This is a genomic window from Streptomyces sp. ISL-87, assembly GCF_018614095.1.
Taxonomy (GTDB): Bacteria; Actinomycetota; Actinomycetes; order Streptomycetales; family Streptomycetaceae; genus Streptomyces.
Map to the genome: position 1 here is coordinate 1 of NZ_JAGGOY010000017.1, position 114,532 is coordinate 114,532.

General features: G+C 71.6%; 94 protein-coding genes, 4 tRNA genes and 6 pseudogenes (1 of these 104 cut by a window edge). 52 read left to right on the forward strand and 52 right to left on the reverse strand.

The window, feature by feature from the left end; genetic code table 11:
* Positions 1-134 precede the first annotated feature (134 nt).
* From J7I97_RS06395 to J7I97_RS06405, 3 genes are all read left to right on the forward strand, one after another.
* On the forward strand, positions 135-1,310 hold the full coding sequence (locus tag J7I97_RS06395; RefSeq protein WP_251049453.1) for a S8 family peptidase: 1,176 nt from the start codon (positions 135-137) through the stop codon (positions 1,308-1,310).
* 209 nt (positions 1,311-1,519) lie between these two features.
* Positions 1,520-2,812 (forward strand): hypothetical protein, encoded by a 1,293-nt coding sequence (locus J7I97_RS06400; RefSeq protein ID WP_214931533.1) that lies wholly within the window; start codon positions 1,520-1,522, stop codon positions 2,810-2,812.
* 79 nt (positions 2,813-2,891) lie between these two features.
* The gene (locus tag J7I97_RS06405) at positions 2,892-4,022 is read left to right on the forward strand and encodes a WxL protein peptidoglycan domain-containing protein (protein ID WP_214931536.1); all 1,131 of its coding nucleotides are present in this window, start codon (positions 2,892-2,894) and stop codon (positions 4,020-4,022) included.
* Between the two features lie 53 nt (positions 4,023-4,075).
* On the opposite strand, the gene J7I97_RS06410 is transcribed toward J7I97_RS06405, so the two are convergent.
* From J7I97_RS06410 to iolC, 4 genes are read right to left on the reverse strand one after another with little or no spacing between them, the layout of a single operon-like run.
* Positions 4,076-5,575, reverse strand: coding sequence for a CoA-acylating methylmalonate-semialdehyde dehydrogenase (locus J7I97_RS06410; RefSeq protein ID WP_214931538.1), 1,500 nt, complete (start codon positions 5,573-5,575; stop codon positions 4,076-4,078).
* A 12-nt stretch (positions 5,576-5,587) separates the two neighbouring features.
* Positions 5,588-7,462 carry a 3D-(3,5/4)-trihydroxycyclohexane-1,2-dione acylhydrolase (decyclizing) gene (iolD, locus tag J7I97_RS06415; protein ID WP_214931540.1) on the reverse strand — a complete coding sequence of 625 codons (1,875 nt, stop codon included), beginning with the start codon at positions 7,460-7,462 and terminating at the stop codon, positions 5,588-5,590.
* Complete coding sequence (iolB, locus tag J7I97_RS06420; RefSeq protein ID WP_251049463.1) at positions 7,459-8,298, reverse strand: 5-deoxy-glucuronate isomerase; 840 nt, start codon at positions 8,296-8,298, stop codon at positions 7,459-7,461. The genes iolD and iolB overlap by 4 nt, the downstream gene beginning before the upstream one ends.
* A 20-nt stretch (positions 8,299-8,318) precedes the next feature.
* Positions 8,319-9,233: a 5-dehydro-2-deoxygluconokinase gene (iolC, locus tag J7I97_RS06425; protein ID WP_214931719.1), complete on the reverse strand. Its 915-nt coding sequence runs from the start codon at positions 9,231-9,233 to the stop codon at positions 8,319-8,321.
* A gap of 108 nt (positions 9,234-9,341) precedes the next feature.
* Here iolC and J7I97_RS06430 point away from each other — a divergent pair, with 108 nt between their 5' ends.
* The 3 genes from J7I97_RS06430 (at position 9,342) to J7I97_RS06440 (ending at position 11,755) form a co-directional block, all read left to right on the forward strand.
* Positions 9,342-10,256: a sugar phosphate isomerase/epimerase gene (locus tag J7I97_RS06430; protein WP_214931544.1), complete on the forward strand. Its 915-nt coding sequence runs from the start codon at positions 9,342-9,344 to the stop codon at positions 10,254-10,256.
* 20 nt (positions 10,257-10,276) lie between these two features.
* A complete protein-coding gene (locus J7I97_RS06435) occupies positions 10,277-11,290 on the forward strand; it encodes a Gfo/Idh/MocA family protein (RefSeq protein ID WP_214931545.1) in 1,014 nt (337 codons plus the stop codon).
* 264 nt (positions 11,291-11,554) lie between these two features.
* Positions 11,555-11,755: an AlpA family transcriptional regulator gene (locus tag J7I97_RS06440; RefSeq protein ID WP_214931547.1), complete on the forward strand. Its 201-nt coding sequence runs from the start codon at positions 11,555-11,557 to the stop codon at positions 11,753-11,755.
* A 115-nt stretch (positions 11,756-11,870) separates the two neighbouring features.
* On the opposite strand, the gene J7I97_RS06445 is transcribed toward J7I97_RS06440, so the two are convergent.
* A complete protein-coding gene (locus tag J7I97_RS06445) occupies positions 11,871-14,213 on the reverse strand; it encodes an MMPL family transporter (RefSeq protein WP_214931549.1) in 2,343 nt (780 codons plus the stop codon).
* Positions 14,214-14,345: 132 nt separating this feature from the next.
* On the opposite strand from J7I97_RS06445, the gene J7I97_RS06450 reads away from it, so the two are divergent.
* The 3 genes from J7I97_RS06450 to J7I97_RS06460 all read left to right on the forward strand — a co-directional run bounded on the left by J7I97_RS06450 (position 14,346) and on the right by J7I97_RS06460 (position 18,031).
* Complete coding sequence (locus J7I97_RS06450; protein WP_214931551.1) at positions 14,346-15,020, forward strand: TetR/AcrR family transcriptional regulator; 675 nt, start codon at positions 14,346-14,348, stop codon at positions 15,018-15,020.
* A gap of 293 nt (positions 15,021-15,313) precedes the next feature.
* Entirely contained in the window at positions 15,314-15,622 is a 309-nt protein-coding gene (locus J7I97_RS06455; RefSeq protein WP_214931553.1) for a heavy-metal-associated domain-containing protein, read from the forward strand.
* An 87-nt stretch (positions 15,623-15,709) separates the two neighbouring features.
* Positions 15,710-18,031, forward strand: coding sequence for a cation-translocating P-type ATPase (locus J7I97_RS06460; protein WP_285441165.1), 2,322 nt, complete (start codon positions 15,710-15,712; stop codon positions 18,029-18,031).
* 487 nt (positions 18,032-18,518) lie between these two features.
* On the opposite strand, the gene J7I97_RS06465 is transcribed toward J7I97_RS06460, so the two are convergent.
* Positions 18,519-19,808, reverse strand: coding sequence for a citrate synthase (locus J7I97_RS06465; RefSeq protein ID WP_214931555.1), 1,290 nt, complete (start codon positions 19,806-19,808; stop codon positions 18,519-18,521).
* A 182-nt stretch (positions 19,809-19,990) separates the two neighbouring features.
* Complete coding sequence (locus tag J7I97_RS06470; RefSeq protein WP_251058545.1) at positions 19,991-22,234, reverse strand: ATP-dependent RecD-like DNA helicase; 2,244 nt, start codon at positions 22,232-22,234, stop codon at positions 19,991-19,993.
* Positions 22,235-22,546: 312 nt separating this feature from the next.
* On the opposite strand from J7I97_RS06470, the gene J7I97_RS06475 reads away from it, so the two are divergent.
* Positions 22,547-23,140 (forward strand): DUF937 domain-containing protein, encoded by a 594-nt coding sequence (locus tag J7I97_RS06475; protein WP_251058546.1) that lies wholly within the window; start codon positions 22,547-22,549, stop codon positions 23,138-23,140.
* A gap of 95 nt (positions 23,141-23,235) precedes the next feature.
* Positions 23,236-23,733 (forward strand): annotated as a pseudogene (locus J7I97_RS06480) (GNAT family N-acetyltransferase); the annotation flags it as partial.
* Here the strand turns inward: J7I97_RS06480 and J7I97_RS06485 are convergent.
* Positions 23,684-24,610, reverse strand: coding sequence for an EamA family transporter (locus J7I97_RS06485; RefSeq protein WP_214931559.1), 927 nt, complete (start codon positions 24,608-24,610; stop codon positions 23,684-23,686). The pseudogene J7I97_RS06480 and the gene J7I97_RS06485 overlap by 50 nt on opposite strands.
* Before the next feature lie 111 nt (positions 24,611-24,721).
* On the opposite strand from J7I97_RS06485, the pseudogene J7I97_RS06490 reads away from it, so the two are divergent.
* Positions 24,722-25,624, forward strand: a pseudogene (locus J7I97_RS06490) (LysR substrate-binding domain-containing protein); the annotation flags it as partial.
* 199 nt (positions 25,625-25,823) lie between these two features.
* Positions 25,824-27,650, forward strand: coding sequence for a glycoside hydrolase family 3 protein (locus tag J7I97_RS06495; protein ID WP_214931561.1), 1,827 nt, complete (start codon positions 25,824-25,826; stop codon positions 27,648-27,650).
* A 71-nt stretch (positions 27,651-27,721) separates the two neighbouring features.
* On the opposite strand, the gene J7I97_RS06500 is transcribed toward J7I97_RS06495, so the two are convergent.
* The 4 genes from J7I97_RS06500 to J7I97_RS06515 all read right to left on the reverse strand — a co-directional run bounded on the left by J7I97_RS06500 (position 27,722) and on the right by J7I97_RS06515 (position 34,569).
* The gene (locus tag J7I97_RS06500; RefSeq protein WP_214931563.1) at positions 27,722-29,155 is read right to left on the reverse strand and encodes a S28 family serine protease; all 1,434 of its coding nucleotides are present in this window, start codon (positions 29,153-29,155) and stop codon (positions 27,722-27,724) included.
* 84 nt (positions 29,156-29,239) lie between these two features.
* Complete coding sequence (locus J7I97_RS06505) at positions 29,240-29,641, reverse strand: hypothetical protein (protein ID WP_214931565.1); 402 nt, start codon at positions 29,639-29,641, stop codon at positions 29,240-29,242.
* A gap of 154 nt (positions 29,642-29,795) precedes the next feature.
* Entirely contained in the window at positions 29,796-33,647 is a 3,852-nt protein-coding gene (locus tag J7I97_RS06510) for an ABC transporter ATP-binding protein (protein ID WP_214931567.1), read from the reverse strand.
* Positions 33,648-33,804: 157 nt separating this feature from the next.
* Complete coding sequence (locus tag J7I97_RS06515) at positions 33,805-34,569, reverse strand: GntR family transcriptional regulator (protein WP_214931569.1); 765 nt, start codon at positions 34,567-34,569, stop codon at positions 33,805-33,807.
* Between the two features lie 166 nt (positions 34,570-34,735).
* On the opposite strand from J7I97_RS06515, the gene J7I97_RS06520 reads away from it, so the two are divergent.
* A complete protein-coding gene (locus J7I97_RS06520; RefSeq protein WP_251050286.1) occupies positions 34,736-35,149 on the forward strand; it encodes an ATP-binding protein in 414 nt (137 codons plus the stop codon).
* On the opposite strand, the gene J7I97_RS06525 is transcribed toward J7I97_RS06520, so the two are convergent.
* The 5 genes from J7I97_RS06525 to speB form a co-directional block, all read right to left on the reverse strand.
* Positions 35,139-35,741, reverse strand: a complete 603-nt coding sequence (locus J7I97_RS06525; RefSeq protein ID WP_214931571.1) for a hypothetical protein — start codon at positions 35,739-35,741, stop codon at positions 35,139-35,141. The genes J7I97_RS06520 and J7I97_RS06525 overlap by 11 nt on opposite strands.
* A 46-nt stretch (positions 35,742-35,787) precedes the next feature.
* Complete coding sequence (locus J7I97_RS06530) at positions 35,788-37,941, reverse strand: hypothetical protein (protein WP_214931573.1); 2,154 nt, start codon at positions 37,939-37,941, stop codon at positions 35,788-35,790.
* A gap of 8 nt (positions 37,942-37,949) precedes the next feature.
* On the reverse strand, positions 37,950-38,393 hold the full coding sequence (locus J7I97_RS06535) for a hypothetical protein (RefSeq protein ID WP_308364634.1): 444 nt from the start codon (positions 38,391-38,393) through the stop codon (positions 37,950-37,952).
* Between the two features lie 62 nt (positions 38,394-38,455).
* A complete protein-coding gene (locus J7I97_RS06540) occupies positions 38,456-40,138 on the reverse strand; it encodes a thiamine pyrophosphate-binding protein (protein WP_214931575.1) in 1,683 nt (560 codons plus the stop codon).
* A gap of 5 nt (positions 40,139-40,143) precedes the next feature.
* On the reverse strand, positions 40,144-41,112 hold the full coding sequence (speB, locus tag J7I97_RS06545) for an agmatinase (RefSeq protein ID WP_214931577.1): 969 nt from the start codon (positions 41,110-41,112) through the stop codon (positions 40,144-40,146).
* 116 nt (positions 41,113-41,228) lie between these two features.
* Between speB and J7I97_RS06550 the strand changes: the two genes are divergently transcribed.
* From J7I97_RS06550 to tesB, 5 genes are all read left to right on the forward strand, one after another.
* A complete protein-coding gene (locus J7I97_RS06550) occupies positions 41,229-42,923 on the forward strand; it encodes a PucR family transcriptional regulator (protein ID WP_214931579.1) in 1,695 nt (564 codons plus the stop codon).
* A 27-nt stretch (positions 42,924-42,950) separates the two neighbouring features.
* Complete coding sequence (locus tag J7I97_RS06555; protein WP_214931581.1) at positions 42,951-43,289, forward strand: hypothetical protein; 339 nt, start codon at positions 42,951-42,953, stop codon at positions 43,287-43,289.
* Positions 43,290-43,315: 26 nt separating this feature from the next.
* Positions 43,316-43,576: a hypothetical protein gene (locus J7I97_RS06560; protein ID WP_214931583.1), complete on the forward strand. Its 261-nt coding sequence runs from the start codon at positions 43,316-43,318 to the stop codon at positions 43,574-43,576.
* Between the two features lie 99 nt (positions 43,577-43,675).
* Positions 43,676-44,833 (forward strand): acyl-CoA dehydrogenase family protein, encoded by a 1,158-nt coding sequence (locus tag J7I97_RS06565; protein WP_214931584.1) that lies wholly within the window; start codon positions 43,676-43,678, stop codon positions 44,831-44,833.
* Between the two features lie 18 nt (positions 44,834-44,851).
* Positions 44,852-45,736: an acyl-CoA thioesterase II gene (gene tesB / locus J7I97_RS06570; RefSeq protein WP_214931586.1), complete on the forward strand. Its 885-nt coding sequence runs from the start codon at positions 44,852-44,854 to the stop codon at positions 45,734-45,736.
* Between the two features lie 72 nt (positions 45,737-45,808).
* Here the strand turns inward: tesB and J7I97_RS06575 are convergent, their stop codons facing one another.
* On the reverse strand, positions 45,809-46,261 hold the full coding sequence (locus tag J7I97_RS06575) for a MarR family winged helix-turn-helix transcriptional regulator (protein WP_214931587.1): 453 nt from the start codon (positions 46,259-46,261) through the stop codon (positions 45,809-45,811).
* A 96-nt stretch (positions 46,262-46,357) separates the two neighbouring features.
* Here J7I97_RS06575 and J7I97_RS06580 point away from each other — a divergent pair, with 96 nt between their 5' ends.
* A complete protein-coding gene (locus J7I97_RS06580) occupies positions 46,358-47,203 on the forward strand; it encodes an SDR family NAD(P)-dependent oxidoreductase (protein WP_214931589.1) in 846 nt (281 codons plus the stop codon).
* Between the two features lie 227 nt (positions 47,204-47,430).
* Here J7I97_RS06580 and J7I97_RS06585 read toward each other — a convergent pair whose 3' ends face one another.
* Positions 47,431-48,231, reverse strand: a complete 801-nt coding sequence (locus tag J7I97_RS06585) for a phosphatase (RefSeq protein WP_214931591.1) — start codon at positions 48,229-48,231, stop codon at positions 47,431-47,433.
* 56 nt (positions 48,232-48,287) lie between these two features.
* Positions 48,288-48,866: a TetR/AcrR family transcriptional regulator gene (locus tag J7I97_RS06590; RefSeq protein WP_214931592.1), complete on the reverse strand. Its 579-nt coding sequence runs from the start codon at positions 48,864-48,866 to the stop codon at positions 48,288-48,290.
* 99 nt (positions 48,867-48,965) lie between these two features.
* On the opposite strand from J7I97_RS06590, the gene J7I97_RS06595 reads away from it, so the two are divergent.
* The 10 genes from J7I97_RS06595 (at position 48,966) to J7I97_RS06640 (ending at position 62,460) form a co-directional block, all read left to right on the forward strand.
* Entirely contained in the window at positions 48,966-50,582 is a 1,617-nt protein-coding gene (locus J7I97_RS06595; RefSeq protein WP_214931594.1) for a carboxyl transferase domain-containing protein, read from the forward strand.
* 23 nt (positions 50,583-50,605) lie between these two features.
* Entirely contained in the window at positions 50,606-52,810 is a 2,205-nt protein-coding gene (locus tag J7I97_RS06600; RefSeq protein WP_214931596.1) for a biotin carboxylase N-terminal domain-containing protein, read from the forward strand.
* 11 nt (positions 52,811-52,821) lie between these two features.
* Complete coding sequence (locus J7I97_RS06605) at positions 52,822-53,748, forward strand: hydroxymethylglutaryl-CoA lyase (protein ID WP_214931731.1); 927 nt, start codon at positions 52,822-52,824, stop codon at positions 53,746-53,748.
* A 7-nt stretch (positions 53,749-53,755) separates the two neighbouring features.
* The gene (locus tag J7I97_RS06610) at positions 53,756-54,916 is read left to right on the forward strand and encodes an acyl-CoA dehydrogenase family protein (protein WP_214931598.1); all 1,161 of its coding nucleotides are present in this window, start codon (positions 53,756-53,758) and stop codon (positions 54,914-54,916) included.
* A 164-nt stretch (positions 54,917-55,080) separates the two neighbouring features.
* Positions 55,081-56,127 carry an ABC transporter substrate-binding protein gene (locus J7I97_RS06615; RefSeq protein ID WP_214931732.1) on the forward strand — a complete coding sequence of 349 codons (1,047 nt, stop codon included), beginning with the start codon at positions 55,081-55,083 and terminating at the stop codon, positions 56,125-56,127.
* Positions 56,128-56,239: 112 nt separating this feature from the next.
* Positions 56,240-57,145, forward strand: a complete 906-nt coding sequence (locus tag J7I97_RS06620; RefSeq protein ID WP_214931600.1) for a siderophore-interacting protein — start codon at positions 56,240-56,242, stop codon at positions 57,143-57,145.
* A gap of 186 nt (positions 57,146-57,331) precedes the next feature.
* On the forward strand, positions 57,332-58,813 hold the full coding sequence (locus J7I97_RS06625; RefSeq protein WP_214931602.1) for an aspartate aminotransferase family protein: 1,482 nt from the start codon (positions 57,332-57,334) through the stop codon (positions 58,811-58,813).
* Positions 58,797-60,098 carry a lysine N(6)-hydroxylase/L-ornithine N(5)-oxygenase family protein gene (locus tag J7I97_RS06630; RefSeq protein ID WP_214931604.1) on the forward strand — a complete coding sequence of 434 codons (1,302 nt, stop codon included), beginning with the start codon at positions 58,797-58,799 and terminating at the stop codon, positions 60,096-60,098. Before J7I97_RS06625 ends, J7I97_RS06630 begins: the two co-directional genes overlap by 17 nt.
* Complete coding sequence (locus J7I97_RS06635) at positions 60,095-60,682, forward strand: GNAT family N-acetyltransferase (RefSeq protein WP_214931606.1); 588 nt, start codon at positions 60,095-60,097, stop codon at positions 60,680-60,682. Before J7I97_RS06630 ends, J7I97_RS06635 begins: the two co-directional genes overlap by 4 nt.
* On the forward strand, positions 60,679-62,460 hold the full coding sequence (locus tag J7I97_RS06640) for an IucA/IucC family siderophore biosynthesis protein (protein WP_214931608.1): 1,782 nt from the start codon (positions 60,679-60,681) through the stop codon (positions 62,458-62,460). The genes J7I97_RS06635 and J7I97_RS06640 overlap by 4 nt, the downstream gene beginning before the upstream one ends.
* Before the next feature lie 99 nt (positions 62,461-62,559).
* Here the strand turns inward: J7I97_RS06640 and J7I97_RS06645 are convergent, their stop codons facing one another.
* Complete coding sequence (locus J7I97_RS06645; protein ID WP_214931610.1) at positions 62,560-64,158, reverse strand: beta-N-acetylhexosaminidase; 1,599 nt, start codon at positions 64,156-64,158, stop codon at positions 62,560-62,562.
* Positions 64,159-64,401: 243 nt separating this feature from the next.
* Between J7I97_RS06645 and J7I97_RS06650 the strand changes: the two genes are divergently transcribed.
* Entirely contained in the window at positions 64,402-64,677 is a 276-nt protein-coding gene (locus J7I97_RS06650) for a hypothetical protein (protein ID WP_214931613.1), read from the forward strand.
* Positions 64,678-64,750: 73 nt separating this feature from the next.
* The gene (glmS, locus tag J7I97_RS06655) at positions 64,751-66,568 is read left to right on the forward strand and encodes a glutamine--fructose-6-phosphate transaminase (isomerizing) (protein WP_214931615.1); all 1,818 of its coding nucleotides are present in this window, start codon (positions 64,751-64,753) and stop codon (positions 66,566-66,568) included.
* Positions 66,569-66,675: 107 nt separating this feature from the next.
* Here glmS and J7I97_RS06660 read toward each other — a convergent pair whose 3' ends face one another.
* Positions 66,676-67,245: a GPR1/FUN34/YaaH family transporter gene (locus J7I97_RS06660; protein WP_214931617.1), complete on the reverse strand. Its 570-nt coding sequence runs from the start codon at positions 67,243-67,245 to the stop codon at positions 66,676-66,678.
* A 99-nt stretch (positions 67,246-67,344) separates the two neighbouring features.
* Entirely contained in the window at positions 67,345-67,875 is a 531-nt protein-coding gene (locus J7I97_RS06665) for a universal stress protein (protein ID WP_214931619.1), read from the reverse strand.
* 423 nt (positions 67,876-68,298) lie between these two features.
* Here J7I97_RS06665 and J7I97_RS06670 point away from each other — a divergent pair, with 423 nt between their 5' ends.
* The 4 genes from J7I97_RS06670 (at position 68,299) to J7I97_RS06685 (ending at position 71,058) form a co-directional block, all read left to right on the forward strand.
* A complete protein-coding gene (locus tag J7I97_RS06670; RefSeq protein WP_214931621.1) occupies positions 68,299-68,631 on the forward strand; it encodes a hypothetical protein in 333 nt (110 codons plus the stop codon).
* 376 nt (positions 68,632-69,007) lie between these two features.
* Positions 69,008-70,180 carry a helix-turn-helix domain-containing protein gene (locus J7I97_RS06675; RefSeq protein ID WP_214931623.1) on the forward strand — a complete coding sequence of 391 codons (1,173 nt, stop codon included), beginning with the start codon at positions 69,008-69,010 and terminating at the stop codon, positions 70,178-70,180.
* 107 nt (positions 70,181-70,287) lie between these two features.
* The gene (gene orn, locus J7I97_RS06680) at positions 70,288-70,890 is read left to right on the forward strand and encodes an oligoribonuclease (protein WP_214931626.1); all 603 of its coding nucleotides are present in this window, start codon (positions 70,288-70,290) and stop codon (positions 70,888-70,890) included.
* Positions 70,891-70,985: 95 nt separating this feature from the next.
* Positions 70,986-71,058: transfer RNA gene (locus J7I97_RS06685), tRNA-His, on the forward strand.
* A gap of 103 nt (positions 71,059-71,161) precedes the next feature.
* Here the strand turns inward: J7I97_RS06685 and J7I97_RS06690 are convergent.
* The 3 genes from J7I97_RS06690 to J7I97_RS06700 all read right to left on the reverse strand — a co-directional run bounded on the left by J7I97_RS06690 (position 71,162) and on the right by J7I97_RS06700 (position 73,696).
* Complete coding sequence (locus J7I97_RS06690) at positions 71,162-72,187, reverse strand: LacI family DNA-binding transcriptional regulator (protein WP_214931628.1); 1,026 nt, start codon at positions 72,185-72,187, stop codon at positions 71,162-71,164.
* Between the two features lie 74 nt (positions 72,188-72,261).
* On the reverse strand, positions 72,262-72,801 hold the full coding sequence (locus J7I97_RS06695) for a 2'-5' RNA ligase family protein (protein WP_214931630.1): 540 nt from the start codon (positions 72,799-72,801) through the stop codon (positions 72,262-72,264).
* Positions 72,802-72,844: 43 nt separating this feature from the next.
* Positions 72,845-73,696: an NAD(P)H-binding protein gene (locus J7I97_RS06700; RefSeq protein ID WP_214931632.1), complete on the reverse strand. Its 852-nt coding sequence runs from the start codon at positions 73,694-73,696 to the stop codon at positions 72,845-72,847.
* A gap of 115 nt (positions 73,697-73,811) precedes the next feature.
* Here J7I97_RS06700 and J7I97_RS06705 point away from each other — a divergent pair, with 115 nt between their 5' ends.
* Positions 73,812-74,312: a MarR family winged helix-turn-helix transcriptional regulator gene (locus J7I97_RS06705; RefSeq protein WP_214931634.1), complete on the forward strand. Its 501-nt coding sequence runs from the start codon at positions 73,812-73,814 to the stop codon at positions 74,310-74,312.
* Positions 74,313-74,735: 423 nt separating this feature from the next.
* Positions 74,736-74,861: a hypothetical protein gene (locus J7I97_RS39480; RefSeq protein WP_285441012.1), complete on the forward strand. Its 126-nt coding sequence runs from the start codon at positions 74,736-74,738 to the stop codon at positions 74,859-74,861.
* A gap of 162 nt (positions 74,862-75,023) precedes the next feature.
* Here J7I97_RS39480 and J7I97_RS06710 read toward each other — a convergent pair whose 3' ends face one another.
* A complete protein-coding gene (locus J7I97_RS06710; protein ID WP_214931635.1) occupies positions 75,024-75,326 on the reverse strand; it encodes a hypothetical protein in 303 nt (100 codons plus the stop codon).
* A 176-nt stretch (positions 75,327-75,502) separates the two neighbouring features.
* Between J7I97_RS06710 and J7I97_RS06715 the strand changes: the two genes are divergently transcribed.
* Positions 75,503-76,171 carry a thioredoxin domain-containing protein gene (locus J7I97_RS06715; protein ID WP_214931637.1) on the forward strand — a complete coding sequence of 223 codons (669 nt, stop codon included), beginning with the start codon at positions 75,503-75,505 and terminating at the stop codon, positions 76,169-76,171.
* Between the two features lie 15 nt (positions 76,172-76,186).
* Here the strand turns inward: J7I97_RS06715 and J7I97_RS06720 are convergent, their stop codons facing one another.
* From J7I97_RS06720 to J7I97_RS06740, 5 genes are all read right to left on the reverse strand, one after another.
* The gene (locus J7I97_RS06720) at positions 76,187-76,846 is read right to left on the reverse strand and encodes an NADPH-dependent F420 reductase (protein ID WP_214931639.1); all 660 of its coding nucleotides are present in this window, start codon (positions 76,844-76,846) and stop codon (positions 76,187-76,189) included.
* A gap of 2 nt (positions 76,847-76,848) precedes the next feature.
* Positions 76,849-77,511, reverse strand: coding sequence for a disulfide bond formation protein B (locus J7I97_RS06725; RefSeq protein ID WP_214931641.1), 663 nt, complete (start codon positions 77,509-77,511; stop codon positions 76,849-76,851).
* The gene (locus J7I97_RS06730) at positions 77,511-77,675 is read right to left on the reverse strand and encodes a DUF5993 family protein (RefSeq protein WP_214931643.1); all 165 of its coding nucleotides are present in this window, start codon (positions 77,673-77,675) and stop codon (positions 77,511-77,513) included. Before J7I97_RS06730 ends, J7I97_RS06725 begins: the two co-directional genes overlap by 1 nt.
* 139 nt (positions 77,676-77,814) lie before the next feature.
* Entirely contained in the window at positions 77,815-79,191 is a 1,377-nt protein-coding gene (locus J7I97_RS06735) for a HAMP domain-containing sensor histidine kinase (protein ID WP_214931645.1), read from the reverse strand.
* A gap of 44 nt (positions 79,192-79,235) precedes the next feature.
* Positions 79,236-79,922, reverse strand: coding sequence for a response regulator transcription factor (locus J7I97_RS06740; protein ID WP_214931646.1), 687 nt, complete (start codon positions 79,920-79,922; stop codon positions 79,236-79,238).
* Between the two features lie 102 nt (positions 79,923-80,024).
* Between J7I97_RS06740 and J7I97_RS06745 the strand changes: the two genes are divergently transcribed.
* Positions 80,025-80,540 carry a hypothetical protein gene (locus J7I97_RS06745; RefSeq protein WP_251058548.1) on the forward strand — a complete coding sequence of 172 codons (516 nt, stop codon included), beginning with the start codon at positions 80,025-80,027 and terminating at the stop codon, positions 80,538-80,540.
* A 120-nt stretch (positions 80,541-80,660) separates the two neighbouring features.
* On the opposite strand, the gene J7I97_RS06750 is transcribed toward J7I97_RS06745, so the two are convergent.
* Together J7I97_RS06750 and J7I97_RS06755 are read right to left on the reverse strand one after the other, a co-directional pair.
* The gene (locus J7I97_RS06750; RefSeq protein WP_214931650.1) at positions 80,661-81,542 is read right to left on the reverse strand and encodes a fused MFS/spermidine synthase; all 882 of its coding nucleotides are present in this window, start codon (positions 81,540-81,542) and stop codon (positions 80,661-80,663) included.
* A 34-nt stretch (positions 81,543-81,576) separates the two neighbouring features.
* On the reverse strand, positions 81,577-82,014 hold the full coding sequence (locus J7I97_RS06755) for a hypothetical protein (protein WP_214931652.1): 438 nt from the start codon (positions 82,012-82,014) through the stop codon (positions 81,577-81,579).
* Between the two features lie 296 nt (positions 82,015-82,310).
* On the opposite strand from J7I97_RS06755, the gene J7I97_RS06760 reads away from it, so the two are divergent.
* Positions 82,311-83,639, forward strand: coding sequence for a tetratricopeptide repeat protein (locus J7I97_RS06760; RefSeq protein WP_214931654.1), 1,329 nt, complete (start codon positions 82,311-82,313; stop codon positions 83,637-83,639).
* 81 nt (positions 83,640-83,720) lie between these two features.
* Here the strand turns inward: J7I97_RS06760 and J7I97_RS06765 are convergent, their stop codons facing one another.
* Entirely contained in the window at positions 83,721-84,317 is a 597-nt protein-coding gene (locus J7I97_RS06765; RefSeq protein WP_214931656.1) for a histidine phosphatase family protein, read from the reverse strand.
* A gap of 175 nt (positions 84,318-84,492) precedes the next feature.
* On the opposite strand from J7I97_RS06765, the gene J7I97_RS06770 reads away from it, so the two are divergent.
* Genes J7I97_RS06770 through J7I97_RS06780 form a run of 3 tightly spaced genes read left to right on the forward strand, consistent with a single transcriptional unit; the run spans position 84,493 to position 88,669 of the window.
* Entirely contained in the window at positions 84,493-85,722 is a 1,230-nt protein-coding gene (locus J7I97_RS06770) for a hypothetical protein (protein WP_214931658.1), read from the forward strand.
* The gene (locus J7I97_RS06775) at positions 85,710-87,323 is read left to right on the forward strand and encodes a hypothetical protein (RefSeq protein WP_214931660.1); all 1,614 of its coding nucleotides are present in this window, start codon (positions 85,710-85,712) and stop codon (positions 87,321-87,323) included. Before J7I97_RS06770 ends, J7I97_RS06775 begins: the two co-directional genes overlap by 13 nt.
* Positions 87,320-88,669 carry an AAA domain-containing protein gene (locus tag J7I97_RS06780; RefSeq protein ID WP_214931662.1) on the forward strand — a complete coding sequence of 450 codons (1,350 nt, stop codon included), beginning with the start codon at positions 87,320-87,322 and terminating at the stop codon, positions 88,667-88,669. The genes J7I97_RS06775 and J7I97_RS06780 overlap by 4 nt, the downstream gene beginning before the upstream one ends.
* Positions 88,670-88,682: 13 nt before the next feature.
* On the opposite strand, the gene J7I97_RS06785 is transcribed toward J7I97_RS06780, so the two are convergent.
* The 3 genes from J7I97_RS06785 to J7I97_RS06795 all read right to left on the reverse strand — a co-directional run bounded on the left by J7I97_RS06785 (position 88,683) and on the right by J7I97_RS06795 (position 92,288).
* Entirely contained in the window at positions 88,683-89,789 is a 1,107-nt protein-coding gene (locus tag J7I97_RS06785; RefSeq protein WP_214931664.1) for a helix-turn-helix domain-containing protein, read from the reverse strand.
* Positions 89,790-90,357: 568 nt separating this feature from the next.
* Complete coding sequence (locus J7I97_RS38175) at positions 90,358-90,459, reverse strand: helix-turn-helix domain-containing protein (protein WP_308364648.1); 102 nt, start codon at positions 90,457-90,459, stop codon at positions 90,358-90,360.
* Between the two features lie 404 nt (positions 90,460-90,863).
* Positions 90,864-92,288, reverse strand: a complete 1,425-nt coding sequence (locus tag J7I97_RS06795) for a recombinase family protein (RefSeq protein ID WP_214931666.1) — start codon at positions 92,286-92,288, stop codon at positions 90,864-90,866.
* A 240-nt stretch (positions 92,289-92,528) separates the two neighbouring features.
* On the opposite strand from J7I97_RS06795, the gene J7I97_RS06800 reads away from it, so the two are divergent.
* From J7I97_RS06800 to J7I97_RS06810, 3 genes and pseudogenes are all read left to right on the forward strand, one after another.
* Positions 92,529-92,876: a hypothetical protein gene (locus J7I97_RS06800; protein ID WP_214931668.1), complete on the forward strand. Its 348-nt coding sequence runs from the start codon at positions 92,529-92,531 to the stop codon at positions 92,874-92,876.
* A gap of 108 nt (positions 92,877-92,984) precedes the next feature.
* Positions 92,985-93,564, forward strand: a pseudogene (locus J7I97_RS06805) (bifunctional DNA primase/polymerase).
* Positions 93,555-93,628 (forward strand) — tRNA-Lys (locus J7I97_RS06810). Before J7I97_RS06805 ends, J7I97_RS06810 begins: the two are co-directional and overlap by 10 nt.
* 78 nt (positions 93,629-93,706) lie before the next feature.
* Here J7I97_RS06810 and J7I97_RS06815 read toward each other — a convergent pair.
* Positions 93,707-94,942: a M6 family metalloprotease domain-containing protein gene (locus tag J7I97_RS06815; RefSeq protein ID WP_214931670.1), complete on the reverse strand. Its 1,236-nt coding sequence runs from the start codon at positions 94,940-94,942 to the stop codon at positions 93,707-93,709.
* Positions 94,943-95,262: 320 nt separating this feature from the next.
* Between J7I97_RS06815 and J7I97_RS06820 the strand changes: the two genes are divergently transcribed.
* Positions 95,263-97,131 (forward strand): EAL domain-containing protein, encoded by a 1,869-nt coding sequence (locus J7I97_RS06820; RefSeq protein WP_214931734.1) that lies wholly within the window; start codon positions 95,263-95,265, stop codon positions 97,129-97,131.
* A gap of 116 nt (positions 97,132-97,247) precedes the next feature.
* Here the strand turns inward: J7I97_RS06820 and J7I97_RS06825 are convergent, their stop codons facing one another.
* Positions 97,248-98,945, reverse strand: coding sequence for a glycosyl hydrolase family 18 protein (locus J7I97_RS06825; protein ID WP_214931672.1), 1,698 nt, complete (start codon positions 98,943-98,945; stop codon positions 97,248-97,250).
* A 254-nt stretch (positions 98,946-99,199) separates the two neighbouring features.
* Entirely contained in the window at positions 99,200-100,411 is a 1,212-nt protein-coding gene (locus J7I97_RS06830) for an LLM class flavin-dependent oxidoreductase (protein ID WP_214931674.1), read from the reverse strand.
* A 228-nt stretch (positions 100,412-100,639) separates the two neighbouring features.
* Here J7I97_RS06830 and J7I97_RS06835 point away from each other — a divergent pair, with 228 nt between their 5' ends.
* Positions 100,640-101,398 (forward strand): IclR family transcriptional regulator, encoded by a 759-nt coding sequence (locus J7I97_RS06835; RefSeq protein WP_214931676.1) that lies wholly within the window; start codon positions 100,640-100,642, stop codon positions 101,396-101,398.
* 83 nt (positions 101,399-101,481) lie between these two features.
* Here J7I97_RS06835 and J7I97_RS06840 read toward each other — a convergent pair.
* The 5 genes from J7I97_RS06840 to J7I97_RS06860 form a co-directional block, all read right to left on the reverse strand.
* Positions 101,482-101,555 (reverse strand) — tRNA-Lys (locus J7I97_RS06840).
* 57 nt (positions 101,556-101,612) lie between these two features.
* Complete coding sequence (locus tag J7I97_RS06845) at positions 101,613-103,322, reverse strand: AMP-binding protein (protein ID WP_214931678.1); 1,710 nt, start codon at positions 103,320-103,322, stop codon at positions 101,613-101,615.
* A 60-nt stretch (positions 103,323-103,382) separates the two neighbouring features.
* The gene (locus J7I97_RS06850; protein WP_214931680.1) at positions 103,383-104,024 is read right to left on the reverse strand and encodes a lytic polysaccharide monooxygenase; all 642 of its coding nucleotides are present in this window, start codon (positions 104,022-104,024) and stop codon (positions 103,383-103,385) included.
* 198 nt (positions 104,025-104,222) lie between these two features.
* Positions 104,223-107,708: an SPFH domain-containing protein gene (locus J7I97_RS38180; protein WP_251058550.1), complete on the reverse strand. Its 3,486-nt coding sequence runs from the start codon at positions 107,706-107,708 to the stop codon at positions 104,223-104,225.
* On the reverse strand, positions 107,705-109,036 hold the full coding sequence (locus J7I97_RS06860) for a peptidoglycan-binding protein (RefSeq protein WP_214931736.1): 1,332 nt from the start codon (positions 109,034-109,036) through the stop codon (positions 107,705-107,707). Before J7I97_RS06860 ends, J7I97_RS38180 begins: the two co-directional genes overlap by 4 nt.
* A 230-nt stretch (positions 109,037-109,266) precedes the next feature.
* Here J7I97_RS06860 and J7I97_RS06865 point away from each other — a divergent pair.
* Positions 109,267-109,340: transfer RNA gene (locus tag J7I97_RS06865), tRNA-Lys, on the forward strand.
* Between the two features lie 171 nt (positions 109,341-109,511).
* Here the strand turns inward: J7I97_RS06865 and J7I97_RS06870 are convergent.
* The 4 genes and pseudogenes from J7I97_RS06870 to J7I97_RS06885 all read right to left on the reverse strand — a co-directional run.
* Entirely contained in the window at positions 109,512-110,180 is a 669-nt protein-coding gene (locus tag J7I97_RS06870; RefSeq protein ID WP_214931681.1) for a class F sortase, read from the reverse strand.
* A gap of 10 nt (positions 110,181-110,190) precedes the next feature.
* Positions 110,191-110,805 carry a hypothetical protein gene (locus tag J7I97_RS06875; protein WP_214931683.1) on the reverse strand — a complete coding sequence of 205 codons (615 nt, stop codon included), beginning with the start codon at positions 110,803-110,805 and terminating at the stop codon, positions 110,191-110,193.
* A gap of 147 nt (positions 110,806-110,952) precedes the next feature.
* Positions 110,953-111,732 carry an HAD-IIA family hydrolase gene (locus tag J7I97_RS06880; RefSeq protein ID WP_214931684.1) on the reverse strand — a complete coding sequence of 260 codons (780 nt, stop codon included), beginning with the start codon at positions 111,730-111,732 and terminating at the stop codon, positions 110,953-110,955.
* A gap of 454 nt (positions 111,733-112,186) precedes the next feature.
* Positions 112,187-112,489 (reverse strand): annotated as a pseudogene (locus J7I97_RS06885) (2-aminoethylphosphonate ABC transporter substrate-binding protein); the annotation flags it as partial.
* Here J7I97_RS06885 and J7I97_RS06890 point away from each other — a divergent pair.
* Both J7I97_RS06890 and J7I97_RS06895 read left to right on the forward strand, forming a co-directional pair.
* Positions 112,486-113,019: pseudogene (locus tag J7I97_RS06890) on the forward strand (site-specific integrase); the annotation flags it as partial. The pseudogenes J7I97_RS06885 and J7I97_RS06890 sit on opposite strands and share 4 nt — an antisense overlap.
* A 77-nt stretch (positions 113,020-113,096) precedes the next feature.
* The gene (locus J7I97_RS06895) at positions 113,097-113,642 is read left to right on the forward strand and encodes a DinB family protein (protein ID WP_251058554.1); all 546 of its coding nucleotides are present in this window, start codon (positions 113,097-113,099) and stop codon (positions 113,640-113,642) included.
* Between the two features lie 18 nt (positions 113,643-113,660).
* Here J7I97_RS06895 and J7I97_RS06900 read toward each other — a convergent pair.
* Positions 113,661-114,305, reverse strand: a pseudogene (locus J7I97_RS06900) (GntR family transcriptional regulator); the annotation flags it as partial.
* Positions 114,306-114,405: 100 nt separating this feature from the next.
* A protein-coding gene (locus tag J7I97_RS06905) for a hypothetical protein (RefSeq protein WP_214931688.1) crosses the window boundary here: on the reverse strand, positions 114,406-114,532 show its 3' portion. The gene runs 617 nt beyond the window's last position; the window shows 127 of its 744 coding nt (coding positions 618-744); its start codon lies off the right edge, out of view; the stop codon is at positions 114,406-114,408.

A 114,532-nucleotide genomic window follows, 5' to 3' on the forward strand; every position in this document is an offset into this window, starting at 1 on the left:
CCCCTGCCCCCGCCCCCGCCCGCCCGCGCCCGCGCCCCCGACCCCACCGCAAATAGCCCTTCCGGCGGCGTGTCGTGCGCCCACTCGGCGCACCCTCCGCGCGCCCGCCCCGCGCCTCGCCGAGCATCGGCCGCATGACCGCATTCACCGCGCTGCTCCCGGCCGCCGCCCTGCTGGCGGCGGCCACCGCCCTGCCGCCGCCGCATACCGCCCACGCCGGCCCCGCCGCCGCAACCCCCACCGCCCCCTACGTCGTGGTCCTCAAGGACACCGCGACCCGAGCCCCGGCCGCCCGCGCCCTGGCCGCCGAGGCGGCGGAGTCGGGGGACAAGGTCGGCGCCGTCTACGACACCGCGCTGAGCGGGTTCGCCGTCCGTACGACCGCGGCCCGCGCCGCCGCCCTCGCCGTCGACCCCCGGGTGGCCTCCGTGGAGCCGGACGCCGAGTTCCACACGAGCGACGCGCAGAACCCCGCGCCCTGGCCACTGGACCGGATCGACCAGCGTGAGCTCCCGCTCGACGGTTCCTACACGTACGCCGCGAAGGCGCGGGGTGTCACCGCCTACATCGTGGACACCGGGATCAACACCCGCCACCAGGAGTTCGGGGGCCGCGCCCGGGCCGGCCACAACGCGGTGTTCTTCGAGAGCTCCGCGGACTGCAACGGCCACGGCACGCATGTCGCGGGGACCGTCGGCGGTGCTACGTACGGGGTGGCGAAGGGGGTCTCCCTCGTCGCGGTGAAGGTGGCCGACTGCCGCGGTTCCGCGAGCCTGTCGGACATCCTGAGCGGCCTGGACTGGCTGGTGAAGGACGCCGCCAAGGCCCCCGGGACGCCCGCCGTCGCGAACATGAGCCTGGGCGGCACCCGTAGCTTCGCCCTGGACGCGGCGGTGATGCGGGCGGTCGCCTCCGGGATCACCGTCACCGTGGCGGCCGGCAACGAGGGCGCGGACGCCTGCACCGGATCCCCGGCCCGCGTCCGCCAGGCCCTCACGGTCGCCGCGACCGACGCCCGGGACCGGCGGCCGGCGTTCTCCAACTACGGCTCCTGCGTGGACCTCTCCGCGCCAGGTGTGGCCGTCACCTCTGCCTGGAAGGGCTCCGCCACCGCCCTCGCCCGGGCCACGGGCACCTCCATGGCGGCCCCGCACGTGGCAGGCGTAGCCGCGCTGATCCTGGCGGACGGCATCGCGAAGACCCCGGCCCAGGTCGCCGCGGCACTGGTGCGCGGCGCCGTCTCGGACCACATCAGCGGCCTCCCGGCCGGCACCCCGAACCTGCTCCTGCACACCCCCACGGACAAGTAGACCTTCAGCCCCCTCGCACACCAACCAGTCGGTACCCGATGTCCCATCAGACCCGTTCTGATGGGACATCAATTTGTGTGTCCTTCGGGCGAAAGCAATCCATTGACTTCTCATCACCGCGACGCGTCAATGTCGGCCACCGCACCGGCTCGGCCTCCCCCACACAGCGGGTGGGGGGAGGGTTCGTCTGACGAAGGAGTCGCGACCCAGTGAGTACAACGTTCCGACGAAGAGTTCTGGCCGGGGCGGGCGCCCTTTCCCTGGCACTGACGGGTGGCGTGGTGGGCCTCTCAGGCACCGCGCAGGCGGCGACCAAGACCACCGCTGTGTTCGAGAACTGCGACGCACCGGCGCCGCAGGCAGACGGTTCGGGCAACCAGAACTACACGATCACCCTGCCCGACACGGCCAAGGCCGGCGATGTCGTCCCGATCACGATCGACCCGGGCGCGAGCCCGCTGGTCCCCGGCTTCTCCGTCACCACGGTGAACACCACCAAGATCACCCTCAAGGTCGGTACGACCACCCAGGTGGTCACCAGTCCGCCCGAGACCGTCAGCGTCGTGGCCGGAACCCCGCTCGACCCCAAGGCGTTCTCCGGGACCGTCAAGATCCCCGACGGCACCGAGGGGACCACGGTCGATGTCAAGCTCGACCTCGCGGTGACCGACGCCGACCTCAGCGGCTCGGTCTTCACCACGACCTGCACCCCGGCACCCCGGCCGAGCGCCTCACTCGGCTCGGTCGCCGTCGAGGCGCTGCCCAAGGACCCGGTCACCACCAAGCTGACGCCCAACAGCGGCAAGGCCGGCACCGCCGTCGTCGCCACCGGCGCCAACTTCCCGGCGGGCCCGGTCACCTGCTCCGCCCTGCTCGCGGGCACGGCGACCGGTGACACAGGCACCGGCTCGGCGGACGCGACCGGCGCCGCCACCTGCGACATCACGGTCACCAAGAAGGCCGACGCCATCAAGATCGACGGCTCGGTCACCCCGTACAAGTCCTTCGTGTTCCTGGAGGACCAGGCGGGCGTGAAGAACCCGGTCAACATCGAGGTGCTCCCCGGCCCGCTGGCGCTCGGCCCGAAGGACGGCCAGCCGGCCGTCGCCTTCCCGCCGGTCACCATCAACGGCAAGGCCCAGTCGGTAGTCGGCGTCTTCAACGCCGCGACCGTCCAGGACTTCCGCGGCGGCTCGCTCGGCTGGGACGTGACGGCGACCCGTACTCCGTTCCTGAACGAGACCACCGGCCACTCGATGGCCAAGGCGCAGATCGGCATCCAGCCGTCCTGCACCGTGACCAACCCGGACAGCCCGAGCACCTGCACCGCGGGCACGCCCGGCGCGATCACGGACACCCCGATGAAGGTGGCCTCGCAGGCCGCCGGCGGGGACGAGCTGACCGGTGGTGAGTTCGCCGTCGGCGGCGCCGGGATGATCCAGCTCCCGCCGTTCATGTTCGCCGACAGCTACCAGTCGGTCGTGACCTTCTCGATCGCGTGACCTAGCTCCACCCCGGGGTGGTGCGGCGCTCCGGCGCCGCACCACCTCTTCCCCTGTCCGCCTCGACTGGAGACCTGCCATGCGCATCCGCCGCCCTCTGCACGGCCCGCTCCACGGTCCTCTGCCCGGTCCTCCCGGCCCTCTGCCCGGTCCGCTCCACGGCCTGGTCGGCCTGGGCGGCGTGGTCGGCCTCCTCGCCCTCCTCGGCCTGTCCCTCGGACTCCTGCTGGCGGCCTCCGCTCCCGCCGCGGCCGCGGACAACGGCACCTGGGGGGTGTTCCCGACACCCCCGGCCGGTGCGGCGATCACGGACCGCGGGTACTTCTTCCACCAGGGCCCGGCCGGGACCACCGTCAGCGACAGCGCGACGATCCTGAACTCCTCCGACAAGGAGCTGACGTTCCAGATCTTCGCCACGGACGCCGTGAACACCCCGGCGGGCGGCGCCTTCGCGCTGCTGCCGGTCGACGCCGAGCGCAAGGACGTCGGCGCGTGGATCGCGCTGCCGCCGGAGACCGCTACGACGGTCACCGTGCCGCCCAAGGGCCGCAAGGACATCCCCTTCACCGTGCAGGTCCCGCAGGACGCGACCCCGGGCGACCACGTCGGCGGGATCGTCGCGCTCAACACCCAGCTGGAGGGCGTCCAGGGGGACGGCAAGGTCAAGGTCGGAGTGAAGCGCCAGGTGGGCGCCCGGCTGTACTTCCGCGTGCCGGGGCCGGTGACCCCCGGGCTGAGCGTGGAGGACGTGAAGGTCAGCCGGGCCGCTCCCCTGCTGCCCTGGCTGAAGGACGCCCGCGCCACCGTTTCGTACACGCTGGTCAACCGGGGCAATGTGGTCGTGGAGCCCAAGGTGACGGTGACCGCCGAGGGCCTGCTCGGCCGGAGCGTACTGAACCGCCCGGCCCGCGAACTGAAACTGGTGCTCCTCCCCGGCCAGCGGATCGAACTGACCGAGCCATGGGCGGACGCACCGCAGCTGGACTGGGTCACCGTACGGATCTCAGCCGGGGCGGAGGCCTACCCGGATCTGTCCTCCGACTCCGAGGCCGACTTCGCAGCCGTACCGTGGCCCGCCACAGGCGCACTCGTGCTCCTGACCGGCACAGGCATCGCCTTCCGAACTCTGCGCCGCCGCCGCACGGACGACGACGAACAACGCGAACCCGACCCGACCTTGGCCCGGCCAGCAGGAACCCCCGGCCGGTGAGGGTTGGCCGGGGGCTGCGGTCAGGGGGCTGCGGTCAGGGGTGGTTGTCGGGGTCAGTGGTTGCGGGGGAAGCCGAGGTCCACGCCTGCCGGGGCGTCCGCGGGGTCCGGCCAGCGGGTGGTGACGACCTTGCCGCGGGTGTAGAAGTGGACGCCGTCGTTGCCGTAGATGTGGTGGTCGCCGAAGAGGGAGTCCTTCCAGCCGCCGAAGGAGTGGTAGCCCACCGGCACCGGAATCGGCACGTTGACGCCGACCATGCCGGCCTGGATCTCCAGCTGGAAGCGGCGGGCCGCACCGCCGTCGCGGGTGAAGATCGCGGTGCCGTTGCCGAACGGCGAGGCGTTGATGAGGGCCACGCCCTCCTCGTAGGTCTCGGTGCGCAGCACGCACAGCACCGGGCCGAAGATCTCGTCGCGGTAGGCGTCGGAGTCGGTCTTCACGTTGTCCAGCAGCGACAGGCCGATCCAGTGGCCGTTCTCGTTGCCCTCGACGGTGTAGCCGGTGCCGTCCAGGACCACGTCGGCGCCCTGGGCCGCGGCGCCCTTCACGTACGAGGCGACCTTGTCCCGGTGCGCGGCCGTGATCAGCGGGCCCATCTCGGAGGTCGGGTCGTTGCCGGGGCCGATCTTGATCTTCTCGGCCCGCTCGCGGATCTTGTCCACCAGCTCGTCGGCGATGGAGCCGACGGCCACGACCGCCGAGATCGCCATGCAGCGCTCGCCGGCCGAGCCGTAGGCGGCCGAGACCGCCGCGTCGGCGGCGGCGTCCAGGTCGGCGTCCGGCAGCACCAGCATGTGGTTCTTGGCGCCGCCGAGGGCCTGCACGCGCTTGCCGTTGGCGGAGGCAGTGGTGTGGATGTGGCGGGCGATCGGGGTCGAGCCGACGAAGGACACGGCCGCGATGTCGGGGTGGGCCAGGAGAGCCTCCACCGCGACCTTGTCACCGTGCACGACATTCAGCACGCCCGCCGGCAGACCGGCCTCGCTCGCCAGCTCGGCCAGCTTGTTGGAAGCCGACGGGTCCTTCTCGCTCGGCTTGAGGATGAAGGTGTTTCCGCAGGCCACAGCCAGCGGGAACATCCACATCGGCACCATCGCCGGGAAGTTGAACGGGGTGATGCCCGCGACCACGCCCAGCGGCTGGCGGATCGCGGAGACGTCCACGCGGTTCGAGACGGAGGTCGACAGCTCGCCCTTGAGCTGGGTGGTGATCCCGCAGGCCAGCTCGACGATCTCCAGGCCGCGGGCGACCTCGCCCAGCGCGTCCGAGTGCACCTTGCCGTGCTCGGCGGTGATCAGCTCGGCGATGGCGTCACGGTTGGCGTCCAGCAGGGCGCGGTAGGCGAACAGCACCTTGGTACGGGCGGCCAGCGAGGACTGGCCCCAGCTTTCGAAGGCCTCCTTCGCGATCTGTACCGCCGCGTCGACCTCTTCGGCCGAGGCCAGCGCGACCTGGGTCGTGACCTCGCCGGTGGCCGGGTCGGTGACCGGGCCGTAGTTGCCCGACGCGCCCTCGACGGTCTTGCCACCGATCCAGTGGTTGACGGTCTTCATTGCCTTGCTCCTTCACAGATGGCGACGTCGCTGCGCGGCTTGCCGGTCGTACTCTTCGCGGGCCGAAGCCGCCGCCGCACGGGTCGCGGTCTCGGCCACGGGAACATCCCACCACGCCTGTGCCGGGGGTGGGCCCGACACAGTGTCGGGTGTTCGGGTCTGTGCGTAGACACATGTGGGACGGTCCGCCGCCCGCGCCTCGGCGAGGGCTTTCCGCAGGTCACCGATGGTGCGGGTGCGGATCACGGCCATCCCGAGGGAGGCCGCGTTGGCCGCGAGGTCCAGGGGCAGGGGCTCCCCGCTGTACGAACCGTCCGCCGCCCGGAAGCGGTACGCGGTCCCGAAGCCCTCGCCGCCCACCGCTCCCGAGAGGCCTCCGATCGACGCGTACCCGTGGTTGTCGAGGATCACCACCTTGATCGGGACGCCCTCCTGCACCGCGGTGACGATCTCGGTCGGATTCATCAGGTACGTCCCGTCGCCGACCAGCGCCCAGACCGGGCGGCCGGGCGCGGCGAGGGCGGTGCCGATGGCGGCCGGGATCTCGTAGCCCATGCAGGAGTACCCGTACTCCACGTGGTACTGGTCGGCGGACCGGGCCCGCCAGAGCTTGTGCAGGTCGCCGGGCAGGGAGCCGGCGGCGTTGATCAGGATGTCGCGTTCATCGACGATCCCGTCGAGCAGCCCGAGCACCTGGGCCTGGGTGGGGGCCGCGTCCTCGTCGGCGTCCGGCACCGCGTAGGCCTGGTCGACCCGCAGCTCCCAGCGCTTCTTCCTTTCTTTGTACGTCGACTCGTACGCGGGATCCACCCGGTACCCGGTGACCGCTTGCCGCAGCTCGGCCACGGTTTCGCGGGCGTCACCGACGAGCGGCCGGGCGGTGAGCTTGTGGGCGTCGTACGGGTCGAGGTTGATCCCGATGAACCGCACGCCCGGGTGCTGGAACAAAGTCGCCGAGGCGGTGGTGAAATCGGTCAGCCGGGTCCCGGCGGCGATCACCAGATCGGCCCCGCGGGCCAGCTCGGCGGCGGTCGCCGTGCCCGTGTGCCCGATCCCGCCCACCTCGGCGGGGTGGTCGTAGGGGAGCACGCCCTTGCCCGCCTGGGTGGTGGCCACCGGAATGCCGGTGGCCTCGGCGAACTCCGCCAGGGCGCTCTGGGCTTCGCTGTGCCGGATCCCGCCCCCGGCGATGATCAGGGGGCGCGCGCAGGCCCGTACCGCCTCGGCGGCCTGGGCGAGCTCCGTACGGTCGGGGCGCGGCCGCCGCACCCCCCACACCCGCTCGCGGAAGAACTCCTCGGGCCAGTCGTACGCCTCGACCTGCACATCCTGCGGCAGCGCGAGGGTGACGGCGCCGGTCTGCACCGGGTCGGTGAGCACGCGCACGGCCTGGAGGGCGGCCGGGATCAGGGCCTCGGGGCGGGTGATCCGGTCGAAGTGGCGGGAGACGGGCCGCAGGGCGTCGTTGACGGAGATGTCCCCGGCGTAGGGCACTTCGAGCTGTTGCAGCACCGGATCGGCGGGCCGCGTCGCGAAGGCGTCCCCGGGCAGGAGCAGCACGGGCAGCCGGTTGACGGTGGCGAGGGCTGCCCCGGTGACCAGATTCGTCGCCCCGGGCCCGATGGAGGTGGTGACGGCGTGCGCGGACAGCCGCCCGCGCTGGCGGGCGTACCCGACGGCGGCGTGCACCATGGCCTGCTCGTTGCGCCCTTGCAGGAAGGGCATGTCCTCCTGGCCGGTCTCCAGGAGCGCCTGCCCGATGCCGGCCACGTTCCCGTGTCCGAAGATTCCCCAGGTGGCGGCGATCAGCCGGTGCCGGCGGCCGTCGCGCTCGGTGTACTGGCGCGCCAGGAACCGTACGAGGGCCTGCGCGACGGTGAGCCTCATCGGGTCTCCTCCTCCGCTCGATCTCGGTAGAAGGGCAGCCGGGGGTCGATGTCCTGGCCGGCCCAAGTGCCCCGGATCCAGCCGTGGTCGGGGTGATCGCGGATCAGCCACTCCCGGGTCTCCCCGGGGCCGGCCATCACATTGAGGTAGTACATGGCGTGCCCGGGCGCCGCGATCGAGGGCCCGTGCCAGCCGTCCGGGATCAGCACCGCGTCTCCGGTCCTCACCTCGGTGAGGATGTCGGTCTTCCCCGCGGGGGAGGGGGTGACACGCTGATATCCGAGACCGGGGGTACCGTCGTGCGGCTCGATCTCGAAGTAGTAGATCTCCTCCAGGCGGGATTCGTGTCCCGGGTGGTGCTCGTCGTGCTTGTGGGGCGGGTACGAGGACCAGTTTCCGCCGGGGGTGAGCACCTCGACGGCGATGAGCCGGTCGCAGGCGAAGGTGTCGGCGGCGGCGAAGTTGTTGACCTGCCGGGAACACTGACCGGCCCCGCGCAGCTCCACGGGGACGTCTTCGGCCGCCCCGTACCGGGCGGGCAGGACGTGCTCGCAGCGGGCCCCGACGAGCGCGAATCGTCCCCCTGCGGCGGAGCCGATCTCCGCGTTGCCGCCCCGGGGGAGATACGCGAAGTCGGTCAGGGCCGTGAACACGCTCTCGCGGCCGCGCAGTTCGAACACGGCGTCCGGGGCCCCCGCGGGGCGGGGGGACGGCTCCGCGCAGCGGACCACGCACCCCCCGGCCAGCGGGAGGACGATCCACTCACGGTCCCCGCACGGGTGAGCGTACGTATCCCCCGCCCCCAGCGTCAGGATCCGCAGCGCCGTGTGGTCCATCTCGTGCGACCCGGTCACCGTCACGACCCCAGCACCTCCTCCACTTCCTTCGCGTACGGCATCGCCGAGGAGCACGCCAGCCGCGAAGCCACGATCGCCCCCGCCGCGTTGGCGTACCGCAGTACCCGCCCGAGTTCCCACCCCTCCAGCAGCCCATGGCACAGGGCCCCGCCGAACGCGTCCCCCGCCCCCAGCCCGTTCACCACCTCGACGGGAACCGGCGGAACCTCCAGCACCAGCCCGTCCCGGTGCACGGCCAGCACGCCCTCCGGCCCGCGCTTGACCACCGCCAGTTCCACCCCGGCCGCCAGCAGGGCCATCGCCGCGGCGTGCGGCTCCGCCTCCCCCGTCGCGATCGCGCATTCCGCCAGGTTGCCCACCGCCACCGTCGCCAGGCCCAGGGCCCGCTCGTACCAAGGCCGGGGCTCCTCCCCCGACCACAGCATCGGCCGCCAGTCCAGGTCGAAGACCGTGATCCCGGACTTCGCCCGGGCCTCCAGCGCGCCCAGGGTCGCCGTACGACTCGGCTCCTGGCTCAGCCCGGTCCCCGTCATCCAGAACACCCGCGCGGACCGCACCGCCTCCAGGTCCACCTCCCCCGGTTCGATCTCCAGGTCGGGCGCCTTCGGCGAGCGGTAGAAGTACAGCGGGAAATGGTCCGGCGGGAACACCTCGCAGAAGGTGACCGGCGTCGGGTAGGCAGCCACCTCCGCCACCCACCGGTCGTCCACCCCGAACCCGCGCAGCTCCGCCCGGAGATACGCCCCGAAGGGGTCCGCGCCGGTCCGGGTGATCACCGCCACCCGCCGCCCCAGCCGCGCCGCCGCGACCGCGACGTTCGTCGGGGAGCCGCCCAGGAACTTGCCGAAGGTGTCCGCCTCCGCGAGCGGTACACCGATTCTCAGCGGGTAGAGATCCACCCCGATCCGCCCCATCGTGATCAGGTCGAACCCCAGCCCGTCCGCAGTGGTCACAGGCACTCCTCCCACGTCTCCCAGTCGTCCTTACAGCCCATTCGAGCCTCGCCCCCTAAGGTGGCCGCCATGACGTCCTCCCCACCCGCGTTGACCCGTATCCGCATCGGTTCGGCTCCGGACTCCTGGGGTGTCTGGTTCCCGGAGGACCCCGAGCAGACCCCTTGGGAACGGTTCCTCGACGAGGTCGCCGATGCCGGGTACGAGTGGATCGAACTCGGCCCGTACGGCTATCTCCCCACCGATCCCGCACGCCTCGCCGACGAAACCGCCAAGCGCGGCCTGCGCGTTTCCGCGGGCACCGTCTTCACCGGACTCCATCACGGGCCCGCCGTGTGGGAGGACACCTGGGAGCACGTGTCGCGGATCGCCGCGCTCGCCCAGGCCATGGGTGCGGCGCACCTCGTCGTGATCCCGTCCTTCTGGCGCGACGACAAGACCGGCGGGGTGCTGGAGGACCGCACCCTCTCCGCCGGGCAATGGCGCGAACTGACCACCCAGACCGAGCGCCTGGGCCGGGAGGTCCAGGACCGGTACGGGCTGCGGATCGTCGTGCACCCGCATGCCGACACCCACATCGACACCCCGGAGAACGTGGCCCGCTTCCTCGACGCCACCGACCCCGCCCTGGTCTCCCTCTGCCTGGACACCGGGCACTACGCGTACTGCGGCGGGGACAGCGTCCAGGCCATCGAGGCCTTCGGCGAACGCATCGGCTACCTCCACCTCAAGCAGGTGGATCCGCGGATCCTCGCCGAAGTCGTGGCCGGGCAGGTGCCCTTCGGGCCGGCGGTGGCCCGCGGGGTGATGTGCGAACCGCCGTCGGGGGTGCCCGCGCTGGAGCCCGTACTGGCCGCGGCGCAGCGGCTCGGCGTGGACCTCTTCGCCATCGTGGAGCAGGACATGTACCCCTGCCCGCCCGACCAGCCGCTGCCGATCGCCCGCCGCACCCGCTCCTACCTGCGCTCCTGTGGCGCCCGCTGACCAGCTGAAGGGAACTTGAGATGAGCAGCACGCTAGGCATCGCCGTCATCGGGACGGGGAAGATGGGCGCCGACCATGTCCGCCGGATCGGTGGGACGGTCGGCGGGGCCCGGGTGGTGGCCGTGGCCGACCCCGACGGGGACCGGGCCAAGGAGGTCGCGGCGGGCCTGGACGGCGCGAGCGTCCATACGGATCCGGCGGCCGCGATAGCCGCGCCCGGGGTGCAGGCCGTACTGATCGCCTCCCCGGGGCCCGCCCACGAGGAAGCCATCCGGCACGCCCTGGAGCGGGAGCTGCCGGTGCTGTGCGAGAAGCCGCTGACCCCGGACCCGGCGGGGGCGCTGCGCGTGATGGAGGCGGAACAGCGGCTGGGCCGGCGCCTGGTCCAGGTCGGGTTCATGCGGCGGTACGACGCCGAGTACGAGCGGCTCAAGGAGCTGCTGGACGCGGGCGGGATCGGGCGGCCGCTGTTCCTTCACTGCCGCCACCGCAATGCCACCTCGCCGTCCTTCTTCACCAGCGACATGCTGATCAGCGACTCCGTGGTGCATGAGGTGGACGCGGCCCGCTGGCTGCTCGGCCAGGAGATCACCGCCGTGTCGGTGCTCTCCCCCACGCCCTCCTCGGCGGCCCCCGAGGGGCTGCGCGATCCCCGGCTGGTGCTGCTGGAGACCTCCGGCGGGGCGATCGTCGATGTGGAGATCTTCGTCAACTGCGGTTTCGGCTACCAGGTGCAGTGCGAGGCGGTCGGCGAGGCCGGCAGCGCCCGCATCGGGGACGGCCACGCGATGGTCGTCCAGTCCGCCGGCCGGTGGGGCGGGGAGATCGCCCAGGACTTCACCGTGCGCTTCGCCGACGCCTACGACCGCCAGTTGCGGCGGTGGGTGGCCCAAGCCGCCCGGGGCCGGGTCGAGGGCCCCACCGCCTGGGACGGCTATGCCGCGGCCGCCGTCTCCGAGGCGGGCCTCACGGCCGCGCGCACCGGTACGCGCACCACCGTGGAACTGGCGGACCGGCCGCCCCTCTACCACTGACCTGTCGCCGCACCCCGCACGCCGCGCCCGCGGGGCCGGTTCATCACGCTCACCCCCTTGTGGCGCATCTGTCACAGCGGTCGCCCTTGTGTCACGCATGTCCGCGTTACGCGGTTCTTCCGTCACAGACAGTCGACAGACACTCCCCTGCTCTCGCCCAGCGTCGTTCTCCGGGAACTACCCGAGTGATCGTCACTGTTCACGCGTCGGCTCCCCCGACGGCCTCCCGGCCGGCCCCGCGGCGTGGACAAGGAGGTGTCGTGGATGAGCGACCGACAGCTGTGGTCGTACAAGGAGATCGCCGCCCATATCCGGGTCCAGCCGGATACGGTGCGCTCCTACCGCAAGCACGGGCTGCTTCCCGCGCCCGATCACCAGGAGGGTGGCAAGCCCTACTGGTACGCCGACAGCATCCGCGCCTGGGTGGCCCGCCGACCCGGCAACCGGGGGCGCCGCGAGGACTAACCGGGGCCGGTTCCCGGGGCGGCCGGGGTCCCCTCGGACCCCGGCCGCCCGAAGGCCCCGGCCGCCCGAAGGACCGCCGACCCGGAGCCCCCGCCGGCCCCGGTCGGGCCGCGCGCTATCGGCTCCCGGCCGGTATCTTCTCCGGCTCCCCCGCCTCCGGCCCGGCCGACTCCGCCGAATCCGCCGCCTCGGTCGAATCCGCCGAATCCGCCGGCACTGCCGCCGGCGCGGACTCCCCCTCGCTCAGACCGAACCGCTCGTGGAGCCTGCGCAGCGGGCCCGGCGCCCACCAGGTGGCCTTCCCGGTCAGCTTCATGACCGCCGGGACCAGGAGACTGCGGACGACCATCGCGTCCATCAGCACGGCCAGCGCGATCCCGAGCCCCAGCATCTTGGTGTTGGTGACCCGCGAGGTGCCGATGGCCACCATCACCACCGCCAGGATCACGGCAGCCGCGGTGATCAGCCCGCCGGTGCGCGCCAACCCGGTGCGCACCGCCCCCTCGTGGTCCCCGGTGCGGTCGTACTCCTCCTTGATCCGGGATATGAGGAACACCCCGTAGTCCATGGAGAGCCCGAAGGCGATGCAGAACATCAGCACGGGCAGGGTGGTCTCGATGTCCCCGGTGGAGGTGAAGGAGAGCAGTCCGGAGAGGTTGCCCTCCTGGAAGACCCACACCACCGCTCCGAACATCGCCGTCAGGCTCAGCGCGTTGAGCAATATCGCCTGAAGGGGTATGAGCACGCTGCCGGTGAGCAGGAAGACCAGCAGCAGCGTGGCCAGTACCACCAAGGCCAGCGCCGCGGGCAGCTTCTCGGCTATGGCGTCCTGGGCGTCGACGAGCACCGCCGCCTGTCCGGTCACGGAGGTCTCGAAGGGGGCGTCCACCTTCCGCACTTCGCCGACCAGGTCCCGGGCCTGCTGCCCCACGGCTTCGCCCTCGGTGATCACCGAGAAGTACGCGGACCGCGCGCCGGGGCCGGAACTGACCGGGCCGTCCACCCGGAGCACCCCCTCCAGACCGGCCACCCGCTGCCGGTAGGCGTCGAGGTCGGCGGGGCTCCGCGCCCCCTCGGCCAGCACGATCAGCCCGCTCCCGGGGCTGCCCGGGAAGCCGTCCCGGATCTGCTGCTGCACCAGATGCGATGAAGCGGTCTCCGGCAGCTGGCGGTCGTCCACGGTGCCGAACTTCACCCCGAGGAAGGGCAGTCCGAGGAGCAGCAGCCCCGCCGTGGTGGCCACGGCGAACAACGGGGCCCGGCGCATCACCAGCGCGGTCGACCGCGCCCAGCCCCGCCCCGACTCGCCGGAAGCACCGGAGGCGAGGCCGGCCTCCTCGGCACCGGCGCCGCCCGGGCCCGCCTTACGCCGGCGCCGCCGCCACAGCTGGCGCAGGTCGAGGGAGTTGACCCGCTCCCCGAGCAGCACCAGCGCCGCCGGCAGCAGGATCAGCGCGGCCGCCGCCGCGAGCAGGACCACCGCGACCCCGGCGTAGGCGAAGGAGCGCAGGAAGTACATGGGGAAGAACAGCATCGCCGAGAGCGCGACCGCGACGGTCAGCGCCGAGAACAGCACGGTGCGCCCGGCGGTGCGCAGGGTGGCTCCGATGGCCCCCACCGGGTCCCGGCCGGCCGCGAGCTCCTCGCGGAACCTCCGCACGATGAACAGGGCGTAGTCGATGGCGAGCCCGAGGCCGAGCGCGGTGGTGAGGTTCTGGGCGAAGACGGAGACGTCGGTGAATTCGGTGAGGCCCCGCAGCACGGCGTTGGTGCCGATGATGGCGACGATGCCGACGCCGAGCGGCAGCAGGGCGGCGATGGCGCTGCCGAAGACGAGGATCAGCAGGACGAGCGTCACCGGCAGGGCGATCAGCTCGGCGCGCAGCAGGTCCTCCTGGATGGTGGCGGTCACCTCGCGCTGGACCGCAACCCGCCCGCCGAGGGAGACCCGCACCGGTCCGTGCTCGCCCTCGTAGCGCGGGGCTATCCGCGCCACTACCTCGGTGGCGGCCTTCTCGTCGCCGACCACCCGGGCGGCGATCAGCGCCTGCCGCCCATCCTCGGAGCGCAGGGTGGGCAGCTGTGTGCGCCAGTACGAGCCGACCCCGGTCACCCCCGGCTCGGCGGCGAGCCGGGTGGTCAGCCGCTCCGCCTCGGCGGCGACGGCGGGATCGTCCACCCCGGCCTTCCCCACCCCGGCGCCCGCGTCGACGAGGAGCAGCAGATTGGGCTGGGAGGACGGGAATTCGCGCTCCAGGGCCTCGGTGGCATAGGTGGACCGGGCGTCCGGGTCCTCCCAGCCGCCGCTGCCCATCCGGGCGGCGGCGCCGCCGCCCGCGAACACGGCCAGTGCCGTGACCACCAGGGCGAGCAGCAGCGAGAGCCGCGGCCGGGCCGTGACGAACCGGGTCCACCAGCCGCTCTCCCCGGGCGACGGCGGTTTCTTGACTTCGGACATGGCTCGGTGTCCCCTTCACCGTGATTGCCAGGACATTTAGACTGGCAAACACGAGCAGTCGCTCGCGTTTCCCAAGAATGCGAGTGACCTCTCGCGTTTGTCAATCACCCACGGGAAGCAAAGGAATGGGACATGCCGAAGGACCCCCAGGCCGCACCGACGGACAAAGGTGCTGAAAAGGACTCGGAGGCGGCGGGCACCCCGCGCCGCCGCCAGGCCCGCGGGGAACGCCGGATCGCCCAGCTCCTGGCGGCGGCGGCCGGCGTGTTCTGCCGTACCGGCTACGCCGCGGCCAGCACGAACGCCATCGCGCGCGAGGCCGGCGTCTCACCGGGCACGCTCTACCAGTTCTTCCCGAACAAGGAGGCCATCGCGGTCGAGCTGGGCGGCCACCTGCTGCACCGCGCGCACGAGCTGCACGGCCAGGCCTTCCTGCCCGAGAACCTGTCCAAGCCGCTGCCCGAGCTGCTGGACGCCGTCCTCGACCCGGTGATCGCCTTCAACTGCGAGAACCCGGCTTTCTGGGCCCTCATGCACGGCTCCGGCGTCCCCGGCATGACCCAGGAGCACGAGGAGCTTCACTCCAACCTGCTCACCCGGGTCGAAGGCGTCCTGCGCACCTACACCCCGGAGGCCACGTCGGCCGAGCTCGCCCACACCTCGAACATGATCCTGGGAATCTTCAAGGCGGCGCTGGACCTGATCCTGGCTCACGAGGGCGCCGAACGGGCCGCCTACATCACCGAACTGAAGACCGTCCTGCTGCGCTACCTGGAGCCGATGGTCACCGCGACTCCCCCTCGCTGACCCGGGCTCACGAAGGCGGCCCCGAGACCGAATCCGCCCCTGCCATGGGCGCGAGCAGCGCGATCGTCCTGATCAGGAGGAGAGCCCCGCGTGCGCCACGCCTTGGGCGTGCCGTTTACATACGGTTCACGGGGACTTGTCCATCACAACCCGCCCGGCGGGAAAGAACTGCTGAAGATGCTCGCTTCGATACCCCCTAGGGGTATAGTCTCTGAGTGTCGGGGAGGACGGTTGGAGTGAATCGCCGCCCCGCCCGGCGACCGGACTCGCACGCCCCCGAAGAGGAGAACGACATGACCGCCGAGACGGAAACCCAGCAGTCGGCCGGTTCCTGCTGCTCCAGCACCAGCTCCTGCCACGACAGCGCGGCGGACGTCCAGACCGGCGCAGTCACCACCGTCTACCGGGTGACCGGCATGACCTGCGGGCACTGCGAGGGCGCGGTGACCGCCGAGCTCACCGCCCTGCCGGGCGTCAGCTCGGTCAAGGCCGTGGCCGCGACCGGCGAGGTCACCGTGGTCTCCGCCGCCCCGCTCGCCGAGGACGACGTGCGCGCCGCGGTGGACGAGGCCGGATACGAGCTCGCCGCCGACCAGGCCTGAGCACCTCCTCCACGCAGTACCTCGTCGGGCCGTACCGGCCAGCTCATACTGGTTCCGTACGGCCCGGCCTTCCCCCTGGAGCCGGACATGAGCAGCAGCACAGTGCACGACGGACCCATAGCGGCATCCGAAGCGGTCGAGGCCACCGAAACGACCGAGACGGCCGAGGTCGAGCTGACCATCGGCGGGATGACCTGCGCCTCCTGCGCGGCCCGCATCGAGAAGAAGCTGAACCGGATGGACGGCGTCACCGCCACGGTGAACTACGCCACCGAGAAGGCCCGGGTCTCCTACGCGGATGACGTACAGGTCGCCGACCTCATCGCGACCGTCGTGAAGACGGGGTACACGGCGCAGGAGCCCCCGCCGCCGGCGCCGCAGCCCACGACGCCCGCGACGGACACCGCCACGGCCGCACCGGAGCCCGAGGAGGTACGGGACCCCGAGCTGACGGCGCTGCGCGGGCGACTGCTGGTCTCCGCGGCCCTCGCCCTCCCCGTCGTGCTGCTCGCGATGATCCCGGCCCTCCAGTTCGACAACTGGCAGTGGCTCTCGCTCACCCTCGCCGCCCCCGTCGTCGTCTGGGGCGCCCTCCCCTTCCACAAGGCCGCCTGGACCAACGCCCGGCACGGCGCCGCCACCATGGACACCCTGGTCTCGGTCGGCACCCTCGCCGCCTTCGCCTGGTCGCTGTGGGCCCTGTTCTTCGGGACCGCCGGGATGACCGGCATGCGCCACGGGTTCGACTTCGCCATCTCGCGCACCGACGGCTCCTCCACCATCTATCTGGAGGTCGCGGCCGGCGTCGTCAGCTTCATCCTGCTCGGCCGCTACCTGGAGGCCCGCTCCAAGCGGAAGGCGGGCGCCGCGCTCAAGGCCCTGCTGGAACTGGGCGCCAAGGACGTGGCCGTCCTGCGCGGCGGTGCGGAGGTCCGCATCCCGGTGAGCGCCCTCGTGGTCGGCGACCTGTTCGTCGTCCGCCCCGGCGAGAAGATCGCCACCGACGGCACCGTCGTCGAGGGCAGCTCCGCCGTGGACGCCTCGATGCTGACCGGTGAGTCGCTCCCGGTGGAGGTCACGGCCGGAGACCCGGTCACCGGCGCCACCGTCAACGCCTCCGGCCGCCTGGTCGTCGAGGCCACCCGGGTCGGCGCGGACACCCAGCTCGCCCGGATGGCCCGGCTGGTGGAGGACGCGCAGAACGGCAAGGCCGAGGTGCAGCGCCTCGCCGACCGGATCTCCGGGGTCTTCGTACCGGTCGTACTGCTTCTCGCGCTCGGCACCTGGGTGACCTGGCTGCTGATCACCGACAACCCGACGGCCGCCTTCACCGCCGCCGTGGCCGTCCTGATCATCGCCTGCCCGTGCGCCCTGGGGCTGGCCACCCCGACCGCGCTGATGGTCGGCACCGGCCGCGGCGCGCAGCTCGGCATCCTCATCAAGGGGCCCGAGGTGCTGGAGTCCACCCGCCGGGTGGACACCGTAGTGCTGGACAAGACCGGCACGGTCACCACCGGCCGGATGACCCTCGGGGCGGTGCACACCGCCGAGGGCGTGGACGAGAAGGAGCTGCTCCGCCTCGCGGGCTCCCTGGAGCACGCCTCCGAGCACCCGATCGCGCAGGCCGTCGCCGCGGGCGCGGCCGAGCTGGCGGGCGATCTGCCGGTCCCTGAGAGCTTCGAGAACGTGGCCGGGCTCGGCGTGCAGGGCGTGGTCGACGGGCACGCCGTCCTGGTGGGCCGCGAGCGGCTGCTGTCCGACTGGGCGATCACCCTGCCCGCCGGGCTCGCGCAGGCCAAGGAGGCCGCCGAGGCCGCCGGCAGCACCGCGGTGCTGGTGGCCTGGGACGGGGCGGCCCGAGGGGTCCTGACGGTGGCTGACGCGGTCAAGGAGACCAGCGCCGAGGCGGTCGCCCTGCTGCGGGCGCTGGGCCTCACCCCGGTACTGCTGACCGGCGACAACCGGGCCGTGGCCGAGACGGTGGCCCGCGAGGTGGGCATCGACGAGGTGATCGCCGAGGTGCTCCCGCAGGACAAGGTCGACGTCGTGCGCCGCCTCCAGGCGGAGGGCCGTACGGTCGCCATGGTGGGCGACGGGGTCAACGACGCGGCCGCCCTCGCCCAGGCCGACCTCGGCCTGGCCATGGGCACCGGCACCGACGCGGCCATCGAGGCGGGCGACCTGACCCTCGTACGGGGCGATCTGCGGGTGGCGGCGGACGCGATCCGGCTCTCGCGGCGGACCCTGTCGACCATCAAGGGCAACCTTTTCTGGGCCTTCGGCTACAACGTGGCGGCGCTGCCGCTGGCGGCCGCCGGACTGCTCAACCCGATGATTGCAGGGGCTGCGATGGCCTTCTCCTCCGTTTTCGTGGTCAGCAACAGCCTCCGGTTGCGATCCTTCCGGTAGTGGATCGTCTCCCCGGTTCCGGCACAGTTCCTTCACGGGAGACGCAGATCACAGTGATCTGAACGTAACCATCGGGCGGTGCCACGGGTCTAATGGGGCGATGCCAAGAACGTCTTGGGGGACGTTCACGGGAGTCTTGGGGGATTCCCGAGGCATCAGCCGGCCGGGACGCGTGCTCAAAGGGGAGCTTTGAGCGGCCCTCCCGACCCGTACGGGTCCCGGCAATAACCCAAGGGGTGCACACCTCGTGTGCACTCCTCGCCGACGCCCCGGCTCGGGTCCCGTGGGGGGAATCCGTTCCGGGGAAAGGAAAGCGCCCCGACCGTCGACCCGTGGGGGGATCGGCGGCGGGGCGCTTTTCGCTGCTTCGGGGCGCCGCGCTGTCTACGGGAGACAGCGCCCGGCGTCCTTGGCTCCGCGGGCCTCGGCTCAGCGGCCCTGACTCAGGGCGCCCTGGGCTCAGCGGCCTTGGCTCAGCGGCCTTGGCTCAGCGGGCCTCGACCGGGACGAAGTCGCGCAGGACCTCGCCGGTGTAGATCTGGCGCGGGCGGCCGATGCGGGAACCCGGCTCCTTGATCATCTCGTGCCACTGCGCGATCCAGCCGGGAAGGCGGCCGAGCGCGAAGAGCACGGTGAACATCTCGGTCGGGAAGCCCATGGCCCGGTAGATCAGACCGGTGTAGAAGTCCACGTTCGGGTAGAGGTTGCGCTCGACGAAGTACTCGTCGGCAAGCGCGTGCTCTTCCAGCTTGAGCGCGATGTCGAGCAGCTCGTCGCTCTTGCCGAGCGCCGAGAGGACATCGTGCGCCGCAGCCTTGATGATCTTCGCCCGGGGGTCGAAGCTCTTGTAGACGCGGTGCCCGAAGCCCATCAGGCGGACGCCGTCTTCCTTGTTCTTCACCTTGCGGATGAAGGCGTCGACGTCGCCGCCGTCGGCCTTGATGCCTTCCAGCATCTCCAGCACCGACTGGTTGGCGCCACCGTGCAGGGGGCCCCACAGGGCCGAGATGCCGGCGGAGATCGAGGCGAACATGTTCGCCTGCGAGGAGCCGACCAGGCGCACGGTGGAGGTCGAGCAGTTCTGCTCGTGGTCCGCGTGCAGGATCAGCAGCTTGTCGAGCGCCGAGACCACGACCGGGTCCAGGTCGTACTCCTGGGCCGGCACGGAGAACGTCATGCGCAGGAAGTTCTCGACGTAGCCGAGGTCGTTGCGCGGGTAGACGACCGGGTGGCCGACAGACTTCTTGTACGCGTAGGCCGCGATCGTCGGAAGCTTGGCCAGCAGCCGGATCGTCGAGAGGTTGCGCTGCGTCTCGTCGAACGGGTTGTGGCTGTCCTGGTAGAACGTCGACAGCGCGCTGACCACGGAGGACAGCATCGCCATCGGGTGCGCGTCACGCGGGAAGCCGTCGTAGAAGCGCTTCACGTCCTCGTGCAGCAGCGTGTGCTGGGTGATCTCGTTGCGGAACGACGCGAGCTGGTCGACGGTCGGCAGCTCACCGTTGATCAGCAGGTACGCGACCTCGATGAAGGTCGAACGCTCGGCCAGCTGCTCGATCGGGTAACCGCGGTAGCGCAGGATGCCCTGTTCTCCGTCGAGGTAGGTAATCGCGGACTTGTACGCCGCGGTGTTGCCGTAGCCGCTGTCCAAGGTGACGAGCCCGGTCTGGGCCCGCAGCTTCGAGATGTCGAAGCCCTGGTCACCGACGGTGCTCTCGACCACCGGGTAGGTGTATTCACCGTCCGCGTACCGGAGTACTACAGAGTTGTCGCTCACGTCATCCCTCACCGACGTAGTGCCTCTTCTTCGAGGTGCCCTGACTGCCTCTACCTTCCCCCATTTGGCACAGGAGAGTGCACTCGGGGTCGGCCTTTGGTTCTTTTGACGGCACTGAGTGCCTTCAACCTGCTCATCCTGCCCCCTCCGCACGGTGGCGAGAACCCCAAATGATCGATCATCTAGGTGATGTTTCCCACCGGTATGCGGCCGGACAGCCTGGGCGCGACCGCCGTGTACCTCCTGCCTGCGGAAACGGTACGCACCGCCTGGCCGAGGGCTTTGCGGGACCCGACCAGCACGACCAATTTCTTCGCCCTGGTCACCGCCGTGTAGAGCAAATTTCGCTGGAGCATCATCCAAGCCCCGGTGGTGACCGGGATCACCACCGCGGGATATTCACTCCCCTGCGAGCGGTGGATGGTGATGGCGTACGCGTGGGCCAGTTCGTCCAGCTCCGAGAACTCGTACGCGACCTCCTCGTCCTCCTCCGTCCGCACGGTCAGCCGCTGTTCGTCCAGGTCGAGGCCGGTGACCACGCCGACGGTGCCGTTGAAGACACCGTTGGCCCCCTTCTCGTAGTTGTTCCGGATCTGGGTCACCTTGTCGCCCACCCGGAAGAGCCGGCCGCCGAAGCGCTTCTCGGCCAGGTCCGGCCGGGCCGGGGTGATGGCCTGCTGGAGCAGGCCGTTGAGGTTTCCGGCGCCGGCCGGGCCCCGGTGCATGGGCGCGAGCACCTGGATGTCCCGGCGCGGGTCGAGCCCGAATCTGGCCGGAATCCTGCGCGCGGCCACATCCACCGTGAGCCGGCCGGCCTCCTCGGTGTCCTCCTCGGGGAAGAGGAAGAAGTCCGGCATCCCGTGGGTGATGGGCGGCAGGCCGGTGTTGATCCGGTGGGCGTTGGTCACCACGCCCGACTGCTGGGCCTGCCGGAAGATCGTGGTGAGCCGGACCGCGGGCACCGGGCCGCCCTCGGCCAGCAGGTCGCGCAGCACCTCGCCGGCGCCGACCGAGGGAAGTTGGTCCACATCCCCGACCAGCAGCAGGTGCGCCCCCGGGGCCACGGCTTTGACCAGCTTGTTCGCCAGCAGGAGGTCCAGCATCGAGGCCTCGTCCACGACGACCAGGTCCGCGTCGAGCGGCCGCTCCCGGTCGTACGCCGCGTCCCCGCCCGGCTTGAGCTCCAGCAGGCGGTGCACGGTGGAGGCATCGGCGCCGGTGAGCTCCGAGAGGCGCTTCGCGGCCCGGCCGGTGGGGGCGGCGAGCACGACCTTGGCCTTCTTGGCCCGGGCCAGCTCCACGATCGAGCGCACGGTGAAGGACTTGCCGCAGCCCGGCCCGCCGGTGAGGACCGCGACCCGGCGGGTGAGGGCGAGCTTCACGGCGTCCCGCTGCTCGGGCGCCAGCGTGGCCCCGGTCCGCCCCGCGAGCCAGCCGAGGGCCTTGTCCCAGTCCACGTCCTGGAAGGCCGGCATCCGGTCGTCCTCGGCGTGCAGGAGCCTGCGTACCTGCCCCACCAGCGACAGCTCGGCGCGGTGGAAGGGCACCAGGTACACGGCGGTGAGGTCCGGGCCGCCCTGCGGGTCCGGCACGGATTCCCGTACGACACCCTCCGGGTCGGCGGCCAGCTCGGCCAGGCAATCGATGACCAGCCCCGTGTCCACCTGGAGCAGCTTGACCCCGTCGGCGATGAGCCGGTCCTCGGGCAGGAAGCAGTGGCCCTGGTCGGTGGACTGGGACAGGGCGTACTGGAGTCCGGCCTTGACCCGCTCCGGGCTGTCGTGCGGGATGCCGACGGCCTGGGCGATCCGGTCCGCGGTGAGGAAGCCGATGCCCCAGACGTCGGCGGCGAGCCGGTAGGGCTGGTTCTTCACCACCGAGATGGAGGCGTCTGCGTACTTCTTGTAGATGCGGACCGCGATGGAGGTGGAGACGCCGACGCCCTGGAGGAAGACCATGACCTCCTTGATGGCCTTCTGCTCCTCCCAGGCGGCGCCGATCAGCTTGGTCCGCTTGGGCCCCAGCCCGGGCACCTCGATCAGCCGCTTCGGCTCTTCCTCGATGACGTCCAGGGTGTCGGTGCCGAAGTGCTCCACGATCCGGTCGGCGATCTTCGGGCCGATGCCCTTGATCAGGCCGGAGCCGAGGTAGCGGCGGATGCCCTGGATGGTGGCGGGGAGGACGGTCCGGTAGTTCTCCACCGTGAACTGTCTGCCGTACTGCGGGTGGGAGCCCCAGCGGCCCTCCATGCGCAGCGATTCGCCGGGCTGCGCCCCGAGGAGGGCGCCGACGACCGTGAGGAGGTCACCGGAGCCGCGGCCGGTGTCGACCCGGGCGACCGTGTACCCGCTCTCCTCGTTGGCGTAGGTGATGCGCTCCAGCACCCCCTCGACCACCGCCTGTTGCACCACCCCGTTGGTTGTCATGGCACGAAGCTACCGGCAGCCGCCGACAGCGCGCGGAAGCTGTGGACAACTTCGCTGTGGACAACTTCGCTGTGGACAACTTCGCCGTGGCCGACCTCGGAGAACCGAGAAGGGGGTCCGGCCTCTCGGCCGGACCCCCTCACGGTTACCCCTCCCTCGTCGGACTTCCCGATCCCCCCAGATCCCCTCCCGGAAGTGCCGACGCAACATACGACCCGCGATCCACGCAGACGGTTGCACGCCGAGGGGCAGTTTTATTTTTTCTTTGACTCAAGGTGCCGCCAAAACAGCACAGACGTAGTGTTTCGGGGCATGAGCGATCCCTCTTTCCAGGACGACGTGCTCAACGAACTCGGCGACGACAAGCTGACCGAGATCGCCGGCCTGCTCGGCACCGATGCCGACGGTGCGCGCGACACGGTCGCGGCCACCGTCGGGGCGATGACCGGAGACCTCCACCACAGGGCCGCCGCCGATGACGACGAAGGCCACGAGGTCCGCCAGGCCTTCGCGGAGGTGGCCGAGCCCCCGCTGCAAGGCGCGACGACCCTCGGCGGCGGGCCGGGCAGTGGCGGGCTGATGGCCGGAGTGCTCTCCAAGGCGAGCAAGCCCGTGGCCGAAGCCGTCTCGAAGAGGACCGGCATCCCCGCGCCGACCGTCACCCGGGTCATCGAGGTGCTGATCCCGGCGGTCCTGGCGGTCTTCGCCAAGCGCGCGGCCGCCGGCCGGGGCGCCGGAGCCGAAGCCGGAGCGGGCGCCGGAGCCGAAGCCGGAGCCGCCCCCGGCGCGGGCGCCGCCCCGGGCGCGGCCACCGCGGAAGGCGCTGTGCCGGCCGGCGCCGCCCCGGCCGAACGCGGCATCCTCGGCGAACTGATGGGCCGGCTCCTCGGCCGCCGCAAGAAGTAACGGTACCCCCTACCCCCCTACCCCGGAGCCAGACGGGTCCCTCCGCGCTATCCTCGGGCGCCATGGAGCCCCCTGGTGACACCTCTGCCGGACAGGTACGGCTGCGGGATCCCGAGCCCGGCGACCTGGGCTGGATCGTGCAGCGGCACGGCGCGCTCTACGCCGCCGAGTACGGCTGGAACCAGGACTTCGAGGGCCTGGTGGCCCGGATCGTCGCGGATTTCGCCGAGGACCACGACCCGTACCTGGAGCGCGTCTGGATCGCCGAGCTGGACGGCCGCCCGGTCGGCTCGGTGATGTGCGTACGGGAGGACGGTGCGCCCGGCACCGCGCGGCTGCGGCTGCTCCTCGTGGAGCCGGCCGGTCGCGGCCACGACATCGGCGCCCTGCTGGTCGGCACCGTCGTCGCCTTCGCCCGATCGGTCGGCTACCGCGAGCTGGTGCTGTGGACCAACGACGTGCTGACCTCGGCCCGTTCCCTCTACGAGCGCGCCGGGTTCACCCTCGTCGCCGAGCGCCCGCATCGCTCGTACGGCGTCACTCTCACGGGGCAGGACTGGCGGCTGCCGCTACAGGAGGACTCCCCGCACTGACGGATCCGGTACGCGCCGCACCGCGCGCGGGGGCCAGCGAGGTGACCGCCACCCCGCCGACCAGCAGCACCGCCGCGGCCCAGCGCAGCCCCGAGATCCCCTCGCCCAGGACCAGCGCGGCCGAGGACATCCCGAACACCGGCACCAGCAGTGAGAACGGCGCGACCGAGGAGGCCGGGTAGCGGCGCATCAGGTAGCTCCAGGCGCCGAAGCCGAACACGGTCGACACCCAGGCCACGTACCCGATGACGGCCGCCCCCGACCAGTCCAGGGCGCGCAGTGCCGCCAGGTCCCGCTCGGGCCCCTCCAACAGCAGCGAGAGCCCGAACAGCGGCAGCACCGGGACCGTGCACACCCACACCATGAAGTTCATCGCGTCGGGCGGGGACGCCTTGCGGGTCAGCACGTTGGACACGCCCCAGCAGGCGGCGGCCGCCACGACCAGCGCGAAGCCCAGCACCGGCCCGGAGGTGCCCCCGTCCACGGCGGCGACGGCGATCCCGGCCAGTGCGACGGCCATGCCGAGCATCCGGACCCGGCCGGGGCGCTCCTTGAGTACGACGGCGGCGAGGACGGCGGTGAAGACGGCCTGGATCTGGAGCACGAGCGAGGACAGCCCGGCCGGCATTCCGGCGGCCATGCCGGTGAAGAGCAGGCCGAACTTGGCGATGCCGAGGGCCACTCCGACCCCGAGGATCCACTTCCAGGCGACCTTCGGCCGCCCGACGAAGAACACGGCGGGCAGCGCGGCGACGAGGAAGCGCAGGGCGGACAGGAGCAGCGGCGGGAAGTGGCCGAGCCCGATCTCGATGACGACGAAGTTGAACCCCCAGACGGCGGCGACGAGTACGGCGAGTGCGGTGTGTACGGGACGCATGCTCCGAGCATCGACGCCCGAACCATGTAGCACCAGCGCGGATCTCTTCCGTAATGGATGAAGCAATGCTTATGGGTGACCGGGGCGCCGGAGCTGCCTACGATGGACCGCATGCTCGATCTGTCCCGGCTGCGCGCCCTGCATGCCGTCTCCGTCCACGGCTCGGTCGCCGGCGCCGCGGCCGCCCTCGGCTACACCCCTTCCGCCGTCTCCCAGCAGATCGCCAAGCTGGAGCGGGAGACCCGCACGACGCTGCTGGAGCGGCGCGGGCGCGGGGTCGCGCTCACCGAGGAGGCGCGGCATCTGGCCGACACGGCCCAGGAGTTGCTGGCGATCGTGGAGCGCGCCGAGACCACCCTGGAGGAGCGGCGCGGGCAGCCGGGCGGGCTGCTGACGGTGGCCGCCTTCGCCTCGGCCGCGCGCGGGCTGCTGCCGGGGGTGCTGGCCGACCTGGCCCGCCGCCATCCGGCGCTGGACGTCCGCCTCACGGAGGTGGACCCCCATCTGTCGGTGGACCTGGTGGCCCGGGGTGTCACCGATCTGGCGGTGGCCCACGACTGGGACATCGCCCCGCTGCCGTCCCCCGAGGGCATCGAGCAGGCGGTGATCGGGGACGACCGCTGCGACCTCGTCGTACCTGAGAGCCACCCGTTCACCCGGCGCCGGATCATCCGGCGGGCGGACCTCGGCGGCCAGCGCTGGGTGTGCCAGCCGCCCGGCCGGGTCTGCCACGACTGGCTGATGCGGACCTTGCGGACGGCCGGGTTCGAGCCCGACATCGCGCATGTCGCCGAGGAGAACCACACCATCGTCGCCCTCGTCGCGGCCGGGCTCGGGGTGGCGGTCGTGCCGCGCCTGGGCACCGGCGCGCTGCCGCCCGGGGCGGTGGCGGTACCGCTGGAGCCGGGACCCGTACGCAGGCTGTACGCCCTGTGGCGGACCGGTGCGGCCCGCCGGCCCGCGATCACGGAGGCGACCCGGACCCTCCAGGAGCACTGGGCCCGTGCTGCCGCCGGTACGGCTACCGGTACGGCCGCCGATGCCGCCGCCGGTGCCGCCGCCGGTGCCCGTGCTGCCGCCGATGCCGCCGCCGGTTCTGCCGCCGGTACCGCCACCGGTACGGCCGCCGGTACCGCCACCGGAGCCCACCTTCCGGGGGACCCGGCGAGTGTCCGTGGCTCCGCGGGCGTAGCCCCGCAGTAGGGTCCGGCGCGTGCCGTATCACGCCTCCCGCCGGACCCTGCTCGCCGCGGCCGCCCTGGCCGCCGCCACGGCCACCGGGGCCGCCTCCGCCGCCACCGGGGCCTCCGCCGCCACAGGTGCCCGCAGGGCGCCCGGGCCCGACGACCCCGGCTCGGCGGGCCGGGCCGCCCGGCTCGGCGCCCTGGTGGCCGGGATGAGCCTCGCCGAGAAGGTCGGGCAGCTCTTCGTCTCCCGGGCCTACGGGCATTCGGCAACCGATCCCGACCCGGCGGACGCCGAGCTGAACCTGGCTCAGTTCGGCGTGCGCACCGCCGCCGAGGTGGTCTCCCGCTACCACCTCGGCGGGGTCATCTACTTCGGCTGGGCCCACAACACCCGTAGCCCGCAGCAGATCGCCCGGCTGTCCAACGACCTCCAGCGGACGGCCGCCGACACCGGATCCGGCGTCCCGCTGCTGCTGTCCACCGACCAGGAGCACGGCATCGTCGCGCGGATCGGCAAGCCCGCGACCCTGCTGCCCGGGGCGATGGCGCTGGGGGCGGGCGGCTCCGCGGCCGACGCCCGCCGGGCCGCGCTCATCGCGGGCGCCGAGCTGGCCGCGATGGGGATCAGGCAGGACTACGCGCCGGTGGCCGACGTGAATGTGAACCCGGCCAATCCGGTGATCGGCGTACGGTCCTTCGGCGCCGACCCGCGTGCGGTGGCGGTGCTGGCCGCCGCCCAGGTACGCGGCTACCAGCGCGCCGGAGTGGCCGCCACCGCCAAGCACTTCCCCGGCCACGGGGACACCGAGACCGACAGCCATGTCGGGCTGCCGGTGATGCGGCACACCCGGGCCATGTGGGAGGAGCTGGACGAGCCGCCGTTCCGCGCGGCCGTGCGGGCGGGCGTGGACGCGGTGATGACGGCACACATCGTCTTCCCCGCGCTCGATCCCTCGGGGGACCCGGCGACCCTCTCCCGGCCGATCGTGACCGGCATCCTGCGCGAACGCCTGGACTTCCGGGGTGTGGTGGTCACCGACGCGCTCGACATGGCCGGGGTCCGCCAGAAGTACGGGGACGACCGGGTCCCGGTGCTGGCCCTGAAGGCGGGCTGCGACCAGCTGCTGAACGCGCCGGACCTGGCCCTGGCGCAGCGCAGTGTGCTGGCGGCCGTCGAGGCGGGCGAGCTGTCGCAGGAGCGGATCGAGGAGTCGGTGCTGCGGATCCTGGAACTCAAGGTCCGCCGGGGCCTGTTCGACTCGCCGTACACGACGGCGGAGCGGGTGGAGGCGACGGCGGGCACGGCCGCGCACCTGGCCGCCGCCGACGAGATCGCGGCCCGTACGACGACCCTGCTGGCCAATCCCGTACGGCTGCTGCCGCTGGATCCGGCGACCGCGCCGCGGCTGCTGGTGACCGGGACAGACCCGGCGTCCCCCAGCGGCACCACGGGGCCGCCCACGGTGGTGCTGGCCCGGGAGCTGACCGCCCTGGGCTGCCGAGCTACGGCCGTGCCGCCCGCCCGGGCGGTGGCGGCCGCTCCCGGGAACGCGGCGGTCCTGGTGTGCACGTACAACGTCCCGGAGGGCGACAGTCCGCAGCGGGCACTGGTCGCGGAGCTGGTGGCCACCGGGGTTCCGGTGGTCGCCGTGGCGATCCGCAACCCGTACGACCCGGCCCGGCTGCCGCAGTGCGCGGCGGAGCTGGCGACGTACTCCTGGACGGATGTGGAACTGCGGGCGGCGGCCCGGGTGATCACCGGGGCGGTACGGCCTTCCGGCCGCCTCCCGGTGCCGGTGCCGGGCCGCTACCCGCTGGGCCACGGGCTGACGTACGAGGCCGATAAGTACTAGACCGTGCGAGTACTAGACGGTGTACGCCTTCCCGTGGCCCAGGCTGGCTACTTGAGAGCTACGTTGCAGAGCTACGGGCGCAGCTGCGGCTCGCGCTCAAGGTCCTTCTGGTCGAGCCGCGCGTCCGGCTTCGCGAGCGGCGTCGCCCGGCCCGCGTCGGAGAGCGCGGCCGCCGGGGCGACCCCGGCCCACTGCAGGATCTTCTGCGTGGCCAGCGCCTTCTCGCCCTCCTGGAGCTTGGCGACGTTGGCCCCGTGGTTGGCGCCCGGCGCGATCATCACGTAGCTGTCGTGCACCCCGTACCCGAGGTGGAAGGGCTCGGCGCCCCACGGGTCGTTCTGCCCGTACACGAACAGCATCTGGTTGGCGTTGTTCCGGACCCAGTTGTCGACATTGGCCATGACTCCCGGCTGGAAGGTCATGGGGATGTCGCGGGGCACGAAGTTGCGCGGCGGCTGGTAGCCGTAGCGGCTCAGGTTGCCCAGGTGGGGCTGCTTGATGTCGGGCGAGCCGAGCTGCGTGCCCGCCTGGTAGTAGTACGGCGTGTACGTCTCAAGGCCCTGGTCGGCGTAGGCCGAGAAGCCGGAGATCGCGTCGACCGTGTCCCAGATCTCCTGGTCGGTCGCCGTGGCGGCCGTCGGGATGGAGGCGCAGTCGGCGAGGAGGCTGTACTGCCAGAAGGCCCACACGTAGTCGAGGACGACCGCCTCGTAGGCCTTGTCGAGGTTGCCCACGGTGGTGAAGGTCCAGCCGTTCTCGGCGGCGGCGGTGGCGTACTTGGCCTCCAGCGGCACGCGGCGCACGAGCGCCTCGCGCTGCACCGCGTTCAGCTTGTCGCGGCACTCCTTGGTGCCGACCTTGCCGAAGAACCGGTCGTAGGCCGAGTCCTCCTTGTTGACGACGTCGTTGGGCGCGACGTACGCGACGACACCGTCCATGTCTCGCGGGTAGAAGCGCTCGTAGTACGTCGCCGTCATACCGCCCTTGCTGCCGCCCGTGGCGAGCCAGTTCTTCTTGTATATCGCCTTCAGGGCGGTGAAGATGCGGTGCTGGTCGCTGGCGGCCTGCCAGATGTCCAGGTTCGACCAGTTGGCCGGGTCGGGCCGGGAGGGCGTGAAGAATCGATACTCCAGCGACACCTGGTTGCCGTCGACGATGGTCGTCGGCTCACTGCGGCGCGGGTTGGTGTTGACGTTGTAGCCGGAGGTGAAGAAGACCGTCGGCCGGGAAGTGTCCTTGTGCAGCAGCGTCAGGCGCTGCGTGAAGGTGCCCTTCCACGGGTTCTTGTGGTCGACGGGCTGGACGTAGTTCAGTACGAAGAAGCGGTACCCGGGGTACGGCTTCTCCTCGATCAGACTCATCCCCGGCACGGCGAGAATCTGGTCCTTGATGTCCGGGCCGGCTTCGGGACCGGCGGCGGTGGCCGCCTGAGCCGTGAATCCGGCCGCGCCCATGGTGCCGATGAGCACCACGAGCGACAGCAGCCATCCGAGCGTCTTGCGCATTAACCCTCCCCTTCAGTTCACTGCGGTGGGCGTGAACCTAGCGGGGTCAATGCACTGATGACCAGACCTAGTTGGGCCGCTCCGTCAGCACAGTATCCAGCCGGATTCGGCCGATCCGGCCCCTACGCTCCCCTTTACATACACGCAGCGGCTGATCGCGGCGACGCTGACGGGTCCGGCATAACGGGAGAATTGCCCTGAATCGCGGACGGGCACTCCGCCACGCGGCTGGATGCTCACCGACATGAAACGGCGCGTGCCGGGGCGCGCGGCGACGGTCATGGCGCACGCGCGGGTACGGCTCTTGTAGACGCGCAGCTCACCCGTCGAGAACGGCAGCGAGGTGACCAGCCGGCCCTCGCAGGCGCCGGCGGCCGCCTGTGCGGGGGGCGCCATCAGCAGCCCGCCCGCGCAGAACACCAGAGCCGTCGCGAACACCCCGAGGGACGCCGCCAGTCGGCCGCGCCCGTTGCCTCCGTATCGCACCCTGTCCCCCCATCAGTCGCACACCACACCCGGGCCCCGTACTCACGTACGACGCGCTGACCCCCCGAATGGTTGCGGGCAGCAAGGGCATCCGGGGGGTCAGCAGGTCAGTAGGTCAGTAGGTCAGTAGGTCAGTACCGGCCGGTTCGGGATGTCAGGCGGCGGCGTGCTCGTCCTCTCCGACGAAGGTCCGCCACAGCTCGGCGTACCGGCCGCCGCGGGCCAGGAGTTCGGTGTGCGTCCCGTCCTCCACGACCCGGCCGCGGTCCATCACCACGACGCGGTCGGCACGGGCGGCCGTGGTCAGCCGGTGTGCGACGACCAGGGTGGTGCGCCGGCCCGCGAGCCGGTCGGTGGCCTGGTTGACCTGCGCCTCGGTGGCCAGGTCGAGCGCGGCGGTGGCCTCGTCGAGCAACAGCACGTCCGGGTCGACGAGTTCGGCGCGGGCCAGCGCGATCAGCTGACGCTGGCCGGCCGAAAGGTTTCGGCCGCGCTCGGCGACGGTGTGCAGGTAGCCACCGTCCAGCGTGGCGATCATGTCGTGGGCGCCGACCGCGCGGGCGGCCGCCTCCACCTCGGCGTCGCTCGCGCCCTCCCGCCCGTAGGCGATGGCGTCGCGGACCGTCCCGGGAAAGAGGTACGGCTCCTGGGGGACCACGCCCAGCCTGTGGCGGTACGCCGTCAGGTCGAGCTCCCGCAGATCGGCGCCGTCGGCGGTGACCCGCCCGGCGGTCGGATCGTAGAACCGGGCCACCAGCTTGACCAGCGTGGACTTCCCGGCCCCGGTCTCGCCGACGAAGGCGACGGTCTGCCCGGCGGGTATCCGCAGGCTGATTCCGGCCAGCGCCTCCTCCTTCTCGCCCCGCTCCTCAGCGGTCCCGTAGGCGAAGCGGACGTCCTCGAAGGCGATCTCGCCGCGCAGCCGCGGCACCTCGCGCGGGGTCGCGGACCTCGGGGTGGTGGTGGGCTCGCGCAACAGCCCCTGGATCCGGCCGAGCGAGACGGTGGCCTGCTGGTAGCCGTCGAAGACCTGGGAGAGCTGCTGGACGGGGGCGAAGAACAGGTCGATGTAGAGCAGGTACGCCACCAGGGCGCCGGTGGTCAGGGTGCCGGCCTCCACCCGTCCCGCGCCGACGATCAGCACGGCCGCCGCGGCGCCCGAGGACAGCAGCTGGACGAAGGGGAAGTAGACGGATATCAGCCACTGGCCGCGCACCCGGGCCTGTCGGTACGAGTCGCTGCGCTCCGCGAAGCGGTCCGCTCCGACGCGCTCGCGGCGGAAGGCCTGGACGATGCGCAGCCCGGACACGGACTCCTGGAGGTCGGCGTTGACCAGGCTCACCCGGTCGCGGGCGAGCTCGTACGCGGCGACCGACTTGCGGCGGAACACGATCGTGCCGAGGACCAGCACGGGGAGCGTGGCGAAGACGATCAGCGCGAGCTCGACGTCGAGGACGAGCAGGGCGATCAGGATCCCGAAGAAGGTGAACACGGACACGACGGCGGTGACGAGCCCGGTCTGCAGGAAGCTCGACAGGGCGTCCACGTCGGTGGTCATCCGCGTCATGATCTTGCCGGTGAGTTCGCGCTCGTAGTAGTCGAGGCCGAGGCGCTGGAGCTGGGCGAAGATCTTGACGCGAAGGGCGTACAGCACGCGCTCGCCGGTGCGCCCGGTCATCCGGGTCTCGGCGAACTGCGCGGCCCACTGCGCGACGACGACCGCCAGGGCGAGCGCCGCGGCCACCCACACCGCGCCCAGGGCGGCCTGCTCCACACCCTTGTCGATGCCGTGCCGGATCAGGATCGGCAGCAGCAGCCCGGCTCCCGCGTCGACGGCGACGAGGCCGAGGCTGATGGCGAGCGGCGCCCAGAAGCCGCGGAGCAGCCGGCGCAGGTTGTAGCTGTCCTCGGCGGCCGCGGCGCGCGTCTCGTCCACGTCGGGGGTGTCGTCGGCCGGCGGCAGTGCGGCCACCTGCGCGAGCAGTTCGGGGGTCGCCGGCATTCCGGCGACGGCCCCGGCCATGGAGTGCCCGGCTCCGGGCGCACCGGCGGGGGCGCCGGCCGCCGCGGCGGGAGCGCTCGTCCCGCCGGCTTTGTCCTTGTCCTGCCTGCGCCAGAGCTCGGGGGTGACGCCGTCGGAGACCCGCCGCTTCGCGTTCACCGGCTCGGAGTCGATCTCGGCCTCGAGCTCGATGTCCCGTTCCAAGTCGCGCTCGAACTCGGCCATCGCCGGGGCGTCGGGGGTCCGCGGCGAGCCGGCCCCGAGGGCGTCGGGGTCGGTCAGCAGCCGCCGGTACAGGGGGGAGGTCCGCTCGAGCTGCTCGTGTGTCCCGATGGCGGAGAGCTTCCCGTGGTCGAGTACGGCGATCCGGTCGGCCAGGGCGAGCGTGGAGCGGCGGTGGGCGATCAGCAGGGTGGTACGGCCGGCCATGACGGCCCGCAGTGCCTCGTGGATCTCGTGCTCGACACGGGCGTCCACGGCGGAGGTGGCGTCGTCGAGGAGGAGCAGCCGGGGGTCGGTGAGGATGGCCCGGGCGAGGGCGATGCGCTGGCGCTGGCCGCCGGAGAGGGTGAGCCCCTGCTCGCCGACCGTGGTGTCGTACCCGGCGGGCAGGGCGTGGATGAAGCCCTCGGCCTGTGCGGCGCGCGCGGCGGCCTCGATCTGTTCGTCGGTGGCGCCGGGGTGGCCGTAGCCGATGTTGGCGCGGATGGTGTCGGAGAAGAGGAAGGAGTCCTCGGGGACGAGCCCGATCGCGGCGCGCAGCGAGTCGTACGTCAGCTCGCGCACATCGTGCCCGCCGACGCGGACGGCGCCGTGGTCGACGTCGTAGAAGCGGGGAAGCAGGAGGGAAACGGTGGACTTCCCGCTGCCGGACGATCCGACGAGGGCGATGGTCTCCCCCTCGGCTATGGAGAGCGAGAACCCGTCGAGTACGGGCCGCTCGGGGTCGTACCCGAACCGGACGTCCTCGAAGTCGACGGTGGCGGGCGCGTCGGAGGGCAGCTCGCGCTCGCCCTCCTCGATGACCGGCTCCGTGTCTATGAGTTCGAAGACCCGCTCGACGCCGGCGCGGGCCTGCTGCCCGACGGTGAGCACCATGGCGAGCATGCGCACGGGGCCGACCAGCTGGGCGAGGTAGGTCGAGAAGGCCACGAAGGTACCCAGGGTCACCTGGCCCTTGGTGGCCATCCAGCCGCCGAGGGCCAGCATGGCGACCTGCCCGAGGGCGGGCACGGCCTGGAGGGCGGGGGTGTACCGCGAGTTGAGCCGGATGGCCCGCATCCGCCCGGCGAACAGCCGGCGCCCGGCGGCGCGCAGCTTGCCGGTCTCCTGCTCCTCCTGCCCGAAGCCCTTGACGACGCGGACGCCGGTCACGGCCCCGTCGACGACGGTCGCGACGGCGGCGGCCTGGCCCTGGGCCCACCAGGTGGCGGGGAAGAGCTTCTTGCGGCTGCGCTTGGCGATGAACCAGAGGGCGGGGGCCATGAGCAGCGCGACCAGGGTCAGCAGCGGCGACAGCCACACCATGATGCCGAGGGATATCCCGAAGAGGAGGAAGTTCCCGATGGTCATGGGCAGCATGAAGAGCAGCCCTTGGATGAGCTGGAGGTCGCTGGTGGCCCGCCCGACGACCTGCCCGGTGGACAGCTCGTCCTGCCGGCGCCCGTCGAGGCGGGCGATGGTGTCGTACATGTCGGTGCGCAGGTCGTGCTGCACGTCGAGGGCGAGCCGGCCGCCGTAGTACCGGCGTATGTACGTCAGCGCGTAGACGAGGACGGCCGCCCCTATGAGCATGCCCGCCCAAGGCCCCATGGGCTTGGACTTGTCCCCAATGACGTCGTCGAGGATGGTCCTGGTGACCAGCGGCACGAGCGCCATGACGGCCATGCCGGCCAACGAGGACCCGAGCGCGAGCAGCACATTGGTCTTGTACCGCCAGGTGTAGGCGGCGAGCCGCCTGCCCCAGCCCTGTTTCTCCCCAGTCGCCGTCTGCGCCGCCGCCACGTGGTGCCTCCCCGTTCGTCCTGTCCTGCCGGAAGCGCCAACGCTCCGACCGGCGGATTTCATCCCGCCGCAACAATCGAACGGGTTTCCGCGCAGCGGGGCGAGCCGACCTGGCCCATCCGGGAGACGGGGCCGGGACGGGGCCGAGACGGAGCCCCTAGGAGGCGTCGAACTCGTACTCCAGGACGTAGGCGGAGGCGTCGAGGACCATCTCGTTGACCTCGACCACGCTGCCGTCGGCCGCGAAGGCGGTCCGCACGACGAGCACGACCGGCGTCCCGGCGGCCAGCCCGAGCCGCGCGGCCTCGTCGGGACTCGGCATCCGCGACCGGACCTCTTCCCGGAACCGGGCGGGCCCGCGTCCCAGCTCGGCGAGCCGGGCGTAGATCCCGCCGGGGCCGCTGTCGGGCTCCACGATGGGGGTACCGGCGACGAGTGCGGCGTCGAGGTACGAGGTGGCCACCATGACGGGCTTCCCGTCGAGCAGGAACCGCCGTCGGCGCACACAGGCGGACGCACCGGCCGCCAGCCCGAGCACGGCACCGATGGCACGGGGAACCGCCTCTTCGGTGACCCCGATGAACTCGACCTCGGGTTCGCGGTCCTCGGTGTCCGCGGCCCAGATGGACCGCCCCTCACCCCACACGTCAGCGGCGAGCCGCTGAATCCCGCGACGCCGGATGAGCCGGAACTCCCGTACGAAGACCCCGGCGCCCTTGCGCGCTTCGGTCAGTCCCTCGGACTGGAGCACGCCGAGCGCCTGCCGTGCGGTCATCCGGGCGACGCCGTAGGTAGCCATGAGGTCGTTCTCCCCGGGCAGCCGGTCACCGGGGCCGTACTCGCCTGCCTCGATGGCGGCCTTCAGTGCGGCAGCGATGCGCTTGTACTTGGGCTGCTGCCGTGTGGCGCCGTTCCTCGGCATGCGGTCCTCCCTGATCATCTCTAGTCATCCTAGGCACCCCATCGCGCCGAAGCGGTGGCGCGCGCGTCCAGTAGGCGACAGGACCGACTATCTCTAGAGAAGCCCTTGACCCCGCACGGGGCCGCACGCTTCACTTGAGGGACTATCTCTAGAGAGGTGTTTCCTCATGGTGATGCCGCAGGCCGACGAGATTTACTGGCTCCTTCCGCGCAGCCTCCGGACCCCTGGACGGGCTCGCACCCTCGTGCGCGAGCAGCTGGCGTCCTGGGAGGTGGACGATGCCCAGGCCGCGACGGCCGAGCTGCTGCTCTCCGAGCTGGTCACCAACGCCGTACGGCACGCCCGCGCACCGCAGGGGCGGGACCTAGGGGTCCGGCTCGCGCGGTACGACGGGGTGCTGCGGGTGGAGGTCGCCGACGCCGGCCCCGCCGTCAAGCTCACGCCGCAGGTCGTGGCGGACTGCGACGAACGGGGGCGCGGGCTCGCGATCGTGGCGGCCCTGGCCGAGCGCTGGGGCTGCTGCCCCCGGCGGCACGGCATCGGGAAGGCCGTCTGGGCTGAGGTTCCGGTCAGGGGGTAGGGAGCGGCTTCACCACGGGAGGCTTCTCCAGTGGCTTGTTCTCGCAGCCGAGGGCTTCGGTGACGCGGCGGGCCATGAGGTAGGTGAGGGTCATACGCCGGTCGCTGGTCGCCTGGTCCACGTCCGGCCGGGACGGGCTGAACGTGAACGTGGTGTCCGCCGTGAGCCACACTTTCTGCGACTGCGCCCTGAGTTCACGAGGCATGTCGCACTGGACGAGCAGCGTCGAGCTGCTGCTTCGCGCTACACCGCGCGCACCGTTCACATCGTAGGACATGTCGCTGGGGAAAGAGGGCAGTTCGGAGGTCCGAAGAAACCACCCGGCCAGGAAGGTCACACCGGAGTCACCCTGCTCTCCACCCACGCTGTATCCGCATGCGTTCGTGTAGAACATGTCCCTCTTGGGCATCTTCGGCAGCGCGCGCTCCATCTTGTCCACCAAGGCGCTCGTGCTGCCGTAGGCCTTCGTCGCGAAGTCCTCTTTCCCGAGGACCTCGCGCACCAGCGATTCCTCCTCCGAGGACGGGCTGATCCCGCAGAGGTCCGCGGACTTCGACGCGGAATCGTCCGAGGTGCACGATGCCAGGGTCACTACGCAGAGGAGCGCGAGCGCCGAGCCTGCGAAAGCCTTCCGCACGTCAGGGCCGGAGGTGCGCACGGGCAGCCTCCCGCCCGCTCGTGTAGGCCTCGCCCGCTTCGTTCTGAGCGTGTTCGGCCTCCGGGTCGTTGCCGTCCATCTGCCGCTGGTCCCTCCATGCGTCGAACAGCTTGTTGGTCCCGTCCATGCCCGCCGAGTAGTTGTCGCTGGACTCCTTCTTACTCAGTTCCTCGGCTGCGTCCTTGACACCCTCGACCCAGTCGTACTTGGCCGCGTCCATCAGCGAGCCACCGATCGTGCTCACCACCGGGATCTCGCCGATGAGCCCGTTCACGCTCGCGGCCGTGTACTCGGCCGTACCCTCGGCCCACTTGACCTTGTCGTCTTCCTTGTCCTTGTAGACGTCGGCCCCGATGCCGTTGAGGGCCCCGGATGCGGCTCCGATGTCGTGCGCACGGTTGTCCCAGTCGATACTGGCCTCGTGCGGAGATCCGGCCTTGAACGGCACGGCAGTCGCGAGCTGTTCCGCCGAATAGGCCCGCTCCGCCTGGACCATCAGGCCGTAGGACGGGCCGTCGTCCGCGATGCCGCGCATCACACGGATCAGACTGCCCTGTCCGACCGCGATCTGGGCCTTGTCACCCGAACCATAGATGGACTCGCTGCCCGCGTGACCGCCCAGATCGGTGTTCTTACCGCCGAGGATCTCGTGGGTGTCGGCCACGTAGTCCACTAGTGCCCTCGCCATCGGCTCGCGCAGGCCCTCCAGGTCCTCCTTGAACTCGTCGCCCTTCATGTCGCCGTCGAGGAGCTGGATCGCCTCGTGCATCACCCGCGCCTGGCCCTCGGTGTGCGGCCCGGGCGGGCCGAGCTTCTCGCCGTCGGTGTGGCCCGTGGCCGCAGCCTGGATGGCGGCGCCCAGGCCCGCCGTCTTGTCCCCGTGCATCTCCATCGGGGGGCCGACCGCGGTCGAGATCCAGGGGTCCGGCATGTCGCGGTCGCTGAGCATGTACTTCAGGTGCTCGTTCTTGTTGCCGGGCGCCTCGGGGTCGAGGAAGTACGTGGCCGAGTCCGGGTCCTTGGCCATGATGCCGAGCAGGCCGTCCAGGGGGTCGGAGACCAGGTTCGGGCGCTGGGAGTCGTAGGCGTGGTCGTACATGTGCGGCTTCGACTTCTCGGCCGCGATCATGCCGTCGCCGATGTCGTTGAGGAACTGCTTGCCGTAGCCGCCGCCGTTCCCCATGAGGGTGACCAGCGCCTGGTAGCCGTACGTCGGCCGCAGGCCCTTGGCGACCAGCTCCTTGCCCTGCTCGTTGAGCCCGTTCACGAAGGGCTTGTACGCGTAGCTGTCCGGGTCCTTGGTGCCCGAGGCGATCGTCCCCGCAAGGCCGGAGTTGATCGACTCGTAGAGCTTCTTGTCGGCCGCCGACGCACCGCGGTCGTTGGACGCCAGGTTCATCTGGTCCGCGAGCAGCAGGGTGTCCTTCGCCCCCAGCGAGTTCAGGTACGCCTCGCTGAAGTGCTTGTCCCCGGAGTTCTGCTTCAGGACGTCGTTGTAGTGCCGCAGCTCCTCCGGAGATGCCTTGCCGTCGCGGATCTTCTGGGTGAGGGCCAGCGCCTCCACCGCCTCGACGTCGTTGACGGGCTTCGAGTTGAAGCCGAACATCGCCGTGCCGTCCGCGCCGGACGCGTTCAGCAGGGCGACCTTGACGTCCGCGTCGAACTCCGTGACCGCCTTGACCGAGTCCCCGATCCGGCGCGTCCAGGAGCGCTCGACCTCCGGGAGGTCGGGATCGTGGCGGATCGCGTTCGCGGAGGCCGGGTCGGCCTTGGAGAAGTCGTAGCTCGCGATGCCGGCGTCCGAGACCTTCATGCCGGCGGTCTTGGCGTCCGCTACGGCCGACACCACTCGCCCCTTGAGGTCCGTGAAGCGGGCGTGCGCGTCACGGAGCAGGGACTCCATGGCCAGCGCCTCCTTCTGCGCGGCCGCGAACTCATGGCGCGTCATGGAGGAGTTGGTGGCGGCGGTCGTGGCGCTGGAGCCCAGCCAGCCGTTGCCCGTGGAGACGCTCTGGACCTCGTCCTTGTAGACGTCCTCCATGGTCTTGAACTGCCCCGCCATTGCCTTCCAGCCGTCGGCGGCCGTGGTGAGCGCGGAGAGGTCCGTCTGCATGATCTCGGAGTAGTTCGGCACGTCTCTCCCTACAGTCCCGTGACCTTGGACTGCAACGGCTGGAAGCTCTGGCCCGTCAGCTGGTCGTTCCCGGTGAACAGGTTCGACGCGCCGCGCAGGCCCGTCTTCTCCGAATTCAGGCGACCCATCAGACGCTTCACCTGGTCGTCCCAGTGCGTGTGCGCCTTCGTCAGACCGGCCGCCGTCTCCCAGCCGCTGAAGGCCTTGACGGCGTTCTTGGTCGGTTCGTCGGCCGCGTCCGCGGCCTTCGTCGTGCCGGGCTGCAGGACGTTCTCGATGGTGTTGGCGGCCTTCTTCTTCTGGGGAGGGGCCGTGGCCAGCACCCCGTACCCGCTGCCGGGCGGCGCCGAGCCGCCCTGATCGGCGGGGAGCTGGTTCAGCCGCATCTGCGGCGACGGGTCCGCGGGCGCGGCCGCCTGCTTGTGCCGGCCCCATTCTTCCTCGAACGACACTGCTCCCCCTTGCACTCCGCTCTTGGCCTGATCACGACACCCTAGCGAGCCCGTCGGCATGCCTAGACGTGCGTCGGGGCGAACATACGGAGATTGGCCGGAATGACCAGGACCGAGGGGCCCGGGGTTTTGAGGGCCTTGGCGAGGTCCGCGCGGAGGGTTTCCGGGGAGGTCGGGGCGGCCGGGACGCCGAAGGATTCCGCCAGGGCCACGAAGTCGGGGCGGGTGAGTTCCGTGGCGGTGGATGTCCCAAAAGAGGCGGTCATGTACTCGCGCAGGATGCCGTAGCCGCCGTCGTCCACGATCAGCCAGGTGACGTCCAGGTCGTGCTGCCTGGCCGTGGCGAGGTCGGCGATCGAGTACATCGCGCCGCCGTCGCCGGAGACCGCCAGGACTGGGGTGCCCGGCTCCGCGACGCAGGCGCCGAGGGCCGCCGGGAAGGCGTAGCCGAGGCCGCCCGCCCCCTGGGCCGAGTGCATGGTGTTGGGGTGCTTCGCGTCGAAGGCCGACCAGGCCCAGTAGGACAGGATCGTCATGTCCCAGAACGACGGGGAGCGGGCGGGGAGGGCTGCGCGGATCGAGGTCAGGAGCTCCTGCTCCAGGGTCAGGTCCTGGGCGGCGAGGCGGGCCTCGATGGAGGAGAGGAGCAGGCGGACGCGCTCGGGGGCCTGCGGGTCCTCGCGCTCGGAGACCGTTTCGAGGAGGGCCTGGAGGGCGAGGCGGGCGTCCGCGTGGATGCCCAGGGCCGGGTGGTTGGACTCCAGCTTGCCGAGGTCCGCCTCGATCTGGATGACCCGGCCGGTCGGGAGGAACGTGTGGTAGTTGGAGCTGAGTTCGCCCAGGCCCGAGCCGACGACCAGGAGGACGTCCGCGTCCTCCAGGAAGTCCGTCATGTGGCGGTCCTCCAGCCAGGACTGGAGGGAGAGCGGGTGGGTCCACGGGAAGGCGCCCTTGCCGCCGAAGGTGGTGACCACCGGGGCGTTGAGGCGCTCCGCGAGCTGCTTGAGCTTGCCCGCCGCGTCCGAGCGGATGACTCCGCCGCCCGCGATGATCACCGGGCGGGAGGCAGAGGACAGCCAGTGGGCCGCCACCGCCGTGAGCTCGGGGCGGGGCGCCAGCTCGTGCGGGGTCGCGTCCATGCCGGTGACCTGCGGGATGACGGTTTCCGCCCGCAGCACGTCCTCCGGGATCTCCACCCAGACCGGGCCGTGCGGGACCGTGAGGGCCGATTCCCAGGCCTCGGCGATGACGGAGGGGATCTGGGAGGGGGTGCGCGCGATGTGGACCGACTTCACCACGTCCCGGAAGGACGCGGACTGGTCGCGCAGTTCGTGCAGGTGGCCGCGGCGGCCGCCGCCCAGGCCCGCCGTGGGGACCTGGGAGGAGATGGCGAGGACCGGGGCGGAGGCGGCCGCCGCCTCGGCGAGGGCGGGCAGGGAGGTGAGCGCCCCCGGGCCCGTGGACAGGAGGAGGGGGACGGCCTCTCCGGTGATCCTGCCGTACGCGTCCGCCGCGAAGCCCGCGTTGTTCTCCACCCGCATGGTGATCAGGCGCAGGTCCGAGCGGCCGACCGCATCGAAGAGGGCCAGTGCGTGCTGCCCCGGCAGACCGAAGACGGTCGTCGCGCCGAGGCCTCGCAGCGTCTCCACGACCAGGTCCCCGCCCGTCCGCCCCGGCGGCGGCGCGAGCGCGGCCGCCGTCTGGGCTTCGGTGGGACGGAGTACCAGGTCGTGGTCGTGCGTCACGGTGCTTAGTTGCCCTTCGCCTTCGCCGCCGCGATCTGACGGCTCATGATCGTGGTGAGCTCGTACGCGGTGTGCGAGGCCGCGACCGAGGTGATCTCGGCGTGATCGTACGCCGGGGCCACCTCGACGACGTCGGCGGAAACGAGGTTGCAGGAGGACAGGCCGCGGATGATCTCCAGCAGCTCGCGGGAGGTCATGCCGCCCGCCTCCGGGGTGCCGGTGCCGGGCGCGTGCGCCGGGTCCAGCACGTCGATGTCGATGGAGATGTACAGCGGACGGTCGCCGATGCGCTGGCGCAGCTGGTCGGCCACCTCGTCGGCGCCGCGCCGGTAGACGTCCGCCGAGGTGACGATGCCGAAGCCCATCTTGGCGTCGTCGTCCAGGTCCTGCTTGCCGTACAGCGGGCCGCGCGTACCGACGTGGGAGAGCGCCTCGGTGTCGAGGATGCCCTCCTCGACGGCACGGCGGAACGGGGTGCCGTGCGTGTACTCGGCGCCGAAGTAGGTGTCCCAGGTGTCCAGGTGCGCGTCGAAGTGGAGCAGGGCGACCGGGCCGTGCTTCTTCGCGACGGAGCGGAGGAGGGGGAGGGCGATGGTGTGGTCGCCGCCGAGGGTCATCAGGCGGGAGCCGGAGGAGAGGAGCTCGTCCGCGGCGGCCTCGACCGTCTCGACGGCCTCGTTGATGTTGAAGGGGTTCACGGCGATGTCGCCGGCGTCCGCGACCTGGGCCAGGGCGAAGGGGGAGGCGTCCTGGGCCGGGTTGTACGGGCGCAGCAGGCGGGAGGCCTCGCGGATCGCGTTGCCGCCGAAGCGGGCGCCGGGGCGGTAGGAGACGCCGGAGTCGAAGGGCACGCCGACGACGGCGACGTCGGCGGAGCCGACCTCGTCGAGGCGCGGCAGCCGGGCGAAGGTCGCGGGGCCCGCGTAGCGCGGGATGCGGGAGGAGTCGACGGGGCCGCGCGGCTGCGTGCTCATGGGGGTGCCCTTCTGAAGGTCCTACAAGTGCGGTCCTTCGAGCGTAAGGCGGTGTCCACGAAGTGGCGAAGTGTACGTTCTATCCATAGACCGTTCTCGATGTGTAGGGAGTATCCATGGAGGTCCCGCCCACCCCGCCGGTCCCCCTCGGCGCGCTGCTCCCCGACCGGGAGCTGGGCCTGCGCCACCTCGCGGGGCCCGCCAAGGCCGCTGTGCACGGGGTGCACGCCTCCGAGATGGCGGACCCGTCCCCGTACCTGCTGGGTGGCGAGCTGCTCCTGACGGCGGGGGCGGCGCCGGCGCTCAGCGACGTCGATGCGTATGTCAGGCGGCTCTCCGAGGCCGGGGTGGCGGCGCTCGGCTTCGGCGTGGCCCCCGTGCACGAGGCGGTGCCGCCGGGCCTCGCCGAGGCGTGCGACCGGTACGGGCTGCCGTTGCTGGAGGTCCCGCCGGGGACTCCGTTCACCGCGGTGGCCCGTACGGTCTGGCGGCTGATGGCGGAGGCCCGTACGCGGGAGCTGCGCCGGATCACCGAGGCCCAGCAGTCACTCGCCGCCGCGGCCGCCAGGCCCGACCCGGTTCCGGCGGTGCTGTCCCGCCTGGCGGCGAGCCTGGGGGGCTGGACGGCGCTGCTGCCCCCGGCCTCGCCGGCCTCGCCGGCCGTCCCGGCTTCCCCGGACATTCCGGCTTCCCCGGGTGTCCCCGACGCCCCACGCATCCTGGCCTACCCGGCCGTCCCAGAGGCCCCGACCGCCCCCCAGACCCCGACCATCCCCGACACCCCGGCCGTCCCACAGGCCCCGACCGCCCCCCAGACCCCGACCGTCCCCAAGACCCCGGCCGTCCCCGAGACCCCGGCCGTCCCCGACGCCCCGGCCCCGGCGGCGGAGCCCCCGACCTCGGCGGTGGAGCCCGCGACCCCGCTCCATGCCGCCGGGCCCGTCCCCGGTGACGACGTCCTCGCCGCCGTGGCGGCACTGGCCCGCCGCGTGTCCCCCGGCTCCGCCATGACGGCCACCGACTCCGTGGGCGGCACTCACCTGGCCGCCTATGCGATGAGCGGCCGCCGGGTGCTCGCGCTCGCCACCCCCGGCCGCACGCCGGGCGACCACACCATCGCTTCGGTGGCCGCGGTCCTGCTGACCCTGCTCACCGCCGATCGCCCGGCCAGGGCGGAGGCGGCCGCCCTCACCCGGCTCCTCCTCGACGGGGATCCCGCCGGGGCCCTGGCCCCCGGGCCCTGGCACGTCGTACACGCCCGCGGCTCCGGCGACCCGCAGGCCCTGGCGGCCGCGCTGGGCACCGTACTGCTGGACCCGGGCGGGTGGGGGCACCCCCGGAAGGAGTCCGGGGGGCTCGTACGGCTGCTCACCGACCGGGAGCCGGCCCCGCAGCCAGGGTGGCGGCTGGGGGTGAGCGCCCCGGCCGCGCCGGCGGAGCTGGCGACCGCGACGGCCCAGGCCGGGCGGGCCCTGGACCGCGCGGAGGCGGCCCGCACCCCGCTGATCCGGCACTCGCGCGGCGGCCTGGCCGCCCTCGTCGACCCGGCGGAGGCCCGCGCCCACGCCGAGTCCCTGCTCGCCCCGCTGAACCCGGCGCACCGCGAGACCCTCCGCGCCTGGCTCGCCCACCACGGCAGCTGGGACCGCACCGCCACCGCCCTCGGGATCCACCGCAACACAGTCCGCCAGCGTGTGGCCCGCGCCGCCACCCTGCTGGGCCGCGACCTCGACGACCCGGACACACGCATGGAGTTGTGGTTCGCGCTGCGGTGGGAGGTCACTCAGGTCACTCCGCCGCCCACCGCCTGACGGCGTGATCGCTGCGAGGATGTCCCGATGTCCTCCCTCCAGGAACACTGGCTGCGCGGCGTCGCGTCCAACGCGGCCGCGCCGTCCGATGTACTGATACGTCTGCTCGACCCGGCCGCGCGCACGGTCTGGAAGACCCTCTGCCAGGAGCGCGACCTTCCCCCGGACGTCATCGACGCGGTGATCGCACACCCGGAGCGGGCGGTCCGGCGCGCGTTCGCCCGTAACCCCACGTCGACCCGGCGCAGCGCGGCCGGCTGGTCGACGACGCCTCCTCCTTCGTGCGGGCCTACCTCGCCGGTGGGCCCAATCCGCGACCGCGCGTGGTCCGGCCCCTGCCCGACGACGTCCTCGAAGCCCTGCTGACCGCGCAGGATTCGGGCCATGACGGGATGCTCACGGCAGGTGACATCGCCTGGGAACTGGTCGGCCTCCATGGCCGCGGGGTCCAGTTCCCGGTTCCGGCGCACGTACGACGGGCGGCCGCCGCCAACCCGCTGGTCCCGGGGGAGGCGCTCCCGGCCCTGCTGGAGGATCCCGCGACGGCGGAAGGCGCGGCGGCCAATCCAAGCCTGCCCGCCGAACGCCTCCACACGCTGCTGGACCTCAGTGGCGTACCCCGGGCCGGTGGTGGATCGCGGCGGCGGACGTGACCTGACCGACTCTGGACAGCGGGGACAACTCGCGGGTAACTTAATCTGAGCAAGCGCTTAGCCATGGCGGCGGACCGCCGCGACCGAAGGGAGCCGGCCGTGCGCCGTACCGTATTCAACGAGGACCACGAGGCGTTCCGCGAGACCATCCGCGCCTTCATCGAGGCCGAGGTCGTCCCGGTCTACGACGAGTGGTTCGCGGCCGGCCAGGCGCCGCGTGACTTCTACTACAAGCTCGGTGAGCTGGGCATCTTCGGCATCAACGTCCCCGAGGAGTTCGGCGGCGCGGGCCTGGACACCCACAAGTTCGAGGCCGTCCTCTACGAGGAGACCTCGCGCGCGGGCGTCCAGTTCGGCGGCTCCGGCGTGCACGTGCTGCTCGCCCTGCCCTACATCAAGATGCTGGCCGACGACGAGCAGAAGAAGCGTTACCTCCCGAAGTTCGTCTCCGGTGAGGAGATGTGGGCCCTGGCGATGACCGAGCCGGGCACCGGCTCCGACGTCGCGGGCATGAAGACCACCGCCAAGCTCTCCGAGGACGGCACGCACTACGTCCTCAACGGCTCCAAGACCTTCATCACCGGCGGCGTGCACGCCGACCGTGTGATCGTCTGCGCCCGCACCTCCGCCCCGCGCGAGGACGACCGCCGCTTCGGCATCTCCCTCTTCGCCGTGGACACCAAGTCCGAGGGCTACTCCATCGGCCGCAAGCTCGACAAGCTCGGCCTGCGGACCTCCGACACCGCCGAGCTGGCGTTCGTCGACGTGAAGGTGCCGGTCGAGGACCTCCTCGGCGAGGAGAACAAGGGCTTCTACTACCTCGGCCAGAACCTGCCCTCCGAGCGCTGGGGCATCGCCTTCGGCGCGTACGCGCAGGCCAAGGCCGCCGTCCGGTTCGCCCAGCAGTACGTGACGGACCGCACCGTCTTCGGCAAGCCGGTCGCGCACTTCCAGAACACCAAGTTCGAGCTGGCCGCCTGCCAGGCAGAGGTGGACGCGGCCGAGGCCGTCGCCGACCGCGCCCTGGAGGCTCTCGACGCCGGTGAGCTGACCGCCGCCGAGGCCGCGTCCGCGAAGCTCTTCAACACCGAGGTCGCGCACCGCGTCATCGACAAGTGCCTCCAGCTGCACGGCGGCTACGGCTACATGAACGAGTACCCGATCGCCCGCCTGTACGCGGACAACCGCGTGAACCGCATCTACGGCGGCACCAGCGAGGTCATGAAGTCCATCATCGCCAAGTCGATGGGCCTGTAAGGAACTTAGTCTCAGTCCATGAACGAGGCTCTGACGACTCTCCTCGATCTGCTCGACCTTGAGCAGATCGAGGAGAACATCTTCCGCGGTACCAGCCGTTCGGCGCTGATACCGCGTGTCTTCGGCGGTCAGGTCGCGGCCCAGGCACTGGTCGCGGCCGGCCGGACCGTGCCCGAGGACCGTACGGCGCACTCGCTGCACTCGTACTTCCTGCGCGCCGGTGACCCCGGCGCGCCCATCGTCTACTCGGTGGACCGGATCCGCGACGGGCGCTCCTTCACGACCCGCCGGGTCGTCGCGGTCCAGCACGGCCAGCCGATCTTCCACCTCTCCGCGTCGTTCCAGACGTACGAGGAGGGCCTCGACCACCAGGCCACGATGCCGCAGGCCCCCGATCCGGAGACGCTGCTGACGGCTGCCGAGTCGCTGCCGGCGTACCGGGAGATCTTCCGCGACCCGGGCACGGTGGAGCGGCTTATCGAGGCGCGCGGCGCGGTGGACCTGCGGTACGCGACGACTCCGCCGTGGGGCAGCGTGGGCGAACCGCTGGAGCCCCACTCCCAGGTGTGGTTCCGTACGGCCGGCAAGCTCGACAGCGACGACTCGCTGCTGCACACCTGCCTGGCCACGTACGTCTCCGACATGACCCTGCTCGACTCGGTGCTGCTCGCGCACGGGCGGGGCGGATGGGCGGTCGGCGACGTGGTGGGCGCCTCGCTGGACCACGCGATGTGGTTCCACCGGCCGTTCCGCGCGGACGAGTGGCTGCTGTACGACCAGGAGTCCCCCTCGGCGGCCGCCGGGCGCGGCCTCGGGCAGGCCCGGATCTGGACGCAGGACGGCCGGCTGGCCGTGACCGTCATCCAGGAGGGCGTGGTGCGCGTGCCGCGCGGGCACGCGTAGCAAGCTCACGCCCGTCGTGCGCGGAACGCGCGACTGATCGCGGCTACTTGGACCCGACGCCGACGCCCGCTCCTAACGGGACTTGAGCTTGGCCCAGATCGCTTCCAGGGCGGCGATGTCCGTGTCGTCGAGCCGGTCGTCGAAGACGTCGGCGAGGACCTCGCGGCGGGTGGTGTCGGCCTCCGCGAAGGCGCGCCGGCCCGCGTCGGTGAGGGCGATCCGGACCGAGCGGGCGTCGGTGGGGGACGGTATCCGCTCGACCAGGCCGCGGGCCTGGAGGGAATCGGCGACGCGGGAGACCTGGCTGCGGCTGAGGAGGGTCTTGGCGCCCAGGTCGGAGGCGGCGACCGGCTCCTTCTGGCCGTGCAGCCAGAGCATGACCTCGAACCACGACAGCGGAAGGTCGTGGCGGCGCGCGAGGGCCTGGTCGACCCGGGCACTGAGCGTGGACCCCGCCCAGACGAGGCCGTAGAAGGCGTGGTCGCGGGGGGTGAGATCGCCCATGGTGAGGTCGTTGTTCGCCATGGGAGCAGCCTACCCATCACTTGCGTGCACACGCACACAAAGCTAATGTGTGTGTGCACGCACAAATTCGCTCTACAGCCCCGCTGGGAGACCCCCATGACCGGCAACAAGACCGTCCTCATCACCGGCACGTCCTCGGGTATCGGCCTGGCCGCCGCGGTTGCGACCGCCAAGGCGGGCTGGCACACCGTCGCCACGATGCGGGACACGGGCCGCGCCGACGCCCTGCTCAAGGCCGCCACCGAGGCCGGCGTCGCCGATCTCGTGCAGGTCAAGCGCCTGGACGTGACCGACGCCGAGTCCGTGACCTCCTGCCTGGAGGAGGTCGTGGCCGAGCACGGCCGGCTCGACGCGGTGGTGAACAACGCGGGGGCCGGGTTCGTCGGCACGATCGAGCAGAACGGCATGGAGCCGGTTCGGGCGGCCATGGAGGTCAACTACTTCGGCGTGGTCGAGCTGACCCGGGCGGCGCTCCCCCACCTGCGCGCCTCGGGTGGCCGGGTCATCACGGTCACGAGCGTGGGCGGGGTGATCGGGCAGCCGTTCAATGAGGCGTATTGCGCCGCGAAGTTCGCCGTGGAGGGGTTCATGGAGTCCCTCGCGCCGGTCGCCGCCAGTGTGGGTGTCCAGGTGAGCGTCGTCGAACCGGGTGCCGTCGCCAGCGAGTTCATCGCCAGCCAGGGGATCGACATCCCGGGCCTGCTGACTGCGGCGGGGCCGTACGCCGCTGCGCTGGAGGCCTACATCGACCGGACGCTGAAGTCCTTCGGGAACGCGCAGACTTCGGCGGAGGCGGCCGCGCCGGTGGTCGCGCTGCTGGCGGCGGAGCGGATGCCGTTCCGGGTGCAGACGTCGGACTGGGCCCGTGACTTCGTCGGGGTGAAGCTGGCCGACGCCGACGGCTCGGCCGTCCAGACCCTGACCGGCGGCTGGCTCCACTGACCCGCCGAACACCACCGCGCGGGGCCACCACTGCGCGGGGCCACCTCCCCGCCCCGCTCTTCCACCGTTCCCCGGCAGCGGCCCCGGACCCCGTCCGGCTGCGGCGCCGCCGCCGGGAGCCGGCCCCCGGGCCCCGCCTGTGCGGCGCCGTTGTCGGGGGCGCTGCCCCCGAACCCCCGCGCCTCAAACGACGGCGGGGCCGATTCGGCCGACGGGGCTAAAAACAGCTAGCGGAGGCCGGCCGCGGCCAGGAGGTACGCCACCATCGGGTCGTAGAACCGCGGATCGCGGACGTGGTCGTCCAGCGGGATCGCCACGCCGAGAGTGCCCTCGGCCTCACCGACGAACAGCGCCGGGTCATTGCAGTCCGCGTAGCCCACCGCGTCCAGGCCCCGCTGCGCCGCACACCCCGCCCAGCCGTGGTCGGCCACGACCAGGTCCGGCTGCGGGCGATTCGCGGCCGCCAGCCCGTCCAGGATCGCCGCCATCGGTTCCGGCGAATGGGTGTGCCACAGCGTCGCCCCTCGCTCCAGTACCGCCACATCCGCGAACTGCCACACCGAGCCCTCGTCCGCCACCAGCCCCGACGGGATGACGACGATCTCGCACCCGGCATCCCGCAGCGCGGCGCCCGTCGCCCGGTGGACGTCCAGCAGCCCGCCCGGGTGCCCCGTGGCCAGCAGCACACTCTGCCGGTCCAGCGCGGCCTTCCGCAGTCGCGTCGCCAGCCGGTCCAGGCCCGAGACCGTCAGCTCCGGGTCGATGGTGTCCTGGCCGAAGCGGTACGCCGGGTCGTCCACGACCCCGCACCGCTCCGCCATCACCGCGAGGACGTCCTGCTCGTCCGCCCAGCGGTTGCCGAGCTCCAGGCCCAGCCAGTAATGCCGATCCCCGTTGGCGAGCTTGCGGTAGTGGGAGAGGTTGTTCTCGCGCGGTGTCGCGACATCCCCCGCGATCCGGGTACGGATCAAGTGATCGATGAGTTCGGCGCGGCTGGGTACGGGCGTCTCTATCGGCATGCGGCCCATTCTGCCGCCGTTCAGGCGGAGCCGTCCCGTCCATCCCGCCCAACGGACGCGTCACGTCACCCCGACAGCGCCCCGAACGCCCCGTTCGCGAGCCGCCGCAGCAGCGACTCCGTCGCCTCCCGGCCCAGCGCGGCCAGGTGTGGTGTCGAGTTCAAGAGCCCGAAGACCGCGTGCACGGACACCCGTACCTCGGCCTCCCCCACCTCCGGGTGCCGTTCGCGTACGACGTCCACCCACAGCTCCACGTACTGCCGCTGGAGCTGCCGCACGAGCTTGCGGTCGGCCTCGCGCAGCCGGTCCAGTTCCCGGTCGTGGAGGGTGATCAGCGCCCGGTCGTCCAGCGCGAAGTCGATGTGCCCGTCGATCAGCGAGGCCAGCACCCCGACCGGGTCGCCCCCGGCCTCCTCCACACGACGGCGGCCGCCGGTCAGCAGCCGCTCGCTGATCCCGACGAGCAGCTCGGCGAGCATGGCGTCCTTGCCCGCGAAATGCCGGTACAGGCCGGGGCCGCTGATGCCCACCGCGGCCCCTATCTCGTCGACGCCGACGCCGTGGAATCCACGCTCGGCGAAGAGGCGAGCGGCCTCACTGAGGATCTGCTCGCGACGGGTCGGGGCGGCCGCTCTGGTGCTCATGGGAATCCATTCTAGACAGGGCCGTTAGCGGTCGTTAACCTAGGCCCCATACGTGTTAACGCCCATTAACAACGTGCACCGAGCAAGGGAGCTCGACCGATGCAGCAGGCACCAGTGCTGACGAGCGCCGCGGACCCGGCGTCCGAGGCCTGGCGGACGAATGAGGCCGCCCACCGCGAGCTGGTTGAGGGGCTGCGTGCCCGGCTGGACGCGGCCCGGCTCGGGGGCGGTGAGCGGGCTCGTGCCCGTCATACCTCCCGCGGGAAGCTGCTCCCCCGTGACCGTGTGGACGCTCTCCTGGACCCCGGCTCGCCCTTCCTGGAGCTGGCCCCGCTGGCCGCCGAGGGCATGTACGGGGGCGCCGCCCCGGCCGCGGGTGTCATCGCCGGCATCGGCCGGGTCAGTGGCCGCGAGTGCGTGATCGTCGCTAACGACGCCACCGTCAAGGGCGGTACGTACTACCCGATGACCGTCAAGAAGCACCTCCGCGCCCAGGAGGTGGCCCTGGAGAACCGTCTCCCCTGCCTCTACCTGGTCGACTCGGGCGGCGCCTTCCTCCCCATGCAGGACGAGGTCTTCCCCGACCGGGAGCACTTCGGGCGGATCTTCTACAACCAGGCGCGCATGTCCGGCGCCGGTATCCCGCAGATCGCCGCCGTCCTCGGCTCCTGCACGGCGGGTGGGGCGTACGTCCCGGCGATGAGCGACGAGGCCGTCATCGTCCGCGGCCAGGGCACGATCTTCCTCGGCGGCCCGCCGCTGGTGAAGGCCGCCACCGGTGAGGTGGTAACGGCCGAGGAGCTCGGCGGCGGCGAGGTCCACTCCCGGGTGTCGGGCGTGACCGATCACCTCGCGGAGGACGACGCGCACGCGCTGCGGATCGTACGGAACATCGTGGCGACCCTGCCCGAGCGCGGGGCCCTGCCCTGGTCGGTCGAGGCGCCGGAAGAGCCGAAGGTGGACCCGTACGGGCTGTACGGCGCGGTCCCCGTCGACTCCCGCACCCCGTACGACGCCCGCGAGATCATCGCCCGGATCGTGGACGGCTCCCGCTTCCAGGAGTTCAAGTCGGAGTTCGGGCAGACGCTCGTCACCGGCTTCGCCCGGATCCACGGCCACCCGGTCGGGATCATCGCCAACAACGGCATCCTGTTCTCCGAATCCGCCCAGAAGGGCGCGCACTTCATCGAGCTGTGCGACCAGCGCGGGATCCCGCTCCTGTTCCTCCAGAACATCTCGGGCTTCATGGTCGGCCGCGACTACGAGGCCGGCGGCATCGCCAAGCACGGCGCCAAGATGGTCACGGCCGTGGCCTGCACCCGGGTCCCGAAGCTGACGGTGGTGGTCGGCGGCTCCTACGGCGCGGGCAACTACTCGATGTGCGGGCGGGCGTACTCGCCGCGGTTCATGTGGATGTGGCCCAACGCCAAGATCTCGGTGATGGGCGGCGAGCAGGCCGCGTCCGTGCTCGCCACGGTCAAGCGGGACCAGATCGAGGGCGCCGGCCAGGAGTGGCCGCTCGAGGACGAGGAGGCCTTCAAGGCCCCGGTCCGCGCGCAGTACGAGGAACAGGGCAACGCCTACTACGCCACGGCGCGGCTGTGGGACGACGGGGTCATCGACCCGATGGAGACCCGGCAGGTGCTGGGGCTGGCCCTGACCGCGTGCGCGAACGCCCCGTTGGGCGATCGCGGCTTCGGCATCTTCCGTATGTGACGTGTGATGTGAGGACCTCACTGATGTTCAGCACTGTTCTGATCGCCAACCGGGGCGAGATCGCGGTCCGGGTCATCCGCACGCTGCGGGAGCTCGGCGTGCGGTCCGTGGCCGTCTTCAGCGACGCGGACGCCGACGCCCGTCATGTCCGGGAGGCCGACACGGCCGTCCGTATCGGCCCCGCGGCGGCCGCCGAGAGCTACCTGTCGGTGGAGCGGCTGCTCGACGCCGCACGGCGTACGGGGGCCGAGGCGATCCACCCCGGGTACGGCTTCCTCGCCGAGAACGCGGCCTTCGCGGCTGCCTGTGTGGAGGCGGGCCTGGCCTTCATCGGGCCGCCCGCCTCGGCGATCTCCCTGATGGGCGACAAGATCCGGGCCAAGGAGACCGTGAAGGCGGCCGGGGTCCCGGTCGTGCCCGGCTCCTCGGGCAGCGGCCTGACGGACGCCGAGCTGGTCGCGGCCGCCGAGGAGATCGGCATGCCGGTGCTGCTGAAGCCCTCGGCGGGCGGCGGCGGCAAGGGCATGCGGCTGGTGCGGGACGCCGGGCTGCTGGCGGAGGAGATCGCCGCGGCGCGGCGCGAGGCGCGCTCCTCCTTCGGCGACGACACCCTCCTCGTGGAGCGTTGGGTGGACCGGCCCCGGCACATCGAGATCCAGGTGCTGGCCGACGCCCACGGCAATGTCGTCCACCTCGGCGAGCGCGAGTGCTCGCTCCAGCGGCGCCACCAGAAGGTGATCGAGGAGGCCCCCTCGGTCCTGCTCACGCCGGAGCTGCGGGCCTCGATGGGCGCGGCCGCGGTGGAGGCGGCGCGCTCGTGCGGGTACGTCGGCGCGGGCACGGTGGAGTTCATCGTCCCGGGCGGCGACCCGTCCTCGTACTACTTCATGGAGATGAACACCCGGCTCCAGGTCGAGCACCCGGTGACGGAGCTGATCACGGGGCTGGACCTGGTGGAGCAGCAACTGCGCGTGGCGGCCGGCGAGACCCTCGCCTTCGACCAGTCCGGGGTCCGTCTCACCGGCCATGCGATCGAGGCGCGCGTGTGCGCGGAGGACCCGGCGCGCGGGTTCCTGCCCTCCGGGGGAACGGTCCTGGCGCTGTCCGAGCCTTCGGGCGGGTCTGTCCGTACCGACTCGGGCCTGGTGGCGGGGGTGGACACGGGGTCGACGTACGACCCGATGCTGTCAAAGGTCATCGCGTACGGGCCTGACCGCGCCGCTGCACTGCGTGTGCTGCGAGGCGCCCTGGCGGACACGGTCATCCTGGGCGTCCAGACGAACACCGGCTTCCTGCGCAGGCTTTTGGCGCACCCTGACGTCGTCTCCGGCGACCTGGACACGGGCCTGGTCGAGCGCGACCTGTCCACCATGCTCCCGGACGGCGTCCCGTCGGAGGTCTACGCGGCTGCTGCGCTGCTGGCCCAGGCTCCTCTCCCCGACCCCGCCCCTTCCCGACACCCTGCCGGGGGCTCGGGGGCGGGCCGGACCGGCGGCCCCGCCGCATGGGTCGACCCGTTCGGGACTGCCAACGGCTGGCGCCTGGGCGGCACTCCCGCCTGGACGCTCCACCACTTCCGCCTCCCGGGCCAGGACCCGGTAACGATCCGCACCCGCCCGCACGGCACGGAGCCGGAACTGCTCATTGCGTTTGAGGCGCAGCCCGCACCCGGCAACGGCGGTGCCGCGCCGTATCAAGCCTCGCCGGCGTTTGAGGCGCGGGGGTCCGGGGGCGGCGCCCCCGGTACTCAGCCCGCACCCGGCAACCCGGCGGAGTCACACCGGCAGAGCGCCGGCGCACCGGCCCGCGTACGGATCGTGGCCCGCACCGCCGACCACCTCACTGTCGAACTCGACGGCGTCACTCACCGCTTCGCCTACGCCCGCTCCCCCGAAGGGATCTGGCTCGGCCGCGACGGCGACTCCTGGCACGTCCAGCACCACGACCCGGTCGCGGCCGCCCTCACCGGCCGGGGCCACACCGGCGCCGACACCCTGGCCGCCCCCATGCCCGGCACCGTCACCGTCGTCAAGGTCGCCGTCGGCGACCGGGTCGCCGCCGGGCAGAGCCTCCTGGTCGTCGAGGCGATGAAGATGGAGCACGTCATCTCCGCCCCGCACGCCGGCACCGTCACGGAGCTCGACGTCTCCCCCGGCACCACGGTCGCCATGGACCAGCTGCTGGCCGTCATCACCCCCGAAGCCGACGACGAGGAGGAGAGCGCGTGAACGGGCTGCCCATGACCGTCCCGGCCGCCGGGCTGCCCGCCCGCGTGCGGATCCACGAGGTCGGCGCGCGCGACGGGCTGCAGAACGAGAAGTCCGCCGTCCCGACCGAGGTCAAGGCGGAGTTCATCCACCGGCTGGCCGGCGCCGGCCTCACCACCATCGAGGCCACCAGCTTCGTCCACCCCAAGTGGGTTCCCCAACTGGCCGACGCCGAGCAGCTCTACCCCCTGCTCGGCGACGTTGAGGCGGCCCTCCCCGTGCTCGTGCCCAACGAGCGCGGTCTGGAGCGCGCGCTCGCCCTCGGGGCGACCCGGATCGCGGTCTTCGGGTCCGCCACCGAGACCTTCGCCTCCCGCAACCTGAACCGCACCGTCGCCGAGTCCCTCGCCATGTTCGAGCCCGTCGTGGCCCGTGCCAAGCAGTCCGCCGACAAGCCGGTGCACGTCCGCGGCTATCTCTCCATGTGCTTCGGCGACCCCTGGGAGGGGCCGGTCCCGGTCCACCAGGTCGTCCGCGTCGCCAAGGCCCTGCTCGACCTCGGCTGTGACGAGCTGAGCCTCGGCGACACCATCGGCGTCGCCACCCCGGGCCATGTCCAGGTGCTGCTCAGCGAGCTCAACGAGGAGGGCGTCGGGACCGACCGTATCGGCGTGCACTTCCACGACACCTACGGCCAGGCCCTCTCCAACACCCTCGCCGCGCTCCAGCACGGCGTGACCACGGTCGACGCCTCCGCCGGCGGCCTCGGCGGGTGCCCGTACGCCAAGAGCGCCACCGGCAACCTCGCCACCGAGGACCTGGTGTGGATGCTCGACGGCCTCGGCATCGAGACCGGTGTCGATCTGGCCGCACTCACCGCCACGAGCGTGTGGATGGCGGAACAGCTGGGCCGGCCCAGCCCCTCCCGTACCGTCCGCGCCCTCTCCCACAAGGAGTAACGAAGACATGTCCCTCGACCACCGGCTCACCCCCGAGCACGAGGAACTCCGCCGTACCGTCGAGGAGTTCGCGCACGACGTCATCGCGCCCAAGATCGGCGACCTGTACGAGCGGCACGAGTTCCCGTACGAGATCGTCCGCGAGATGGGCCGCATGGGCCTGTTCGGTCTGCCCTTCCCCGAGGAGTACGGCGGCATGGGCGGCGACTACCTCGCCCTCGGTATCGCCCTGGAGGAGCTGGCCCGCGTCGACTCCTCGGTCGCCATCACCCTGGAGGCGGGCGTCTCCCTCGGCGCCATGCCGATCTACCTGTTCGGCACCGAGGAGCAGAAGCGGCAGTGGCTGCCGAAGATGTGCTCCGGCGAGATCCTCGGCGCCTTCGGCCTGACCGAGCCGGGCGCGGGCTCCGACGCGGGCGGCACCCTCACCACCGCCGTCCGGGACGGCGACGAGTGGGTGATCAACGGCTCGAAGTGCTTCATCACCAACTCCGGTACGGACATCACCGGTCTGGTCACCGTCACCGCGGTCACCGGGCGCAAGGCCGACGGGCGCCCCGAGATCTCCTCGATCATCGTCCCGTCCGGCACCCCGGGCTTCACGGTGGCCGCGCCCTACTCCAAGGTCGGCTGGAACTCCTCGGACACCCGCGAGCTGGCCTTCTCGGACGTACGCGTCCCGCTCGCCAACCTGGTCGGCGAAGAAGGCCGCGGGTACGCCCAGTTCCTGCGCATCCTCGACGAGGGCCGTATCGCCATCTCCGCGCTCGCGACCGGTCTCGCGCAGGGCTGCGTCGACGAGTCGGTGAAGTACGCGAAGGAGCGCAAGGCCTTCGGGCGCGCGATCGGCGACAACCAGGCCATCCAGTTCAAGCTGGCGGACATGGAGATGCGCGCCCACATGGCCCGTATCGGCTGGCGTGACGCGGCCTCCCGCCTCGTGGCCGGCGAGCCGTTCAAGAAGGAGGCGGCCATCGCGAAGCTGTACTCCTCCACGGTCGCCGTCGACAACGCCCGCGACGCCACGCAGATCCACGGCGGCTACGGCTTCATGAACGAGTACCCGGTGGCCCGTATGTGGCGCGACTCCAAGATTCTGGAGATCGGCGAGGGCACCAGCGAGGTCCAGCGGATGCTCATCGCCCGTGAGCTGGGCTTCGCCGGCTAGAGGCCCGCCAGGAGCACAGGGCAGGCGCAGGACAGGCGCAGTACGGACGCAGGACAGGGGGCCCGGAAAGTTAGGGCCCCCTTACCGCTTCCAGCCAAGGTTAGGCTAACCTTCCTACCGAACGGCCCAGTGGCCGCCCGGCACGCATGAAAGCGGACATCGACATGCCCAAGTCCCGTACGTCCCACCTCTCCCGCCGCGGTCTCATCGCGGCCGGCGGCGCCCTCGGCCTCGTCGCGGCGCTCACCGCGTGCGGCGGCTCCGGCTCCGCGAAGGGCGAGACGGACGCCAAGGACAAGGGCGCCACGGCCGCGGGTCCCTGGAGCTTCAAGGACGACCTCGGCAAGGAAGTCAGCACGAAGTCCACGCCGAAGAACATCGTGGCCTACACCGGCACCGCCGCCGCGCTCTACGACTACGGCGTCCAGGTCAAGGGCGTCTTCGGCCCGACCAAGACCGCCGACGGCAAGCCCGACGCGATGGCCGGCTCGATGGACATCTCCAAGGTCGAGATCCTCGGCAACGTCTACGACGAGTTCAACGTCGAGAAGTACGCGGCCCTCCAGCCCGACCTCGTCGCCACCAACACCTGGGACGGCACCTACTGGTACGTCCCGGCGGCCTCCAAGGACAAGATCCTCAAGCTGGCTCCGGCCGTCGCGATCGGCGTGGGCGGCGACGCCTCCCTGGACAAGTCGCTGGAGCGCACGGCGGACCTCGCCAAGTCCCTGGGCGCCGACCTGAACACCAAGAAGACCGCCGACGCGAAGGCCCGCTTCGAGGCCGCCGCCGCCAAGGTGCGCGAGGCCACCAAGGCCAACCCGGGCATCAAGGTGCTCGTCGGCTCCGGCTCCGCCGACCTGTTCTACGTCTCCACCCCGAAGACCTCGGCCGACCTGAAGTACTTCGAGACCCTGGGCGTCGAGTTCGTCACCCCGGACAAGGACAAGCTGGACGCGGGCGGTTTCTTCGAGAGCCTCAGCTGGGAGAACGCGGGCAAGTACAAGGCCGACCTGGTCCTGCTCGACAACCGCACCGGCACCCTCCAGAAGGAGGAGCTGAAGGCCAAGCCCACCTGGGCCGAGCTGCCCGCCGTCAAGGCCGGCCAGGTCGCCCCGCGTGTCACCGAGCCGATCTACTCGTACGACAAGTGCGCCCAGATCCTGGAGGACCTCGCGAAGGCCATCCAGAACGCCAAGAAGGTCGGCTGAACCGGCCTGACCAGCCTGACAGCCTGACCAGCCGGACCGGCCAAACCGGCCGGACCAGCTGAATCCCGGCGCCCGCCCCGCGCCGGGACGACTCCCAGGGGGGACTCTCCGCATGACCGCCACCGCATCCGACGCCGCCCCGGCCGCCGTCCACTTCCGGTTCTTCGAGCTCGAAGTGCTCCGCACGCGCCGCCTCGGGCACTCGTTCCTGCGGGTCACGTTCGGCGGCGAGTCCCTCGCGGGCTTCCGATCGGGCGGCTACGACCAGAGCCTCTCGCTCTTCCTGCCGCCTTCGCACCAGGAGCACACCGTGCTCCCCTCCACGGACGAGGACACCTGGTTCGGCGCCTGGCGCGGGATGCCGGACGAGGACCGCCCGGTGATGCGTTCGTACACCGTGCGCGAGCAGCGCCGTACGCCCGAGGGTGTGGACGAGGTCGACATCGACTTCGTGCTCCACGGGGACGCGTGCCCCGCCTCGGCGTGGGCCGGACGCGCCGTCAGCGGGCGCCGGATCATGGCGATCGGACCGGCCGTCGCGGAGAACAAGTCCGTACGGTTCCAGCCGCCGGCCGCCACCGACGCGATCCTGATGTACGCGGACGAGACCGCACTCCCCGCGGCGGCCGCGATCCTGGACCGCCTCGCCGACGGCACCCGCGTCAAGGCGTGGTTCGAGGTCCCACACGCGGACGACCGGCTCACCCTGTCGACGCGCGCCGACGTGGACATCACCTGGATCGTGCGCGCGGGCGGCGCGGGCCGGGAGCGGACCGAGCAGGTGCTCAGCGAGCTCCGCACGGCCGAACTCCCGGCCGCCGAGGCCCCGTACGCCTGGATCGCGGGCGAGGCCGGAACCATTCGGGCGGTACGCCGCCACCTGGTGCAGGAACGTTCCGTCGACCGGCGCGCGGTGCGCTTCACCGGCTACTGGCGGCTCGGCGCGAGCGAGGAGGAGCTCCTCGCGGAGGCCTACGCCGGCCAGGCGGCCAGCGAGGACCCCACGTCCGACCTCTAACGCCACGGCACTAGCCCCCTCGGACTGCCGCCCGCGCGGCAACTCCCGCCACACCCACAGCATTTGAGCGATGGGCCCCGGCCGTAGCCGGGGCCCATCGCTATTTGGCGGGATACTTAGGTTAGGCTAACCTAAGTACCTCAAACCCCATCCCCGCCCCCCGTTTGCCTGCCCGGAGGAAAGTTGATGCGTTCGCATCTGCTCAATGAGACGACCGCGGACCTGTACCGGCGTTCCGTCACCGAGGGCGTCGAACGCGTCGCCGCCAAACTCGCCACCACGCGGCGTCCCCACACCGGCATATCCGTCGACGAACTCGCCCCGGTCATCAACGGGATCGACCTGGACCGGCCACTCGAAGACACGGCCGCCGTCCTCGACGAGCTGGAGGAGGTCTACCTGCGCGACGCGGTCTACTTCCACCACCCGCGCTACCTCGGCCACCTCAACTGCCCCGTCGTCATCCCCGCCGTGCTCGGCGAGGCAGTCCTCTCGGCCGTCAACTCCTCGCTGGACACCTGGGACCAGTCCATCGGCGGCACGCTCATCGAGCGCCGCCTGATCGACTGGACCGCCCAGCGCATCGGCCTCGGCCCGGGCGCGGACGGCGTCTTCACCTCCGGCGGCAGCCAGTCCAACTTCCACGCGCTGCTGCTGGCCCGCGACGAGGCCTGCCGGATCGTCATGAAGAACAGCACGCGGGAACTCCCCAAGTCCGAGGTCCTCCCGAAGCTGCGCATCTTCACCTCCGAGGCCAGCCACTTCAGCGTCAAGAAGTCGGCCGCCATGCTCGGGCTCGGCTACGAGGCCGTCATCTCCGTCCCGGTCGACCGCAACCGCCGCATGGACACCTCCGTGCTCGCCCTGGAGCTGGAGAACTGCGCCCGCGAGGGCCTCTTCCCCATGGCCGTCGTCGCCACCGCCGGCACCACCGACTTCGGGTCCATCGACCCGCTCCCCGAGATCGCCGCCCTGGCCGCCGAGCACTCCGCGTGGATGCACGTGGATGCCGCGTACGGCTGCGGGCTGCTGGTCTCGCCCACCCGCCGGCACCTCCTCGACGGCATCGAGCTGGCCGACTCGGTCACGGTCGACTACCACAAGTCGTTCTTCCAGCCCGTCAGTTCCAGCGCGATGCTGGTCCGCGACCGGGACACCCTGAAGCACGCCACGTACCACGCGGACTACCTCAACCCGCGCCGCATGGCCGAGGAGCGGATCCCGAACCAGGTCGACAAGTCCATCCAGACCACCCGCCGGTTCGACGCCCTCAAGCTCTGGATGACCCTGCGTGTGATGGGCGCCGACGGCATCGGCTCGCTCTTCGACGAGGTCGTCGACCTGGCCGCCGCCGGCTGGGACGTCATCGACGCCGACCCGCGCTTCGAGGTCGTCGTCAAGCCGCAGATCTCCACCCTCGTCTTCCGCTTCCTGCCCGGCGAGGAGATCCCCGCCGACCTCGTCGACGAGGCCCAGCTCCACGCCCGCAAGGCACTCTTCGCCTCCGGCGAGGCCGTCGTCGCCGGCACCAAGGTGGACGGGAAGCAGTACCTGAAGCTCACCCTCCTCAACCCGCAGACCACGACGGCCGACATCACGGCCGTCCTCGACCTTCTCGCCGCACACGCCGAGCAGTTCCTGGGAGAATCCCTTGCCGTCCACCGTTAAGCCCCACGACTTCATCGGAATCGGCCTCGGTCCCTTCAACCTGGGACTCGCCTGCCTGACCGCCCCGATCGACGAACTCGACGGCCTCTTCATCGAGTCCAAGCCGCACTTCGAGTGGCACGCCGGAATGTTCCTCGACGGCGCGCACCTGCAGACGCCGTTCATGTCGGACCTGGTCACCCTCGCCGACCCGACCTCGCCCTTCTCCTTCCTGAACTACCTGAAGGACAAGGACCGGCTGTACTCGTTCTACATCCGGGAGAACTTCTACCCGCTGCGCGCCGAGTACAACGACTACTGCCGCTGGGCCGCGGACCGGCTCGACAACGTCCTGTACTCCACCTCCGTCACCGAGGTCACCTACGACGAGCAGGCCGGTCTCTACGAGGTCCACACCGACAAGGGCGAGACCCACCTGGCCCGCCGCCTGGTCCTGGGCACCGGCACCCCGCCCTTCGTCCCGGAGGCCTGCGCCGGCCTCGGCGGCGACTTCCTGCACAACTCGGCCTACATGCAGAACAAGGCGGAGCTGCAGAAGAAGAAGTCGATCACCCTGGTCGGGTCCGGCCAGAGCGCCGCCGAGATCTACTACGACCTCCTCGCCGAGATCGACGTGTACGGCTACCAGCTCAACTGGGTCACGCGCTCCCCGCGGTTCTTCCCGCTGGAGTACACGAAGCTGACGCTGGAGATGACCTCGCCCGAGTACGTGGACTACTTCCACGCCCTCCCCGAGGACACCCGCTACCGGCTGGAGACCCAGCAGAAGAACCTCTTCAAGGGCATCGACGGCGATCTGATCAACGCCATCTTCGACCTGCTCTACCAGAAGAAGATCAGCATGCCGGGCCCGGTCCCGACCACCCTGCTGACCAACACCTCGCTGAACAGCACGGCCTACGACACCACCACGCAGACCTACACCCTGGGCCTGCGCCAGGAGGAGCAGGAGCGGGACTTCACCCTCACCTCCGAGGGCCTGGTCCTGGCCACGGGCTACAAGTACCGCGTCCCCGCGTTCCTCGCCCCCGTGCGCGAGCGGCTGAACTTCGACGGCCGCGGCCGCCTCGACGCCGCCCGCAACTACAGCGTCGACACCACGGGCCGCGGGGTGTACCTCCAGAACGGCACGACCCACAACCACTCCCTGACCTCGCCCGACCTGGGCATGGCCGCGTACCGCAATGCCTGCATCGTCGGTGAGCTCCTCGGCCGCGAGCACTACAAGGTCGAGAAGTCCATCGCGTTCCAGCAGTTCGCAGCCCCGGAAGGCACGCACGTATGAGCACCACCGACACCCTCTTCACCCGGACGGACCCGGCCCTCGGGACTTTCTCCGTCCGCCCGCTGGACCCCTTCGCCGACGCGGAGATGCTGCACGGCTGGGTCACGCACCCCAAAGCCTCGTTCTGGATGATGCAGGACGCCTCGCTGCCCGACGTGGAGCGCGAGTACATGCGGATCGCCGCGCACGAGCACCACCAGGCCTTCATCGGCCTCCACGAGGGCCGCCCCGCCTTCCTGATGGAGAGCTACGACCCGGGCGAGCTGGAGCTGGTCGGCCTGTACGACGCCCGGCCCGGCGACGTCGGCATGCACTTCCTCGTCGCGCCGAGCGACCAGCCCATCAGCGGCTTCACGCGCGCCGTGATCACGACGGTGATGGCCGCCCTCTTCGCCGACGCGGAGACGGAGCGGGTCGTGGTGGAGCCGGACGTCCGCAACACGGCGGTGCACGCCCTCAACGAGGCGGTCGGATTCGTTCCCGAGCGCGAGGTCCAGAAGCCGGAGAAGGTCGCCCTGCTCAGCTTCTGCACCCGCGCCCGGTTCGAGGCGGCCACCGGCATCACCCAGGAAGTGTCGATATGAGCCTGGCCGACGCCATCTCCCACCTCTCGCCCGAGCTGTGGGCCCGCGCGAACCGCGCGCTGGTCCGCAAGGCGCTCGCGGAGTTCTCCCACGAGCGCCTGCTGACCCCGAAGGCCCTGGGCGAGGACCGGTACTCGGTGCTCAGCGACGACGGCACCGTCGAGTACCGGTTCACCGCCGTCCTGCACGCGCTGGACCACTGGGCGGTGGACGAGCCCTCCATCACCCGCCACAAGGACGGCGAGCAGGCCGGGCTGGACGCCCTCGACTTCCACATCGAGCTCCAGCAGGCCCTGGGCCTGAGCGCCGAGGTGCTGCCCGTCTACCTGGAGGAGATCTCCTCCACCCTGGCCGGCGCCGGCTTCAAGTACACCAAGCCGCAGGTCTCCGCCGCCGTCCTCGCCAAGTCCTCCTTCCAGGACATCGAGACGGGCATGACCGAGGGCCACCCGTGCTTCGTGGCCAACAACGGCCGCCTGGGCTTCGGCGTGCACGAGTACCTCTCGTACGCGCCGGAGACCGCGAGCCCGGTCCACCTGGTGTGGGTCGCCGCCCGCAAGGACGTCTCCACCTTCACGGCGGGCGCGGGCCTGGACCACGACCCCTTCGTCCGCGCCGAGCTGGGCGAGGCGGCCGTCGCCGGCTTCGCCGCCAAGCTGTCCGCCCTGGGCCTGGACCTGGCGGACTACCACCTGCTGCCGGTGCACCCCTGGCAGTGGTGGAACAAGACCACGGTCACCTTCGCGGCCGAGATCGCGAGCCGCCGCCTGGTCCTGCTGGGCGAGGGCGAGGACGCGTACCTGCCGCAGCAGTCGATCCGTACCTTCTTCAACACGACCACGCCGACGAAGTACTACGTCAAGACGGCGATCTCGGTGCTGAACATGGGCTTCATGCGGGGCCTGTCGGCCGCGTACATGGAAGCCACCCCGGCCATCAACGACTGGCTGCACCAGCTGATCGAGTCGGACGAGGTCCTGAAGTCCGTCGACTTCTCGATCATCCGCGAGCGCGCGGCGATCGGCTACCACCACCGCCAGTACGAGCGCGCCACCGACCGCTACTCGCCGTACCGCAAGATGCTGGCCGCGCTGTGGCGCGAGTCCCCGGTGAACTCCCTGCGGGAGGGAGAGCGCCTCGCGACGATGGCCTCCCTCCTGCACGTGGACTCCGAGGGCCGGTCCTTCGTCGGCGCGCTGATCGAGGAGTCCGGCCTCACCCCGGCCGAGTGGCTGAAGCCGTACCTGCGCGCCTACCTGCTCCCCCTGCTGCACTGCTTCTACCAGTACGACCTGGCGTACATGCCGCACGGCGAGAACACGATCCTCGTCATCGAGAACGGCGTGGTGAAGCGGGCGATCTTCAAGGACATCGCCGAGGAGATCGTGGTCATGGACCCGGACGCGGTCCTGCCGCCCGCGGTGGAGCGGGTCCGGGCGGACATCCCGGAGGACATGAAGCTGCTGTCCGTCTTCACGGACGTCTTCGACTGCTTCTTCCGCTTCCTGGGCTCGATCCTGGCCTCCGAGGGCATCTGCACCGAGGAAACGTTCTGGCGGGCGGTGGCGGACTGCGCCCACGACTACCAGGACTCCGTGCCGGCCCTGGCGGACCGCTTCGAGCGGTACGACCTCTTCGCGGAGGAGTTCCAGCTGTCCTGCCTGAACCGGCTCCAGCTGCGCAACAACAAGCAGATGGTCGACCTCGCCGACCCGGCGGCCGCCCTCCAGCTGATCGGCACCCTCAAGAACCCCGTCGCGCCCTTCGCCCGACGGTGAAAAAGGGGGCGGTGCGCGCTTCCCGATACGGTCCCTCGGGAGGCGCGCCCGTCCCTGCCCGGGCTCCCCGGAAGCCGGTCCCGTGCCTCACTCCGGGCCCTAGGACCACGGCACGTCCGGGGCCCTGTAGAAGGTGATGTCCTGCGCGTCCAGGCGGGGGCCCTGCGCGGACAGCCGCTGGCGGTACGACGTCCAGTCCAGGGCCGAGGCCGGGGACCAGCCCAATTCCGACAGGCCCAGGACCCGCGGGAACGCCATGTACTCCAGGTCGCCCCGCGTCCCGATCGTCTCCGTCCACAGCGGCGCCTCCACGCCCAGCACCGAGGACTCCGCGACGCCGGGCAGGTAGGACCCGGGGTTCCACGCGTAGGCACGCTGCACCGGGACGTACCCCGCCCACGCCAGGCCCGGCTTCGTGGCCCGGTCGTACTTCATGTCCAGGTACAGCCGGTCCGCCGGCGACAGGATCACCGGGTGTCCGGCCTTCGCCGCCGCGGCCACGGCCGCCTTGTCCGCCGCCGCTGTCCGGTCGTGGCCCCAGTACTGCAGCACGGCCCCCTTCGCCGGGCGGGCCGTCGCCAGCTGGTGCCAGGCCACCACCGTCTTCCCGTACCGCCCGACCGTCTTCTGCGCCCGGTCCATGAACGCCGCGTAGTCCGCCGCCGGCGTCGAGAGGGCCTCGTCGCCCCCGATGTGAAGGTAGCGGCCGGGCGTCAGCCGCGCGAGCTCCCCGAGCACCTCGTCGACGAACTCGTACGTCCGCTCCTTGCCGACGCACAGCGAGCTGAAGCCGACCTTGATCCCGGTGTAGCGCTCGCGCGCCTTGCCGTCGCAGTTCAGTTCCGCGTACGAGGCCTGCGCCGCGTTCACGTGCCCCGGCATGTCGATCTCCGGGACCACGTCCACGTACCGCGCTCCCGCGTAGGCGACGAGTTCCCGGTAGTCCTCCTTGGTCCAGTACCCGCCCGGGCCGCCGCCGACCTCGCTGCCGCCCCCGTACTCCGCCAGGCGCGGCCACGCGTCGATCGCGATCCGCCAGCCCTGGTCGTCGGTGAGGTGCAGGTGCAGCGCGTTGACCTTGTACTGGGCGAGCTGGTCGACGTACCGCTTCACCTGCTCGACCGTGAAGAAGTGCCGGGCGATGTCGAGCATCGCCCCCCGGTACGCGAACCGCGGCGCGTCCGTGACCGTCCCGCCCGGCACCGTCCCCGGACCGGACAGCGGCACCAGCTGGCGCAGCGTCTGCCCCGCGTGGAAGAGCCCCGCCGGGGTCCGGGCGGTCAGGGTGACCCCCGAGGCCGCCGTCTCCAGCCGGTACCCCTCCCGCCCCAGTCCGGCGGCGTCCTCGTCGAGGCGCAGCCGGATCCCGTCGGCGTCCTTGTCGTCCGCTGCGTCGACCACCGGCAGCGGCAGCCCGCTGGGCCCGCGCAGCTGCTCCGCGAGCAGCTCGCCGACCTGCCGGACCTCGTCGGCGGCCGCGCCGTCCGCGAGGCCGGTGCGGATGACGGTGCCCGCGCCGAAGGCGTATCCGGGGCCCGCCGCCCGCACGGAGGCGGGCGCGGGGAGGAGCCGTTCGTAGGGGGCCAGGGCGGCGGGGCGCTCGCCCCGGGGTTTGGCGTCGTCGCCGTGGGCGGCGGTGCAGGAGACGGCCGCGCCGAGGACGAGGAGGGTGCCGAGCGTGCGTCGCAGGACTCTCATGCGCCCAGGTATAGGCCAACTCCCGCTTCCAGGTGGGCGGAAGAAGCTCCGGACGGCGGAAATCATCCGGAAGGACGGTATGTGGACCGTCGACGGTTGCCGGGTGACGAAAGTGGGGATTTTGGGCGGCTTCCCTCCGAACCAGACCGGAATTTCCCCCTCCGTTGGTCCAGACCAGCCGGATCCTGCCCGATTCCGGGCAGGATTTTTGCATTCCGGTCTGAGGCCCGTCAGTATCTACGGATGCTCGACCGCCGCCCGTCGCACGACGAACTCGTCGATCACCTGGTGCGCAGCACCGCGCTCCAGCGCGGTGAAGCCGCCCGGGTGGTACTCGACGTGCTCGCGTACTTCGACGAGACGACGGAGGAATTCGTCCGCCGCCGCCACCGTGAGCTCCAGTCCGGTGGCGCGGTCAACGCGGAGACCTTCGAGCGGATCGCGGCAGAACTGCCGCACCGCGCGGTGGCGCCCCCGGAGCTCTCGCTCCGGCAGCTGCGCCGCATCGTCTACGGCTGAGCAGCCGCGACGGCCGGCGAAAGCGCCGGCCGGAGCGGCAAGAGCGAACGAACTTCAGGAGGGGCAAAACCGTATGTGCGGAATCGTTGGTTACATCGGCAAGCGTGACGTGGCACCGCTGCTGCTGGAGGGTCTCCAGCGCCTTGAGTACCGCGGCTACGACTCGGCGGGCATCGTCGTCAACAGCCCGAAGGCCGCGGCGCTGAAGGTCGTAAAGGCCAAGGGCCGCGTCCGCGAGCTGGAGTCCCGGGTCCCCAAGCGCTTCGCCGGTACCACCGGTATCGCCCACACCCGCTGGGCCACCCACGGCGCTCCGAGCGACATCAACTCCCACCCGCACCTGGACGCCGACAACAAGGTCGCGGTCGTCCACAACGGCATCGTCGACAACGCCGCCGAGCTGCGCGCCAAGCTGGAGGCCGACGGCATCGTCTTCGTGTCGGAGACCGACACCGAGGTCATCGTCCACCTGATCGCCCGCTCCCAGGCCGCCACCCTGGAGGAGAAGGTCCGCGAGGCCGTCAAGGCGATCGAGGGCACCTACGGCATCGCCGTCATGCACGCCGACTTCCCGGACCGCATCGTCGTCGCCCGCAACGGCTCCCCGGTCGTCCTGGGCATCGGCGAGAAGGAGATGTTCGTCGCCTCGGACGTCGCCGCGCTGGTCGCCCACACCCGCCAGATCGTCACCCTCGACGACGGCGAGATGGCCACCCTCAAGGCCGACGACTTCCGCACCTACACCACCAGCGGTGCCACCACCACCGCCACTCCGGAGACCGTGGAGTGGGAGGCCGCCTCCTACGACATGGGCGGCCACGACACCTACATGCACAAGGAGATCTCCGAGCAGCCCGACGCGGTCGACCGCGTGCTGCGCGGCCGGATCGACGACCGCTTCAGCACGGTCCACCTGGGCGGCCTGAACCTGGACCCGCGCGAGGCGCGCGGTATCCGCCGGGTCAAGATCCTGGGCTGCGGCACCTCGTACCACGCGGGCATGATCGGCGCCGGCCTCATCGAGGGCATGGCCCGCATCCCCGCGGACGCCGAGCCGGCCTCCGAGTTCCGCTACCGCAACCCGGTCGTGGACCCCGACACCCTGTACATCGCGGTCTCCCAGTCCGGTGAGACGTACGACGTGCTCGCGGCCGTGCAGGAGCTCAAGCGCAAGGGCGCCCGCGTCCTCGGCGTGGTCAACGTGGTCGGCTCCGCGATCGCCCGCGAGGCCGACGGCGGCGTGTACGTGCACGCCGGCCCCGAGGTCTGCGTCGTCTCCACCAAGTGCTTCACCAACACGGTCGTGGCCTTCGCGCTGCTCGCCGTGCACCTCGGCCGGATCCGGGACCTCTCGGTCACCGACGGCAAGCGGATCATCGAGGGCCTGCGCAAGCTGCCCGCGCAGATCCAGGAGATCCTCGAGGGCGAAGAGGACATCAAGAAGCTGGCGGCCGAGTACGCCGAGGCCAAGTCGATGATGTTCATCGGCCGGGTCCGCGGCTACCCGGTGGCCCTGGAGGCCTCCCTGAAGCTCAAGGAGATCTCCTACATCCACGCCGAGGCCTACCCGGCCTCCGAGCTCAAGCACGGCCCGCTCGCGCTCATCGAGCCGGCCATGCCGACGGTCGCGATCGTCCCGGACGACGACCTGCTGGAGAAGAACCGCGCGGCGCTGGAGGAGATCAAGGCCCGCAGCGGCCGGATCCTTGCGGTCGCCCACCGCGAGCAGGAGAAGGCCGACCACACCATCCTCGTGCCCAAGAACGAGGACGAGCTGGACCCGATCCTGATGGGCATCCCGCTCCAGCTGTTCGCGTACCACACCGCCCTGGCCATGGGCCGGGACATCGACAAGCCGCGCAACCTGGCGAAGTCCGTCACGGTCGAGTAGTCGGACCGGGACCCCGCCGGGCCCGCGAATGCCAAAACGGCCCCCCGAACCTCATCTTGATCGAGGTCCGGGGGGCCGTTCGCGTACTGCTTGCTCTCCTGCGTCCCTCAGCTCGCGGCGACCGCGCCGCTGCCCGAGGTCTTGCCCACCGTCATGGGCCAGTGGGCCAGCGCGGCCGTGGCTCCGTACCAGGCCAGCAGCCCGGAGACCGCGGCCACCCAGCCGGCGGCCTTGGCCAGCCCGCCGTTGTCGGCGAGCACGCCTATCGCCAGGAGCAGCAGGGAGAGGGTGAACAGGGCGTACACACCCTGGCCGAACAGTCCGCTCGGGGCTGCCATCGTGAGGGTCAGCGCGAGCAGGGCGAACAGGATGAGGAACATTCCGGCGGCGTCTGCCGAAACCTTTCCGTCGGACCCGGTGGCCCAGGTGAACCAGAAGGCGCCGAGGCCCGCGAACGCCGTGCCGTTGAACCCGTTGCCATCACGGAATTCGAGGATTCCGAGGACGAACAGGGCGAGACCGCCGACGTATGTCGCGAGCGACACGGAGTTGGCCGCGGTCACGCCGTCGACGACGCCGGTGTGGCCGATACCGAACGCGAGAAGAGTGAGACCCAGGGCGATGTTCCCGAGGGTCGAAGTCGAGGCCGTGCTTCCCGCAGAGACACCTTTGTCCACGGCGGGCTCCCTTCGATCTGCTGTTGTTTGCTGCGTCCCAGCAGCATTTATCTACCCTTTACAAGGGGGTTCACAACCGCACAATCGGCGTACAGCGGGTTACGGAATGACAACAACCGGTCGCTGCGCGCGCTTTGCCAGCCGGCCCGCCACCGAGCCGAAGATCCGGCCGACGATCCCGTGTGTGGAACCGACCACAATGGCGTCGGCCGAGTACTCGCGGCCGACCTCCTCCAGCTCGTGGCAGATGTCTCCGCCCCGCTCGACGAGGATCCACGGCACCTCGGCCAGGTAGTCCGCGCAGGCGAGTTCCAGCCCCAGCACCTCGGTGCGGTGGTCCGGGACGTCCACGAAGACCGGGGGCTCACAGCCGGCCCATACGGTGGTGGGCAGCCGGTTGGCCACATGGACGATGATCAGACCGGATCCGGAGCGGCGGGCCATTCCGATCGCGTACGCGAGAGCTCGCTCACTGGACGTGGAGCCGTCGAATCCCACGACGACCCCGTGCCGGAAGGCCGGGTCGCAGGGATGGCGTGTCTGTTCCACCGCGCGCAGGTCGCTCGACGCGTGGTCGGCGAGGGGTTTGCGCTTGCGGTCCGCGGGTTCGGGGAATTCGTGACCGGCCATGAATGTCTCGGCGAAGAGATCCTCGGGGGAAGGGACAAGGCGACGGGGCTACAGCGGGCGAAAACGACGACTCAGTGTGACGGAGCTCTGTCCGGGAAGCATCTTCCCAAGCCCATACCCACCAGGGTACGGCGACACTCCTGTCCTGCACAGGGCATGCCGCCCTTGGAGAGCGTCCCAGGGAGCATGCCGGAGCGGTCGCCGCTTGGCAATGACCACTGTCCCCTACAGCCAGTGACGAGCCACCCGTGCGCGCAGTGACCGAGCCCGGGCGCGGGGCGTTGGACAGGCGTCCGACCGTCCAGGAAGAGCCGCAGGGAGTACGCCGTGCCCGGCCATCCGGTTCGCCCCGTCCAGCCCGCTCCGCCGACGCAGTCCGTCCGCCCCCCGCACCCGTTCCCGCCCTCCCCCCTTCACTCGTCCGTGCACCCCGGCAGGCGCCCCCATGACGACCCCGCGGGTGACGTGGTGCGCTGGGCCGCCTTCAGCTGTCTGCTCGTCCCGGTGGTCCTCGTCGTGTACGGGACCTCCTTCGGCGGGGCGGCGGTCGCGACCCTGGGCCTGGCCGCCGTCACGGCCGCGTGCCGGGTGCTGCTGCGCCACTCGGAGAAGGCCGAGCGGGCCGCGGCCCGGGTCCTCGCGGAGGACCGGCCGCAGGCGAGCGGTCCGTCCGGGCACCGCGGCCGGCATTCGCGCGGCGGGGCCGGTTCCCACCGCGGCTGCCACAGTCCCTCGGGCGTGTCCCCTCAGGACTGACCGGTTCGTACGCACACACCCGCACGTTTTCAGCCAACTTCCGGGTGAGGTCCGTTCCTTGCCGGAATGTCCCCCCAACCCCCCTACCACCAGCGACTACAGAGCCCGAGGGACCTCAAGACCCTACGGGTACTGGCCAAGGCCGTGCGGAACCCCTCCTTCACCGGTAGCGGAATGCAACGCTTACTGATCGAATGCTTTTCGCCAAGTTGCCAAGTCGACATAGCGCTGCGTGCTGAACTTGTCACGCCGACACCACGGGACGCAGTAGATTCGATCATGTATTTACGGCGGGGGATCCACGTGCAAGGCCGAGGGGAAACGTGCAGGTGCGACCAGACCAAGGAGTCGCGACACCCAAGGGGGGCTTAGCGCCATGAGCCAGGATTCCACCGCCGTCGTCGCAGACGCCGGCCGGAAACTCACGGGGCGTCGCCGCAGGGAGATCGTCGCGGTGCTGCTCTTCAGCGGCGGACCGATCTTCGAGAGCTCCATTCCGCTTTCAGTGTTCGGCATCGACCGACAGGACGCGGGAGTTCCACGCTATCGACTACTCGTGTGCGCCGGGGAGGACGGTCCGCTTCGGACCACCGGCGGACTCGAACTGACCGCGCCATACGGGTTGGAGGCGATCGCCCGGGCAGGCACGGTCGTCGTCCCGGCATGGCGCTCCATCACCTCACCTCCGCCGCCTGAAGCGCTCGAAGCGCTTCGCCAGGCACACGAGGAGGGGGCCAGGATCGTCGGACTGTGCACGGGAGCCTTCGTGCTCGCCGCCGCCGGTCTGCTGGACGGGCGGCCCGCGACGACGCACTGGATGTACGCGCCGACGCTGGCCAAGCGGTACCCGTCCGTCCACGTCGATCCGCGCGAGCTGTTCGTCGACGACGGCGATGTGCTGACGTCCGCGGGCACCGCGGCCGGAATCGATCTGTGCCTGCACATCGTGCGCACGGACCACGGCAGCGAGGCGGCCGGGGCTCTGGCCCGCCGGCTCGTCGTGCCGCCGCGCCGCACGGGCGGCCAGGAGCGCTATCTCGACCGGTCGCTGCCGGAGGAGATCGGCGCCGACCCGCTGGCCGAGGTCGTCGCGTGGGCGCTGGAACACCTCCACGAGCAGTTCGACGTGGAGACGCTGGCGGCGCGCGCCTACATGAGCAGGCGCACGTTCGACCGGCGGTTCCGCTCGCTGACCGGCAGCGCGCCGCTGCAGTGGCTGATCACCCAGCGGGTGCTCCAGGCCCAGCGGCTGCTGGAGACCTCCGACTACTCGGTCGACGAGGTCGCCGGGCGCTGCGGGTTCCGTTCGCCCGTCGCGCTGCGCGGGCACTTCCGGCGCCAGCTGGGGTCCTCCCCGGCCGCCTACCGCTCCGCCTACCGGGCGCGCCGGCCGCAGGCCGACGTGGCACAGGTGGCGCAGCTCTCGGAGGGGCCGGTTCCGCACCAGCGCACTCCGCAGCCCCAGCGGACGGCCGCGGCCCTGGCCGCGGCGGGCCCGACGGTGACGGAGCTGTACGCACCGGGACGGGGCCTGCGCGAACACGCGTGACGCTCGCCCTGGGCGCTGTATGAGCGCTGTCTGACGGAGGTCCCCCGCATCGGTCCAGCACCGGTGTGGGGGACCTTCCGCGTGGGGGACCCCCTAAGGTGGGACGCATGAACGATCGCATGGTGTGGATCGACTGCGAGATGACCGGGCTCTCGTTGACGGACGACGCACTTATCGAGGTGGCCGCACTGGTCACCGACTCGGAGCTCAACGTGCTCGGTGACGGCGTGGACATTGTGATCCGCCCGCCGGACGCGGCCCTGGAGACCATGCCCGACGTGGTGCGCGCGATGCACACCGCCTCCGGACTGCTTGACGAGCTGGCCGGCGGGACCACCCTGGCGGATGCCGAGGCCCAGGTCCTGGCGTACGTACGGGAGCACGTGAAGGAGCCCCGCAAGGCGCCGCTGTGCGGAAACTCGGTCGGCACCGACCGCGGCTTCCTGCTGCGTGACATGCCCGCGCTGGAGAGCCACCTGCACTACCGGATCGTTGACGTGTCCTCGGTCAAGGAGCTGGCACGCCGCTGGTACCCGCGGGCGTACTTCAACAGCCCCCCGAAGAACGGCAACCACCGGGCGCTCGCGGACATCAAGGATTCCATCGCCGAGCTGCGCTACTACCGGGAGGCGGTCTTCGTACCGCAGCCCGGGCCCGACTCGGACACCGCGCGGACCATCGCCGCGAAGCACGTGGTGCCCGCCGAGTAGTACTCCCGGAGACGGGCGCGGGGAAAGGGGGGAGCGAGCACCCTCCCGGACCCTGTACCCTTTTCTTCGGCCGGTCGGTTTTCTGACCGGACATGGTGGGTGTAGCTCAGTTGGTAGAGCACCTGGTTGTGGTCCAGGTGGCCGCGGGTTCAAGTCCCGTCACTCACCCTGCGAGAAGGCCCCGGTCCGCGAAAGCGGACCGGGGCCTTCTGCGTATCCGCGAGGGCCGTGTGGGCCGCGTGGCCTGCGTCACGTCCGTAGCTCACCTGCCCTACGAGGACTCCCGGACCACCAGCTCGGTCGGCAGCACGATGGCGTGGTCCGGGGACTCCCCCGCGATCCGCTCCAGCAGCACCCGCGCCATGGTGCGGCCCATCTCCTCGATCGGCTGGCGCACGCTGGTCAGCGGCGGGTCCATGTGCCTGGCCACCACCGAGTCGTCGAAGCCGACCAGCGCCACGTCGTCCGGTATCCGGCGGCCGGCCGCGCGCAGCTCCCGCCGGGCGCCCGCCGCCATCACGTCGGAGGCGGCGAAGACCGCGTCGAGCCCGGGGCGGCGCTCCAGCAGCTCACGCATGGCCCGGCGGCCGCCCTCCTCGGTGAAATCACCGGCCGCGATCAGCAGCTCGTCAACGGGGTGCCCCGCGGCGGTGAGTGCCTGCCGGTAGCCGTCCAGTCGGCACTGGGCCCCGTACACGTCCAGCGAGCCGGTGATCGTGGCGATCGCACGGCGGCCCTGCCCGAGGAGGTGGCGTACGGCTTCGGCCGCGCCCGCCAGGTTGTCGGAGTCCACCCACGGCAGTGCCTCGTCGGCCGAGCGCCGGCCGCTGATCACGGCCGGGATGCCCAGCTCGGCCAGCAGGTCGGGCAGCGGGTCCCCGGCGTGCACGGAGACCAGCAGCACACCGTCGACTCGGTGCCCGGACAGGTACTGGGCGAGGCGGCGGCGCTCACGGTCGCTCCCCGCCAGGGTGAGGACCAGCTGGACGTCGGTCTCGGCGAGGGCGGCACCGACCCCGCGCACCACATCGGAGAAGTACGGCTCGGCGAAGAAGCGGGCCTCGGGCTCGGGGACGACGAGGGCGATGGCGTCGGTGCGGTTGGCCGCGAGGGCGCGTGCGGCGCGGTTGGGCACGTACCCGAGCTCGGCGACCGCGGCCTCGACGGCGGCCCTCGTGTGCTCGCTAACCTTGGACGATCCGTTGATCACCCGGGAGACGGTGCCGCGCCCGACACCCGCCCGGACAGCCACCTCTTCCAGCGTCGGCCGTCCCCCACTGCGCCCGTGCCCGTTCATGGCTCCCTCCCAGCTGTGAATCTACTCCCTACTCCCCGGGCGTCGACGGCCACAGCGCCCCGCAGCCGTCACGCTTACCCCCGCAGCGGAAACGACGCCCGCATCTGCCAGCCCGTGCCGTCGTGGACCATCAGCTGGACCGACGAGACGCGCGCCGTCAGCGGGAGCCTGCCGACGAGGTCGGCCTCAACCTCCTCCAGGATCCCGTCGTCTTCCGTCTGGGCAACGGTGAGATGCGGGATGACCTCGGCGAACCGGCCGCCGTACGGCGGGGTCTCGGGCCACCGATCGGCGATCGCCTGGGTGAGCTGCCGCAGCTGCGTGTCCGGCTCGGGGGCGAGGTACAGAATGCCGGGGAGACGGCGGGTTTTCTCAAACCGCACGTCGAAAGCCCGATGGCTGTCCAGGGTCTGGGCGATCTCCGCGTGGACGAGGGCGTCTATCCGGCTCGCTTCGAGGAACGGGAAGAGGATGGTGACGTGTGCCGGAACGCCAGCCTGGGCCGAGGGGTCGAACCGCTGACGCCACGCGTCGACGGCGGCTTCGGCCTCCGGAAACCTGACGATGAGGCCCGTCTGCCCTGCCTGGAACGTGCTGGAGCTGTCCTTTGTCATGGCACGGCATGGTGCCACCACGTCGATCCGGACCGGGCATGGTTTACGCGGTCGCGGCGAACTCCGCGGCGTGGTCTTCCACCCAGGTTTCGAAGGAGCGGGCCGGGTGGCCGGTGAGGTGCTCGACCGCGTCGGTGATCTCGACCGGGAGGCCGTCGTTGGCGGCCCAGTAGGCGAGCAGCGCATCCGCGTACGCGGCGGGTATGTAGCCGTCGACCTCGGACTTCCACTGCTCGGGGGAGACGGCCTCCATGGGCACGGGGCGGCCGAGGACGCCGCCGAGTATCGCGAGCTGGGTCGTGAAGGTCAGCGAGTGCGGGCCGGTCAGGGTGTAGGCGCGGCCGGCCAGGGCGGGGTCGGTGAGGACGGCGAAGGCGGCCTCGGCGATGTCGGCCTCGTGGACGGGGTCGCAGTGGGAGCCCGGGTAGGGCAGGTGGACCGGGCGGCCGGACTCCAGGGACCAGGCCCAGCCGCGGGCGTTGCTCGCGAAGGAGCCGGGCCGCAGCAGGGTGGTGCGCAGCGGGGAGGCGAGCAGGGCCTCCTCCACGGCCAGGTGCGAGGCGGAGAGCGGGCTGTCGGCGGCGTCGGGGGCGAGCACCGAGGAGGAGGACAGGAGTATGACGTGCTCGACTCCGGCGGTGACGGCCTCCTTGATGAACGCGTCGATGGCGGCGGCTTCGGCGTAGAGGAAGACGGAGCGGACGCCGGCGAGGGCGCCGGGGAAGGTGGCCGGGTCGGTGAGGTCGCAGTGGATGGTGCCGGGTGAGTCGGGCTCGCGGGAGGCGAGGCGGTGCGGGAGGTCGTGGGCGGTCAGGAGGCCGGAGAGGCCCCGGGCGACGGCGCCGCGGCCGCCGGTGACGAGGATCGGGGAGTTGGTCACGGTGCTGTTCGACATGGCTGGGGTTCCTCACGTTGGTGCGCACGGCTCCCGCTAAGATGGGCACGTGGCGCAGATTCTGTGTGGCGCATTCCCTGCGTCACACAGTCAAATTTGAAGCATGGAGAAGCCGATGTCAACCGATTCCCCTCGTTCGAGTGGTGAGTGGAGCCGAGCCGAGCTGCTCGCGCGCATCGTCACCGAGAGCCAGCGGCACTACGCCGACTACTCGCTCTTCAACCAGGCCATGGCCGACCACGTCGGCCTACACCCCACCGACATGCAGTGCGTCGCCCTCCTCGACATGGAGCCAGACCCGGTAAGCACCGGCGACATCGCCCGCCTCACCGGCCTGACCTCGGGCTCCGCCACCCGCCTGGTCGACCGGCTGGTCAAGGCCGGCATCGTCGAACGGCAGGCCGACCCGCACGACCGCCGCCGCTCCCTCGTCGCGCTCACGTCCGAGGCCCGCGAACGGATCGGCGCGGCCTGGGACACCCCCGGCCGGGCCTTCGGCGCCGTACTGGACGGCTACTCCGACTCCGAACTCACCGTCATCGCCGACTACCTGCACCGCGCCGCCGAGGTCGGCCGCGCCCAGGCCAAGCGGCTGACCACAGAGAATCGGACCTGACCGGCCCCCGAACAGGGGCTTCCGAGGCGGGCATTCCGCGATTACGGTCGGCTCTACGGGCAACGGTGCGCGCCGGAGACACGGGAGGGTCGGCGTGCGGATGGAGGTTGTCCGCGTTGTCCGTGTCGCCTGTGTCGCCTGTGTCGCCCAAATCCACAGCCGGTTTCCGCGGGGTGTTCGCACTCGGCGGTCCCGCCCTGCCCGTCTTCGCGTTCCTCGCCCGGCTGCCCGCCGCGCTGTGCCCCATCGGAACGCTTCTGCTCATCAACGAACGCGACGGCATCGGCGACGCCGGCGCCGTCGCGGCCGCGCTCTGGCTCGGCCAGGCCCTCGGCGGCCCGGTCATCGGCCGGCTCGCCGACCGGCGCGGGCACCGCCCCGTGCTGCTCGCCGCCTGCGCCGCGAACGCCGCCGCTGCTGGCGGTGTCGGGGCTGTGGGGCGCCGCGTTCGCCGTCGCCGGAATCGGGCTGGCCGTGGCCCCGCACCTGATCGCGCTGTTCGGGCTCGTCGAGCGGGCGGGCCGGCGGAGCGGATGGGCGAGGCCATGACCGTAGTGGGCAGCGGCCTGATCGTCGGCCAGGCACTGGCCGCGGCGGCGGCCGGCCCGCTGGCGGGGGCGTACGGCTACCAGGCGGCCTTCGCGGTGTCGTGCGCGGCGGCGGCCGCCTCCGCCGTACTGGCATGGGCGGCCGCCGGGCAGGGGCCGCTGGTCAGCCCGGCGAGGACTCCATCGCCGCCAGCCCCTTCGCCAGCCCCGCCGCGTCCATCACCGGAGCCACCTCGATATCGGCGTTGAAGTTCAGGAAGAGTTCCTCCATCAGGGGCGGCATCATCGAGCTGTCCTGCAGGTCGAAGACGATCCAACAGGACCTGACACCCTCGTGGAGGCCGAAGTAGGCCGCCTCCGGCTTGAGCTTGTCCATGAGCTTCTTCATGGACTGGGGCAGGGCGCCGCTCTTGATGCCCTCGTTGCCGGCCGCGGTGTCCAGGTGGGCGCGGAGCATGACTCTCATGCGTGACTCCTTCCGTCAGGCCCACACTCGGCGGGGCCCCCGAACCCGGCAACATCTGCGCCGCCGTCCGGGGACCGCCACCCGCGCCGCCCCGACCTCGGAGAATCCCGGGTGCGGGCGAGCGGGCGCCGACGCTACAGTCCTCTTTTCACCTGGGGAGGGGAACGTCTGTGCGCATGACTCGACGTCGCGCGGTCTGGAGTTCGATCGCGGTCGCCGTGACCGCCGCCGTGGTCGTCACGAACGTCTGGGGAAACGCCCCGCGGTACGCCGCAGCCGACGATCTGCCGGAGTCTCTGGCCGCCGACGGGACGACCGTCCTGGTGGGCGCCCCGGACGCGAAGGTCACACTGCGCGTGTACGAGGACATGAGCTGCCCGTCCGCCCGCGAATACGAGACCGAGGGGGCCGGGCCGGGGATCCGGACGGCGGTCCTCAACGGGGAGATCAACACCGAGTACCGGCTGGCGAGCTTCTTGGACCGGGACAGCGGGGACAGCTCGAAGAAGGCCGCCAACGCGCTGCGGGCGGCCCTGGAACAGGGAAAGTTCGCGGCGTTCCACCAGGTGCTGTTCGCCAGCCCGGCGCCGCCCGGCGGATACACGGACGCGGTGCTGCTGGAGCGTGCGGGTGAGGTCAAGGGGCTGCGGGGGCACGCATTCGACTCGGCGGTGAAGGAGATGAAGTACGCGGCGTGGGTGACCGCTTCAGAGCGCGCCTACGAGGAGGCGGGGAACCCGGGGACCCCCACCGTCGAGGTCAACGGCCACCGGCTGAAGGACGAGGACAGGTGGGTGCTGTACGAGCCGGGCACCGTGCAGGCCATCGTCACCTACTACCGCTGACCCGACCGGCCCGCCTCAGCCCGTGGTTTCCGCGGTCTGAATCTGGAAGTTGAAGTCCGCGTGGCCCAGGGTGCCCATCAGGCGGAGCCACAGCGGGAGGACCATCTCCGGACCGCGGGCCGTTTCGATGCCGCCGAGGTCGAGGATGCGCGGGTCCGGCCAGCCGAAGGAGCGCAGCAGGGCCCGTACGGACTGCTTGGCGTCCGGGTCCTCGCCGGACAGGAACACGTTGTGGTCCCCCGGGACCCGCTCCGGCTCGACCATGATCCGGCAGTTCATGGTGTTCAGCGTCTTCACCACCCGCATCCCCGGGAACGTCCGCTGGATCAGCTCGCCCAGGCTGTCGTCGTTCACCACACCCAGTGGGGGCGGGAATCCCCGAGAGGAGTCCAGCGCGTTCGCGACGTCGATCAGGATCCTGCCGTCCAGGTCCGCCGCGCCCGCCTCCGTCAGCGCGGCCACGCTCACCAGCCCGCTCGTGGCGTTGACCAGCGTCTCGCCCTCCCGCGCGGCATCCGCGAAGGACGCCAGCGGGAGGTGCCCGTGGGAGAACTCGGGGCGCGCGCGGGTGACCTCGGGGTCCCGCGTGCCGACGACCACCTCGTGGCCCAGGGAGAGCAGGCGGGCGGCCACCGTACGGCCGACCATGCCCGTGCCCAGAACTGCGTAGCGCATGCTCACTTCCGATCCAGGATGCCGACGTCATAGAGGAGTTCGTAGCGCGAGGGGTCGTCCGGCAGGAACGAGTGGAGGCCCTCCTCGAAGAACACCGCCACAGCGTTCACGGCGATCACCAGCCCCAGGAACCACAACGTCAGCGTTCCCAGCGTCCGGTACGGCCCGGGCCCGGAGGTCGGGATGGCGCGGTCGGCCGTCGAGTGGGCGAAGGCCAGCACGATGCCGATCGCGACGGCCGAGGCCTGGAAGAGGATCCACGCCCATGCGTACAGGTGCAGGCCGAACACCTCGCTGCCGTAGCCCTTGTCGCCCGGCAGGATGTGCAGCATCATCTGCCGCCAGGACGCGAACGAGCCCGCGATCATCGCGACGAGGGCCAGGCCCCAGCCCATCATGTAGTCGCGGCCGGTCACCGCCCCGTCCGTCAGCGCCGTGCGGACGATGTACGCCGCGCCCATCGCCGCCAGCAGCATGAACATCCGCTGCACGATGCAGAGCGGGCACGGGTACTCCCAGAGCCCGAACTGGTAGAAGAGCCCGCCGCAGACCACGCCCGTCCACCCGATGGCGAACAAGCACGCGAACCAGTACTGCACCCGCCCCAGCAGCCCGCCCTCCAGCGGGGCCTCCGGGACGAGGTTGTTCAGCGCCGACAGTGTCATCAGTAGCTCAGGGTCAGGGCGAGGCCGCTGGTGATGTGGTGCGCCATCAGCAGGATCACGGCGACGAGCATGACCCACCAGGCCCCGAGCACGATCATCCGGGACGAGTCCCGGTACATCGCGATCAGCGTGGCGAGGAGGCCGCCGAAGATGAGGGTGTCCATGCCGCGGACCGTACCGAGACGCGGACATACCGGCCGCTAGGCGCGCCCCCGACTGCCGCCCGGTTACTTCAGTTGCCCGGTCGGCCGCCCCGTCGCGGCCGGTTGCCCCGCCCCGCCACGGCCCGTCGCCTCACCGCCGTCAGGCGCCCCGTCGCTTACGTCGGCGCCCGCGTGCACCCTCGGTCCCGCCCCGCGCGCGGTCGTCCAGGGCGATCCACACGCGGACCTCGGTCCCGCCGAGTACCGAGCGCCCCAGCCGCACATCGCCGCCCGTCGACTCCGCGACCCGCCGCACGATGTCCAGGCCGAGCCCCGTCGAGCCGTCCCGGCCGCCGTCGTTGCCGCGCCGCAGGGCCGCGTCCGGGTCGGCGATCCCGGGGCCCGCGTCCGAGACGAGCACGATGACCGCGTCCCCCGCGTCATGCACGTCCACCGCGAACGGGGTGGCCTCGGGGGTGTGCCGGAAGACGTTGCCGAGCATGGCGTCCAGGGCGGCCGCGAGCTCGGGCCGGGCCACGGGGATCCGCACCGGCCGCTCCACCCCCGCGAGCCGCACCTCGCGGCCCTCGTCCTCCGCGAGCGCCGACCAGAAGGCCATCCGGTCGCGGATCACCTCGGAGGCGTCGCAGCCGGCCCCCGCCCCGCCCATGGCGCCGGGGGCACGCTGTTCGCGGGCCGTACGGATGATCGTGTCGACCTCCCGTTCCAGCTGTTCCACCGCCGACCGGGTCTGCTCGGCGGCCGGCCCGTCCCCGAGCGAGGCCGTGTTGAGCCGCAGCACCGTCAGCGGCGTCCGCAGCCGGTGCGACAGGTCGGCGGCCAGCTCCCGCTCGTTGGCCAGGAGTTCCACCACCTGGTCCGCCATGGAGTTGAACGCGACGGCTGCCGAGCGGAGTTCCTTCGGCCCGTCCTCCGGAACCCGCGCCCCGAGCCGGCCCTCGCCCAGCTGGTGCGCGGCGTCCGCGAGCCGTTCGGCCGGCCGTACCAAGCGGGCGCCGAGCCGGTCCGCGACCGCCACCGAGCCCACGATCAGGGCCAGGCCCACGCCGGCGAGCACCAGCCAGGCGGTCGCGACGCCATTGCTGACCTCGCTCTCCGGTACGTAGATCTCGATGACCGCGATGTCCCCGGAACCGAGCGCGGTGGGCTGGAGCAGGGCCGAACCGCCACCCGCCACGGAGGCCGTGGTGGCCCGCCCGATCCGGCGGGTCTCGGCCACCGCGCGCTCGCCCACCCAGCCCTTGCCGATGTCCACGGGCGCGCGGTCACCCACCGCCGGCACGTGTACGGCCATCCGCCGGGCGGCGCCCATCTGCGTGGACTCCACCGCCTTGCGCAGCTGCGCCGGGTCCGTGGTGATGGACAGGGTCGGCCCCATCGTGGCGGCCTGCCGCTCGGCGTTGGAGAAGGCCCGGTCGCTGGCCATCTCCTGGACCACCAGCCCGAGCGGCACGGCGAAGGCCACGACCACCATGGCGGTGACCGCGAGACACACCTTGACCAGCGCCCACCTCATCGCGCACACCTCATCGCGCTCGCGCCCACCTCATCGCCGCTGCCTCACAGCGGCGGCTCCAGCTTGACCCCGACCCCCCGCAGCGTGTGCAGATAGCGGGGGCTCGCGGCCGTCTCGCCCAGTTTGCGGCGCAGCCAGGACAGGTGGACGTCGATGGTCTGGTCGTCCCCGTACGACTGCTGCCAGACCTCGGCGAGCAGCTCGCGCCGGGCCACGACCACCCCGGGCCGCCCGGCGAGGAAGGCCAGCAGGTCGAACTCCCGCCGCGTGAGGTCCAGCACGGCCCCGTCCAGCTCGGCCTGGCGCCGCAGCGGGTCGATGGCCAGCCCGCCGACGCGCAGCACACGCGAGGGCGGTTCGGCCGCGGCTGCTTGAGAGCGGCGCAGGACGGCGGCCATCCGGGCGGACAGGTGCTCCACGGAGAAAGGTTTGGTCAGGTAGTCGTCGGCGCCGTCGTTGAGCAGCCGGACGATCTCGGCCTCGTCGTCGCGCGCGGTCGCGATGATCACGGGCACGTCGGTGATGCCGCGCAGCATCTTCAGCGCCTCCGACCCGTCCAGGTCGGGCAGCCCGAGGTCGAGGATGACCACGTCGAAGCGGTGGTGGGCGACCTCGCGCAGGGCCTCCAGGGCCGTGCCGACGCTCCGCACGGTGTGGGAGGCCTCGGTCAGGTGCCGGATGAGGGCGGAACGTACGAACTGGTCGTCCTCGACCACGAGCACACTAGCCATGGCCGCACCGTAGTCCATTCGGGCGACCCCGAGGGGTGTCGGGCCACCTCTGGGGCGGGTGGTGCAGTATGTCCCCTGATGCGACGAGGACTTGTACATGCCATGGCGTGGACGCTGTCGACCGCGGCGGCCGTGACGCTGTCGTGGTGGGGCGTGCACACCGTCATGTCCGGTACCGCCTACGATCCTCCGCTCGCGGTTCCCCTCGCGACGCAGCCCCTGTCCTCCTCCACGCAGGGCTCGGATCCGCCGCCTTCCGCTTCCGCTTCCCCTTCCGGTTCCGCTTCGCCGTCGGCGTCGCCCGCTGGCAGCGCGTCCCCCTCCTCCCCCGCGAAGCCCTCGCAGAAGCCGTCGGCCGCGCCGCGCCCCAGCCGGCAGCAGGAGGAGGCGAGTCAGGGCGACGTCAAGGGGTACTCGGTCTCGGGCGGCCGGGTCGTCTTCGACCTCGGGGAGTCCTCGGCCGAGCTGGTCTCCGCGACCCCGGCGGCGGGCTGGCGGATGCAGCTGTGGAAGCAGGATTTCTGGATCCGGGTCACCTTCACCCGGGACGGCCGCGAGGTCTCGGTGTTCTGCACCTGGCACGACCATGCGCCGGTGGTGGAGATCGACGAACGGTAGCGCGGCCGGGCCGGTCGGCGACCGGGCACGCGTCCGCCTTGCCCACGTGGGGCGGCCCCCCTCTCCGGCTCGGCCGCGGAAGCCGACTGCCGCCCGTCCGCCCGTCCGCCCGGACCCGCCCTAACGGAACACCGACGGCGGCGGCTCCGGGGAGGGCGTCGCCGAGGCGTCGCCGACAGGGGCCGCGCCGCCCGCGAAGTCCGCGAGGGCCCGGCCGTGCTCGACCCGGCCGGGGTGCGGGTCACTGGCCACCCGGCGGGTGAACTCCGCGACGGGCAGTTCCCGGTCGGCAGCCACGAGTACCGCGTTGCCGAACCGTTTCCCCCGCCACACCACCGGGTCGGCGGCCAGCGCCAGATCCGTGAAGCGCGAGGCGGCCGTGGCGATCTGGCCCCGCAGATGCGCGAGCGGCGGACCGTCCGCGAGGTTGGCCACGTACCACCCGGTGGGCGCCAGGGCACGGCGTACGTCGTCCAGGAACTCGGTGCTCGTCAGGTGCGCCGGTGTGCGCGCGCCGCTGAACACGTCCGCGATCACCAGGTCGGCCCAGCCGTCCGGGATCTTGGCCAGGCCCGCCCGCGCGTCGACCGCCCGGACCCGGACCCGCGCCTGGGGGTCCAGCGGCAGGTGTTCCCGTACGAAGGCCACCAGACCGGCGTCGATCTCCACCACCTGCTGGGTCGAGCGGGGGCGGCCGGCGGCCGTGTAGCGGGCGAGGGTGAAGGCGCCACCGCCCAGGTGCACCACGTTCAAGGGCTGCCGGGCAGGCGCGGCGAGGTCGATCAGGTGGCCGATCCGCCGCTGGTACGCGAAGTCCAGGTACCCGGGGTCGTCGAGGTCGACGTGCGACTGCGGGGCCCCGTCGATCAGCAGGGTCCAGGCATTGGAGCGCTCCCGGTCCGGCGTCAGCTCCGCCCGGCCGCCGTCCACCTGCCCGACGACCGCCTCGGAGGTACCGCGTCCGCGCTGCCTGCTGTCCTTGCCCTTGCCCTTGCCTGCCACCACCCCATTGTGACTGGTCAACGCTGCGGAGGGGTCAGCGGCAGTTGTCCGCCGCCTCGATCAGCCGGGCCGCCTCGCCGAGCGCCGCACGCAGCACGTCCGGGTCGGTGACCGGCCCGACCGCCTCCGGCGGGAGCAGCCAGCCCGTACAGCCCGCGACGGGGGACGCGATGTCGGCGTCACCGAAGCGCATCCCGCGCCCGTTGGTCTGCGTACACGCGCTGCCCGGCAGGTCCCAGGCGTCGGCGGTGCCGGGCGGGACGAGGAAACCGAGGGTGTCGCCGGAGCCGTCGTGCAGCACCGGGCCGACGCCGGAGGCGGCTTGGCTGGCGGCCCGGCGGATGATGTCCACCGCCTCCAGTCCCTGGCGGGTGGGGACGGTGACCAGGTCCGGGGCGCCGGCCGGTGTCCCGACCAGTACCGGGGTGGCAACGCCCGGCCCGGGCGCGGTGTTCGTTCCAGTGCTCTCCATGAAAGGGAACCCCTCCTCGATCCGCGTACGAGCGCAGGAGACTGCGCCGGAGTCTGCGCTGGAGTTTGAGAGTCACCTCCCACTCCGCATGGGTTCAACGCACGGGAACGTCAACGGGTGCGGCGCAACGATGCCGCAAAGGATGGCAGTTCATGGCGGATCGCGGGTGAGATATCCGTTTTGTAGCTAAACACCGCATGCGCGCACCGTCGCTGGCGGTACGTTCATGCGCGCCGGGCCCCCGCGTCACATGTCGCAGCACCGGCGCTGCGTTCCTTGCCAGAGAGGCCACGTCCATGGCGGCGTCCCCCCACTCACCCAACCAGGCGTTCCGGCGGCTGCGCGCACAGCACTCACCGGCCGAGTTCGCCGCCATGGTGCGCCGGGCGGCTAGGGAGATCGGAGAAACGGTTTCCTGCGACGCCCGCTACATCGGCCGGGTCGAGTCCGGCGAGATCCGCTGTCCCAATTACGCGTACGAGCGGGTCTTCCTGCACATGTTCCCCGGCCTCACCCTGGCCGACCTGGGCTTCTCCCCGCGCGAGGCGGTCCGCGGCCGCTCCGCCCAGCGCCCGCCCGCGCCCCCCGTCTTCACCCACCTCACCCATCTCACCCACCGTTCCAAGGAGAGCGACGTGCTGCGTCGCGCGTTCATGGCGGGCGGCTCCGCGACCGTGGCGGCCGCGACACTGGGCCTCACCCTGCTCGGCGACAGCCGCCGCCTCCCCTCCCGCGCCGGCGAGTCCGAGGCCGCGGCCGTCGAGGACGCCGTACGCCAGATCCGGCTGCTGGACGACCGGCACGGGGCCGACGCCCTCTACCAGCGCGCCGCCGAACCACTGCGCACCGCCTACGCACTGCTGGACGCGGGGGCCACCCGGCAGTCCACCGAGGACCGGTTGCACGCGGGCGCCGGCGAACTGGCCGTCTCGGTCGGCTGGCTGGCCCACGACTCGGGCCGCTTCGAGGACGCCCGCTCGCACTACGCCGAGGCGCTGGCCACGGCCCGGGTCGCGGGGGACGCCGGTCTGGAGGCGCACGCCTTCAGCAACATGGCCTTCCTGGCCCGGGACTGCGGGCGCCCCCGCGAGGCGGTACGGGCGGCCCAGGCGGGCCGGCGCGCCGCCCGCTCCCTCGGTTCCCCGCGGCTGCTCTCGCTGCTGGCCCTGCGGGAGGCGGGCGGCTGGGCGGGGCTGGCGGACCGCAGGGCCTGCGAGGAGGCGCTGACCCGGGCGCACACGGACTTCTCCCGGGGCGACGCGGCCGCGGACCCCGAGTGGATGTCCTTCTTCGGCGAGGCCGAACTGGAGTCCCTGGAAGCGCGTTGCTGGGCGGCGCTCGGGGAGCACGCCCGCGCGGCCCGGCACGCCCGCCGCGCCGCGGACCTCCAGGACCCGCACTTCGCCCGGAACGTGGCCCTCTACACCGCCGAGCTCGCCGACAACCTGGCCCGCGCGGGCGCCCCCGACGAGGCCGCCTGGGCGGGCGGCCGCGTCCTGGACCTGCTCACCGAGGTCCAGTCCACCCGGATCGAGTCCATGCTGTCCGCGACGGCCCGCACCCTGGTCCCCCACCAGCGTTCACCCCGCGTCGGCGCGTTCCTGTCCCGTCAGGCAGCCGTCTGACGGGAGCCGTCGGCGGGCGTGTCCGCCGGAGCGCCGGGCGGGCCCAGGCGGCGCGCCCCCCGTAAGGGCTGCCCGGCAGGGCTACGCGTCCAGGTGTCCGGTGTCGTTCCAGCGCTCCAGCGCCGGGGCTCCGTATGCCCAGCCCAGCACCGAGAGGGAGGTCGGCTCCAGTCGGATGCGGGCGCCGAAGGAGACGTCGAAGCCGAGCCAGCGGGCCGCCAGGGTGCGCAGGATGTGGCCGTGGGCGAAGACCAGGACATCACGCTCGGCCGAGCGGGCCCAGCCGATCACCTCGTCCGCGCGGGCGCCGATGTCGGCGATCGATTCGCCGCCGGGGACGCCGTCGCGCCAGATGAGCCAGCCGGGGCGGACCGCCTGGATCTCTGCCGGGGTCATGCCCTCGTAGTCGCCGTAGTCCCACTCCATCAGCGCGTCCCACGGCTCCGCCTGGCCGCCGAAGCCGGCCAGGTCGCAGCTCTCGCTCGCGCGGACCAGCGGGCTGGTGCGGACCTCGACACCGGGCAGGCCGTTCCACGGTTCGCGGGCCAGCCGCTCGCCGAGCAGCTTCGCGCCCCGCTTGCCCTCCTCCAGCAGGGGCACGTCCGTGCGTCCGGTGTGCTTGCCGAGCTGGGACCACGCCGTCTGGCCGTGGCGGGCCAGCAGGATGCGGGGGGCCATGTGAATTTCTCCCGGTCCATGGGGGTTCGCACGTTTATACGGCGATTCCGTCGTCCGTACATCATCCATCACACCGGTGGCGGACAGCCCGCCCCGGTCCCGGAAATCGGCGCAGGAACAGCCGGTTTCCCTGGTAAGTCCACGATTGTCAGTGGCGGATGGGACACTTCCGCCCGTGAGCTCCTACCCGCGCAGCGGTCCGCAGCCGAAGACCCCGCAGCCGACGTCCCCGCAGCCGACGTCCCCGCGGCCGACGACACTGCAGCCGACGACACTGCGGCAGCGGCTCGCCGATCTGCGCGGCCCCGCCGTGCCGCCGCGCCCGCTCGACGCACGGGCGCTGGCGGCGCTCGCCGCCAACCCCGGCTGCGGCAGACGCGCCCTGCTCGACGGCGCCGGCGTGGACAAGACGGCGCTCGCCGCGGCCCTCGGCTCGCCCCCCGCCTTCGGGCAGTCGCAGTTCGCGATCATCCGCGGGAACTCCTTCGAGGCCAAGGTCAAGGGCGACGGCGGAACGGAGCTGCTGCGCCTGGTGTACGAGCGCCTCGGCGCCGGTGCCGAGCCGCCCGGGCCGGCCGCCCGCGTCCCGGATCTGACCGCCGCCGGGCCCGAGGGCCGCGCCGCCCGCACCGCGCTCGCGCTGCGCGAGGCGACGGCAGCGGGGGCCGCCGACGGCGCGTGGACCCTGCTGGACCACCCGATGCTGGCCCTGGAGGTCGCGGGCACCCCCGCGTACCTGGAGCCGGATGCCGTCGTGGTGCATCCCGACGGCCGCTGGACCGTCGTGGAGATCAAGTCGTTCCCGATGATCGATGGGGCCGCCGACGCCGCGAAGGTGGGCGCCGCCGCCCGGCAGGCCGCCGTCTACGTACTGGCACTGGAGAAGACGGCCGGGAAGGTGGAGGGGGCCGCCGTCGGGCACCAGGTGCTGCTGGTCTGCCCCAAGGACTTCTCCAACCTGCCCACCGCCGCCGTGGTCGACGTCCGCCGCGAGCGCTCGGTCACCCGGCGCCAGCTTGACCGGCTGACCCGGGTCGAGGAGCTGGCCGCCGCCCTGCCCGAGGGGCTCAGCTTCGATCCCGCCAAGCCGGCCGAGGAGCTGACCGAGGCGGTGTCCGCCGTCTCCGCCGCCTACGCCCCCGAGTGCCTGGCCGCCTGCGAGCTGGCCTTCCACTGCCGGGACCGGGCCCGCGCCGCCGACGAGGTGACCGCGCTGGGCCGTTCCGTACGGGGTGAGCTGGGCGCGCTGACCACCGTCGAGGCGGCTCTCGCGGCGGCCGCCGGGGGCGGTTCCCCCGAGGACCCGACCGCGGCCGCGCTGCACCGGGCGGCCCGGCTGCGCGCGGAGGCGCTGGAGCAGGCCCCCGCCCGCATCCACCGGGAGGAGGCCGGATGTCCCTGCTGACCACCCTGGCCCGGCTGGAGGCCGTCCGCGCGGGGAAGGCGCAGCCGCTGGCGACCGTACGGCACCGGCATCTGAGCGAGAACCCGCTGGTCTTCGTACCCCTGACGACGGCGGGTGAGGCCGGGGCTCCGCTGGGGGCGATGGTCGGCACCGACCCCCACGATCCGCGGATCCTCGTCATACCGCAGCCGCGCGACCGGGACCTGCGCTGGGAGTTCCTGGCGGACCTGGCGAAGCGCGTGATGCCGTACATCGACGAGTACGCCGATGTCGTCGAGCCGGTCGAGCGGACCGAGACCGACCCGGAGACCGGCAAGCGGGTCAAGGTGGAGGCCGAGCTGTGCGTGGACGCGCCGCAGCTGATCGTGCCGAGCCGGGCGGGCATCGAGTACGTCCGCCTGCTGGGGCGGTCGATGCGGTTCCGGCGGACCGCCGAGGAGGATCCGGATAACCCCTACCCGGCGCCCGCCCAGGTGCCGCTGCTGGGGCGCTGGTTCACGCACCTCGGCGAGCGCTCCCGGGTGCCCGGTTCCTCGATGCTGCTGTCGGCGACGGATCTGCTGTCCCGGCACTGGGCGACCGGCCAGAGCAACCTGGAGGACCAGCACCTGCGCGCGCTGCTGGAGTGGATCGACCCGGCGGAGGGGCAGTCCGGGGCCGAGCGGGCGCTGGCCGTGGAGCTCGGCCGCGACGGGAACGGCCAGTTGCTGGTCCCGCCGGCCGGCCCCGCCACCGATCCGGCGTTCGACAACAAGCTGCTGGCCCCGGCCATCGCGAAGTTCGACGCGGCGCGGGCGGCCGGGCCCCGGGAGGGGGACGGGGGCGGCGACGCGGAGGGGGACGGCGACCGGATGCGGTTCGCCGAGCAGGCGATCCGGCGGCTGGTCGTGGAGCAGATGTCGAGCACCTGGTGGGCGGTGTGGCACGCGCTGGACCTGCTGCGCGAGCTGCCGCCCGGGGAGCGGGCCGAGGAGCGCTGGACCCGCGACCGCTGGTCCTACACCGGCCACCGGGACCGGGTCCGCGCGGGCGAGCCCCCGCAGCCACGCCGCGACGACGCGGTGACGGCGGCGCAGAAGCTGGCGACGCGGGAGACCGAGCAGGTGCGCCTGGACGCGCAGGAGGCCCTCGACGACCCGCTGGTGATGGCGGGCCGGCGGCTCGTGGGCGAGGCCTTCGCCGGCGAGGTCACCGAGGTGGTCATGGAGTGGACACAGTCCAAGCGGCCGAGCCCGCGCCCGCTGGTGACGGTGGCGACGGAGGACCGGCCGCAGCTCGCGGACGGGGGCGGCGGGAAGGTGTTCCGTTCGCTGGACGGGCGCCCGCAGGCCGCCGAGTTCGTGTGCTGGGAGGAGGACGGGCAACTGGTGCTGCGGCTGCTGGACAAGATGGGCCGCGGCCGGGAACCGGAGGAGGGTTCGGTGCCGGAGAAGGGCGACCGGGTGTGCTGGACGCTGTTCGAGCACGACGCGCGCGGCGGCCCGAAGCTGCCCGACCCGGAGCAGACCCCGTGGACGCACGGCGGGCCGCCCGGACACCTGTCCGCCGCCCGGATGCCCGATGCCGCGCCCGACCCCGTGACCGCTGAGGACGTGCTGTGACCGCGACTGCCTCCGCCGCCGCCTTCGACCCGGGCGCGGCCGCCGACCGGGCGACGTCCGCGATCCTGCACGACACCCTGCACGGGACGGAGCGGGGCGTGGTCGTCGATTCCCCGCCCGGGGCCGGCAAGTCCACGCTCGTGGTCCGGGCGGCCCGGGAGCTGGCCGCGGCGGGGCGCCGGCTGATGGTGGTCGCGCAGACCAACGCGCAGGTCGACGACCTGGTGCTGCGGCTGCACGGCAAGGACCCTGGGCTGAAGGTCGGCAGGCTGCACAGCAGCGAGGGGGACGCGTACGACCCGGCGCTGCGCGAGCTGCCCTCCGTCACCCTCTCGGCCAAGCCGGGGGACCTCGCCGAGCTGCCGATCACCATCTCCACGGCCGCGAAGTGGGCCTACGTCAAGGACGCGGAGCCCTGGGAGCACGCCATCGTGGACGAGGCGTACCAGATGCGCTCGGACGCGCTGCTGGCCGTGGCCGGGCTGTTCGAGCGGGCGCTGTTCGTGGGCGACCCGGGGCAGCTGGACCCGTTCAGCGTGGTCGGCGCGGAGCAGTGGGCCGGGCTGTCCTACGACCCTTCGGCGTCGGCGGTGACCACCCTGCTGGCGCACAACCCGCAGCTGCCGCAGCACCGGCTGCCGGTGTCCTGGCGGCTCCCGGCGACGGCCGCGCCGCTGGTCTCCCGCGCCTTCTACCCGTACACGCAGTTCCGCAGCGGCACGGGCCCGGGCGAGCGGCGGCTGTCGTACGGGGTCGCGGGCGACGGCTCTGGCCCGGACCGGGTGCTGGACGAGGCCGCCGAGTCGGGCTGGGGCCTGCTGGAGCTGCCCGCCCGGCACACCCCGCGCACCGACCCGGAGGCGGTGCGGGCGGTGGCCCTGGTGGTCCGCCGCGCCCTGGACCGGGGCGCCGTCACCGCCGACGAGCAGTCGCCCGGGCCCATCCCGCTGACCCCGGACCGGATCGCCGTCGGCACCGCGCACCGCGACCAGGCGGCCGCCGTCCGCGCGGCACTGGTCTCGCTCGGGGTCACCGGGGTCACGGTGGACACCGCGAACCGGCTCCAGGGGCGCGAGTACGACCTCACGGTGGTGCTGCACCCGCTGTCGGGCCGCCCGGACGCGACGGCCTTCCACCTGGAGACGGGGCGGCTGTGCGTGCTGGCCTCCCGGCACCGGCACGCCTGCGTGGTGGTGGCCCGGGCGGGCATAGCGGAGCTGCTGGACGACCACCCGTCGACGGAACCGGTCCAGCTGGGGGTGACGGTGAAGTTCCCGGACGGCTGGGAGGCGATGATGGCCACGTGGGATTTCTGGTCCAACCACCGCGTCTCGTGGCGGCCGTAGGGCAGCGCTGCCCTCAGGGCCCGGTCACTTCGTCCATGAGCATCCGCAGCGTCAGAGAGTGCTTCTCGGGTGGCAGAGCAGCCAAGGCGGCCCGTGCATGCGCTGCTCCACCTGCCCGGTCACCGGACCGAGCCAGCATCAGACCCCGGTGCATCTCCAGGTGCGTACGGAAGCGAGGAAGCGTTTCGGGAAGCTCTCGAAGGGCTTCCTCCTGTGCGCTGACGGCTCCCTTCTCGTCACCGAGTCGGGCCAGCAGCAGCGACAGGAAGACGTTCATCCGCCACCAGGGAACGGCGTAGTCCGAGGTCTGTTCGTACGACCCTGCCCCGTCGAAGATGCGTCGCCCGTGGTCGGCAAGCTTCAGAGCCTCGTCCCGGTCGCCTCGGAGTGCTGCGGCGTGAGCCTTGCCCATCACGGCGTTGAGCAACCCCAGGGAGGGACGTCCCCCTATGACCAGGGCCTGATCGGCAAGCACATCGGCAACGCCCAGGGAAGCCCCTTCATAGCCCAGAGCGATGGCCGCCCGGCCCCGGACCCACACTCTCGCTTCGTCGTCGCCGGACTCGTCTGCGGCCTTCGCGGCCATGCGGTACCAGTGCACCGCCTTCGATCCGTCCGATCCCGGAAAGGTCTTGGCGTACAAGGTCATGAGGCGGGAAGCGACAGACCAGAGCCGACGGTTCTCCAGTTGCTGTTGAACAACGACCAGTTCGCCGGACACCCGGCGCTGGATGTCAGCCGCTCCCAGCGACATGTACTCGGTGCCGTAGGTCGCCAGCTTGCCTTCCCAGGCGTCCGCTGTCGGGCCACCTTGCAGCCGCGCAGCGAACCCCTTGGACAAGAGATCCGAGGCAACCACAGGAGCTATGGAAGCTCCCGCAACATCCGTGAGGAACTGACGTCGGTCCACTTCACCTTCCAGGACAGCTAGGGGCACGTCCAGAACACCGGACAGTGCAGCGAGATAGAAACCGCCGGGCCGGATCTTCGAGCGCTCCCAGTTGCTGACGTACTCCCGGGAGAGTGCCGTCCCGTGCGCCTTGTTGATCTCAGAGGCCAGCCGCCCCTGGCTCCATCCGCGAGCCTTCCGCAGGTCCCTGATCAGCTCCCCTACGTCCATGCCCCCACCCTGCCACTACAGGCGCCACTAGACGACCAAATTCCCTACCGATGAGGCCACTTCGCACTAGGAATCACACTAGGCCGCGCCGGTGATCGGCGGGACGATCACCGACACCAGTGGGCGACTTGAATGGGGTGCAGCATGACCGGCACAACGACAAGGCAGTGGCACCGGGTTCCGCAACGCGATCCCTTCCCGAAGCCTGACCCCAAGCCGGCTCCCAACTGTGCCGTCTGCGCCGCCCTGGGCAAACAGCGGACGGAGCACTACCAGCTACGGGACTTGTCCGGAGTGGTGGACTGCAACGTAGAGATCCGCCAGCACCCGCACGGTCAGGCTGCCCGGTGATGCGCACCACGTTCCGATACGTCGAGCACGCCATTCGCCACGCCCCCGAGGGCGGAGTTACTTGGGAGCTCTTCTGTACCGCCGTCGACTGCGGAGCCGACTCTGGTCCACAGGAAGAACAGGAGACCGCCCAGGACTGGGCCTTACGACACTCCGGCCGGACGGGCCATGAACTGTTCCGCCGGCTGGCTAGCGACCATGCACGAGTGACCCGCACCTAGGGTTCTCCAAGGTGCCTGTAGAGGGTGGACCTGGACACTCCGAGAGCCTTGGCAATGGCACTGACGCTCTCCCCCTTGGCCTTCCGGACCTTGGCCACCGCGGGCCCACATGATCATCCGTGGGTGGTGCGTTGATCCCTTGAGCCCGCCACGGTTTCTGAGATCGACTGCCGTCGTCACGGTGCGCTACACCTCGGGGGTATCGCACGGGTCGGCCCGGACGGGAACCGCACGGAGAGCCACCCTCCAATCCAGTACGGGTTTCGGAGAGCCGCGAGCCACCCTGCGGGCCCTTCTCCGGCCCATTACCCCAGGGGGCGGGGCCGACGAGCCTCCCTTGAGTACTCTCCACTCGACCCTGTGATCCCCATCCCACTTGCTTCGCGGCTTGTCCGGGATGCCTCAAGAGGACACGTACCTTATTTATGCGGTTGGTTATATATTACTACCAGTATCTAAGTGGCGGGAAGGGGCCCTGCCTTAGCAGAGGCCCAGGCCTCAGCTAAGAGGCACTAACCCTCGACTGAGTAATCTCCAACTCCAGCACCTCCTTGAAGGCTTTCAAGGCTTCAAGATTCCACGCTTCTTCGTCACTCGGCTCAACAGATCCAGCCAGAGCATCACTCGCCCTCTCGGCGACATCATGCGGCGAGATGACATAGACAGCCACATCTCGCCCCTTTTCCTTGGGGTGCCCCCAGACAAAGAGCCGAAATCCAGCTTCACGAAGGAAGGGTCCCTGTTCCTTCCAGCCTGCCATTTTTGACCACTTCTCGGCGTAGGTCTGGCCAGTGCTGGTGACCTCCCAACGCCCTGGCACAAAGGGTTCAGCCATCAGCGCTTCGAGGTTGGCCGCGTGCCGCTCCATCGTGCCGGTCAGGGAAGAAACAACAACAGGGGAAGCGGCCAATGCGATAGATTGCGACAGATTTCCGATGGCGCGCTCAAGCTCCTGGATCTGCTTCCTGTTGTCCCTACCCGGAACATACTGACGTTCCATGATTTCGTCATTGCCCAACTTGGCAAGGAATGCATGCTCCGCCATGGCGTAGAGCTCATCCTGAGGCCAGGAGACGGAGAACTCACACGCCTTGCCGTTGGACCACGAGGAGCAGCGGAAGTACTTGTGGGGCCGGATCTCTCCCGTGTTCAACTTTCCGACCGAGCTGTTCTCGTACATCTTCTTGCCGCACGGACAGTGGAGAACACCTGCCATGGGAGATGCGTTGGACTTGATGCCGGCACGATGCTGACCGAGGGCGGTAACGGCCACCTGCAACTTGGTGAATTCATCATCGCTGAGGATTGGGTCTGCCCATCGCACAGGAATGCCGTCACGAAGAAGCGGCTCACCCTTATGCATGGCGATTCCTTGAAGGATCGGCTTCTTCAGAATCTTCCCCAAGGTGGAGGTGGTCCACCGAGTTCCCTTTATGGCCGTCTTGACGCCACCCTTTTTCTCGCCGGCATTCACGCTCCGCTGGTAATCCTGCGACGTAAGGACACCCCGCTTGTTCCAGTCCTCACAGAGGCGGCTCATGCTCCACCCCTGGACACCGATCCGCTCGTACGCCTCACGGATCAGGGGTCCCGTCACTGGGTCGATGACCAGCTTGTAGCGCTGCCTGCCCTGGTACTCCGTCAGCACCGGGCGGTAACCGAAGGGCCAAGTCCCGCCACCCCACAGGGATTCATCACGGTAGTACTGAGTCTGATTCCGGCGTTTCTGCACGATGGCTTCCCGGTACTCCTGCGCTTGCGTCGCCTTGATGTAAGCGATCATCCGGCCATTGCCGGGGGTGATGTCCAAGGAAGGATCATCGAGACAGATGACGTCCTTTCCTCCCTGGTAGCACTTGTCAGCAAACATCTCCCAGTGGGTCTGATTCCGAGTGATGCGGTCGAGGGACGTGACCGTAGTCCCCATCTACTTCCGATGAGGCTACATGGTGATCCTGTTTTCCGAGGGCTGGGAGGCCAACCACTCGGTACTCGCCCACCTCGCGGAGCACCGGGTGAGCTGGAGGCCGTAGCCCTGGCCGGACCGCCGGGCCTGTCCCTCGCCGGCCATGCGTGGGTTCCAGCCCGTCCCCGGGCACTCTTGCGCGGCGTTGGACAATGGACGGTGGCCCGGAAGGTCAGCACGCAGACAAGCAGGAGGACACGCATGGCAGAGCCCGAGCGGACCGAGCGGAAGCTGCGGCCCGCGCCGCTGCTCTTCGAGCCCTCGGAAGCCGCCACGGACCCGGAGCACTTCTTCGACCTGGAGTCCATCGAGGACCCGGGCGAGCTGCTGGACCGCGCCACGGAGCTGGCGCTGGCGTTTCGGGCCGCGCAGGACCGGGCCGTGGAGTTCCAGGCTCTGGCGGCGGCGCAGCTGGCGGACCCGCGGCGGTTCGACCGGCTCTCCGAGGCCGAGATCGCCGAGCGGGCGGAATGGACCGAGGACTACGCCCGCAAGATGATCGAATTCGGCGAGGACCTCCAGCGCGGCGCCGGACCCGAGGCCTTGTAGAGGGCAAGCGGCATATGCGGGGCGCAACATACTCCAGGCACACCCGCCCTGTCCCGGTTTTCGGTAACTCCGCGGAACGACTGCGTCACGCCCGGTAGACCTTGGCATATGACGACCCTGACCGGCTGCCCCGCCCTCGACGTCCGCAACACCGCCCCCGCGACGCACGTCACCCCGCAGGGCGCCGCCTGGCTCGCCTCCGCGGCCGCCCATCCCCGCAGCACCCTCGCGCTGTGGCAGGCCCGGCCCACCGCCCCCGCCGTACTGCCCTGCGGCACGGCCTTCGACGTCGTCAACGTCCCGCTCGTCCTCGGGCGCCGCATGCTGGACCTGCTGTGGGCCGAGGGGCCCGGCTCCGGTCCGGCCGCCGTGCACCGCGGCCGGGTACTGCTCTTCGCCACTCCGGGCACGGCCCACCGGCTGCCCGCCCTGCTGGCGTGGGAGGAGTGGAAGAAGCCCGTCGCGGCGCCGCTCTGTCACGGCCTCGGCGACGCCGTCACCGTACCGCCGCTGGCCGCCGACCCCGGGCCGTCGCGCTGGCTGGTGGCCCCCGACGCCCGGGAGCCCTGGCTGCCCGGGCCCGAGGCGCTGCTCTGGGCCTTCGTCCGCGCCGCCCGAGCTGCGGATATCGATTTTTCGTTCCGCCGGTCCGGATGCTAATGTCTACGACGTCAGCAGGCGCCGCTAGCTCAGTTGGTTAGAGCAGCTGACTCTTAATCAGCGGGTCCGGGGTTCGAGTCCCTGGCGGCGCACAGACGGTCGAAGGCCCCCCACGCGAGTGGGGGGCCTTCTTCGTGTCCCGGAGGCCTTCTTCGTGCCCCGTAAGCCGGCTACGTCGTGACCTTGACCGTGTACGCGCCCGACTGGGTCCGGTCCGCCACCTCGATCGTGATCCGCTCCCCCGGCACCGTGTACGTCTCCCCCACCCCCAGCGGCGCGTCCGCCAGCGGCGGGTACACCGAGCGGTCCCAGCACGCCTCGGTGTCCGGATGCGCGTCCAGCACCTCGATCGGCCCGCCGCCCGAGGCCGCCTCGTTGCGAACCCGGTAGACCAGGACCCCCTCCGTGCAGGTGTCCCCGTCGTTGCCGGCGGACCCCCTGGCCTCGATGGCGATAGCGCTGCCGGGGCCGGTACGGACCACCGCGAGCCGGGTCCCGCCGGTTCCGCCGCTCGGCACGCCCTCCGCCAGCGGCTGGAGGGTGTGCAGCGAGGAGCCGGACTGCACGCAGTCCACCTGCGAGGGGTCCAGCCAGCCCAGCTTCCACTTGTGCCAGGCGAACAGGTCCGGGGCCATCCCGAACTGGCTGCCCATGACGTCCCAGTCCCCGACGTGGGTGTCCCAGTCGCCCTTGCCGTCCGTCGGCCGGTGGTAGAGGTCGGGCAGGTCGAAGACGTGCCCGGTCTCGTGGGCCAGCACATTGCGGTCCGGCGGGTGCTGCTCGAAGACGGTGACGATCCGGCGCAGGTCGATGCCGTCGGCGCGGATGGGCCGGTCGAAGTTGACGACCTTGGTCGCGTCGGAGTCCACGCCGGGCGCGTCCGGGTCGGCGACGAAGTACACGATGTCGTACTTGCTGAAGTCCACTTCCGGGTCGGCGCTCGCGACCGCGTCCCGGAGGTAGGCGGCCCGGTCCGCGGGGGCCCAGTCGCGCTGTATCCCGTACGCGGTGGACGGCCTGGGCATCCGGATCCACCGCTTCTGCGGGTGCGGGAGAAGGTGGAACCGCCCGTAGGAGGCCCGCTCGAAGAAGTCGCTGGTCGCCGGGAAGTAGTCGCCGGTGAGTTCCTCGGGCGTGAGGGCGGTGCGGTGGTCGGGGAAGGAGAGGAAGACCATGACCGCGTTGAGGGTGCGCTCGGGCTTGGGGTAGGCGCGGTTCCAGGTGTCCAGACCCAGGGAGTGGTGCGCCGCGGTGCGGGTCAGTACGCAGGGTCCGGATCCGGAATCGGCCACTGCGGGCCCCGCGACGAGCGACATGGCGGCGAGCGCCGCCAGGGAGGTGACCCCTGCCGCCGTGCTTCGCAAGCGGGAGCGGTCCACTCCCCCGGGTGTCTGCTGTCGCGGCACATCGACCTCCGGTGGTGGATTCGTACCTTTCTAGCCACCTTGAGGCGATTGTCTTATTAATGCCATGTTCCGCTGCCCCACACGGGTGAGCGATACGGCAAGCCGGTGACCCCTGGGCTTCACGCGCCACCTACAGAACGTCACGACCGATCACGTGAGATCAGCGGCGACCACCGCATGCTCACAGCCGCGCAGAAACGGTCGCCCGGCGATCGGCGGACGAACCGTCATCACGGCGTCATCCCGCCGAAGTACCGTCCCCCCACCCGGCGACGCCGCTGGATAGGCCGTACGGCAGCCTCTATGATCGGCACACTTTCCTGCACGGACACTCACGAGCACTGCGGGAGCCAACGGTGAGCGGAACCTCAGAGGGAACCGGTTCGGCGGCCGACAGCATCCGATCGGCCATCACGGAGCGTCACCCGACAGTGTCGGTGGCGGCAACTCCGTCCCGGGCCGAGTCCGAACTGCGCGACTACCGGGCCGCTTTCAACGCGGCCCATCTCGCGATGGCCGTCGTCGACCGGGAGGGATACGTCGTCGCCGCCAACCAGGCCCTCGCCGGACTGCTGGGCAGCGAGCCGCACTCGCTCGTCGAGCAGCGTGCCGCGGACCTGGTGGACCTGGCCGCGGAGGCCCGTACCTGGCAGGCCTACCAGGAGGTGCTGCGCGGCCGGCAGGCCCGGCTGCGCTGCACCCGCCGGCTCAAACACCCCGACGGGCACTCCCTGTGGACCGAGGTCACCGTCGGACCCGTGCCCGGGACCGGCGACGTCCTGCTGTCCGTCGCCGATATCAGCGACCGGCGCGACCTCCAGGCCCGGCTGCGGCACCTCCAGATGCACGACCCGGTGACCCGGCTGCCCAACCGGGCCCTGTTCTTCGAGCGGCTCTCCGCCGCCCTGGAGGCCTCCTCCTACGAGGAGGGCGGCACCGGCCGGATCGGCCTGTGCTATCTGGACCTCGACGGGTTCAAGGCGGTCAACGACACCCTGGGCCACCGCGTCGGCGACCGGCTGCTGACCGCCGTCGCGGCCCGGCTGACCCAGTGCGCCGACCAGTCCGGCTACGGGCGCACGGGCGGGCACCTGGTCGCGCGGCTCGGCGGCGACGAGTTCGCCCTGCTGGTCGAGGAATCCACCGGCACCGAGCAGCTCGCGGATCTGGCGCGGAGCGTACTGACCGCCGTACAGGAGCCGTTCGACCTGGCCGGGCAGCGGCTGTCGGTCTCCGCGTCGATCGGCGTGGTGGAGCGGGCGGCGGCGGACACCTCTGCGACCGCGCTGATGCAGGCCGCTGACACCACCCTGTACTGGGCGAAAGCGGACGGCAAGGCCCGCTGGACCCTCTTCGACCCGGAGCGCAACGCGCACCGCATGACCCGCCAGGCGCTCTCGTCCACCCTGCGGCCGGCCGTGGAGCGGGGGGAGTTCGAGCTGGAGTACCAGCCGCTCGTGGACCTGGAGAGCGGGGTGGTGCGCGGGGTCGAGGCCCTGGTGCGGTGGAACCACCCGCAGTTCGGGACCTTGACGCCGAATCGGTTCATCGGAATTGCGGAAGAGGACGGCTCCATCGTCCAGCTGGGTCAGTGGGTGCTGCGTACCGCCTGCCGGCAGGCCCGGCGCTGGCAGATCGAGCAGCCCAGCGACGCCCCGGTCTTCGTGTCCGTCAACGTCGCGGTGCGCCAGGTCTGGGACTCGGACCTGGTGGGTGACGTGGCGGAGATCCTGGCCGACACCGGGCTCGCGCCGCAGCTGCTGCAACTGGAGCTCACGGAGTCGGCGGTGATGGGCTCCGCGGGCCGGCCCCTGCAGGCGCTCCAGGCCCTGAGCGACATGGGCGTGCGGATCGCCATCGACGACTTCGGCACCGGGTACTCGAACCTCGCGTACCTGAGCCGGCTGCCGGTCTCGGTGCTGAAACTGGACGGCTCCTTCGTCCGGGGCTTCCGCTACGAGGAGGGCACCCATCCGAACCCGGCCGACGAAACGATCGTGGAGGCCCTGGTCCAGCTCGCGCACCGGCTGGGCCTGACGGTGACGGCGGAGTGCGTGGAGACCGCCGGCCAGGCGGCCCGGCTGCGCCGCGTCGGCTGCGACACGGGCCAGGGCTGGCTCTACTCCCGCGCGGTGGCCCCCGAACGGATCGCCGAGATGATCGGAACCCGCCCGGGGACCCTCGCGTAGGGCGGCGGCGGTTGTTGGAGAGACAGCCGCTGGAGAGACAGCCGCTGAGAGACAGCCGCCCCCGCACCCTGGATGGGGGCGGGGGCGGCCGTCGCTCGGCGCGGGGTGGGGGGAGATCAGCAGGCGCCGAGGTCCTTCCAGACACCCCATTCACCCGTCGTGCCGGGCTCCTCGTTCTGCGTCCACCACTGGGCCTTCCACTTGTGGCCCTTGTGCGAGACCTCGTTGCCGCCGGTGTAGACGGTGCCCGCGATGTACGCCGGCGCCGTGCAGCCCGTGGTGGGCGTGGCCGTCGGGGTCGCGGTGGGCGTGGAGGTCGGGGTCGCGGTGGGCGTGGCCGTCGGGGTGACCGGCGGCTGGGTGCTGCCGCCGAGGGCGTCCGAGATCTGGTTGAGCAGCGTTGCCTTGTCGTCCAGGCCGAGCAGGGAGTACATCATCGCGCCGGCCAGGCCGCGCTGCTTGCCGTAGTCCACTCTGGCCTGGATGGACTTCTGGTTGAGGCCGGTGAAGAACTCGCCGTCCTTGTAGAAGTACGAGGCCTTGGCCTGGTCGTCCCAGTAGGTCGTCGCCGCGTTGTCGACGATCCCGCCGAGCTCCTTGTAGTTGGCGATGCCGGCCTGCTGGCTGGTGGGCCGGGCGGCGGAGGGGCCGGTCGCCGTCTGGGCGAGGCCGCTGGTGGTCCCGGCCGGGACTCCCTTCCAGCCGCGGTAGTAGAACTCGTACCCGAGCGTCAGCTTGCTGGCGGGGAAGCCGCCCGCGATGCCGTAGGCCGCGTTGCCGTCGAGCCAGGAGTCGATGGCGTTCTTGATGCTGTACTTCTCGGTGCCCGGCGCGATCGGGTCGGTCGGGTCGGCCGCCGAGGGCAGCAGCGGGGACTGGTGGTACGTAGGCCCGTCGCCGTCCCAGGCGCCGTGCATGTCGTACGTCATGATGTTCGCGTAGTCGAGGTACGCGCCGATCTTGTCCGTCTCGATGTACTTGATCTTGTCCTGGCCGGCCGGGAGCGCCGAGGTCAGCAGGTACTTCTTGCCGCCGTTGGCCGCGCCGTACGCGTCGAGCTGGGTACGGAACTCCTTGAGCAGGAGTGTGAAGTTCTGCTTGTCCTCGGGGGCGTAGTGGTTGCCCAGGTGGCCGCCCGGCGAACCCGGGTACTCCCAGTCGATGTCGATGCCGTCGAAGACGCCGGCCGCGGTGCCCGCGCCGCCGTAGCCGCCCTCGACCGGCAGGTTGCCCTTGATGTACTGGTCGATGCAGGAGGACACGAGCTTCTTGCGGGAGGCGTCGGTCTTCGCCGCGTCGCTGAAGTACTTGGAGTACGTCCAGCCGCCGATCGAGATGTTGATCTTCAGGTGCGGGTACTTGGCCTTCAGCTGCTTGAACTGGTTGAAGACGCCGACGATCGGCTGGCCCCACTTGTCGGCGACCCCGCTGACGCTGTCCGCCGCACTGAAGGACTTCTGGTAGTCGGCGTACGAGTCGCCCGCGCCGTCACCGGCACTGGCGTTGTTGTCGTCGCCCGCCGCCTTGTTCGCCTCGAAACAGGTGAGGTCGGTGGGGTGGATGTTGCCGAACGAGTAGTTGATGACGTCCAGCTTGCCCGCTATTCCGCGGGTGTCGAGGTGCTTGGGATAGAAGGCGTTCCCGTACACGCTCCACTGGTCGTAGTAGGCGATCCGGACGCCGCCGGCAGCGGCGGCCGCGGTGACCTGGGTGTCGGCGGCCTGGGCGGTACCGAGCCCCGCGAAGGAGGCCAGCGCTCCGGCTGCCAGCGCGCCCGTGGCGGCTGCCGCGATGAGGGGTTTACGGATGTGCATGAACTGTCTCCGTGGGGGTGGGAGGGGAAAGCGAGAGTTCGGGTGGGAGAAGTGATAGCGATCGCTCCACACCCGAGTCAATGGTTTGGACCAAAGAAGGACTAGACCACTCGCGGAAGAAATCCCCTTGTCAGAGACCTGAGCTGACGTAGGAAACCGCTCGCCACCCCGGGTGACGAGCGATTTAAGGCTGCCTTCAGGCACTCCCTCGCAAGGTTTCGGCAACAAACCAGCCGAACCCCGTTCGCACTCGGTCAACCAGCCGCGGGACCCGCCTCCGGCATCCCGTACGCATCTGCGACGAGTCCGTAGGAGCGCAACCGGGCGGCGCCGCTGTGGGCGTTGGCGGTCAGCATCAGCTCGTCGGCGCCCGTCCGCCCGGCCAGGTCGTCGAGTCCGGCGCGGACCTCGTCGGGCGTGCCGTGCACGATGTTCGCGAGCCAGCCGTCCACGAACTCCCGCTCCAGCGGGGAGTACGGGTACGCCGCCGCCTCCTCGGGCGTCGGGACCAGCCCGGGCCGTCCGGTGCGCAGCCGCAGCATCGACAGCGCGCCCGTGAGGACCTGGGCGCGGGCCTCCTCCGCCGTGTCGGCGGCGAGCGCCGCTACCCCGATGACGGCGTACGGGGCATCCAGTACGGCCGAGGGGCGGAAGGTCTGCCGGTAGAGGTCCAGGGCGGGCAGGGTGCCGGCCGCCGAGAAGTGGTGGGCGTACGCGAAGGGCAGACCCAGCTCGCCGGCGAGGCGCGCACTGAACCCGGAGGACCCGAGCAGCCACAGCGGCGGCCGCCCGGCCGGGCCCTGCACGGGGCCGGGCACGGCGTGCACGCGGGAGTACGGATGCCCGTCGGGGAAGTCGTCGTCGAGGAAGCGGGTCAGCTCCGAGAGCCGCCGGGGGAACTCGTCCGCGGCCTCGTCGAGGCGCCCGGGCCCGCGCAGCGCGGCGGCGGTGCCCCCGTCGGTGCCGGGGGCGCGGCCCAGCCCGAGGTCGATCCGGCCCGGGGCGAGCGCCTCCAGGGTGCCGAACTGCTCCGCGACGGCGAGCGGGGCGTGGTTGGGCAGCATGACCCCGCCCGAGCCGAGCCGTATCCGGGAGGTGTGGGCGGCGAGGTGGGCCAGGATCACGGCCGGGGAGGAGCTGGCGACCCCGGGCATGGAGTGGTGCTCGGCGACCCAGTGGCGGTGGTAGCCGCGGGACTCGGCGAGCCGGGCGATGTCCACACTGGTACGCAGGGACGCATGGGCGGTACTGCCGGCGCCGACGGTGACGAGGTCCAGCACGGACAGCGGTACCGGGGCCCGGCCCCGGGCGGTCCCGCGGACCGGGTCACCGCCGGCCGCCGCCCCTCCTGCCCCGGCGACTGTCCCGGCGCCTGCCCCAGCGACCGCCCCCGCGACCGTCCCTCCGGCCTCGCCCTCGGCCGCCCCTTCGCCCGCGGTCCGGCCGGCGTCCCCGGTGTCACTCATCGTCGCTCCCGTCACATTCGGCGTCCGTACGAAGAAGTCGAACCGTGGGGCGTCGCCGGGCATTCCCGGCACAGCGGGGCCGTGCGCATGACAGGGGCATATGCCAAGTGAGTAGGGCCTGGCCGGGGGACCTGATTGAGCCATCAATCTCATCAACAGGCGCTCCACGTGGGCCGCTTGATGGCTATCGTGGTAGGGCAAGCGGTAACAACCTGGTAGGGGGAAACCGTGGCGCTGAAGCCCGAGCCGACCGCGCCGTTCCATTCGGTGCAGTACGCCCTGCGCGTACTCGAAACGATCGCACGGCACACCGGTGGTGTGACCGACGTCCAGATCGCGCGTGAGACAGGCCTGCCCGCGGCCCATCTCACGCCGATGCTGCTCATGCTGCGACGGGAGGGGTACGTACTGCAGGTGTCCGACGGTGCCTATGCCATAGGCGACTCACTCGTCCTGCTCGGCTCCGGTATCGACCGGAAACAGGCGCTCCAGGACAAGCTCCAGGAGACTCTGGACCGGTTGCGGGACTCGGTCGGCGCGGCGGTCTACATCAGCCGGTACGTGGACGGCGAGGTCAAGATCACGCAGTTCGCGGACAGCCCGCGCACTCCGAAGGTGCACGAGTGGGTCGACTTCCGCTCGGCGGCGCACGCCAGCGCGGTCGGAAAGTGCCTGCTGACCCAGCTCGACCAGAACGGGCGGCGTGACCACCTGTCCCGTCACAAGATCGCGCGGCTCACGTCGAAGACGATCGTGAACGAGCGGATCCTGTTCTCGAAGCTGGACAGTCAGCCCGCCACGGTTCCGGTACTGGACCTCCAGGAGTACGCCGTGGGCACGGTCTGCGCTGCGGTGCCGATCACGGCCGGGGCCTCGGTCGGCTGCCTGGCCCTGTCGCTGCCGGTCGAGCACGCCCACCGGCTGCGGGCCGCCGCGGACGTGCTGAACCGGAAGGCCGCGCCGCTGCTGCTGTCGCTCACGCTGTGAGGACCGCCGTCGTCCCTGGTGCGCGGGCCCCAGAAAACACTTCGGGCGGTTTCCGGTGAACCGGAAACCGCCCGAAGTACAGGTGCGCCGCCAGGGACTCGAACCCCGGACCCGCTGATTAAGAGTCAGCTGCTCTAACCAACTGAGCTAGCGGCGCCTGACAGAGAAAATACTACCTGCTCCTCCGGAGTGCTCAAAACCATTACCGGGGGTGTCACCGGGCCGTGGTGGCGATCTCCAGGAGGTGGCGGCGGCCCTGGGAGTCGTACGCCGCCAGCAGGGCCGCGAGTGCCCCGGCGTCCAGGGGGCGGTAGCCCGACCGGCCCGGCGGGGACCACCAGACCGGGTCCGGGGTGAGGAAACCGGTGCGGCGGAGGGCGACCCGGTGGACCTTGTTCGTCGCCGTGGTCGGCAGGGCTTCGAGGATCCGGACGTAGCGCGGGGACATCTTCGTGCCCAGGTCCGGCTGCGCGGCGAGGAACGCGGCGAAGGCCTCCGGGTCGAAGGCCGCGCCCTCGCGGAGGGCGAGCGCGGCCATCACCTGGTCGCCCGCCACCTCGTCCGGGACGGCGTACACGGCGACCGCGGCCGCGTCGGACCACCGGGCCAGGATGTTCTCGATCACTGCCGCGGCCAGGTTCTCGCTGTCGACCCGCAGGCGATCGTCCGTGCGCCCCGCGAAGTAGAGGAAGCCCTCGGGGTCGCGGAAGAAGAGGTCGCCGGTCCAGTACCAGCCGTCGCGGGTACGGGCGGCCTCCGCGTCCGGATTGCGCCAGTAGCCCTCGAACAGGCTGCGGCCGCGGTTGACGAGCTCGCCGATGGCCGCGTCGCCGTTGAGCAGGCGGCCCCTCGCGTCGAGGACCGCCGGCGGGCACTCCGCGCCCGTGGCCGGGTCGATCACCGCGAGGTCGTCCCCCGCGCCGGCCCGCCCGAGAGCGCCCGGCGGGGTGTCCGGGGTGCGCTGGACCGAGGCGCCGCCCTCGGTGGCCCCGTAGCCCTCCACCAGCCGGACCCCGAACCGCTCGGCGAAGCGGGCCGCGTCCACCGCCCCGGCCTCGGTGCCGAAGCCGAGCCGGAGGGTGTGGTCGCGGTCGTCGGGGCGGGGGTCGGTGGCCAGGAGGTACTGGACGGCCCGGCCGACGTAGGTGAAGTACGTCGCCCCGTACGCCCGTACGTCGTCCAGGAACGCGGAGGCCGAGAAGCGCCGGCGCAGCGCCACCGCGGCCCCGCCGGCCAGGGCAGGGAGCCAGTCGGCGATGACCGCGTTGCCGTGGAAGAGCGGCATGCAGATGTAGTGGACGTCGTCCGGGGTGACCGAGAAGTGGCGGGCCAGGGAGGCACCGGCGCCGGCGAGCCGGCCCTGGGTGCAGATGGCCGCCTTGGGGGCGCCGGTGGAGCCGGAGGTGAAGTAGAGGAGCAGGCGGGTGGCGGGACCGGGGGTGCGGGGCGCGCCGGGGGCGCCAAGGGTCGCGTCACCCGGCTTGGCCCCCGCGTATGGCGCGAGGAGGGCCTCGTACTCCTCGGTGTCGGTCACGAGGATCCGTACGCCGGGCAGGTCGAGGCCGCGGAGCAGCGTCAGGTGGGCACGCTCGGTGATCAGGATCCGGCAGTCGGTGTGCAGGATGTCGCGGGCCAGCTCGGGGCCGCGCCGGGTCGGGTTGATCCCGGCGACGGCGGCCCCGGCGAGGGCCGCCGCGCCGAGCCAGAACGGGAACTCGGGGGTGTTGTCGAGCAGCACCCCCAGGTGCGGCTCCGCCCCCGGCGGCAGGAGGTCGACGAGCAGCGCGGCGCGCACGGCGGCCTGCTGGGCGGCCTGGTGGTGGCTGAGGACGGTGACGGGCGTGCCCTCGCTCTTCAGCCCTGGCCGGTGGTCGCCCCATTGGCGCGCTATGAGCTCCGCGACGGTTTCGGGTGTCGTCCGCATGCCGCCGGAGGATAGCTGACGTAGCGTCAGAACTGAACGTCAGTCGTCAGTCGTCAGTCGTCAGAACTGAACGTCGGAGCAGGCGTAGAACGCCATGGGGGTGTCGTTGACGGTCCAGACGGCCAGGATCATGTGCCGGCCGGTCTTGCCGCTCGGCATGGCGCCCTGGTGGACGGTGGTCATGGCGGGGCGGGCGCCGTTGTAGGCGACCGTGAGGAAGGGCTGGGGGTCGAGGGCGGCGCGGGTGAGGGGCTTGGTGGGGTCCCAGCCGTTCTTGGTGACGTAGTACTTGAAGTCGGTGGTGGAGTGGTTGGCGGTGAACTGCCAGCGGAAGCCGTAGCTCTGGCCGCTGGTCACCTTGGTGGTGGGCCAGGCGCCCCCGCGCGGGTCGTCGAGCTGGGCGAACTCACTGTGGCCGCCGGCGCAGATCGTGCCGTCGGCGGGGCCGGCGGCCGGGAAGCCCTTGTAGCCCTCGACGCTCTGCGGCTCCCACTGGATGGGGCCGCAGTCGGAGACGGTCTTGTTGGCGCAGAGCTTCTGGCGGCTGATGGGGGTGTCGGTGTAGCCGTGGCTGCTGGCGGTGGGAGCGCCGAGCAGGCTGACGGCGGCGACGATGCCGACGCCGAGCGCGGCGACGCCGGCCCGCCTGAGGCCGGGCGCTCTGGGATCGCTGGGGATTGCGGACATGCGGACGGTACGCATGATGCTCCTTGGACGTGGGGGGAGTTCGGCAAGGGCGTGCGCACGCGTGGGGATGTTTTTTCAGGTCTAGACCAAGTCCCACAGTATTGACGGGAGTTGGCCGTGTCTAGACCAATGGGGGAACGGGTGGTCCGGTCGTATCCGGCCACCCGTTCCGTATGCCTCGCCGTGCCTTCGCCGTGCCCTCGCCGCCGCCGGTTACTCGGAGCGGCCGGTGTAGAAGGCGACGGTGAGGTCCTTCACGAGGGCCTTGCGTTCGTAGTCGTCCAGCTCGACGAGCCCGCGCGAGGTCAGCCGGTGGACGGTGTCGTCCACGGCGTCCACGACCGAGGTCAGCACGGTGTCCCGGTGCTTGGCGTCGATCGCCGCGACCCGGCGGCGGCGCATGGCCTCGGCGACCTCGGGGGCGTACTCGATCCGGGTCGGCTGGGCGGAGAACACCTCGACCCCGACCGCCTCGGTCTCGGCCGCCAGCATCCGGGTCAGCGCGTCGCCGACGGCCTCGGCGTCGCGCAGGGTCGGGGCGTCCTCGTGGAAGGCGTCGGCGGGGAGCTGGGACAGGACCCGGGCCATGGCCGATTCCACCTGTTCGGCGAGGTACTCGGTGTGGTCCGCGACGGCGAGGGTGGCCCGGGCGGTGTCCTTGACCTGCCAGACGACTTGGACGACGACCTGGAGGGCGAGGCCGCCGGAGTCCACGGCGGGCATGGGGTCGCTGCGCCAGTGGCGCAGGCGCACGTCGACGCGGCGGCGCAGCAGGAGGGGGCTGACCCAGGTGAGTCCGGTACGCCGGACCGTGCCGCGGTAGCGGCCGAAAAGGGTGAGTACCCAGGCGTGGCCGGCCTTGGCGCGGCCGAGGCCGCCGAGGGCGAGGAGGGCCACGACGCCGAGGAAGGCGAGCGGGGGCCAGTGGGTGGCGCGGAGCCCGTGGTAGGCCCGGGGGGCCGCCCCGAAGGCGGCCACCATCGGGGCGGGGATGGCGCCGGCCCGCCAGAGCACTGCCGTGCAGCCGGCGAAGGCGAGCCCGCCGACGAGCACGGCGGCCCACCCGGGCAACACGGGCCCACGATGCTCCCGCAACCGGTCGTCCCCCCGAGGGACCCGCCGACCGGCGGGCGGCCGGGGGGCGTAGGCCTGGGGGGCGTGGCCCGGGGCGGGGGCAGGGCTGGGGTTTGAGACACGGGCCGGATCTGAGACACGGGTCGGATCGACGGCGCGGCCCGGGTCGGAGCCACAGCTCGGGTCGGAGCCACAGCTCGGGTCGGAGGCGCGGCCCGGGCCGGAGTCACGGCTCGGGTAGAAGGCGCCGCCCGGGTAAAGGGCATGGGAGCCCAGGTCGGAGGCGTGGCTCGGGTCGGAGGGGTGGCCTGGCGCCGGGGTCGGGCGCAGGGCGGAGGTCGGGTGCGGGGCCGGGGAGGCCTCGGCCGTGCCGGTGGCCATGGGCTTCGAGTGCGCACGGAACGGGAGGTGAACGGGCACCTCCGTGACCGCGGCCCCACGGACCGGCCCGATGCGGGGGATGTCCTGCGGGTCCTCGTCACCCTCCCCCTCCGCCATGCCGCGGGCCACGGCCCGGGCGACGAGACCCGCTACGCCGAACCGGGCGGGGCGCCCTGCGGCCGAATCCCCGTCCGGCTCCATGCCGCGCGCCACAGCCTGGCTGCCCAGACCCGCCAGACCAACCTCGGTAAGAGGCCCCGCGGCCCAATCACCGTCCGGCTCCGCGCCACGGGCCACACCCTGGGCGCCCAGACCCGCCACACCGAACCCGGCAGGGGGCCCTGCAGCCCAATCCCCTTCCGGCTCCAAGTCGCGGGCCACGGCCTGGGTGCCCAGGCTGGCCACACCAGGGCCGGGAACACCAAGCCCGGCAGGGGGGACAGCGGCCCCGCCGCCGTCGCCCTGCCCCATGTCACGGGGCACAGCCTGGGTGCCGCCCAGGCCCGCAACGTCGGGCCCGGCAGGGGGCCCTGCGGCCCAATCCCCGTCCGGCCCCATGCCACGGGCCGCACCCTGGGTGCCCAGACCCGCCACACCGAGCCTGGCGGAGGGCCCGGCCCCGCCGTCGTCCCCCTCCCCCGTGCCACGGGCCGCAGCCTGGGCGACCAGGCCGGCGGGGGGCTCGGCGGTGCCCTCGCCCGGGCCGGTTTCGAGGGTGCGCAGGCGCTGGGTGGCCGGCGCGTCCTGTGGGTGCGGGATGTCCACCGCCGGGGGCGGTACGGGTCCGGACGGTTCGGGGTCGCCGCCGTGCGGGCGGCCCGCGCCGGACTCGGCCCGGTCGCCGGCCGGGGCGTGCACCGGCTCCGGTTCGGGCTGAACCCGGGCCGCCGGTACGTCGCTTCGGGCGGGGCGGACATCCGGCCCGTCGGCGTCGTGGCCGGCCGGGCCCCCGTAGGCCGGCTCGGCGGCCCAGTCCGGGGTGGCATACCGCCCGTACGGCGCGGCCGCGCCCACGGTGGCCACGGCGTCGGCCTCCTGGGCGGGCCGGGTATGCGGCACGACCGGTGCCTCCGCCGACGCGGGATGCCCGTGCGGCGCGGCCACCTCGGCTTGGGCCTCATACGACGCGGGATGCCCGTGCGGCGCGGCCACCTCGGCTTGGGCCTCATACGGCGCGGGATGCCCGTGCGGCGCGGCCACCTCGGCTTGGGCCTCATACGACGCGGGATGCCCGTACGGCGCGGCCGCTGCTTGGGCCTCCGCCGACGCGGGGCGCCCGTACGGCGCGACCCGCTCGGCCGGGGCCACGGCCCGTGCGGGCACCGCCGCCGGGGCGGTGGCCGCCGGGGCCTCCACGGCAGTCGGCCGGGGCGCGACCTCGGTCCACCGACCGGGCCGGGGGGCCGGCCGCCCAGACGGCGCAGCCGCAGCCGGACGTTCGCCCGGGTGCTCGGCCGAGGCGCCCGCCGCCCCCGCCGCGACGGAGTCCGACCCGGCCGCCGACGCCTGGCCGGCAGCCCACACCGGGGAAGCAGCCACCGGGGCCAGGGACTCGGCCCGGGATCCCACCGCCCCCGCCCGGGCGGACTCCGGCGCGGCCATCGACGCCTGGCCGGCAGCCCGCGCCGGGGAAGCAGCCGCCGGAGCCAGGGACTCGGCCCGGGATCCCACCGCCCCCGCCGGGACGGACTCCGGCGCGGCCATCGACGCCTGGCCGGCAGCCCGCGCCGGGGAAGCAGCCGCCGGGATCTGGGCCTCGGCCAGGGCGCCCGCCGCCCCCGCCGGGACGGATTCCGGCCCGGCAGCCGATGCCTGGTCGGCAGCCCACACGCGGGAAGCAGCCGTCGGGGCCAGGGACTCGGCTCGGGATCCCACCGCCCCCGCCCGGGCGGGCTCCGGCCCGGCCGCCGATGCCCGGGCGGCAGCCCGCGCCGGGGAAGCAGCCGCCGGGGTCAGGGACTCGGTCCGCGTTTCCGCCGACCGCGTCGGGGCGTGTTCCGGCCCGCCCGCCTGGAGCTGGGCGGTGTGGGAGGAGGCGGGCCCGGGGGTTGGGGTGTCGGCCCGGGGCCCCGGCCACGCAGTCGCGCAGGTCGGGGAGGTGGCCGACGGGGTCGCAGAGGCGGCCCGCCGGGTCACGGGCTCGGTGCTGGATGGGGAAGCGGCCGCCGGGGTGGGGGTCGGCGGGATGTGGAAGGTGCCCGTGCTGGATGTGGTGCGGGTGGGGTACATCGTTGCCTCCGTCATGCGAACAGCCGGCGCCAGGTTTCCGGGTCCGGGTAGCCGTCGGCCTGGGCGCCGCGCCAGCCCTGGGCACGCTGGAAGGCCTCGACGTTGCGGCGGTCGGCCTCGCTCCAGCGACGGCCCGGCCGGGATGTGTAGTGCTTGCCGAAGCCTCTCGACACCAAGCGGCGACCGAGGGCCTCGATGGCGGCATGGGACGAGCCCGGGCGGAATACCGACGCGCCCGGGTAGTCCCGTACCCCGCCCGGACCCGGCGCGCCCGCCTCCGTCGGCCGGATGTCGTCGCCCTGGTTCTCCACCAGCAGCCGCCAGGTTTGCGCGCCGGGGAGCCCGTCCGCGTCCGCCCCCGTCCAGCCCTGCGCCTGCTGGAAGGCCTGGGTGGCCAGCCGGTCGGCGTCGGTCCACTTCGAGGCCGCGCCCTTGGGGTAGAAGCGGCGGCCGCCGCGGTCGATCAGCATCTTGCCGAGCTGCTTCACGTACTCGTTGTCCGCGCCCGGGCCGAACTTCCCGGCGCCGGGGAACACCGTCGAGGTCCCCGGCTTCGCACCCCCGGCCGGATCCTCCGGAACGATGCCGCCCGTCACCCCGTTGAAGCGGTACGGGACGTATTTCGTCGCGTTGCTCCAGTACCCGTACGGCGTCGCCAGCTTCCGCGTGTTCGGCTGCGTCTGCTCGTAGGCGATGTAGTGCGTGCGCGTCTCGTCCACCCAGCCGCCGAAGATGACGACGTGGGAGCCCTTGTTGGGGTCTGCCGGGTTGTGGAAGAGCAGCATGTCCCCCGGCAGCAGCTCCTCTTTCGTGATCTTGGTGGCGAACTTGTCGAGGCTGCCGGTCCACTCGTTCGTTCCGAGGTTCCAGACCATCGAGACGTAGCCCGAGCAGTCCTGGCGGTACCCGTCCGACCAGTACTCGGACATGCTGTACGGGACTTCCGCCTCCAGCCACAGCTTCGCCCGGTTGATGATCGTCGTCCGGTCGAGCCGCTTCAGGGCGCCCGGCGCGGCCGGCGCCCCGGGCGCGCCGACGGGCTTGGCCTTCGGCCCGTGCAGCGGGGCCCGGTCGCCCTGCGGGGAGCCCGGGTCGTCCAGCTTCACCGGCCCGGGGACGGGGGGCCGGGGGGTCGCCGCGAGCACCGCGCTGCTGCCGCCGCCCAGGACCACGCCCGCCGCGGTGGCCAGCACCAGTGCGCGGCGGGCCCCGCGTGCGGCGGGGTGGCCGCCGTCGCGCAGCGGTATGGCCCGCGCGCGGGCGAGGGCGCGTCGCCGCTGCACGCACCCGAGGCACACGCAGTCGCCGGCGGGCTCGTACTCCTGGAAGACCGGCATAGGCATGGGCATCCGCGTCGGCATCTGCACATGCATCGGAGGCTGCGTCGTCATGCGGTTCCGTCCACTCCCCTGCTCGTACCCTGCTCGTCCACAAACCTGGCGGGGCGTCAGGTTTGGCTCGGCTCAGACATATCGTGCACGATAAACCCCGCAAACATGGGTTAATCGGACAAGGCGGGCGTGGCTGGTCACGAGCACCGCTGGAGGTGGGGTAGAGTTTTCCCTGTCAGCAAGCGCCGCTAGCTCAGTTGGTTAGAGCAGCTGACTCTTAATCAGCGGGTCCGGGGTTCGAGTCCCTGGCGGCGCACAGACGGAAGAAGCCCCTCGCAGCGAAAGCTGCGAGGGGCTTCTTCGTTGCGCCCTGCGGCCCTACAGTGGCGGGCGGACCTCCCGCACAGGCTCCCGGACTCCTCCCGCGGTCCGGGCGCGCCCCGCGGTCGAGGACCGGACCGGGCGGCGGCTGCCCCGGGCGCACAGCTCACGCCGCCGTGCCGGACCGGACTCCCTCCCCGGTCAGGTACGCCGAGACGACCACGTTCGCCGTGTACTGCTTCGCCTTCTTGTCGTACGCGCCCCCGCAGGTCACCAGCCGCAGTTCGGCCCGGCCCCTGACCCGCGGCCCGTACGCCTTGTGCGCGTCGAAGCCGGCGCGCTCGTAGACCCGTACGTCCTCGATGGTGAACTCGGCGATCGTGCCGTCCGCCCGCACCACCCGCACTTTGTCGCCCTGCTGCGCCGAGCTCAGGCCGTAGAACACCGCGGGCTTGGACGCGGTGTCCACGTGGCCGACCAGCAGTGCGGTCCCGGCCTCGCCGGGCTGGGCGCCGCCGCCCCACCAGCCCACCGTGCCCGGGCGGTCGTAGGGCGGCGGCTCGATCGCGCCGTCGGCGTCCAGGCCCCGGGGGATCACCGGGGCCTGGACGCCTATGGACGGTACGTCGACCCGCGCGGGCGGGGCCCCGGACAGCGGGGCGTGCGCGACGGGCAGGCCGAGGCCCACCGCCGCACCGCCCTGTCCGGGGACCGGGGCCGGGACCCCGGTGATCTCCCGGCCCCACAGCCACAGGCCGAGGACCAGCACCGACCAGGCGGCGAAGGTCAGCAGCCTCGCACCGGCGCTGGACCGCGGCTCATCCGGGGCCGTCACCGCCGGGCCCTCACTCGCCGTTGCGGCGCCGGCGCAGGGTCAGCGCCCGGCCTGCGACCGCGAGCGTGGCCGCGGCGGCGAGGACCGCGCCGATCAGCGTGTGCGGCAGGCCCGGGCCGTCGCCGCCATGACTCTTCTTCGCGGCCGCCGTGTCGGCCACCCGGGCCGGGTCGGCAAGCTCCTCGGCCATACCGCCACCGCCCGCGTGGACCGGCCAGACCGGGGTGTGCTGGGGGTACGGGTGGTGCTGGTCCTGCCGGTGCTCGAGGATCTGGATGGAGCCGCGCAGCCCGTCGCCCCGGCCGCCGCAGCTGACCCGGATGTCGTGCCAGCCGGCCTGGGCGTGCGAGCTGATCAGCGCCACGCCCGACAGGGTTTTGCCGCTGTCACGGGCGGAGAGGTCGACGTCCGCGACGAACACGGAGGACTTGGCGGACGCCCATTTGCCGTCACAGCCGTTGACGCGCAGTTTGACCTGCGCCCCCGGCTCGGCCGGGTTCGGATCCGCCGAGACACTGCCGCGGTCGTCGTCGTTGGCGAGGGCGATGGGCGCGGTCGCGGCGGAGAGGGCCGTCAGGGCGACGGCCACCCCGGCGGCACGGAAAGCGATCAGAGCACTGCGCATGGTGAACCTCCTCAACAAGGAGATTCACGCGCGGCGCGCCGCTCCGCATCCGGAGCGGCGCGCCCTTGGCCCGTACGTGTCAGCCGTCAGCCTTACACGTGAGGCCGAACGCCTCATAGGAAGCGCGTGCGCCGAGCGCCGAGCACCTCAGACGAGGTCGACCAGGTCCGCGATCGAGTTGACCGTCCTGGTCGGGCGGTACGGGAACTTCTCCGTGTCGGCGACCGTGGTCAGGCCGGTCAGCACGAGGAAGGTCTGCATCCCCGCCTCCAGCCCGGCCAGTACATCGGTGTCCATCCGGTCGCCGATCATCGCGCTGCTCTCGGAGTGCGCGCCGATGGCGTTCAGGCCGGTCCGCATCATCAGCGGGTTGGGCTTGCCCGCGAAGTACGGCTGCTTGCCGGTCGCCTTGGTGATCAGCGCGGCCACCGCGCCGGTGGCCGGGAGCGGGCCCTCGGTGGAGGGGCCGGTCTCGTCGGGGTTGGTGCAGATGAAGCGGGCGCCGGCGTTGATCAGGCGGACCGCCTTCGTCATCGCCTCGAAGCTGTACGTCCGGGTCTCACCCAGCACCACGTAGTCGGGCTCGTGGTCGGTCAGGACGTAGCCGATGTCGTGCAGGGCGGTGGTCAGGCCGGCCTCGCCGATGACGTACGCCGTGCCGCCCGGACGCTGGTCGTCGAGGAACTTCGCGGTGGCGAGCGCCGAGGTCCAGATGTTCTCGACGGGGACGTCCAGGCCCATGCGGCTGAGCCGGGCCTGGAGGTCGCGCGGGGTGTACATGGAGTTGTTGGTCAGCACCAGGAAGGGCTTGCCGGACTCGCGCAGCCGCTTGATGAAGGCATCAGCGCCGGGGATGGGAGTTCCCTCGTGGATGAGGACCCCGTCCATGTCGGTGAGCCAGGATTCGATCGGCTTGCGCTCTGCCACGGGACTGTTCTCCGCTCTGCGGGGCCTCTGACCTCTGGGGCCTCTGGTCTGTACCACCCTATCGGGCACGGTCCGTGGACGCGTTCGGCGTCCACGGCCCGGACAGGGCGGCCGGACAGGCGCCACTGGTCGCGCTGCGCCTGGCTCCAGAACTCGTCGGTCGCGAAGGCCCAGCCGGCCCACTCGGTGACACCGCCGGTGCCCATCTTGGAGTTGTCGACGGACCAGCCGGCCGACGGGGTGTGCGTGAAGCCCTTCACGCCGGCCGGGATGCCCGTCTCGTCCACGCGCCCCTGGAGGTTCGGGCGCAGAGTATCGAACGCGTCGTTGTCGTCGGGGGCGTTCAGCGGGATGCCGTCGACGGCGGCGCCGGGGGTAACGCCGACGTGGGCGAGGGCGGTCGCGGCGACGTCGACGAGCTTCACGTCGCAGGAGGGTGAGGGGGAGGCAACAGTCAGCTTCCGGTTGCCGACTTCCACGCGTCGACGTAGCCGGTGAGGTTCTTGTCGATGTCGGCCCAGTCCGGCTCGAAGATCTCGACGCCGTTCATGATCTTGAGGAGTTCGACGGCGTTGGCGTGGGCCGGCTTGACGTCGTTACGCGCCGGGAAGCCGCCGCCGACCTCGCTGACCAGCTTCTGGGCGTCCTCGCTGAGCAGGTAGTCGAGGAGCTTCTTGCCGTTCTCGGCGTGCGGGGCATTGGCCACCAGGCCGGCCGCGTACGGGAGGGCGAAACTGGTGGGCTTTGCGCCGTCTCCTGGGCGTCAACATCGAGGAGCTGGACTTCGCCGGGCGCCGTTGCCTGGTCAAGGCCAAGGGCGCCCGGACCAAGGCCCGCCGCCGGGGCCAGTCGCGTGGGGACTACGTGCTGGAGCCGGTGTACTGGGATGCCGGCACCGCCCGGCTGCTGCCCCGGCTGCTCAAGGGCCGCGCTCGCGGTCCGGTGTTCGTCACCGCCCGCCGTGCGGGGCCGGGGAAGGTCATTGACCCTCGGGACGTGTGCCCAGACACCGGGGCGGCGCGCCTGTCCTACGGCCAGGCCCGCGCCCTGCTGGACATCCACACCGCCACACAGGGCCCGGGGACGGGCTGGGACCTGCACGAATACCGCCACTCCGCACTGACGCGCCTGGGCGAGGCTGGCGCGTCGCTGCTGATGCTGATGGCCAAGTCCCGGCACCGCAAGCCGGAGAACCTGCGCCGCTACTTCAAGCCGTCGCCGGACGCCATCGCCGAACTCACCAGCCTGCTCGCACCCGGCGACACACGCCGAGGCGGCGGCACGTAACCGAGCCGGCCGACCCGTCGATCCTGATCATCCCGACCGACCCGAAACCACCGAGCCCTGGAGTTGACATGGCTGACATGATCGTGACCGACCCCGTCACGCGGGACATTCTCGCGATCTTCGAACGCGCGCGATCCCGGCTGTTCGAGCGCCTTGAGGACCTGACCGACGCCGAGTACCACTGGGAGCCGGTCAGCGACTGCATCAGCATCCGCCCCGGCGACGACGGCATCTTCCGCGTCGCCGCGCTATTTCCGGAATCGAGTCCGGAGGCGCCGGACCCCCTCACGACGATCGCCTGGCGCATCTGGCACATCGGCAGCCTCTGCCTGCGCGGCTATGTGATCCACTTCTTCGAGGACGTCCCCGAGTTCGGCGACCGCCACGAGTGGCCGGGCACCGCGAAAGAGGGCGTCCAGGCGCTCGCCGAGGACTGGGAGCACTTCATCTCCCGTATCGCAGCCCTCGGCGACAAGCGCCTGTTGGCGCCGATAGGCATGGGCCCCGGCGGTTGGGCCGATGAGACCTATCTGAAGCTCGCGCTGCACGCTCTGGTCGAGGTCGCGCATCACGGCGGCGAGATCGGCCTGCTGCGCGACCTGTACCTGCGCGAAGGCGTCTGATTTCGGCGGTGGGCGACCTAGCATCGGGAGGGCCGGCGGGGTGCCGATCAGCAGGGCCTCGCGCGGCGTCGCGAGAACCGTCTCCAGCTTCTCGTCCGCGTCCCCGAAGGCGATGCCGAGGCTGTCGTGGAGGTAGCCGTAGAAGGACGAGTCCGGCTGGAAATCGCTGTCGAGGCGCGGCGCGCGGGCCACCCGGATGTACGTGCTCTCCAGCCCGACCCGCTCGTCGTCGGCCAGCAGCACCCGCTCCAGGTGCCAGACGGCCTCGTCGGGCTCGGCGCCGATGCCGCGGGCCAGCTCGGGCGGGCAGGGGAACTGCTCCAGGCCGATGAGGTTCCGGCCGGGGCGGCGGCCCTGGCGGCGCACGCCCTCGGTGTAGCTGGCGAGGGAGAGCGGCTGCTCCAGCTTCGGCCCGGCGACGACGGTGCCCCGCCCGGAGCGGCGGAGCCGGCCCTCCAGCAGCAGCTCGCGCAGGGCCTGGCGTACGGTCTCGCGCGATACCTCGTACTGCTCGGCGAGATCGCGCTCGGTGGGCAGCAGCCCGCCTTCGCCGAGCTCGTCGAGCAGCCCCGCGATGCGGGCTTTGACGGCGTAGTACTTGGGGATGCGGCCGTGCTCGGGGATGCCGGAACGGACGGGCGAGCCGGGGAGGTGGGGCGGGATCTGGTGGGGCGGGTTCTGGTGGGGCGGGACCTGAGGGGGCGGGGTCTGTTCTTCCACGCTCGGACTGTACTGACTGTACGTGGATCACCCCGTAGGTGGATCAGCGCAGTCGGCGTGCTCCGAGGAGGAGTCCGCCGCCGGCGCCGAGGGCCACCACGGCGGCGGTCCCGTACGCCCACTCGCGAGGCCGCCCGGTGTGCGCGAGCGACCCGGCCTCGGCGGCGGGA

Bases quoted from the DNA above. Each gene is read 5' to 3' on its own strand.
- J7I97_RS06395 (WP_251049453.1), top strand. From the start codon at position 135: ATGACCGCATTCACCGCGCTGCTCCCGGCCGCCGCCCTGCTGGCGGCG.
- J7I97_RS06405 (WP_214931536.1), top strand. From the start codon at position 2,892: ATGCGCATCCGCCGCCCTCTGCACGGCCCGCTCCACGGTCCTCTGCCC.
- J7I97_RS06410 (WP_214931538.1), bottom strand. From the start codon at position 5,575: ATGAAGACCGTCAACCACTGGATCGGTGGCAAGACCGTCGAGGGCGCG.
- iolD (WP_214931540.1), bottom strand. From the start codon at position 7,462: ATGAGGCTCACCGTCGCGCAGGCCCTCGTACGGTTCCTGGCGCGCCAG.
- iolB (WP_251049463.1), bottom strand. From the start codon at position 8,298: ATGGACCACACGGCGCTGCGGATCCTGACGCTGGGGGCGGGGGATACG.
- iolC (WP_214931719.1), bottom strand. From the start codon at position 9,233: ATGGGGCGGATCGGGGTGGATCTCTACCCGCTGAGAATCGGTGTACCG.
- J7I97_RS06430 (WP_214931544.1), top strand. From the start codon at position 9,342: ATGACGTCCTCCCCACCCGCGTTGACCCGTATCCGCATCGGTTCGGCT.
- J7I97_RS06435 (WP_214931545.1), top strand. From the start codon at position 10,277: ATGAGCAGCACGCTAGGCATCGCCGTCATCGGGACGGGGAAGATGGGC.
- J7I97_RS06440 (WP_214931547.1), top strand. From the start codon at position 11,555: ATGAGCGACCGACAGCTGTGGTCGTACAAGGAGATCGCCGCCCATATC.
- J7I97_RS06445 (WP_214931549.1), bottom strand. From the start codon at position 14,213: ATGTCCGAAGTCAAGAAACCGCCGTCGCCCGGGGAGAGCGGCTGGTGG.
- J7I97_RS06450 (WP_214931551.1), top strand. From the start codon at position 14,346: ATGCCGAAGGACCCCCAGGCCGCACCGACGGACAAAGGTGCTGAAAAG.
- J7I97_RS06455 (WP_214931553.1), top strand. From the start codon at position 15,314: ATGACCGCCGAGACGGAAACCCAGCAGTCGGCCGGTTCCTGCTGCTCC.
- J7I97_RS06460 (WP_285441165.1), top strand. From the start codon at position 15,710: ATGAGCAGCAGCACAGTGCACGACGGACCCATAGCGGCATCCGAAGCG.
- J7I97_RS06470 (WP_251058545.1), bottom strand. From the start codon at position 22,234: ATGACAACCAACGGGGTGGTGCAACAGGCGGTGGTCGAGGGGGTGCTG.
- J7I97_RS06475 (WP_251058546.1), top strand. From the start codon at position 22,547: ATGAGCGATCCCTCTTTCCAGGACGACGTGCTCAACGAACTCGGCGAC.
- J7I97_RS06485 (WP_214931559.1), bottom strand. From the start codon at position 24,610: ATGCGTCCCGTACACACCGCACTCGCCGTACTCGTCGCCGCCGTCTGG.
- J7I97_RS06500 (WP_214931563.1), bottom strand. From the start codon at position 29,155: ATGCGCAAGACGCTCGGATGGCTGCTGTCGCTCGTGGTGCTCATCGGC.
- J7I97_RS06515 (WP_214931569.1), bottom strand. From the start codon at position 34,569: ATGCCGAGGAACGGCGCCACACGGCAGCAGCCCAAGTACAAGCGCATC.
- J7I97_RS06520 (WP_251050286.1), top strand. From the start codon at position 34,736: ATGGTGATGCCGCAGGCCGACGAGATTTACTGGCTCCTTCCGCGCAGC.
- speB (WP_214931577.1), bottom strand. From the start codon at position 41,112: ATGAGCACGCAGCCGCGCGGCCCCGTCGACTCCTCCCGCATCCCGCGC.
- J7I97_RS06550 (WP_214931579.1), top strand. From the start codon at position 41,229: ATGGAGGTCCCGCCCACCCCGCCGGTCCCCCTCGGCGCGCTGCTCCCC.
- J7I97_RS06555 (WP_214931581.1), top strand. From the start codon at position 42,951: ATGTCCTCCCTCCAGGAACACTGGCTGCGCGGCGTCGCGTCCAACGCG.
- J7I97_RS06560 (WP_214931583.1), top strand. From the start codon at position 43,316: ATGCTCACGGCAGGTGACATCGCCTGGGAACTGGTCGGCCTCCATGGC.
- tesB (WP_214931586.1), top strand. From the start codon at position 44,852: ATGAACGAGGCTCTGACGACTCTCCTCGATCTGCTCGACCTTGAGCAG.
- J7I97_RS06575 (WP_214931587.1), bottom strand. From the start codon at position 46,261: ATGGCGAACAACGACCTCACCATGGGCGATCTCACCCCCCGCGACCAC.
- J7I97_RS06580 (WP_214931589.1), top strand. From the start codon at position 46,358: ATGACCGGCAACAAGACCGTCCTCATCACCGGCACGTCCTCGGGTATC.
- J7I97_RS06585 (WP_214931591.1), bottom strand. From the start codon at position 48,231: ATGGGCCGCATGCCGATAGAGACGCCCGTACCCAGCCGCGCCGAACTC.
- J7I97_RS06590 (WP_214931592.1), bottom strand. From the start codon at position 48,866: ATGAGCACCAGAGCGGCCGCCCCGACCCGTCGCGAGCAGATCCTCAGT.
- J7I97_RS06595 (WP_214931594.1), top strand. From the start codon at position 48,966: ATGCAGCAGGCACCAGTGCTGACGAGCGCCGCGGACCCGGCGTCCGAG.
- J7I97_RS06600 (WP_214931596.1), top strand. From the start codon at position 50,606: ATGTTCAGCACTGTTCTGATCGCCAACCGGGGCGAGATCGCGGTCCGG.
- J7I97_RS06605 (WP_214931731.1), top strand. From the start codon at position 52,822: ATGACCGTCCCGGCCGCCGGGCTGCCCGCCCGCGTGCGGATCCACGAG.
- J7I97_RS06610 (WP_214931598.1), top strand. From the start codon at position 53,756: ATGTCCCTCGACCACCGGCTCACCCCCGAGCACGAGGAACTCCGCCGT.
- J7I97_RS06615 (WP_214931732.1), top strand. From the start codon at position 55,081: ATGCCCAAGTCCCGTACGTCCCACCTCTCCCGCCGCGGTCTCATCGCG.
- J7I97_RS06620 (WP_214931600.1), top strand. From the start codon at position 56,240: ATGACCGCCACCGCATCCGACGCCGCCCCGGCCGCCGTCCACTTCCGG.
- J7I97_RS06625 (WP_214931602.1), top strand. From the start codon at position 57,332: ATGCGTTCGCATCTGCTCAATGAGACGACCGCGGACCTGTACCGGCGT.
- J7I97_RS06635 (WP_214931606.1), top strand. From the start codon at position 60,095: ATGAGCACCACCGACACCCTCTTCACCCGGACGGACCCGGCCCTCGGG.
- J7I97_RS06640 (WP_214931608.1), top strand. From the start codon at position 60,679: ATGAGCCTGGCCGACGCCATCTCCCACCTCTCGCCCGAGCTGTGGGCC.
- J7I97_RS06645 (WP_214931610.1), bottom strand. From the start codon at position 64,158: ATGAGAGTCCTGCGACGCACGCTCGGCACCCTCCTCGTCCTCGGCGCG.
- J7I97_RS06650 (WP_214931613.1), top strand. From the start codon at position 64,402: ATGCTCGACCGCCGCCCGTCGCACGACGAACTCGTCGATCACCTGGTG.
- glmS (WP_214931615.1), top strand. From the start codon at position 64,751: ATGTGCGGAATCGTTGGTTACATCGGCAAGCGTGACGTGGCACCGCTG.
- J7I97_RS06665 (WP_214931619.1), bottom strand. From the start codon at position 67,875: ATGGCCGGTCACGAATTCCCCGAACCCGCGGACCGCAAGCGCAAACCC.
- J7I97_RS06675 (WP_214931623.1), top strand. From the start codon at position 69,008: ATGAGCCAGGATTCCACCGCCGTCGTCGCAGACGCCGGCCGGAAACTC.
- orn (WP_214931626.1), top strand. From the start codon at position 70,288: ATGAACGATCGCATGGTGTGGATCGACTGCGAGATGACCGGGCTCTCG.
- J7I97_RS06690 (WP_214931628.1), bottom strand. From the start codon at position 72,187: ATGAACGGGCACGGGCGCAGTGGGGGACGGCCGACGCTGGAAGAGGTG.
- J7I97_RS06695 (WP_214931630.1), bottom strand. From the start codon at position 72,801: ATGACAAAGGACAGCTCCAGCACGTTCCAGGCAGGGCAGACGGGCCTC.
- J7I97_RS06700 (WP_214931632.1), bottom strand. From the start codon at position 73,696: ATGTCGAACAGCACCGTGACCAACTCCCCGATCCTCGTCACCGGCGGC.
- J7I97_RS06705 (WP_214931634.1), top strand. From the start codon at position 73,812: ATGTCAACCGATTCCCCTCGTTCGAGTGGTGAGTGGAGCCGAGCCGAG.
- J7I97_RS06710 (WP_214931635.1), bottom strand. From the start codon at position 75,326: ATGAGAGTCATGCTCCGCGCCCACCTGGACACCGCGGCCGGCAACGAG.
- J7I97_RS06715 (WP_214931637.1), top strand. From the start codon at position 75,503: ATGACTCGACGTCGCGCGGTCTGGAGTTCGATCGCGGTCGCCGTGACC.
- J7I97_RS06720 (WP_214931639.1), bottom strand. From the start codon at position 76,846: ATGCGCTACGCAGTTCTGGGCACGGGCATGGTCGGCCGTACGGTGGCC.
- J7I97_RS06725 (WP_214931641.1), bottom strand. From the start codon at position 77,511: ATGACACTGTCGGCGCTGAACAACCTCGTCCCGGAGGCCCCGCTGGAG.
- J7I97_RS06730 (WP_214931643.1), bottom strand. From the start codon at position 77,675: ATGGACACCCTCATCTTCGGCGGCCTCCTCGCCACGCTGATCGCGATG.
- J7I97_RS06735 (WP_214931645.1), bottom strand. From the start codon at position 79,191: ATGAGGTGGGCGCTGGTCAAGGTGTGTCTCGCGGTCACCGCCATGGTG.
- J7I97_RS06740 (WP_214931646.1), bottom strand. From the start codon at position 79,922: ATGGCTAGTGTGCTCGTGGTCGAGGACGACCAGTTCGTACGTTCCGCC.
- J7I97_RS06745 (WP_251058548.1), top strand. From the start codon at position 80,025: ATGGCGTGGACGCTGTCGACCGCGGCGGCCGTGACGCTGTCGTGGTGG.
- J7I97_RS06755 (WP_214931652.1), bottom strand. From the start codon at position 82,014: ATGGAGAGCACTGGAACGAACACCGCGCCCGGGCCGGGCGTTGCCACC.
- J7I97_RS06760 (WP_214931654.1), top strand. From the start codon at position 82,311: ATGGCGGCGTCCCCCCACTCACCCAACCAGGCGTTCCGGCGGCTGCGC.
- J7I97_RS06765 (WP_214931656.1), bottom strand. From the start codon at position 84,317: ATGGCCCCCCGCATCCTGCTGGCCCGCCACGGCCAGACGGCGTGGTCC.
- J7I97_RS06775 (WP_214931660.1), top strand. From the start codon at position 85,710: ATGTCCCTGCTGACCACCCTGGCCCGGCTGGAGGCCGTCCGCGCGGGG.
- J7I97_RS06785 (WP_214931664.1), bottom strand. From the start codon at position 89,789: ATGGACGTAGGGGAGCTGATCAGGGACCTGCGGAAGGCTCGCGGATGG.
- J7I97_RS06795 (WP_214931666.1), bottom strand. From the start codon at position 92,288: ATGGGGACTACGGTCACGTCCCTCGACCGCATCACTCGGAATCAGACC.
- J7I97_RS06800 (WP_214931668.1), top strand. From the start codon at position 92,529: ATGGCAGAGCCCGAGCGGACCGAGCGGAAGCTGCGGCCCGCGCCGCTG.
- J7I97_RS06825 (WP_214931672.1), bottom strand. From the start codon at position 98,945: ATGCACATCCGTAAACCCCTCATCGCGGCAGCCGCCACGGGCGCGCTG.
- J7I97_RS06830 (WP_214931674.1), bottom strand. From the start codon at position 100,411: ATGAGTGACACCGGGGACGCCGGCCGGACCGCGGGCGAAGGGGCGGCC.
- J7I97_RS06845 (WP_214931678.1), bottom strand. From the start codon at position 103,322: ATGCGGACGACACCCGAAACCGTCGCGGAGCTCATAGCGCGCCAATGG.
- J7I97_RS06850 (WP_214931680.1), bottom strand. From the start codon at position 104,024: ATGCGTACCGTCCGCATGTCCGCAATCCCCAGCGATCCCAGAGCGCCC.
- J7I97_RS38180 (WP_251058550.1), bottom strand. From the start codon at position 107,708: ATGACGGAGGCAACGATGTACCCCACCCGCACCACATCCAGCACGGGC.
- J7I97_RS06860 (WP_214931736.1), bottom strand. From the start codon at position 109,036: ATGCCTATGCCGGTCTTCCAGGAGTACGAGCCCGCCGGCGACTGCGTG.
- J7I97_RS06875 (WP_214931683.1), bottom strand. From the start codon at position 110,805: ATGCGCAGTGCTCTGATCGCTTTCCGTGCCGCCGGGGTGGCCGTCGCC.
- J7I97_RS06895 (WP_251058554.1), top strand. From the start codon at position 113,097: ATGATCGTGACCGACCCCGTCACGCGGGACATTCTCGCGATCTTCGAA.